Genomic DNA, 103,223 nt, shown 5'->3' with positions numbered 1-103,223 from the left:
GAGGATCTGTTCCACGCAGGCCACGCTGGCTTCGATCTGGGCCGCAGCGCTGTGGTCGAGGGTCAGTTTCACCGGCTGCTGATAGACGTCACGCAGTTGGGCGAGGCTCAGTTGGCCGGGGATCAGGTTTAGCGTAGTCATTTTGTGCTCCTTTTGAGAGTTGTCATTAACTCACCAGACGCTCCGGAGATGTCCGTTGTCCGTCGCGTCTGCCTTTTGGGGAGCCGCGCCTTGGCACGTTGGTGTTGTGTGGAAATCAGTTCAAATTCGGCAAAGCTTTTTGCAGCAAGGCCGGGTCTTTCAAAACGCCTGCAGCAGCGGCAATGTCCGGTGCCAGCCAGCGGTCCTGGTCGTAGGCCGGAACGCGCTCGCGCAGCAGCCGCCACGCCACATCGGTGCCGGCGCCAAAACGTTGCTCCTTGAGGAATTCGAACGCCTGGGCCGCCAGCAGATACTCGATGGCGAGAATCTGCGTGCAGTTTTCCAGTGCGCGGTGCAGCTTCAGCGCGGCGTTGGTGCCCAGGCTCAGGTGATCTTCCTGCAGGCCCGAAGTCACGTAGTTATCCAGCACCGCCGGTTGCGCCAATTGACGGTTCTCCGCACACAGCGAAGCTGCCACGTATTGCACGATCATCATCCCCGAGTTTACCCCCGGGTTGGCCACCAGGAAGGCCGGCAGACCACTGACGTGCGGGTTGATCAAACGGTCCAGACGACGCTCGGCGATGGAGCCGATTTCCGCCATGGCAATCGCCAGCAGGTCCGCCGCCATTGCCACGGACTGGCCATGAGGGTTGGCCTGGGACACCACGCGGTAATTGTCCGCGGAGCCCAGCACCAGCGGGTTGTCGGTGGCACCGTTGAGTTCGGTTTCGATTTGCTTGATCGCGTGTACCAATTGGTCGCGAGCAGCGCCATGCACCTGCGGGATCGAGCGAATGCTCAGGGCATCCTGTGTGCGAATGCCTTTGCTCTGGGCGATCACTTCGCTGCCGTCGAGCAAGGCCCGCAGATTGATCCCGACCTGTTGCATGCCCGGGTGCGGCTTGAGCGCAATGATCTCGGCGTCGAAGGCGTCAATCTGACCGCGTTGGGCTTCGAAGCTCATGGCGCCAATCACGTCGGCCCATTCCAGCAGGCGCGTGGCATCGGCAATGGCCAGGCAGCTCAGGCCGGTCATGCATGGCGTACCGTTGACCAGGCACAAACCATCCTTGGCGCCGAGGCGAACCGGTTGCAGGCCTGCTTCAGCGAGGGCCTGTTGCGCGGAAACGACCTGACCGCGATAGCTGACATTACCAACACCCAGTAGCGCGATGCCGATGTGCGCCATGTGGGTCAGGTAGCCCACGGAACCCTGGGACGGCACTTGCGGGGTGATACCACGGTTGAGCAGTGCCAGCAGTGCTTCGACGACCTGACGGTGCAGGCCGGATTTACCGTGGCTGTAGTTGACGATGGCCGCGCACATGATCGAACGGGTCTGCTCGTCGCTCAATGGCGCGCCAACGCCACAGGCGTGGCTGAGCAAGGTATTGCGCGACAACTGGCTGAGTTGTTCGTCCTGCAGCGAGACGTTGCACAGCGCGCCCAGGCCGGTGTTGATGCCGTAGGCACGTTCGCCGCTGGTGACGATGCGCTGAACGATGGCCTGTGCGTTTTCGATACGCGCCCAGATCGGCGCCGACAGCTCAAGCTGTGCGCCATGACGAGCCACGGCAACTACATCCTGCCAAGTGACCTGCGTCTCGGTGATAACGATTTTTTCAGCCTGAGACATCATTAACCTCGTGCGTACAAACCTGAATTATTGTGCAGCTCTACCGCCGCCTTCGCGAGCAGGCTCGCTCCCACAGGAGATCGCACTCCAATTGTGGGAGCGAGCCTGCTCGCGAAAAGGCCCGCCAAATCACTGCAAATTTCTTAAACCACCGCCGCCCGACGCTGCACAAAGCGGTCGACATACTCATCCGCCGGCGAATGCAGGATCTCTCTTGGCGTGCCGACCTGGATCAGGCGGCCATCCTTGAGGATCGCAATGCGGTTGCCGATGCGCACGGCCTCGTCGAGGTCGTGGGTGATGAAGACGATGGTCTTGTGCAGGGTCTTTTGCAGTTCCAGCAACTGATCCTGCATCTCCGCGCGGATCAGCGGGTCGAGGGCGCTGAACGCTTCGTCCATCAGAATGATGTCGGTGTCCGCCGCCAGGGCGCGGGCCAGGCCCACACGCTGACGCATGCCGCCGGAGAGCTGGTGCGGGTATTTGTTTTCGTAGCCCTTGAGGCCCACGGTGTTGATCCAGTGCAGCGCACGCTCGGCGCACATGGCTTTGCTTTCGCCACGGATTTTCAGGCCGTAGGCGACGTTCTCCACCACAGTCTTGTGCGGCAACAAGCCGAAGCTCTGGAACACCATGCTGATCTTGCGCCGACGAAATTCGCGCAGGGCTTCCATGTCGTATTGCAGGATGTCCACGCCGTCCACCAGGATCGCGCCACTGGTCGGGTCGATCAGGCGGTTGAAGTGGCGTACCAGGGTCGACTTGCCGGAGCCGGACAGGCCCATGATCACAAAGATCTCGCCGCTGCCGATACTCAGCGACAGGTCGTTCACGCCGACCACGCAGCCGGTTTCGGCCAGCACCTGGTCCTTGGTCTTGCCCTGGCCGACCATGGCCAGCGCGTCCTTGGCACGGTTGCCGAAAATCTTGAAGACGTTTTTGACTTCGATCTTGCTCACGGTTGCGTTGTTCATTTGCTCACCTCATGCCGTGCGCGACCGTACGCCTGTGTAATGCGGTCGATCACCACAGCCAGAATCACGATCGCCAGACCGGCTTCAAGACCACGTCCGACGTTGAGGGTCTGAATCCCCACCAGCACGTCTTCACCCAAACCACGGGCACCGATCATCGAGGCGATCACCACCATCGACAGGGCCATCATGGTGGTCTGGTTGATCCCGGCCATGATGCTCGGCAGGGCCAGCGGCAGTTGCACGCCGAACAGTTGCTGCCAGCGGCTGGCACCGAAGGCGTTGATCGCTTCCATCACTTCACCGTCGACCTGGCGAATGCCCAGATCGGTCAGGCGGATCAGCGGTGGTGCGGCGTAGATCACCGTGGCGAAAATCGCCGGGACCTTGCCCAGGCCAAACAGCATCAGCACCGGAATCAGGTACACGAAGCTCGGCATGGTCTGCATGATGTCCAGCAACGGCATCAGCACCGAACGCAAGCGATTGCTGCGTGCCGAGAGAATGCCCAGCGGAATGCCGATCAACACCGAAATGATCGTCGCCACCATCATCAGCGCCAGGGTCTGCATCAGCTTGTCCCAGAGGCCGACCGCACCCACCAGGAACAGCAGGCCGACGATCACCGCCGTGGTCACGACTTTACGGGTCGCGTGCCAGGCCACGCCCGCCACGATCGCCAGCATCAGCCACCAGGGCACTGCGCGCAGCAGGCCTTCAAGATTGACGATGGCCCACAACAGGGTGTCGGAGATGTGCCGGAACACGTCGCCGTAGTTGGTAACCAGCGAATCGACCCAACTGTTGACCCAGTCGGCGATGGAAAAAGTAAAGCTTTCGGGAAACATAAGAGACTCTCAATCAAGGGGTTGCGATCAAGCATCCGGCTGCCGCTCGTGGCAGCCGGAGAGGCTCGACCTACAAGGCCGCGTCGATTTTCTTGGCTGCGTCGTCGCTCACCCATGCGTGCCAGACTTCAGGATGTTCCTTCAAGAAGATCTTGGCCAGTTTTGGCGACTCGATTCGCTCTTTGGTCATGCGACCCAGGTTCTGGTTGAGCAGGTCGATCGGCAGGTTGACCTTTTCCAGCACGGCCACCAGTTCCGGGGCTTCGTCGTGGAAGGTCTTGGACAGGCCGACCTTGATGGTCACGCTTTTGTCCACGCCTGGCTTTTCTTCCAGCTTGACCACGTCGACCTGGCCCATCAGCGGGGTTGGCGACCAGTAGTAGAACAGGATCGGCTCGCCACGCTTGTAGCTCGACAGTACGGCGGCATCCAGCGCCGGGCCGGTGCCTGGGCGGAAGTTGGTGTAGGTGCTTTCCAGACCGTAGCTTTTCAGCATTTCGCTGTTGTCCAGCTCACAGGTCCAGCCAGCCGGGCAGTTGTAGAAACGGCCCTTGGAGGGCTCTTCGGCATCCTTGAAGATCGCCGAGTACTTGCCCAGGTCAGCGATGTTCTTCAGGTCTGGCGCCTTGGCTTCCAGCTTGCGCTTGGCATCGCCTTCGATCACGTAGCGCGGCACGTACCAGCCTTCGACGGCGCCCACCACTGGCGCGCCGACACCGACGACCTTGCCGGCCTTCTCAGCCTTGTTCCAGACTTCGCTGCGGCCGACCCACTCTTCGGCAAACACCTGGATGTCGTTGCTGCTCAGGGCGTTTTCCATGGTGATGGAGTTGCCCGGCAGGCTGTCGGTCTTGCAGTCGTAGCCTTTCTCCAGCACGACTTGCAGCACGTCGGTCAGGAGCATGGCGCTTTCCCAGTTCAGGCCGGCAAATTTCACCGGTTTGCCCGACTCGCACCAACCTGCCGCCTGAGTGGCGCCAGCGCTGGCCAGCAGGCCCATGGAAAGCAATGTGGTCAGCAGGGTCTTGTTCGATTTCATTGTTGTGACGCTCCTAATCATGAATTGGCTTACGGCAGTCAAGAGGCATCCAGCCCTGTCCACGTCCAATCAGGCCTGCGCGGAAGCGCGACCCACATTCAGCTTTTGTTCGGTGATCGCGCCCTGCTCGACCGGCAGGATCAAACGATCAGGCACTGTGCCGTGCCATTTTTTTGCACACAGGTAATACAGGGCGGCGGGAAGCACCAGACCGATGACCCAGGAAATATCCACATCACCCAGGGCCGCCACCAGCGGACCGGTATAGAACTTGGTGGAGATGAACGGCAGTTGCACCAGCACACCGAACACATAGACGCTGATACCGAGAAGGTTCCAACGACCGTAGCGACCATTCGGATCGGCCAGAGCCGGTACGTCATAGCGCTCGCGAGTGATGCAGTAGTAGTCCACCAGGTTGATCGCGCTCCAGGGGGTAAAGAACGCTAGCAAGAACAGGATGAAAGACTTGAACGCACCGAGGAACGAGTGCTGACCGAGCAACGCCATCAGGGTCGCAGCACCGACGATGACCAGCACGAAGACCAGACGCTGCAAGCGCGTTACCTTCAGGTCACCACGGAAACCGCTGATGATGGTCGCAATGCACATGAAGCTGCCGTAGGAGTTCAGCGTGGAGATGGTGACCTTGCCGAACGCGATGCTGAAGTACAGCAGCGCAGCGGTGGCACCAGTACCACCCAGACCAACGATGTAGGCCACTTCGTGGCCGGCGTATTGCCCGTTGGCCGAAGCGGCAGCGAACACGCCGAGGACCATCGCCACCTGCGCACCAATGACCGAACCTGCACCTGCGGCAAAAAAAGTTTTCACCGAGGAAATCTTGCTCGGCAGGTAGCGAGAATAGTCAGCCACATAAGGGCCGAAGGCGATCTGCCAGGACGCCGCGAGCGACACCGCGAGCAAGAAACTGCTCCAGCTGAAGTGGCGGATTTGCAACAGTGCGCCAACGTCAACCTGGCTCATCAGACGGCTGAACAGATAAACAAAGGCAATCACGCCAATGACACTGGCAACACGGCCGATCCAATGGATCACCCGATAGCCGAGCACCGTGACCAGCACGATGACACTGGCGAAAAGGAGAATACCGACGGTGTCGCTGACGCCAAACAACTGGCCCAGCGCCTGACCGGATAACACGGTTCCCGTTGCGGTGAAGCCCAGGTACATCAAGCAGACCAGCACGATTGGGATGGCCGCGCCGTACACGCCGAACTGTACCCGGCTGGAAATCATCTGCGGCAGGCCAAGCTTGGGGCCTTGCGCCGCATGCAGCGCCATTACGCCGCCACCCAGTAATTGACCGATCAACAGACCGATCAATGACCAGAACACATCGCCGCCAAGCACCACCGCCAAGGCACCGGTAACAATCGCGGTGATTTGCAGGTTGGCACCCATCCACAGGGTGAACTGGCTAAACAGACGACCGTGTCTTTCCGCTTCCGGGATGTAGTCGATCGAGCGTTTCTCGATCAACGGTTTGTTGCCTGCACGTTCGTCAGTGACAGCCATGGTTCAACCTCTATGGATTGTTATCTTGGTTGGTTCAAAACCTGTAGGAGCTGAGCTTGGGCCGGCAAATTCACCATCTTTGCTGGCTGATACATCGCATTCGCGAGCAAGCTCGCTCCTACAGGGCAAGCATTACTTGCCGGTAATCATCGGCAGGTTCAGCCCTTGTTCCTTGGCGCAGTCGATGGCGATCTGGTAACCGGCATCGGCGTGACGCATGACACCGGTGGCCGGGTCGTTGTGCAGCACGCGAGCGATACGCTCGGCCGCTTCGTCAGTACCGTCGCAGACAATCACCATGCCCGAGTGCTGGGAGAAGCCCATGCCGACGCCACCGCCGTGGTGCAGGGAAACCCAGGTCGCGCCGCTCGCGGTGTTGAGCAGGGCGTTGAGCAATGGCCAGTCGGACACGGCGTCGGAACCGTCCTGCATCGATTCGGTTTCACGGTTCGGGCTCGATACCGAACCGGAGTCCAGGTGGTCGCGACCGATCACAATTGGCGCCGACAACTCGCCGCTGCGCACCATTTCGTTGAACGCCAGACCCAGCTTGGCACGCAGGCCCAGGCCAACCCAGCAGATACGTGCCGGCAGACCCTGGAAGCTGATGCGCTCGCGAGCCATGTCCAGCCAGTTGTGCAGGTGGGCGTCGTCCGGGATCAGTTCTTTTACTTTCGCGTCGGTCTTGTAGATGTCTTCAGCGTTGCCCGACAGAGCCGCCCAACGGAACGGGCCGATACCACGGCAGAACAGTGGACGGATGTAGGCCGGTACGAAGCCAGGGAAGTCGAATGCGTTTTCCACGCCTTCTTCTTGCGCCATCTGGCGGATGTTGTTGCCGTAGTCGAAGGTCGGTACGCCCATTTTCTGGAAGTCGAGCATCGCTTTGACGTGCACGGCCATCGATTGCTTGGCGGCCTTCACCACAGCGGCTGGCTCGGTCTTGGCGCGAGCGCGGTATTCGTCCCAGGTCCAGCCGGCTGGCAGGTAACCGTTGAGCGGGTCGTGGGCGCTGGTCTGGTCGGTGACCATGTCCGGACGCACACCGCGACGAACCAGTTCCGGCAGGATTTCAGCCGCGTTGCCGCACAGGGCGATGGAGATCGCCTTGCCTTCCTTGGTGTACTTGGCGATGCGCGCCAGGGCGTCGTCGAGGTCTTTGGCCTGCTCGTCGACGTAGCGGGTTTTCAGGCGGAAATCGATGCTGATCTGCTGGCATTCGATGTTCAGCGAGCAGGCGCCGGCCAGGGTCGCGGCCAGTGGCTGGGCACCGCCCATGCCGCCCAGACCCGCGGTCAGGACCCACTTTCCGGTCAGGTTGTCGTTGTAGTGCTGGCGACCGGCTTCGACGAAGGTTTCGTAGGTGCCTTGGACGATGCCCTGGCTGCCGATGTAGATCCAGCTGCCGGCGGTCATCTGGCCGTACATGGCCAGGCCCTTGGCGTCCAGTTCGTTGAAGTGCTCCCAGGTGGCCCAGTGCGGCACCAGGTTGGAGTTGGCGATCAGCACACGCGGAGCGTTGCTGTGGGTCTTGAACACGCCGACCGGCTTGCCGGATTGCACCAGCAGGGTCTCGTCGTCGTTCAGGTTGGTCAGGCTTTCGACGATCTTGTCGTAACACTCCCAGTTACGGGCAGCGCGACCGATACCACCGTAAACCACCAGCTCCTTAGGGTTCTCGGCAACTTCCGGATCGAGGTTGTTCATCAGCATGCGCAGCGGCGCTTCGGTCAGCCAGCTCTTGGCGGTCAGCTTGTTACCGCGGGCAGCACGGATTTCAACGTCACGAAACTTCGTAGGTTTATTGTCAGTCACGAAAAAGACTCCTCAGCAATCAATCCAAACCAACCCAGGCAGTGGGCGAGCAAGCCAATGGGCATCAGTGCACACCGGCGAATCAGTGGACGATGGTTGAGTCCTCGCGACTCATACACATACGTCTTTACTTGTACATACAAGCATATGCAATCAAGCGGCCAACTTGCTGGATGAGCATTCAAGAAAAATTCGGAAAGGGCTGCAGAGCGTCTGGAACAAGGGCTTTGGCGTAGATGAAATTTTTCGAGGGGATTTTTTGGAGGATAGGCAGGTTGTTACTTGAGGGTGGTTTTGCGCCACGCTGGGGCGTTCGGTAACAAAGTGGTGCGTGGAGGGAAACGATCTGAGGGATAAAACAACATCGCGGGCAAACCACGCTCCCTGTAGGAGCGTGGTTTGCCCGCGATGGTCGTGAACGATAACGCGTAGAACCAGATGCCCAGCGGCGAGTTTGGTTTTTTCGCGAGCGAGCTCGCTCCTACAGGGATGGTGTATTAGCGTGCAGAAAGTTCGATCACACAGCAGGCGGCATTACTGGTGACGTCCAGCAGGCCAGTGTTACCGACAAGTTGCAGGCAATCATGACGACCCAGCTGCGAAGCACTGTTACCGACTTTCACCTCAAGCGCATCGCTGACACTGAACACCAGCACAGTCCCGGCCTCGCTGAAAAACCGCTGCTCACCGCTCAGCCATTGCAACCGCGCGCTGTAACGCTGCGGAGCGTAAATCAGATTGAAGTCGCGAATCGGGCCGCCGAGCAACGTACAGGAAACCTTGCTTTCACCGCTGAATGCAAACGGGTCCAGCGGTAACAGCGGGCGCGTGACCTGGCCATCAACCGACAAGGTCATGCCATCGCCCTGCAACACAGTGATAATCCGCTCGTAACCGGCGAAGGTGGAAAACCCACCCGATTCACCGATGTCGGCAATCGACAGGCGCCAGCCAAACCCGTCCAGGCCGGTGCCGGCATCACGGGTGATTTCTTCGGTGCTGCCGCCGCCGTTTTTCCATGGCATGCGCGGGTAATCTTTGGCGCGTAAAACCTTCAACTGACTCATTTATGGCTCTCTATTTATGGAACCGTCCTTCCAGACGATGACGGGAACCGGGGTGGATCAAGCGGGCGGCGGTCACCGGCTGGCGGCCGGACCAGGTGCGGCGACGGATCAGCAGGCACGGCTCGCCCTTTTCAATCTGCAACAACTTGCACTCGGACGGCTCGGCCAGGATTGCCTCGACCACGTGCTCGCCTTCGGTCAGCGGCGCGACCTGGTTGAGATAGGCGTACGGCGTTTGCAGGGTGAAGTCCTGCTTGAGGTAGTCCGGCGCCACCAGCGCATTGACGAAACGGTCCTCGATTTGCACCGGAATATCGTTTTCGAAATGCACGATCAACGAGTGGAACACCTTCTGCCCTTCGCGCATGTCCAGGGCCAGGGCGCGCTCGGAGCCGGCGGCCTCTTCTTCAAGGGTGATGACCTTGCAGGTGTGGCGATGTCCGCGAGAGGCGATTTCATCGGCGATGTTATGCACTTCGAACAGCGCGGACTGGCTTTTCGGCTCGGCGACGAACGTGCCGACGCCTTGCATACGCACCAGCAGACCGTCGGCAGTCATCTCGCGCAGCGCGCGGTTGATGGTCATGCGACTGAAGCCCAGCTGGCTGACCAGCTCGCTTTCCGACGGCACGCGGTAATGCGGTGGCCAGTTTCCACTGTCGATTTGCTGGGTGATCATTTGTTTGACGCGGGCGTACAAGGGCGCCGGACTGTCGCCCATGTTCGCGGCCAACGGAGAGACTGGAGGCGGAGTCGGCACGGTTAATCCTTGTTAGTTGAAAAGAGATTGCTAGCTTGCCGGAGTTTACCGGGCAGGCAAACGTCTGTATATGTATATACAAATAACACACGATGGGGTGCTGAACCATGTCCGCCTTCTTTGCCGAACGCGCGCTACTGCCTAGCGGATGGGCCAACAATGTACGTCTTGAGGTCAACGCCGACGGCGTATTGACCCATATCCAGGCCGATTCCCATGCAGATGGCGCCGAGCGGTTGAGCGGCCCGCTGCTGCCGGGCATGCCGAATCTGCACTCCCACGCCTTCCAGCGGGCCATGGCCGGGCTGGCGGAAGTGGCGGGAAATCCGAACGACAGTTTCTGGACCTGGCGCGACCTGATGTATCGCCTCGTCGGAAAAGTCAGCCCGGAGCAACTCGGCGTCATCGCTCGTCAGCTGTACATCGAGATGCTCAAGGCCGGGTACACCTCGGTGGCGGAATTTCACTATGTGCATCACGACAGCAATGGTCAGCCTTACGCCGATCCGGCCGAACTGGCCCTGCGTATCAGCCAGGCTGCCAGCTCCGCCGGTATTGGATTGACCCTGCTGCCGGTGCTCTACAGCCACTCCGGTTTCGGTGGCCAGGCGCCGAACGATGGTCAGCGCCGTTTTATCAACAGCACGGAAAACTACCTGAAGCTGCAATCGCGCCTGCAACCGGTCCTGGCGCAGCAACCGGCGCAGGCTCTGGGTCTGTGCTTCCACTCGCTGCGCGCGGTCACGCCGCAGCAGATCAGCGAAGTGCTTGCGACCAGCGACAAGCAATGCCCGGTGCACATCCACATCGCCGAACAGCAGAAAGAAGTCGACGACTGCCTGACCTGGAGCGGTCGTCGTCCGCTGCAATGGCTGTACGAAAACATCGACGTCGATCAGCGCTGGTGCCTGGTCCACGCGACCCACGCCAACCCGGAAGAAATCACGTCGATGGCCAAGAGTCGCGCCATCGCCGGCCTGTGCCTGACCACCGAAGCCAACCTGGGGGACGGGATTTTCCCGGCGGTGGATTTCCTCGCCCAGGGCGGCCGCATGGGTATCGGTTCCGACAGCCATGTGTCATTGAGCGTGGTGGAAGAATTGCGTTGGCTGGAATACGGCCAGCGTCTGCGCGACCAGCGGCGTAATCGTTTGTATGGCGCGAATCAGCCAATGGTCGGCCGTACGTTGTTCGACGCGGCGCTGGATGGTGGTGCTCAGGCGCTGGGGCAGCCGATTGGTGCACTGGAAGTCGGCAAGCGTGCCGACTGGCTGGTGCTCGACGGCAACGATCCGTATCTGGCGACAGCCAGCGGTGACGGGATTCTCAATCGCTGGTTGTTCGCGGGCGGTGATCGTCAGGTGCGGGATGTGCTGGTCAATGGCCAGTGGGTTGTGCGGGATGGGCGGCATGCTGATGAGGAAGAAAGCAATCGCGCCTTCACCCAGGTACTGCGTGACCTTCTAGGCTGACACCGAAACAATTCTGTAGGAGCGAGCTTGCTCGCTCCTACAAGGGTTTGTGCGGTCAATCCGAGGTCTTGGCCATCTGCTGTTCCGACGCCCGCCAGATCAGCCGCGTGGTGTCGTAACCCTGCTGACGCGCCTTGCTCAGCAGCTCCTCACGCACCACACCGTTCACGGTCGGCGTGCGCGACAACAGCCACAAATACTTCCGGCTTGGATCCCCGACAATGGCGGTCTTGTAGTCATCGCTGACGTACAGCACCCAGTATTCGCCCTTCGCCGTACCCGGGATCAGCCTGGAGAACCAGGTATCGAATTCGACCCACAGCTTGTCGTTCTTGCCGGGCTCCTGCGGATAAGCCGTGCCCTTGACCTCTTCCCATTGCCACTGCGCCGTCAGACAGCGGTTCAACACGGCAACGTTGCCGTCAGGCTTGAGCGTGTAATGGGCTTCGGATTGCGCGCAGTCGCGCTGGAAGTACATCGGCATGCGGGCCAGCTCGTACCAGGTGCCCTGGTAGCGCTTGAGGCTGACGCTTTTGACAGTCTTGGGGGCCAATGGGTCCTGGCCAGGCGTGGCACAGCCGGCCAACATCAGGCCGGCAAAAAGGATGATCAATAACTGCTTCATTATTTTTCTCCCGTGGGCAAACGCCCCGGTTTACTTCAGGCCTTGGCCGGAAAACATCAGCACTTTGTCACCGGCGAACTGCACGCTGATAAAGCTGCTCTTATCGCCCCAGGTACAGCTGGACATGCCGAGCGCGCCTGAACAATCGGCGGGTTTGCCCAACAGGGTTTCCACATCGGCCTTGGCCATGCCAGCCGAGAGCTTCGAGTAGTTTTCCTGATTGACCTTGCTGCAGGCAGCCAGCAACACGCAGAACGAAAGCAGGGCGATGGAACGCAACGACATGGTGAAACTCCGGGGGGGCGTAGGGGATTGGCATGGCTGCCAAGCTGAAGCTTAGAAGAGAAAACCCCAGTGAGGTTCCGTGCCCGACAGGCTATTTATCGGGCCACTCGTCTACCTTTTGCCGAAAATCAACCAATTTCCTTGTTCATCGAGCATTTCGTCGTTTTTCAGCAAGTCCGCCTAATCTTTGGCGCCGCTCAGTCGACATACATGCAACGCAAAGCCACGTTGCTGGCTTTTGCTTCCCCCTTTTGTAGACCAGGCCCTCTGCGGTAGCTCATCCATGACCAGAAACATGAAGTTCAGCCACAAGATCTTGTTGGCTGCCGCCCTCGTGGTGGCCGTCGCATTCGCTTGTTTCATCCTGTTCAACGACTATCGCCAACGCGAAACCTTGCGCAACAGCACCGAAGCCTCGATGCAGGAGCTCGGCAGCCTGACCACCAGCAACATCCAGACCTGGCTGGAAAGTCGCATGCAATTGCTGCAGTCGATGGCCCAACAGATCACCGCCGATGGCAATGCTCCCGCGGGCCTGAAACGGATCATCGACCTGCCCGCCTACACCGGCAATTTCCAGCTGAGCTACTTCGGTGGCGCCGACGGCGTGATGTTCTCGGTCCCGGCGGGCAACCGCGCGGCGGACTACGACCCGCGCGCCCGTGGCTGGTACAAGGCGGCCAATAGCGCCCAACAGACCATCGTCACCGAACCGTACATTGCCGCGTCTTCCGGCAAGCTGGTCATCACCGTGGCCACCCCGGTGCAGCACCAGGGCCAGATGATCGGCGTCGCCGGCGCCGACATCGACCTGTCCAGCGTCAGCGCGATCATCAACTCGCTGAACTTCGGCGGCCACGGTCATGCATTCATCGTCGGTGCCGACGGCAAGATCCTGATTCACCCGGACAGCAAGCTGGTGCTCAAGAGCCTGGCCGAGGCCTATCCGAGCGACACACCCAAAGTCAGCCCGGGCATGCAAGAAGTCGAGATCGACGGCAAGCGCCAGTTCATTTCTTTCACCCACGTCAATGGCGTGCCATCGGCGGACTGGTATGTGGCGCTGGTGCTCGACCAGGCAACGGCGTTCTCGATGCTCAGCGAATTCCGCACCTCGGCGATCATCGCCATGGTGATTGCCGTGGTGATCATCATCGCCTTGCTGGGCATGCTCATCAGCCTGCTGATGCAGCCGCTGCTGACCATGGGCCGTGCCATGCACGACATCGCCGAAGGCGAAGGTGACCTGACCAAACGCCTTACCATTCACGGCCACGACGAATTCGGCGCGCTGGGACTGTCGTTCAACCGCTTTGTCGAGCGCATTCATGCCTCGATCATCGAAGTGGCCTCGGCCACCGGCCAGGTCAACGAGGTGGCGTTGCGAGTAGTGGCCGCGTCGAATTCGTCGATGTTCAACTCCGACCAGCAAGCCTCGCGCACCAGCAGTGTGGCAGCGGCCATCAACCAGCTCGGTGCCGCCGCCCAGGAAATCGCCCAGAACGCCGCCTTGGCCTCGCAACACTCCAGCGATGCCCGCAACCTGGCCGAAGATGGCCAACAGGTGGTGGATAAGACCATCGCGGCGATGCAGCAGCTGTCGGCCAAGATCAGCGATTCGTGCGGCAACATCGAAACCCTCAACAGCAACACGGTCAACATCGGGCAGATTCTGGAAGTGATTACCAGCATCTCCCAGCAAACCAACTTGCTGGCGCTCAACGCTGCGATTGAAGCGGCGCGCGCCGGTGAAGCCGGTCGTGGTTTTGCCGTGGTGGCCGATGAGGTACGCAACCTCGCTCACCGCACCCAGGATTCGGCGCAGCAAGTGCAAACGATGATCGAAGAGCTGCAAGTCGGCGCCCGGGCAGCGGTGGGCATCATGACCGACAGCCAGCGTCAGAGCGAAAGCAGCGTCGGTATCGCCAACCAGGCTGGCGAACGCCTGGGTAGCGTGACCCAGCGCATCGGTGAGATCGATGGCATGAACCAGTCGGTCGCCACCGCGACTGAAGAACAGACGGCCGTGGTGGAGTCGATCAACGTCGACATCACCGAGATCAACACGCTGAACCAGGAAGGTGTGGAGAACCTGCAGTCGACCTTGCGTGCGTGTGCCGATCTAGAGCAGCAGGCAGCGCGGTTGAAGCAGTTGGTGGGTAGTTTCAGAATATAGAGCGCCGCGAAGGCGGCATCAGCCGCGACGAAGGTTCAGAACCGAGAGCCGGGCTTCGACAGAAACTCCAATTCCTCAGCCGTAGACTCCCTCCCCAACACCGCATTGCGATGCGGAAACCGTCCAAACTGCGCAATCACTTTCTGATGCCGCTCGGCATAGTCCAGGTAATCGCTGAACAGTGCCCGATCAGCCTCCGGCTGCTGCGCCAGCAGTTCGAGGTGGCGCGAGACGCCTTCGTTCTGCACCGCGAGGTTTTCGCTGTGCTCGAACACCAGGTAGATGAACACCCGCTGAATCGGCCGCAACTGCCGGTCGTAATCCGCGGCAACGCCTTGGGCTACCAGCTTCTGTGCCCGAAGATCGCCTGCAAAGGCTTTGGGGGTATCGCGAAAGATCATTCGCGGGATCTGATCGAGCAACAGCACCAGGGCCAGCCAACCTTCGGGACGTTGCATCCACTCGGTCAATCCGCCGGCCAGTGCCTGCTCGGTCCAGTCCCCGAAGCGCTCACGCGCTTCGAGGTCCTGGCTGTCGCGCTTGCCGAACCATAACCTGCCCTTCTGGGCCGCCACTTCGCTCGCCGATCCGGAGCTTCCGAACCACCAATCAAGCAACGGCTGCCAGGGCGCGGTCATGGCTTACTCCTTGTGATACGCCGTAGCGCGAGCCACTTCTTCTTTCGAACCGAGGAACACCGCAACACGCTGGTGCAGGCCTTCCGGCTGGATGTCGAGGATGCGCTGGTGACCGTCGGTGGACGCGCCGCCCGCTTGCTCTACCAGGAACGACATCGGGTTGGCTTCGTACATCAGGCGCAGTTTGCCCGGCTTGGAAGGCTCGCGGTTGTCGCGTGGGTACATGAACAGACCACCGCGGGTCAGGATGCGGTGCACGTCGGCCACCATCGCGGCAACCCAACGCATGTTGTAGTTCTTTTTCAACGGGCCGGTCTCACCAGCCAGCAACTCGCTGACGTAGCGCTGTACCGGGGCTTCCCAGTGACGCTGGTTGGACATGTTGATGGCGAATTCCTGGGTGGATTCAGGAATGGTGATGTTTTCGTGGGTCAGGACGAAGCTGCCCATTTCACGGTCCAGCGTGAAGCCTTTCACGCCGTCGCCCAGGGTCAGGATCAGCATGGTCTGTGGACCGTAGATCGCGTAACCGGCGGCCACTTGCTGAGTGCCTGGCTGCAGGAAGGCCTTTTCATTCAAGGCTTCGTTCTGGCTCAGGTATTCGCTCGGGCAACGCAGCACCGAGAAGATAGTGCCGACCGGCGCGTTGATATCGATGTTGGACGAGCCGTCCAGCGGGTCGAATACCAGCAGGTACGCGCCTTTCGGGTATTTGCCCGGGATCTGGTAGGCGTTGTCCATTTCTTCGGACGCCATACCGGCCAGGTGACCGCCCCACTCGTTGGCTTCGAGCAGGATTTCGTTGGAGATCACGTCGAGCTTCTTCTGCACTTCGCCCTGGACGTTTTCAGTGCCCATGCTGCCCAGGACACCACCCAGGGCGCCTTTGGACACGGCGTGGCTGATCTCCTTGCAGGCACGCGCCACCACTTCGATCAGGAAGCGCAGATCGGCAGGAGTGTTGTTGCTGCGGGTCTGCTCAATCAAATAGCGACTCAAGGTAACGCGGGACATGGACGGCTCCGGTGGAATGGGGGGGGCTAAAAACCCGCGCAGTTTAACGCGAGTCGGGGCGCATTTCCTCCTATCAGACGTGATCGGCTGAAGAGAGTTCATGCGCGGGGATGAGCGTAGTTGGAAAAGGGCTGGATGTGAGCCTGGGAACTGCGATTATTTCGGCATTTTCAGTGACTGGGCGAACGCATTCGCGAGCAGGCTCGCTCCCACAGGGGTACGAATTCCAACTGTGGGAGCGAGCCTGCTCGCGATTGGGTGCGCAGCACCCACTATCAGGATTTGGCTGGCGGCTTGCGCAGCAGGCTGAACGCCATCGCCACCAGGAACACTACGCAGAGCAACAACACCGCCCACAAGCCGAATTTCTTCCAGTTGGTGTCGATCGGCGCCGTCGTGGTGCCTGTCGACGGCTTCGTTGCCACCGCCCCGACATCCACCATGGCCCGGCCCAGGGTCGCGAGCTTCGCCGGGCTGTAATCCGGAATCAGCGTCGACAGCGACAAGTTCGCCGCCTTCGCCGTCGCACTCCCCACGACCAGCGTGTAAGGCCCTGGCCCACGCGCCAGAAACACCAGTTGCGTGGCGCGCACGGCAAACTTCAGCGTCGGCGCCTGATCACCCAGGCCGCCGCCGCGTTCGTCCACGGTCAATTTCAATTGCTGCACGATTTGCCCTGACAACTGCAATTCGTTTTGCACCATATCCTGACCATTCTGGGTCAAGCGATAGAGCAGACCGCTGCCCAACGGCCGCCATGGCAGGCTGCTGTCGCGCCGACCGGCCAGGCTCACCGGCGCCAGGCTGTTGGGCTGGTTCAACTCGACCTGCACTCGCTCGACATTCAGCCCCATCGGCAACTGCCAGGTGTACTCACCCGCCTTCACGCTGCTGCCGGTCAACGCCTGGGACCAGACCAACGGCAGCGGCAGGCTGCGGGTACTGGCGCTTTGCAGTTGCGCCGACGTCAGTGTCGGTGCCGAATGCGGCGTGATCCAGAGCAATCGCAAGTAGCGCGCCGACTGGCCCGGCAGGCCGATTTCATGCTGCTCGACCCGCTCGTCGGAAAAAGTCAGGCGCGCCACCTGTCCCTCGCCCCAGGACTGCCAATGCTGCAAATCGTCGCTGGCTTCGAGGGTGAATCGCTGGAAGCCGTCGCGCTCGCTGGTCCAGTCGAGAATCAATTGCTGCAACGGCGCCTTGATAGCGGACGCGTCGAGCAACCAGCCGCGCAACTCCTCCTCACCCGGCTCCAGCTGGCTGGAGGGCTGCACCTCGACCAAGGTGCCATTGGTATTCGATTGCACTCGCACGCTCGGCGTGGTTTCAGTCGCATCCACCGAGCTGTACAACGGAAACCATTTCACCTCGTTCAAGGTGCGGGTTTCGCTGCTCTGCGCCGACTCCCGGGCCAAGGCATAAGCCTGAACATCGCCCACGGCATTGAACACACGCACATCGCTCAGGTCAGCCTGTCGTGCATTCAGTTGTACGCTCAGGGGCAGTTCAAGGCGATACCAAGGGCCTTCGCCCGCCACCGCCAAGGGCACCTGGGTGGTGAAGTCCGCCGGTTTTTCCTGAGCAACCGCCGACAACACCACACCCATTGCAACAACGCCCAGCCAACCCAGCTTCAGCTTCTGACTCAAGACGACACTCCTTCGGATTCCGGGGCCGGTTTCTCGGTATCCAGCACAGCTTCGGCGCGTTTGGGTGGCAGCGGGGCGAAATAGCCCACCACCAGCAGCAGTACGCCGACTCCGATAAACGACACGATTCGCGCCAGCCCGCCGCGATTGCTCAACTCAACAAAGAACAGCTTGGCCACGACCACGCCGATCAAGGCAGCACCGATCAGCCAGACTTCACGGCGGCGACGCAAATGGCCGCCAATCATCAGGCTCAGGGCCATCAAGGTCCAGACGATGGACAGGCCGGCCTGTACACGCATCGACTCCAGCAACGGACCCAGCTCGAACGGCACCCCGCTCCAATGGTGCGCCGTACGCATGACCAAGGCAGTGAAGAACACGAACAGCGAGGCACCAGCGACCCCTTGCGTGATTTTGCTGGCGTAATCCTTGCGGACCATCAGCTGTGTCATGGCGCTGCGGGACCAGGCATAGACGCCGAACAACGCAAACAACAGGCCCAGTTCCAACGGGTTGATCAATGGCACGTAGGGCAGTGGCTCAGCGTTGCCGTCACTGGCGACATTCGCCAGCCAGAACCAGCCAAGCATCAGCAGAGCCAGCGGCGCGGCAGCGTATACACGGTACTCCCTCGAATACGTCGACACTGGCCACGGCCACGCACGAGGTTCCGCCGCCAGCACCAGATAAAGACTTGGCAGAATCGCCCATCCCAACCAGCGCCAGGCGTTGTATTGCTCGGACAAGACCAGCAAGCCGTAATGCAGCTCCAGAGCCAGCACCCCCATCAACAGCCAGCAGCCAAGCACATGGGCGACGCTTGGAACGAGCGCCGGCAGTATGGTCGCCAGGCGTCGCAGGGACATGAAATGCACGACGAACACCGCGGCCCACGCCAGCCAGCCGAAGTTGGCCGCAGGGTGATAACGGGAGTGCCAGACCGCGAGCAGCACCAGCGCCGCCGCAGGAATCAACACCGCGCAGAGCACTCCCAATGACGGCCAACTCAGGCGCAGTGCCAATACCGTCCACAGCGCAACACTCGCGGCAGCGACGCTCAACAGCAAGGTCGCCTGCATCGGCAACGGCGCAAAATGCAGCACGTCGATGATCCAGGCCAACGCCCACCAACCTGCGCCCCATACCAGCAACGCCTGGGACAACCGCGACAGACTCGGACCTTCCAGCGCTCCACGCCCATGGCCCACCTGCAAATGCCAGGCCCCGACCATCGCGGTCAGCCCCAGCATCAGCGGCGCCCAGAACCCGCCATGGGCCAGAGGGCGCAGGTCGTCACTGAACAGCGGTCCGGTCATCAGGAACAGCGCGCCACCCAACAATTGCACAGCGAGCGCGGTGTACACGAACGTGCGCGATGCCAGGCGCAAGCCAGCAAACAACGTCAGCACCCCGGCCAAGGCCCAACTGATCTCCGTACCGTGACTGAAGAAAAACAACGGTGCCAGCAAATAGAGAAACGCCAGCCCAAGGCAAGCCAAGACTGGCAGGCCTTTCAGCTCCCAAGGCCTGATCTGTTCCGGCAAGGCTTTGCGCAACTGGTAGAAGCTGAACAGCAACGCGACGCCCAGCAACAGCGCGCCTAACGGAACACCACCGAGCAGGCTGCTCTCGCTGCTGTGCAACTCGCCGAGAAACGCCAGCGCCGCCGCCAATTGCAGCAGCAAGGCAAAGGCCCGGGCCAAGGGCCTTTGCTGGCGCAGACCGAGCCAGAAGATCCCCGCGCCTTCCACCGCCCACGCCGCCGTCGTCCAGCGCGCATCGAGCCCCAGCGGAATCGCCAGACTGGCGAAGATCACGCCCAAGGCCAGGCAGGTTTCCCCCAGTAACACAGTGCGCCCGGCCATCAGCCAACGGGCGAGCCCCATGTAAATCATGCCCAGCGCCAAGGCACTGAACGCCGCCGCGAATTCCAGATGCTGCACCAGTGCGAACTGCAAACCGAAACCCACCAGTGGCGGGCCGAACAGCAGCGTGCCGTCGACGTAGTCACCCTTGCGCGCCGACCACTGCAGCAGCGCTTCGCGACTGCCCTCTGCCGGTGCATCGCTCATTTCCATCAGCTTGCGCCGGGCGAACAGCAGACCAATGGTCAGGTACATCAGGAAAAATACAATCAGGAACGGCTCGGTGCTCCACAGCAACTCCGGCGAGTAGGAACGCAGGCCCCAGGCGAAACCGATGCCGAAGGTGCCGGTGAACCCGATGACATTCAGCAGCCGCCAGGCCTTGAACCAGGCGATGACGAGGATGCCGGCGTTGAGCAGGACAAAGTAGCTGAACAGCGCGACGTGGTTGCCGGCGCCGGTGGAGGCCAGGATGGGCGCGGCGAATCCGCCCATGGCGGCAGCGGCGGCCAGCCCCAGGGAGTCCTGGGTAATGGCGAGAATCGCCGAACAGACGGTCACCGCCACCAGCAGGCCGAACGCCGCCGAGGGATCGAGTAACGGATGCAGGCGCATGGCGGCAAACACCGTCAGGTACAACACGGCAATCCCGGCGCCTTGCAGGATCAACGCGTAACTGCCGTTGCGGGCCCTCAACCACCAGCCCAATCCGAGCAAGCCCAATGCAGCGGCTGCCACGCCTGCGTAGCGCAACTCAAGCGGCACCACCATGCCTTCGGTGGCGTAGCGCAGCAGAAAGGCCAGGCCGAGGAACAGCAACACCACGCCGACCCGCAACACGGTATTGCCGCCGAACAGCCAGGCCCGGGCGCGGCTGATGGCGCGGTCGAGGAGATTCGGACCACGCGGTGTGACAGGCGGTTGTGCCTGGCGAGCGGTCGTCTCGGGTTTCCAGGCATCGACGGCCGGACGACTGATTTCGCTGGCCGCTGCGGCGATTGGCTCGAGTTCGGGCGGCAGCTCCCAGACCAATTCCGTGGTTGCGGCAGGGGCTTCATCAAGGAGGGCTTCAGGTGATACAAGCGGTTCGTGGCTTTCCGGCGCCTTGACGCCCGATGCTTCGAGCGCTGCCAGCCGTTGCTCGACCGCCTGAAGCGCAACCTGCGCCTGATCCAGCAAGCGCTGCTGCGCGACTACCCGAATGTCCATACGAGCAATGCGAACGGCCTGGCCGATACCCAATCCGAGTAATGCGCCCAGCAGTGCTTCACTGAATGACTCGTCGAGCATCCAGCCGAGCACCAGCCCTGTCAGCATGAAAATCCATTGCATGGTCGATATCCCTAAGCCGCCTCGTCATGAGGCAAGTCCAAGCGGTACAGCGTCTGATCAGTCTAGTGTGAAAACACCACAATCCTTTGTGGGAGCGAGCAAGCTCGCTCCCACAAAGGATTGTGGCGTGCTCCAAATCTGGCTGATCCCTACCGCTCGGCAGTCCGGCGCCCAGTATATCGATCCGGCCCGGCAACAACCGGGCCTCGCTCGCAGTTCTGACTGAAAACTACTCCAGTGCCTTCCAGATTTCCGTGGCGTACTCGCGAATGGTCCGGTCCGACGAGAACCAGCCCATCCGCGCCGTGTTCAACACTGCTGAACGCCACCATTCCTTGGAATCGTGCCAATGGGCTTCGACGCGCATCTGCGCGCTCCAGTAGGAGTCGAAATCGGCGCAGACCAGGAAGCGGTCGTAATCCACCAGCGAATCGATCAATCCGGTGTAACGGGACGGATCATCCGGGGAGAACACCCCGCCACGAATCGCTTGCAACACATCGTTCAGACGATGGGACGCAGCGATGTCCGGTACGGCATTGAACTCATGGTTCTGCTTGCGCGCCTCCACCTGCTGCGCACTGAGGCCGAAGATGAACATGTGTTCGGCGCCGATGCGTTCGCACATTTCCACGTTGGCCCCGTCCAGGGTGCCGATGGTCAGCGCGCCGTTCAGGCCGAATTTCATGTTGCTGGTGCCTGACGCTTCGAAACCGGCGGTGGAGATCTGCTCGGACAAATCCGCGGCCGGAATGATGCTCTCCGCCAGGCTGACGTTGTAGTTGGGCAGGAACACCACTTTGAGCAAGCCGCGCACGGTCGGGTCGTTGTTCACCACCCGGGCGATGTCGTTGGTCAGCTTGATGATCAGTTTGGCCTGGTGATAACTCGCGGCAGCCTTGCCGGCGAAGATTTTCACCCGTGGCACCCAGTCGATTTCCGGTTCCGCGCGGATCGCCTGGTACAACGCCACGGTGTGCATCAGATTGAGCAATTGGCGTTTGTATTCGTGGATTCGCTTGACCTGCACGTCAAACATCGCCGCCGGGTTGACCGCAACACCCAACCGTTCATGGATCAGGTATGCCAGAGCTTTCTTGTTGTGCAGGCGTTGCTCGGCAAACGCCTTGCGGAACGCGTTTTTCTCGGCGAACGGTTCAAGGGCGAGCAAACGCTCTTCCGGATTATCCAGTACCGCGGGGCCGAGGGCATCGACCAGCATCGAAGTCAGCTCGGGGTTGGCCTGGTACAGCCAGCGGCGAAAGGTAATGCCGTTGGTCTTGTTGTTGATTCGTTCCGGGTACAGCTTGTGCAGTTCGGAGAACACCGTCTTGCGCATCAGTTGAGTGTGCAAACCGGACACACCGTTGACACTGTGGGAGCCGAGAAACGCCAGGTTGCCCATGCGCACCCGACGACCGTTGTCTTCCTCGATCAGCGACACCGCGCGCAGTACGTCAAAGTCGTGAATGCCTTTGGCCCGCAGGGAGTCGATGTGCTGGGCGTTGATCAGGTAAATGATCTGCATGTGCCGCGGCAACATGCGCTCCATCAAGCCGACCGGCCAGGTTTCCAGCGCTTCGGGCAGCAATGTGTGGTTGGTGTAGGACAGCGTATCGACGGTGACCTGCCACGCCGCATCCCATGCCACGTCATAGACGTCGACCAGTTGCCGCATCAGTTCAGCCACGGCAATCGAGGGGTGAGTGTCATTGAGCTGGATCGAAGCGTGATCGCCCAGGGTCAGCACCGAGGTGTGCATGTTGCGATGGCGGCGCAGCAGATCCTGCAATGAGGCGGCGACGAAGAAATATTCCTGACGCAGGCGCAGTTCCTGACCGGCCTCGGTGCTGTCCGCCGGGTACAGCACCCGGGAGATACTTTCGGCCCGGGCCACTTCAGCCACGGCGCCCAGGTGATCACCGGCGTTGAAACGCTCCAGATGCAGGTCTTCCATGGCCCGGGCACGCCACAGGCGCAGCGTATTGACGCTCGCCCCGCGCCAGCCGACCACCGGCGTGTCATAGGCAATGGCCCGTACGGTTTCCGCCGGGTGCCAGACTTGCCTGGACTTGCCGTTTTCATCGGTCACGGTTTCAACGCTGCCGCCAAAACCGATCGGGTACGCCACCTCCGGCCGCTCGAACTCCCACGGGTTGCCGAAATCCAGCCAGTGTTCGGTCTGCTCCTGCTGCCAGCCATCGACAATCGCCTGACGGAACAACCCGTGTTCATAGCGGATGCCATAGCCATGACCGGCGATGCCGAGGGTCGACATGCTTTCCAGGAAACACGCCGCCAGACGCCCCAGGCCACCGTTGCCCAGGGCCGCATCAGGCTCCAGCAAGCGGATGCGCTCAAGGTCGACGCCGAGTTCGGTCAGGGCTTCGCGGGCGACGTCGAGCAAGCCGAGGTTGCTCAGGCTGTCGAACAGCAGCCGGCCGATGAGAAATTCCAGGGAGAGGTAATAGACGCGCTTCTGACCTTTGCGGTAGATCTGCCGCGTGTGATCCATCCAGTGCTCGACCATGTGGTCCCGCGCGGCCAGGGCAATGGCTTCGAACCAGTCATGGTCGAAGGCGTGGTCCGGATCTTTACCCACTGCATAAGTGAGTTTGGTCAAGACGGCGTCGCGGAATGCGGCCACCTCTGCTTCGCGAACAAGTGGTTCTTGAGTCATCGATAGGACCTCGAGCGAGCTTGGAATTGTCTGAGCCTAGACGGTCTGACAGGCGGTAGAGGCTCTGGTTCGGCAGTTTTTCCCTTGAATACGAGCTGAATCGACAATGCGTTGTCATGTGTCTGAATGAATGCAGGGCCCGTGCCGTTTTTTCCGGTTGTTTGCACCGTTTGCGAAAAAAACTGGCGAAAGGTTGTTCAAAAATCCACCAGTCCCGGTATGATCGCGCGCCCTGATGCACACGCTGGTAACAAACGATGATGAAGCCGAACCTGATCGCTGCCGCAGAGATCGACCGCCTCGAGACCTGGGCCAAGTACTCTGCCCCGATGTGCGGCTCGTGCATGTCCAGCTGCTGCACCTTGCCCGTCGAGGTCAAGATCAAGGACCTGATCCGCATCGGCGTGGTCGATGAGTTCGAGCTGGGCGATCCACCGAAGAACATCGCCAAACGCCTGCAAAAGGAAGGCCTGGTCGAGCGTTTCAACCAGAAGTCAGGAATCTTTACCCTCCAGCGCATGAGCAACAACGATTGCCTGTACCTGGATCGTAAGAGCCGTCTGTGCACTATTTATGAAAAGCGCCCGGATACTTGCCGCAACCACCCGAAAATCGGCCCGCGGCCTGGGTATTGCGCGTACAAGCCGAAGGAAGTGGAGCGCGAGCGGAATTCGCGGTCGATTGAGCGGTTCTGATATTTTCTGATTTCTGCGCCGACTGGTCGGCCGCCTTCGCGAGCAGGCTCGCGAAGGGGCCCGAACAAACACTGCACAAACCCCAGACAAACAAAAACGCCCCCGGCCTTTCGACCGGGGGCGTTTTTTTAAGCCTGGCTAAATGTTATGCCTTGGCTTTCTTGGCAGCGCGGGTACGCTCGCCTTCGTCCAGGATCTTCTTGCGAAGACGGATGGACTTAGGTGTCACTTCGCACAATTCATCGTCCTGGATGAATTCCAGAGCCTGTTCCAGGGTGAAGCGAACAGGTGGAACCAGAGCGATGGTTTCGTCTTTACCCGAAGCACGCATGTTGTCGAGCTTCTTGCCCTTGGTAGGGTTGACGCCCAGGTCGTTGTCGCGGCTGTTCAGGCCGACGATCTGACCGTTGTAGATCTCCTGACCGTGCTCGACGAACAGCTTGCCGCGCGCCTGCAGGGTTTCCAGGGAGTAGGTCAGTGCCTTGCCGGTTTCTACCGATACCAGAACACCGTTCTGACGGCCGGACATGTGGCCGGACTTCATGGTGTCGTAGCGATCGAAGATCGAGGTCAGGATGCCTGCACCGTTGGTCAGGGTCAGGAACTGGTTACGGAAACCGATCAGACCACGAGCCGGGATGTTGTACTCAAGACGTACACGGCCTTTGCCATCCGGGGACATGTTGGTCAGGTCGCCTTTACGCAGACCCATTTCTTCCATGACCTTGCCCTGGGATTCTTCAGGGATGTCGATGGTCACGTTTTCGAACGGCTCCTGCTTGGTGCCGTTCACTTCGCGGATGATCACTTCAGGACGGCCTACAGCCATCTCGAAGCCTTCGCGACGCATGGTTTCGATCAGAACCGACAGGTGCAGCTCACCACGGCCGGAAACCTTGAACTTGTCAGCCGAGTCGCCTTCTTCAACTTTCAGGGCAACGTTGTACAGCAGTTCCTTGTCCAGACGCTCCTTGATGTTACGGGAGGTCACGAACTTGCCTTCTTTACCGCAGAACGGCGAGTCGTTTACCTGGAAGGTCATGGAAACGGTCGGCTCGTCAACGGTCAGCGGCTTCATCGCTTCAACGTTGTTCATGTCGCACAGGGTGTCGGAGATGAACAGCTCTTCGAAACCGCTGATGCACACGATGTCGCCGGCTGCAGCTTCTTCGACGTCCACACGGTGCAGACCGTGGTGACCCATCAGCTTCAGGATACGGCCATTGCGCTTCTTGCCTTCGGTGTCGATAGCGACAACCGGAGTGTTTGGCTTGACGCGGCCGCGAGCAATACGACCAACGCCGATTACACCCAGGAAGCTGTTGTAGTCCAGAGCGGAGATTTGCATCTGGAACGGACCGTCACGGTCAACAGCCGGCGCCGGTACGTTGTCGACGATCGACTGGTACAACGGGGTCATGTCTTCGGCCATGTCGGTGTGGTCCAGACCGGCGATGCCGTTCAGGGCCGAGGCGTAGACGACTTTGAAGTCCAGCTGTTCGTCGGTGGCACCCAGGTTGTCGAACAGGTCGAAGATCTGGTCCAGAACCCAGTCAGGACGAGCGCCCGGACGGTCAACCTTGTTGATCACGACGATTGGCTTCAGACCGGCTTCGAACGCCTTCTTGGTCACGAAACGGGTTTGCGGCATAGGGCCGTCTTGAGCGTCAACCAGCAGCAGAACGGAGTCGACCATCGACATTACGCGCTCTACTTCGCCGCCGAAGTCGGCGTGGCCCGGGGTGTCCACGATATTGATGTGGTAGCCGTTCCAGTTGATGGCGGTGTTTTTCGCCAGAATGGTAATGCCGCGCTCTTTTTCCTGGTCGTTGGAGTCCATCACGCGCTCGTCGTTGAGCTCGTTGCGCTCCAGGGTGCCGGACTGACGCAGGAGTTTGTCTACCAGGGTGGTTTTACCGTGGTCAACGTGGGCAATGATGGCGATGTTGCGTAGATTTTCGATCACTTGTGTATCTCGATCAGAGGATTCGGTGTGCTGACAAGTCTTGGCAGCGATTAACAGTAGCGTCCGTGAAAGCCGTTACAGCTTGACGGTGGCATCGGGGGGCCGGTGACGCAGGCCACAGGCAAACAGCCCCGGGCACTTAGCTCGGTCGATAAACGCGCACATTGGCATGCCCCTCACTGAGCAAATGGTGGGCATGCAGGCGACTCATCACGCCTTTGTCGCAATACAGCAGGTACTGGCGAGTAGGGTCCAGTTCCTTGAAACGAGCGTTCAGTGCATAAAACGGCATCGTTTGTACCTCGATGCCAGCAAGGTCCAGCGGGTCGTCTTCGGCGGCATCCGGGTGACGGATGTCGATGACGATCTGACCGGCCAGCGCTTCGCTGACTTCTTCAATCTGCAGGTCCTGGCCCAATTCGTCGATCACGCGGTCGATCGGCACCAGCTTGGCGTTTTCGAGCGCACGCTCGAGCACCGCCATATCGAATTCTTTCTCTTCGTGCTCGACACGGTAGCGTTTGGCGGCCGTCTTCGGATTGACCGAGATAACGCCGCAGTACTCCGGCATGTGTCGGGCGAAATCGGCAGTGCCGATCTCGTTGGCCGTGTCGATGATGTCCTGCTTGTGGCTGGCGATCAGCGGGCGCAAGACCAGTTTGTCGGTCACGCAATCGATCACGGACAGGTTCGGCAACGTCTGGCTCGACACCTGGGAGATCGCCTCACCGGTGACAAGGGCCTCGATGTGCAGTCGATCGGCAATTCGGGACGAAGCGCGCAACATCATACGCTTCAATACTACGCCCATATGACTGTTATCGACTTTGCCGAGGATTTCGCCCAGCACTTCCTCGAAAGGCACACTGACAAATAACACGCGCTGGGAGCTGCCGTACTTCTTCCAGATGAAATGCGCGACTTCCATGACGCCCAGTTCGTGGGCACGTCCGCCCAGATTGAAGAAGCAGAAATGCGCCATCAGGCCGCGGCGCATGATCTGGTAGGCCGCAACGGTGGAGTCGAAGCCGCCGGACATCAGTACCAGCGTCTGTTCCAGGGCGCCCAGCGGATATCCGCCGATGCCGTTGTGCTGGCTGTGGATCACGAACAACCGTTGGTCGCGAACTTCGATCCGGACTTCGATTTCCGGCTTTTTCAGGTCGATCCCGGCGGCACCACACTGACGGCGCAACTGGCTACCGACATATTTTTCGATATCGATCGAGCTGAATGGGTGCTTGCCGGCGCGCTTGCAACGTACCGAGAAGATTTTCCCGGCCAGCGCATCACCGTAATGCTGCTTGCACTTTTCGACGATGTCGTCGAAATCGCCCAGCGGGTACTCGTCGATCTGCAGGAAGTGCGCGATGCCCGGCATGCAGCTCAGGCGCTCGCTCATCTCTTTCAGGACCCTGGGGTCGCTGACGCGGGTTTCCAGCTCGAGGTTGTCCCACACGCCGTTCACCACCACGGCCGGGTCCAGATCGCGGAGCACGGCGCGGATGTTCTTGGCCAATTGGCGGATGAAACGCATCCGTACCGGGCGGCTCTTGATGGTGATCTCGGGAAAGACTTTTACGATTAGTTTCATGAAAACAGCGCGCGCTGGGCCAGCCGAAAAAGGGGGGCGCGGATTATAGCGGAAATTGCTCAAGGTTTAACCAGTTAATGTGCAGAAGGTTTTGCGCGCACCAAAACAGGTCATTTATTCAAATGAACGCCACATTGTAGGGCGGGATTTTCCGCTTTAAGGTGCTTTAGCGCCTTATAAGCGTGAATTTGGAGCAAAAAACCCATGCTGGGGCACTGGCATGCAATTTGCTCCCTTGTGAGGCAGGTTGCCTTGGCAGAGTATTCGCGCCGGCATCACAAACATTTAAGGGCATCCACTACCAGCCCTAATCCACCCGGAGGACACTATGTCGAAGTCGGTTCAACTCATCAAAGATCATGACGTCAAGTGGATTGATCTGCGCTTCACGGACACCAAAGGCACTCAGCACCACGTGACCATGCCGGCTCGCGATGCGCTGGATGAAGACTTCTTCGAAGTCGGCAAAATGTTCGACGGTTCCTCCATCGCTGGCTGGAAAGGCATCGAAGCCTCCGACATGATCCTGATGCCGGACGACTCCACTGCCGTACTGGACCCGTTCACCGAAGAGCCGACCCTGATCCTGGTGTGCGACATCATCGAACCTTCGAGCATGCAAGGCTACGACCGCGACCCACGCGCGATCGCCAAGCGTGCCGAAGAGCACCTGAAAGCCACCGGTATCGGTGACACCGTATTCGCAGGTCCGGAACCAGAGTTCTTCATCTTCGACCAGGTGAAGTTCAAGTCCGACATTTCCGGCTCCATGTTCAAGATCTACTCCGAACAAGGTTCGTGGATGTCCGACCAGGACGTGGAAGGCGGCAACAAAGGCCACCGTCCAGGCGTCAAAGGCGGCTACTTCCCGGTTCCACCGTTCGACCACGACCACGAAATCCGTACCTCCATGTGCAACGCACTGGAAGAAATGGGCCTGACCGTCGAAGTTCACCACCACGAAGTGGCAACTGCCGGCCAGAACGAAATCGGCGTCAAGTTCAACACCCTGGTGAAGAAAGCCGACGAAACCCAGACCCTGAAGTACGTCGTGCACAACGTTGCCGACGCCTACGGCCGTACCGCTACCTTCATGCCTAAGCCTCTGTACGGCGACAACGGCTCGGGTATGCACGTACACATGTCCATCTGGAAAGATGGCAAGAACACCTTCGCAGGCGAAGGCTATGCCGGCCTGTCCGATACCGCCCTGTACTTCATCGGCGGCATCATCAAGCACGGCAAGGCCCTGAACGGCTTCACCAACCCGGCGACCAACTCCTACAAGCGCCTGGTTCCAGGCTTCGAAGCTCCAGTGATGCTGGCCTACTCGGCCCGTAACCGTTCCGCTTCGATCCGTATTCCTTACGTGTCGAGCCCGAAAGCCCGCCGTATCGAAGCGCGCTTCCCGGATCCGGCTGCCAACCCGTACCTGTGCTTCGCTGCACTGCTGATGGCTGGCCTGGACGGCATCCAGAACAAGATCCACCCTGGCGACGCCGCTGACAAAAACCTGTACGACCTGCCGCCTGAAGAGGCCAAAGAGATCCCACAAGTTTGCGGCAGCCTGAAAGAAGCCCTGGAAGAGCTGGACAAAGGTCGTGCGTTCCTGACCAAAGGCGGCGTTTTCAGCGACGACTTCATCGACGCTTACATCGCCCTGAAAAGCGAAGAAGAAATCAAGGTACGTACCTTCGTACACCCACTGGAATACGAGCTGTACTACAGCTGCTGATCCGGTAGCGCCTGCGCAAGCGGCGTGACAAAAAAGGCCTCCTTCGGGAGGCCTTTTTTATTGCCCACATTTCCATGGTTGACGATGGACCCTGTGGGATTTATGGCGCTTGGAATATCTCGGAAAAGAAAACCAAATGTTAGCCACTTGGGCCAACCACCACCCCTGACCTATGCTGCAACCCTTCGTTTTCGTTTCCGGTCGATTTTATGGGTCGTGGTTTTCTCTTCATCCTGCTACTGATCGCCCTGCCCACCGCAGCGCAGATCTACAAGTACACGGACGCCGACGGCAACACGGCTTACAGCAATCAACCGCCTGATGGCGTGAAAGCCCAACCGGTCGAGCTGCCGCCGCTCAACAGCGTCGAACCTCAATCGCCGGGCAACCCTGCTCAAGCTGCCGCAGACAACCGCGAACAGTCCAGCAGCGCCTACGAGCTACTCGAACTCACCGGCCTGCCCACCACCGAAGCCCTGCGCGCCAACAACGGCACGTTCACCGTTAACGTACAGATCAAACCACGCCTGCAAGCCCCCCATCTGCTAAGGCTGCTGCTGGACGGCCAGCCCTACGGCCAGCCAGGCAATGTGCCGATCCTGCAACTGGTGAACATCGACCGCGGCGAACACCGCCTCGCCGTGCAAGTGATCGATGGCGAAAAAATAGTGCAGCAAAGCCCCACCACGACCTTCACCGTGCAACGAGTACACGCGCCTTGAAGACCTGGCTGCTGATTGCCTGCTTCATCACGCTGCCCGCATCGGCGGAGGTCTTTACTTACGTTGACTCCCAAGGCAATCGGGTTTTCACCGACCACCCCAAACCCGGTAACGCCAGGCGTGTGCCGCTGACAAAAAGCAATCGAATAGCGGCCGCCCCCACCCGTGCAGCGCCGTTGATTGCCCAGAGCAGCCCCCAAACACAAGTGGCGTTCCACTATGACGTACTGCGCATCCTGGTCCCGGAACCCGACGCGACCATCCGCAGCAACGCCGGCGAAGTCATCGTCAGCGCCACCCACGAGCCCGGTCTGCAACCCGGTCACCGCTACCGGTTGCTGCTCGACGGCGAGCCCACTGCCGAACCCGGCCTGAGCCCGGTGTTCCCGTTGAGCAACATCGATCGCGGCAGCCATACCCTGTCTGTGGAAATCCTCGATGAGCAGGGACGCATCGTCGAACGCACCGCCAGCCAACCCTTCCATATGCAGCGCACATCGCTCGCCCAGAAGCGCAAGATCAAACCCTGCACCCTCGACGACTACGGTCAGCGGCCGGAATGCCCCCTCAGCGACAAACCCGCCGAAGAAAAAAATCCTTTCTTGCGACTTTTTTAACCTCGTTCAGGTTTGCGCACTATATTGGTGCAATTGCTTGCACCGTACTCACATTCCAACCCATTTTGGTTCGAAACTACCCGCGAAAGCTGGCAAAGCGCCACGCAAACGAGCGTCAAACAGCCGTTTCAGGCGCTGAACGCTTCTTTTCGGAGCCTTGGTTTGGTTTTTGCATTTTGCCCATATCAGCGCTGTTTTCTTGCGCATGCTCTGCCCTAAAAGAGGTCCCGATGACCATTAGCGACGCACTCCACCGTTTGCTACTCGATAACCTCACCACCGCCACCATCCTGCTCGACGCCGAACTGCGCCTCGAGTACATGAACCCGGCGGCGGAGATGCTGCTGGCCATCAGCGGTCAGCGCAGCCATGGGCAGTTCATCAGTGAATTGTTTACCGAATCGGCCGAAGCGCTGAATTCGTTGCGCCAAGCCGTCGAACAAGCGCACCCGTTCACCAAGCGCGAAGCCATGCTCACCGCCCTCACCGGCCAGACCCTGACCGTTGACTACGCAGTAACGCCAATCCTGAGCAATGGCGACACGATGCTGCTGCTCGAAGTCCACCCTCGTGACCGCTTGCTGCGGATCACCAAGGAAGAAGCGCAGCTGTCCAAGCAGGAAACCAGCAAGATGCTGGTGCGTGGCCTGGCTCATGAAATCAAGAACCCCCTGGGCGGTATTCGCGGCGCTGCGCAATTGCTGGCCCGGGAACTGCCGGAAGAAAGCCTGCGCGACTACACCAACGTCATCATCGAAGAAGCCGACCGCCTGCGTAATCTGGTGGACCGCATGCTCGGCTCCAACAAGTTGCCGTCACTGGCCCTGTGCAATGTCCACGAAGTACTGGAACGTGTCTGCCATCTGGTGGAGGCCGAAAGCCAGGGCTGCATCACCTTGGTGCGCGACTACGACCCAAGCATCCCCGACGTGTTGATCGACCGCGAACAGATGATCCAGGCCGTGCTGAACATCGTGCGCAATGCGATGCAGGCCATCAGCAGCCAGAACGAACTGCGCCTGGGCCGCATCAGCCTGCGCACCCGAACCATGCGCCAGTTCACCATCGGCCACGTGCGCCATCGCCTGGTGACCAAGATCGAGATCATCGACAACGGTCCGGGCATCCCTGCGGAACTTCAGGAAACCATTTTCTTCCCCATGGTCAGCGGCCGTCCGGACGGTACCGGGCTTGGCCTGGCCATTACCCAGAACATCATCAGCCAGCACCAGGGCCTGATCGAGTGTGACAGCCACCCCGGCCACACCACTTTCTCGATCTTTCTGCCACTGGAACAAGGAGCCACATCGACATGAGCCGTAGTGAAACCGTGTGGATCGTCGATGACGACCGTTCTATCCGTTGGGTCCTGGAAAAAGCCTTGCAACAGGAAGGCATGACCACGCAAAGCTTCGACAGCGCCGATGGCGTGATGAGCCGCCTGGCGCGCCAGCAACCGGACGTGATCATTTCCGACATCCGCATGCCCGGCGCCAGTGGCCTGGACCTTCTGGCGCGGATTCGCGAACAACACCCACGGCTGCCAGTGATCATCATGACCGCGCACTCCGATCTGGACAGCGCTGTCGCGTCCTATCAGGGCGGCGCCTTCGAGTACCTGCCCAAGCCGTTCGACGTCGATGAAGCGGTTTCCCTGGTCAAGCGCGCCAACCAGCACGCCCAGGAACAACAAGGCCTGGAAGTCACCCCGACCCTGACCCGCACCCCGGAAATCATCGGTGAAGCACCCGCGATGCAGGAGGTGTTTCGCGCCATCGGCCGCCTGAGCCACTCCAACATCACCGTGCTGATCAACGGCGAATCCGGTACCGGCAAAGAACTGGTGGCCCACGCCCTGCACCGTCACAGCCCGCGGGCAGCGTCGCCGTTCATTGCGCTGAACATGGCGGCGATCCCCAAAGACCTGATGGAATCCGAACTGTTCGGCCATGAAAAAGGTGCGTTCACCGGCGCGGCCAACCTGCGTCGCGGGCGCTTCGAACAGGCAGACGGCGGCACACTGTTCCTCGATGAAATCGGCGACATGCCGGCCGACACCCAGACCCGCTTGCTTCGCGTACTGGCTGATGGCGAGTTTTACCGCGTCGGCGGTCATGTGCCGGTGAAGGTCGATGTGCGCATCATCGCCGCGACTCACCAGAATCTGGAAACCCTGGTGCATGCCGGAAAATTCCGCGAGGACTTGTTCCATCGCCTCAACGTGATCCGCATCCATATCCCGCGCCTGTCGGATCGTCGCGAAGACATTCCGACCCTGGCCAGGCACTTCCTCAGCCGCGCAGCCCAGGAGCTGGCCGTCGAGCCGAAGTTGCTGAAAAGCGAAACCGAGGAATACCTGAAGAACCTGCCGTGGCCCGGCAACGTGCGGCAACTGGAGAACACCTGCCGCTGGATCACGGTGATGGCTTCGGGTCGCGAAGTGCACATCGGCGACCTGCCGCCGGAGTTGCTGAGCCTGCCGCAGGATTCGGCCCCCGTGACCAACTGGGAACAGGCCCTGCGCCAGTGGGCGGACCAGGCGCTGGGCCGCGGTCAGTCGAGCCTGCTCGACAGTGCCGTACCGGCCTTCGAGCGGATCATGATCGAGACCGCGCTCAAACACACCGCCGGTCGCCGCCGCGATGCCGCCGTTTTGCTGGGCTGGGGCCGCAACACCCTGACCCGCAAGATCAAGGAACTGGGGATGAAGGTGGATGGTGGGGATGATGATGAGGGGGATGAGGGGTAATTAACCCGACTCTTCACTGACAGTCACATCCCATTCGCGAGCAGGCTCGCTCCCACAGTGGATTTACAGTGTATTCACTATCGAGTGAACACTACCGAACCCTGTGGGAGCGAGCCTGCTCGCGAAGCTTTTAGAGCCATCAGTGCACCGCCTGAATGCACCGTGAACCGCAATCGCGCACAGCAACCGATCCGAAGCCTTGCCCGCATTCACAATCGAACCCCTATCGAAAAAACACGAAAGCCCCGGATTACGGGGCTTTCGGCGTTTTGAAGCGTTATTTTGTTGCGCATTGTTAAAACCTGGCACGCCCCCTGCAATAACCCTTTCAGGTGAATCAGTTCACCTGACCGGTTTCGGGGACCTTGGTACAGGCAGGCCGGGGATTCCCCTCTTTACACCGGGCTCAGACCGCATCCGCGACGAGCCCAACCGTTTTGGGGCCCTTGATACAGGCAGGTCAGGGGTTCCCTCTTTACACCAGGCTCAGACCGCACTCGCGACGAGCCTCCCGTTTCGGGAACCTTGGTACAGGCAGGCCGGGGATTCCCTCTTTTATTGCTCCCGGAGATGGATCTCCAGCCGCCAGCGGTCGTCGACCTCGCTACCCGCCCACTCGCCCTGCAGGGGCCGGGCCGCGACCAGTGTCAGCAACAACCCCTCGTCGCTCAAACGTACCCGCCAGTTCACGTCCTTGCCGCCGAGCTTGAGCTGGCCTTTCTGCGCCTTGCCCTCAGCGCCAAACAGCAGCGCGACACTGCCATCAACCATTTCGCCGTGGGTCTTGGGTTCATTGTTGAACCACACCACCAGCCCGTCGTTCATCACCTCGACCTGCTGCAACTGACTGGGGTCTGGCGTGGTCAGGCGACCGATCATCATCCCGACCATCACCCCGACAATCGCCAGCGAGCCCATCACCCGCAGGAATAGTTTCGAACGCACGCCTTCCGGCGGCGTAGAATGCGCGTCATCTTTACCTTCGGAGCCGTGCATGTTTCACGTCATCCTTTTCCAGCCAGAAATTCCACCGAACACCGGCAACGTTATCAGGCTATGCGCCAACAGTGGCTGCCACCTGCATTTGATCGAGCCGCTGGGCTTCGAGATGGACGACAAGCGCCTGCGCCGTGCCGGCCTCGATTACCACGAGTATGCCACCCTGCAACGCCATGCGGACCTGGTCAGTTGTTTGGAAAGTCTGGGCAACCCGCGGGTGTTTGCCTTCACCACCAAAGGCTCGCGTCCGTTCCACGACGCCAGTTTCGTCCCCGGCGATGCATTCCTGTTCGGCCCGGAAAGCCGTGGCCTGCCTGCCGAGGTGCTCGATGCCCTGCCCTCCGAGCAGCGCCTGCGTCTGCCGATGCGAGAGGGCTGCCGCAGCCTGAACCTGTCCAATACCGTGGCTGTGGCCGTTTACGAAGCCTGGCGCCAGAACGGCTTCAACTAACTCAAAAATCTTTTTCGCCCGACAGAAACAATCGCGGGCAAGCCCGCTCCCACAGGATTGTGCACATCCTGTGGGAGCGGGCTTGCCCGCGACTTTCAGCAGCGCAGCTTACTGAACGGTCGGCGTCTCGCCAGCCGCCTGCATGCGTTGCAGCTCTTGTGCGTACAGCGCATCGAAGTTCACCGGAGCCAGCATCAGTGCCGGGAACGAACCACGAGTCACCAGGCTGTCCAGGGTTTCGCGAGCGTACGGGAACAGGATGTTCGGGCAGAACGCACCCAGGGTGTGGCTCATCGACGCGGCGTCCAGGTTCTTGATCAGGAAGATCCCGGCCTGCTGCACTTCGGCAATGAATGCCACTTCGTCACCGTTTTTCACGGTAACCGACAAGGTCAGCACGACTTCGTGGAAGTCGGCTTCCAGTGTCTTCTGACGGGTGTTCAGATCCAGAGCGACGCTCGGCTCCCACTGCTGGCGGAAGATCGCCGGGCTTTTCGGAGCTTCGAAGGACAGGTCACGCACATAAATGCGCTGCAAGGAGAATTGCGGTGCAGTTTCTTCTTCGTTCGCAGCAGTGTTCTGTTGGTCAGTCATCGCAGATCCTTCTTGATCCAGGGTTCTTTTAGGTTTGCTTATTGGGGTATTGCCGTCAGGCCTTGAGCAGCGCGTCGAGCTTTCCGGCGCGCTCCAGGGCGAACAAATCATCACAACCGCCCACGTGGGTGCTGCCGATCCAGATTTGCGGCACGGACGTACGTCCGGCCTTCTGGGCCATCGCAGCGCGCACCTGCGGCTTGCCATCGACCTTGATCTCTTCGAAGGCCACACCTTTGTTCTCGAGCAGGTACTTGGCTCGCGAGCAGTAAGGGCAGTAATCGCTGGAATAGACGACGACGCTACTCATATCACTTCACCAGCGGCAGATTGTCGGCTTTCCAGCTGGAGATACCGCCGGACAGCTTGGCAGCGGTGAAGCCGGATTTCATCAGTTCGCGGGCGTGGGTGCCGGCGGTCTGGCCCATGGCGTCGACCAGGATGATGGTCTTGGCCTTGTGCTTTTCCAGTTCGCCAACGCGGGCGGCCAGTTTGTCCTGGGGAATGTTCACCGCACCGACAATGTGACCGGCGGCGAAATCCTTGCTCGGACGAATGTCGACCACGACGCCCGCGTCCTTGTTGACCAGGCCGGTCAGTTCGCCGGTGCTCAGGCTGCGGCCGCCGCCCTGCATCTGATAGGCAATCAGCAACGCCAGCAGTACGACGAAAATACCGACGAGAATGTAGTGGTTAGTGGCGAATTGAATCAGGTGAGCAACCATCGAAGGAGGTTCCAGGGCGTTAAAATGTCGGCCAGTATACACAGCCACTATGGTGGGCCAAACCCCGTCCGGCGGTGACGTGGCCGGAACTTCGCTTTAAACTGCGACTCCCTTTTCCATTACCCCTTTTACCTCAGCCACGAGTGGATTCCATGACTACCACGCCTAAACCTTTGGTCCTGATGATTCTCGACGGCTTCGGTCACAGCGACAGCCCCGAATCGAACGCCATTTTCGCGGCGAAGAAGCCTGTACTGGATCGTCTGTGGGCCACTGTGCCGAACGGCCTGATTTCGGGCAGCGGCATGGACGTTGGCCTGCCGGATGGCCAGATGGGCAACTCCGAAGTCGGCCACATGAACCTGGGTGCCGGCCGCGTGGTGTATCAGGACTTCACTCGGGTCACCAAATCGATCCGTGACGGCGAGTTCTTCGAAAACCCGACCATCTGCGCTGCCGTGGACAAGGCCGTCGCCGCTGGCAAAGCCGTGCATTTCATGGGCCTGCTGTCCGATGGCGGCGTGCATAGCCACCAGGATCACCTGGTCGCCATGGCCGAACTGGCCTTCAAGCGCGGCGCTCAAAACATCTACCTGCACGCCTTCCTCGACGGCCGCGACACTCCGCCGAAAAGCGCGCAATCGTCGATCGAACTGCTCGACGCGACCTTCCAGGCCCTGGGCAAAGGCCGGATCGCCAGCCTGATCGGCCGTTACTACGCCATGGACCGCGACAACCGTTGGGACCGCGTGTCCCAGGCCTACAGCCTGATTGTCGACGGCCAGGGTGAATTCAACGCCGCCACCGCTCAGGAAGGTCTGCAAGCAGCCTACGAGCGCGGCGAGAGCGACGAGTTCGTCAAAGCCACCTCCATCGGTGAGCCGGTGAAAGTCGAAGACGGCGATGCCGTGGTGTTCATGAACTTCCGCGCCGACCGCGCCCGCGAGCTGACCCGCGTGTTCGTCGAAGACGACTTCAGTGAGTTCGAGCGTACCCGCCAGCCGAAACTGGCCGGTTTCGTCATGCTGACCCAATACGCCGCCAGCATCCCTGCGCCATCGGCCTTCGCCGCCGGCAGCCTGGAAAACGTGCTGGGCGACTACCTGGCGCAAAACGGCAAGACCCAGCTGCGTATCGCCGAAACCGAAAAATACGCCCACGTGACCTTCTTCTTCTCGGGCGGCCGCGAAGAACCGTTCCCGGGCGAAGAACGCATCCTGATTCCGTCGCCGAAAGTCGCTACCTATGACTTGCAGCCGGAAATGAGCGCACCGCAAGTCACCGATCGCATCGTCGACGCCATCGAAAACCAGCGTTACGACGTGATCGTGGTCAACTACGCCAACGGCGACATGGTCGGCCACAGTGGCGTGTTCGAAGCTGCGGTCAAGGCCGTTGAATGCCTGGACCTGTGCGTGGGCCGCATCGTCGACGCCCTGGAAAAAGTCGGCGGCGAAGCCTTGATCACGGCTGACCACGGTAACGTCGAGCAAATGTCCGACGAAACCACTGGCCAGGCGCACACCGCACACACTTCCGAGCCGGTGCCGTTCATTTATGTCGGCAAGCGCGACCTGAAAGTCCGCGAAGGCGGTGTGCTGGCGGACGTGGCGCCAACCATGCTGAAGTTGCTGGGCCTGGAACAACCGGCGGAAATGACCGGGACTTCGATCCTGGTGTAACCGGGATATCCCCAACACCGAAAAACCCTGTGGGAGCGAGCCTGCTCGCGAATGCGTAGTGTCAGCCAACATCAATGTTGCCTGAACCACCGCTTTCGCGAGCAGGCTCGCTCCCACATTGGTCTTCAGTGTTTTGCAGGCCAGTTATCACACAGTCAGAAATGGGCATTTTTTTTGCCGCCCATGGCGGGCATACTAGGCCGTCCCTTTCCCTGGTGCCGCCCGCCCCTATGCTTCGCGTCCTGATAGCCCTAGCTCTGACATGCCTGCTCCAACCGGCCTTTGCTGACGAGCGCGCAGAAACCCAACAACAGTTGGACGCCACGCGTCAGGACATTGCCGAGCTGAAGAAACTGCTGGGCAAGCTGCAGGAAGAGAAGTCCGGTGTGCAGAAAGAGCTCAAGGGCACCGAAACCGAAATGGGCAAGCTCGAGAAGCAGGTCGAAGCCCTGCAAAAAGAGCTTAAGAAAAGCGAAGCCGAGCTGCAGCGCCTCGATGCAGAGAAAAAAAAACTCCAGAGCGCGCGCACTGAACAGCAACGACTGATCGCCATGCAGGCCCGGGCGGCCTACCAGAACGGTCGCCAGGAATACCTCAAGCTGCTGCTCAACCAGCAGAACCCCGAGAAGTTCGCCCGAACCCTCACCTATTACGACTACCTGAGCCAGGCTCGCCTGGAGCAGTTGAAGAGTTTCAACGAAACCCTGCGCCAACTGTCCAATGTCGAGAAAGACATCGCGATGCAGCAGGCGCAACTGCTGGTGCAGCAAAGCAGCCTCGACACCCAGCGTGGCGAACTCGAGAAAGTCCGCCAGGAGCGTCAGCAAGTCCTAGCCAAACTCAATGACGATGTAAAGGCTCGCGATCAGAAACTGGCGGCGCGCGAGCAGGATCAGGCAGACCTGTCTAAAGTCCTTAAAACCATTGAAGAAACTCTGGCCCGCCAGGCCCGTGAGGCAGAAGAAGCGCGGCAAAAAGCGCTGATTGCCCAGCAGGAAGCCGAAAAAAAGCGTTTACGTGAGGCCCAGGCGCTGGCGGATGCCAACGACGACGCCCCACGCAAACCGGTCAGATCGACTCCCGGCGCACTCGTTTCCAGTTCCGGCGAGACCTTTGGTGGCCCGTTTGCATCAACCCGCGGCAAACTTCCCTGGCCTGTCGATGGTCGACTGCTGGCGCGCTTCGGTGAAAACCGTGGCGATGATGCCCGGACCAAGTGGGATGGCGTGATGATCGGCGCGTCCGCCGGCAGTGCGGTGCATGCCGTACACGGTGGTCGCGTGGTGTTCGCCGACTGGTTGCGCGGCGCCGGGCTGCTGGTGATTCTCGACCACGGCAACGGTTATTTGAGCCTGTACGGTCACAACCAGACGCTGCTCAAGTCTGCAGGTGACGTTGTAAAAGCCGGTGAGCCTATTTCCACTGTCGGTAACAGTGGCGGGCAGGATACACCAGCGCTGTATTTCGCAATTCGTCAGCAGGGTCACCCAAGTGACCCGGCACAATGGTGTCACGCGCAAGGATAAGCGCGTCGCCTAATTCAGGAGTTCGTTTGACATGCTGCATTTGTCCCGCCTTACCTCGCTGGCCCTGACGATCGCCCTGGTGATCGGCGCGCCTTTGGCGTTTGCCGCTCAACCAGCGCCGACGGTTGCGCCTGCGGGCACTGCTGCGACCACCAAGGCGCCACTGCCTCTGGACGAGTTGCGCACTTTTGCCGAGGTGATGGACCGAATCAAGGCCGCCTATGTCGAACCGGTAGACGACAAGACCCTGCTGGAAAACGCCATCAAGGGCATGCTCAGCAACCTCGATCCGCATTCGGCCTACCTCGGCCCTGAAGATTTCGCCGAGCTGCAGGAAAGCACCAGTGGGGAATTCGGCGGCCTGGGCATCGAAGTCGGCGCCGAAGACGGCTTCATCAAAGTGGTGTCGCCCATTGACGACACTCCAGCCTCCAAGGCCGGCATTCAGGCCGGCGACTTCATCGTCAAGATCAACGGCCAGCCCACTCGTGGCCAGAGCATGACCGAAGCCGTCGACAAGATGCGCGGCAAGATCGGCCAGAAAATCACCCTGACCCTGGTGCGCGACGGCGGCACGCCGTTCGACGTGACCCTGGCCCGCGCCGTCATCCAGGTCAAGAGCGTGAAGAGCCAGTTGCTGGAATCGGGCTACGGTTACATCCGCATCACCCAGTTCCAGGTCAAGACCGGTGAAGAGGTTTCCAAGGCCCTGGCCAAGCTGCGCAAGGACAACGGCAAGAAGCTCAAGGGCATCATTCTCGACCTGCGCAACAACCCGGGCGGGGTGTTGCAGGCGGCGGTGGAAGTGGTCGACCACTTCATCACCAAGGGCCTGATCGTTTACACCAAGGGCCGCATCGCCAACTCCGAGCTGCGTTTCTCTGCCACCGGCAAGGACGAAAGCGAAGCCGTGCCAATGGTCGTGCTGATCAACGGCGGCAGCGCCTCGGCTTCGGAAATTGTCGCCGGCGCCCTGCAGGACCAGAAACGCGCGGTGCTGATGGGCACCACCAGTTTCGGCAAAGGCTCGGTGCAAACCGTGCTGCCGCTGAACAATGAACGCGCATTGAAAATCACCACGGCGTTGTATTACACGCCGAACGGCCGCTCCATCCAGGCCCAGGGCATCGTCCCGGACATCGAAGTGCGCAAGGCCAAGATCACCAGCGAGCAGGACGGCGACTACTTCAAGGAAGCTGACTTGCAGGGTCACCTGGGCAACGGCAACGGCGGCGCCGACAAACCGACCGGCTCCAGCGGCAAAGCCAAGCCAATGCCACAGGATGATGACTACCAACTGGCCCAGGCCCTGAGCCTGCTCAAAGGGCTGAGCATCACGTCCGGCCGTTGAGATGCTTCTGCGGTTGCTGATTGCTCTGTTGTGCTGTCTGGCGGGTGTTGCTCATGCACAACCCGCCGGATCGACGCCCCACAAAGCCTACCTGACCCTGATCATCGATGACCTGGGGCAGAACCTGCCCCGGGATCGTCGCGTGCTGGCCCTGCCCGGCCCGGTCACCACGGCGATCATGCCCGACACGCCCCACGCCACCGAATTCGCCCGCGAAGCCCATCGCGCCGGCAAGATCGTCATTTTGCACATGCCCATGGATCCGGCCACCGGACCGTTCGCATGGCATCCCGAGCTGCCCATCGATGAACTGGAAAAACGCCTGAACGCCGCGTTCAAAATGGTCCCGTACACCAGCGGCATCAACAATCACATGGGCAGCCGCATGACCGCACAACCAGCCGCCATGGCCTGGTTGATGGCGGACCTGCAACGACGGCACAAGTTCTTCGTCGACAGTCGCACCAGCGCGCAGACCGTGGCCGCAGCCGAAGCGCAGAAGATCGGTCTGGCGAGTGTGTCGCGGGATGTGTTTCTCGACGATGAACGTACTGAAGCAGCGATCTTCACCCAGTTGCAGGCTGCAATCAGCCTCGCGCGCAAGCAGGGTTCGGCAGTGATGATCGGGCACCCGTATCCACAGACGCTGGCTGTTTTGGAGCGAGAACTACCGAAGCTGAAGGCTCAGGGGATTGAGTGGATTGATATCAAGCAGATGATCAGTGTGCGCGGCAATCGGGCGACGGCTGCCCATGGCAAGGATGGCGTGTACCGGTAACTCGCTCCCACATTGAATAGTGCCAGGCACAGGACTTGGCGATTGGATTTAGAGATACTGCGCCATGATCTCCTCCACCCGTCCTTCTTTGCGCATCTGATCCAGCGCCGCCTGGAGCTTGGCCACTGTCTCGTCCGACACGTCCTTGTTCAGTGCCAGGTACAGTTCGGCACTGTTGAAGCGCAGTACGGTTTTCAACCCGTTAACCCCTTCCTGGCGCGCCAGATAGCGCCCCGCCGGGTCACCCGTGGCCCACAGGTCGATCTGACCGTTGACCAGCTTCTTCGCATTATCCTGATCGCGCAGCACGACGATCGGATTGAGTCCCTGCTTGGCCAGCGTCTCGGCGATCGCATCGCCCTTGTAGGCACCAATCTTGTATTTACGTGCGTCGTTCAGGCTTTCGAGGGTGATCTTGCTGTCAGCCTTGGCCAGCATGATCCAGTCGTCCGGGCCGATGGGACCAACCCACTTGAATAGCTTTTCGCGATCTGGCAACCGCGCCATGACGAATACGCCGTAGCCGGGTTTCTCGAGGGTGAGTTTGTAGATTCGCTCCCAAGGAAAACGCAGCGTCAGGCTGTAGTTAATGTCGGCGCGCTTGAAAATCTCGCGGACGATATCGGTGGCGATGCCATTGATGTTCTCGTCCTGAGCGAAGTTCTTGCCGTTCTTCGCCATGTTGTACGGCGGGAAGTTTTCAGTCAGCAGCACCAAGCCGGTATCGGGACTGTCTTTAGCGTGCGCCCCGGTGACCAACAAAAGGGAAGCACTGGCGAGGGCTAGAAGGAGGCGTCTAAGCATGTCTGGCTACCGAAATCCATGGCGTACCCAAGAGTGCCTTGAGCCCGCCATGATGTCCACTGGCCTGTATCGGTTTGTTTAACGCATCACGATTCCGCGATGGGCCATATAGGCCTTGGCTTCCTGCACGGTGTATTCGCCGAAGTGGAAAATACTCGCCGCCAATACCGCGCTGGCGTGACCTTCGATAATTCCATCGGCCAGGTGTTGCAGGTTGCCGACGCCACCGGAGGCGATCACCGGAATGCCCAGCGCATCGCTGATGGCACGGGTAACGCCCAGGTCGAAACCGTTTTTCATGCCGTCCTGGTCCATGCTGGTCAGCAGGATCTCACCGGCGCCCAGGCCTTCCATCTTCTTCGCCCATTCAACCGCATCGAGACCGGTTGGTTTGCGACCGCCGTGGGTGAAAATTTCCCAGCGCGGAGTTTCGCCCGGCCCGGAAACCTTCTTCGCGTCGATGGCAACGACGATGCATTGCGAACCAAAATGCTGCGCGGCTTCGCCAACGAACTCCGGGTTGAACACCGCTGCCGTGTTGATCGAAACCTTGTCCGCACCGGCATTGAGCAAGTTGCGGATGTCCTGCACGGTGCGTACGCCGCCGCCCACGGTCAGCGGGATGAACACCTGGCTGGCCATGCGTTCTACGGTGTGCAGCGTGGTGTCGCGGCCATCGACGCTGGCAGTGATGTCGAGAAAGGTAATTTCGTCGGCGCCCTGCTCGTCGTAGCGACGGGCGATTTCCACCGGGTCACCGGCGTCGCGGATGTTTTCGAATTTCACACCCTTGACCACCCGGCCGTTATCCACGTCCAGGCAAGGGATGATGCGTTTGGCCAGCGCCATGGTCAGTCCTCAGCCTTTGTACGAATCGCAGAAAGCTTGCGCTTCAGCGACGTCGAGGGTGCCTTCGTAGATCGCACGACCGGTAATGGCACCAATGATGCCTGGCGCCTTGGCGTCGAGCAGGGTCTTGATATCACCCAGGTTGTGGATACCGCCGGAAGCGATCACCGGAATCGAAGTGGCGGCGGCCAGCGCGGCAGTGAACGGTACGTTGCAGCCCTGCATCATGCCGTCTTTGGCGATGTCGGTATAAACGATCGCGGATACACCGTCGGCTTCGAACTGCCTGGCCAGGTCGATCACCTGCACGGTGCTGATTTCAGCCCAGCCATCGGTGGCGACGAAACCGTCCTTGGCGTCCAGCCCGACAATCACCTTGCCCGGGAACGCGCGGCAGGCTTCGGCGACGAAGGCCGGATCTTTCACGGCCTTGGTGCCGATGATCACGTAGCTCACGCCCGCTTTCACGTAGTGCTCGATGGTTTCCAGGGAACGGATGCCGCCGCCGATCTGGATCGGCAGATTCGGGTAGCGCCTGGCGATGGCGGTGACCACTTCGCCATTGACCGGCTGGCCTTCGAATGCGCCATTCAGGTCGACCAGATGCAGACGACGGCAACCGCCCTCCACCCACTTGGCAGCCATGCTCACCGGGTCATCGGAGAACACTGTGGAATCTTCCATGCGGCCCTGGCGCAGACGAACACAGGCACCGTCTTTAAGATCGATAGCGGGAATAATCAGCATCTGGCAAACCTTCAAATTTGAATGTTCAGCTTGGCTCGGAAATCAGTTTTTCTCGAGCGCCCACAGGTCGCTTTCAATGCTTTCGAACCTCTCTTTGAGGTGCGCCTGCACATCGAAAATCGCCCTGTTGTAATAGTGCGGAGCAATTTCGCGGGTAAACAGCTCAAGAATTTCGGCCGCTTCGAACGAACCCAGGTCCAGTTCGAAGCGATCCTCCATGAACCGCTTGATCTTGCGATTCGCCTCGTTCTCCTGTTCAGGAGTGAGGGTCAGGATCGGCGGCTTGGTTTTCTTGGCTGCCATTTACCAACGACCGTCCCACGCAGCGAAGTTCTGCAGCAGCTGCAGACCATGGGTATGGCTCTTCTCCGGGTGGAACTGCACAGCGAAACGCGAGCCTTCGGCCAGCGCCGCGGCGAAATCGACACCGTAGTGACCGCCACCCACCACCTGCCGCGCGTTGGCGGCAGCGATGTAGTAGCTGTGCACGAAGTAGAACCGCGCCAGGTCCGGAATGTCGTGCCACAGCGGGTGACTCACCTTCTGCTTCACTTCGTTCCAGCCCATGTGCGGGACTTTCAGGTGCTCACCGCCCTCGACCAGATCCTTGCCGAAGAACTTCACCTGGCCCGGGAACAGACCGATGCAGTCGACGCCGTCGTTCTCTTCGCTGGTGTCGAGCAAGGCTTGCATGCCCACGCAGATCCCAAGGAACGGACGGTCCTGGCTGACTTCACGTACCAGCGAATCGAAGCCGAGGCGACGGATCTCCGCCATGCAATCGCGAATGGCACCCACGCCGGGGAAAACCACCCGGTCGGCCTCGCGAATCACGTTCGCATCGCTGGTGATCAGGACCTTGCCGGCACCGACGTGCTCGAGGGCCTTGGCCACCGAGTGCAGGTTGCCCATGCCGTAATCGATAACCGCGACTGTCTGCATTACAGCACGCCCTTGGTCGAAGGCATTTGCCCGGCCATGCGGTCATCGAGCTCGACGGCCATGCGCAGGGCGCGGCCGAAAGCCTTGAACACGGTTTCGATCTGGTGGTGGGTGTTGTGCCCACGCAGATTGTCGATGTGCAAGGTAACGTTGGCGTGGTTGACGAAGCCCTGGAAGAATTCCTGGAACAGGTCAACGTCGAAGCCGCCGACGGTGGCACGGGTGTACGGAACATGCATCTGCAGGCCAGGGCGGCCGGAGAAGTCGATGACCACACGCGAGAGCGCTTCATCGAGCGGCACGTAGGCGTGACCGTAGCGACGGATGCCTTTCTTGTCGCCGATGGCTTTGGTGAAAGCCTGGCCGAGGGTGATACCGACGTCTTCCACGGTGTGGTGATCATCGATATGCAGGTCGCCCTTGCTGACAATATCCAGGTCGATCAGCCCGTGACGGGCGATCTGGTCCAGCATGTGCTCAAGAAAAGGAACACCGATATCGAATCGGGCCTTTCCGGTGCCATCGAGGTTGATCGAGGCTTTGATCTGGGTTTCCAGAGTGTCGCGCTCGACAGAAGCCTTACGTTCGGCCATCACCAGCTCCGCAAAATCATTGGGCGAAAAAGGCAACCATTATAGGGGCGCGGGCGCCAAACAGAAACACGAGAGCTGATATCGCTGACGGAATGAATCCGGGGGTGTTGGCGATGTACATGTCCATACAAGCGACCTGGAGGGAATACAAAACAGATGTGGGAGCGGGCTTGCTCCCACAGGTTTTGCATTTGCCTTGGTGTCAGTGGAACAGCACTGCAGTTTTTTGCAGGGTCACCCACACACCCCACGCCAACGGAATGCCCACCACCAACCAGGCTGCAACAGCCAAAGGCTTGGTACCGGCAGCCGCTTTCCATTCCAGCACGGTGCTGCTGTCAGCGCCCTTGTCATGGCCCAGCGCCTGTTCGGCGGCCAGTTCGGCGTCGGTCATGAAGTACTTGTCGGCCACCGGACGCACCAGCAGATTACACAGGAAACCCAGCACCAGCAGACCGGCGAGGATGTACAGGGTGATGTCGTACGCCGCTGCGCGCTCGACGCCGATGCTCAGTTGATATTCACGCAGGTAGTTCACCAGCACCGGCCCCAGCACGCCGGCAGCAGCCCAGGCGGTCAGCAGACGACCGTGGATCGCGCCGACCATTTGCGTACCGAACAGGTCCGCCAGATACGCCGGAACGGTCGCAAACCCACCGCCATACATCGACAGGATGATGCAGAACGCCGCCACGAACAGCGCGACGCTGCCCAGATGACCAAGGTTCGGAATCAGCCCGTACAAGGCAAAGCCCAGGGCGAAGAACACGAAGTAGGTGTTTTTGCGGCCCAGGTAGTCCGAGAACGAAGCCCAGAAGAAACGTCCGCCGATGTTGAACAGGCTCAGCAAACCGGTGAAACCGGCAGCGATGGCGGCGATCGAGGCCAGTTGCGAGGCGTCGAGCTGACCAAACGCCAGGTCACTGCCCAGCAACTTGCCGGCGAACACTTCCTGCAACAGCGGCGACGCCATGCCGAGGATGCCGATACCGGCGGATACGTTCAGGCACAGCACCAGCCACACCAGACGGAATTGCGGCGTCTTCCAGGCCACATTCACGTGAACATGACGATGAGTGATCATCGCGTTCGAGGCCTTTTTCACCGGAGCGGTCCAGCCTTCGGGCTTCCAGCCGGTTGGCGGAACGCGGTAGGACAGCGCGCCACCGATCATGAACACGAAGTAGATCGCAGCCATCACCAGGAAGCTCTGCCACACGCCGACGCTGGTTGGCGAAGCGAAATGCCCCATCAGCGCCGCCGCCAGCGGAGCGCCGACCATTGCGCCGCCGCCGAAGCCCATGATCGCCATGCCGGTCGCCATGCCGCGCTTGTCCGGGAACCATTTGATCAGGGTCGACACCGGCGAAATGTAACCCAGGCCCAGGCCGATACCGCCAATGACCCCGGAGCCGATCCACATCAGCCAGATCTGGTGGGTATACACCCCCAGCGCCGAAATCAGCAGACCGCCGCACCAGCACAGCGCCGACACAACGCCAGCCTTGCGCGGTCCGGCATGTTCCAGCCAGCCACCCCAGATGGCGGCCGAGCAACCCAGGAAGATGAAGAACAGGGTGTAGATCCAGCCGAGCATCGAGATCGGCCAGTCACACTGGGACGAAAAGACTTGTGCGATAAAACTCATGTCTGGCGCGCAGGCTACCGGAGCGGTGATGCCCAGCGCCTTGGACAGCGGCAGCCAGAACACCGAAAAGCCGTAGGCCATGCCGATGCACAAGTGGATGGCCAAGGCGGCCGGTGGTACCAGCCAGCGATTGAAACCGGGCTTGGCGATGATCCGTTCCTTGGACAGGAACGCAGGCGGGCTGGCACTGAAGCCGTCCGCCGTGATGCTCGTAGTCATTGTGTTTCCCCCAATTATCAGTAGGGTTCGCCAGCCACGGTCCACTCCCGGCCTTTATGCACGCAGGCATGACCGTTTTTTTTGCGGAGCACCTTGTTATGCGACAACAGGTCGCAGAAGGACGAACGAACGGGCAGAGGTTACCATCTGCAAGTGACAGAAAAACCAAACTGACATCACCTTTTGTACGTCATCTGATCTCTCTCGCCTCATGACCTCACAGGAATCACCATGCCGATCATTGTCGAGCCGCTGAACCACGCCACGTCCCAGGATCGGCAGGATCTGCAGAAGATCTACCTCGACGCTCCAGACTGGTTGTTCGCCCCGTTTTCCGGGGAAGCGCAGTTGATCGAAGACTGTTTGCGCGACGGCACACTGATCGCCGGGCGCTTCAATGATCGCCTGCTGGGCGCGGCCCGTTTGCAAAGGCACCAGGACGCCTGGTACTTGTCACAAATTTGTGTGCGAAAAATTACCCGTCGCCGTGGTGTTGCCGAGCGACTGGTGGCCGAAGCCCGGAAAATGGCCGAGCAATCGGGCATGACCCTGCGCTTGCTCGCGCCTGCCGGGCACCTGGAGGCACAGGCACTGGCCGCCAAACTGAAACTGCCGCTGGATGTACTGCCGCAGTGATCGCTGACCGGTCATCTATCCGGTGGCGCTATACTCCTCGGCTAAATTTTGAATTCGACTATCTACAAGGACTCGCCCATGAAAGCGTTCGGCAAAATCCTGGGTCTGGTACTTCTCGGGTTGTTGCTGATCATTGTGGCGCTGGGCTTTGCCCTGACCCACCTCTTCGATCCCAACGACTACAAAGACGAGATTCGCCAGATTGCCCGCGACAAGGCCCACATCGAGCTGACGCTCAATGGCGATATCGGCTGGAGCCTGTTCCCGTGGCTGGGCCTGGAGCTGCACGACGCCAGTGTCGCGACCCTGGTCAAACCGACCGAACCGTACGCCGATTTGCAGATGCTCGGCCTGTCGGTGCGCGTACTGCCGCTGCTGCGCCGCGAAGTGCAGATGAGCGACGTGCGCGTCGAAGGCCTGAACCTGCGCCTGAACCGCGACAAGGATGGCCACGGCAACTGGGAGGACATCGGCAAGGTGCCTGCAACGGCCAAATCCGCCGCGGCAACCAGCTCCCCGCCAGCCACTACCGAACCTGCGCCCGAAGCCAGCGTCGCGGCGGAGAAACCGCCTCAGCCGATCCGTCTGGACATCGACAGCCTGACCGTGAACAACGCACGGGTTGAATACACCGATGAACGAACCGGCAAGAGCTTCAGCGCCGAAAGTATTCAGTTGAGCACCGGCGCGGTTCACGACTCCGTCAACATCCCGCTCAAGCTCACGGCTTTCCTGTCTGCCAACCAGCCGGCACTGCGGGTTCGTACCGAGCTCAATGGTGAGGTGCGTATCGCACGTGCCCTGCAGCGTTATCAGTTCGAAGACATGAAGTTGTCCGGTGAAGTGACCGGCGACCCGCTGCAAGGCAAGACCATGACGTTCTCCGCCCAGGGCCAACTGGTGCTGGACAAGGCCGCCAACGTTGCCGAGTGGACCGGTATCAAGATCTCCGCCAACCAACTGCGGGCACTGGGTGAACTGAAGGTCAACGACCTCGACAAGACCCCACAGGTCAGCGGCGGCATCTCGATTGCCCAGTTCGACCTGGCGAAATTCGTCGAAAGCATCGGCCAGAAACTCCCGGCCATGGCCGAAGGCAGCCTGAGCAAAGTCGAGCTGGTCAGCCGATTGGCAGCGACACCGACCAGCCTGGCGCTCGACAACCTCAACCTGAAAGTCGACGACAGCACCTTCAGCGGCCGCATTGCCGTCGAAGACTTCGCCAAACAATCGCTGCGCGCTGTGCTCAAGGCCGACACCTTCAACGTCGACCGTTACCTGTCGCCGAAATCCGCCGAGGCCAATAGCGCCACGCAGGTCCGCCAGGCCGAAGTCGCCAGCACCGAAGCCGATGCCATGGCCGGCGTGGGCAACACACCACTGCCACCCGCGCCGACCAAGGACGCGTGGAGCAGCGAGCGTCTGTTGCCAGTGGAACGCTTGAGCAAGCTCGATGTGGACGCCGACCTGACCTTCGGCCAGTTGACCCTGCAAAAACTGCCGATCCATAACGCTGCGCTCAAGGCCACCGGCCAGGGCGGCCTGCTGACGCTGGCCAACCTGCGCGGCGATCTGTACGAGGGCAACTTCGAAACCGCTGGCACGCTCGATGTGCGCCAGCCAGTGCCGGCGCTGAACCTGCAGACAAAGATCAGCCGGGTACCGGCAGAAAAAATCCTCGAAAGCCAGGGCAAGAATCCACCGGTCAAAGGCCTGGTCACGCTCAACAGCAGCCTGACCGGCAACGGCAACAGCCAGAAAGCGTTGATCGAAACCCTCAATGGCAACGCCAGTATCGTCATCAACAATGGCGTGCTGCTCAATGCCAACCTTGAGCAACAGCTGTGCAAAGGCATCGCCACGCTCAACCGCAAAACCCTCAGCGGCGAGCCGCGGGGCAAGGACACACCGTTCCAGGAGCTCAAGGGCAACCTGACCTTCCGTAATGGCGTGGCCAGCAACCCGGACCTGAAAGTGCGCATCCCGGGCATGGCCGTCAATGGTGACGGTGACGTCGATCTGCGAGTGCTGGGCATGGACTACCGCGTCGGCATCATCGTCGAAGGCGATACGAGCGCCATGCCGGACCCGGCCTGTCAGGTCGGCGACAAGTTTGTCGGTATCGAGTGGCCACTGCGCTGCCGCGGCCCGCTGGAGCTGGGCGCCAAGGCTTGCCGCGTGGATAACGAACGCATGAGCCAGGTCGCAACCAAGGTGGCTGGCGACAGGATCAGCGAAAAAATCGAGGAAAAATGGGGAGACAAAGTCGACCCGAAACTGAAAGACGCGCTCAAGGAACTGTTCAAGCGATGAGAGCCGAGCAGTTTTCCACGGCGGTGCTGGAATGGTTCGACCGCCACGGCCGTCACGATTTGCCATGGCAGCAGGACATCAACCCGTATCGGGTATGGGTCTCGGAAATCATGTTGCAGCAGACCCAGGTCAGCACCGTGCTGAACTATTTCGACCGTTTCATGGCCTCGTTGCCCACGGTCGAGGCCCTGGCGGCGGCACCGGAAGACGAAGTGCTGCACCTGTGGACAGGCCTGGGTTACTACACCCGCGCGCGCAATTTGCAGAAGACCGCGAAAATCGTCGTCGAGCAGTACGGCGGCGAATTTCCCCGGGACGTGGAAAAGCTCACTGATCTGCCGGGCATCGGCCTGTCCACCGCTGGCGCGATTGCCAGCATCAGCATGGGGCTGCGCGCGCCGATCCTCGACGGCAACGTCAAACGGGTGCTGGCGCGCTTTACCGCACAAGAGGGCTACCCCGGCGAGCCGAAGGTCGCGAAACAGCTCTGGGCCAACGCTGAGCGCTTCACGCCACACGACCGGGTCAACGCCTACACCCAGGCGATGATGGACCTCGGTGCCACGCTCTGCACCCGCAGCAAACCGAGTTGCCTGCTGTGTCCGCTGGAAAAGGGCTGTGAGGCGCACATGCTTGGCCTGGAAACCCGTTACCCGATCCCCAAGCCGCGCAAGGCCATCCCGCAGAAGCGTACGCTGATGCCGATGCTCGCCAACGCCGAGGGCGCCATTCTGCTTTACCGTCGCCCCTCCACGGGCCTGTGGGGCGGCTTGTGGAGCCTGCCGGAGCTCGACGACCTCAACGACCTGCCGCACCTGGCATCGCAGCATTCGCTGGAACTGGGCGCACAACAGGCATTGCCGAGTCTGGTGCACACTTTCAGCCATTTTCAGTTATCCATCGAACCCTGGCTGGTTCAGGTCCAGGAGACCGGCCATCACGTGGCCGAGGCCGACTGGCTCTGGTATAACCTCGCCACCCCGCCGCGCCTGGGCCTTGCCGCCCCGGTCAAGACCTTGCTCGAACGCGCGGCCGCCGTATTGAACGCAGGAGAGTCGTCATGACCCGCACCATCATGTGCCGCAAGTACAAAGAAGAATTGCCAGGCCTGGAGCGCGCTCCCTTCCCGGGCGCCAAAGGCCAGGACATTTTTGACCACGTCTCGGCCAAGGCCTGGGCCGACTGGCAGAAGCACCAGACTCTGCTGATCAACGAAAAACGCCTGAACATGATGAACGCCGAAGATCGCAAATATCTGCAGGGCGAGATGGACAAGTACTTCTCCGGCGAGGACTACGCCAAGGCCGAAGGCTACGTGCCTCCGTCGGAATAACCCCGATTTATCGGGGGTCGGAACGTAAGCGACGGTAATAATTAAATTTTTTTTGAAAACTTGCTTGACGACCCCCTGAAAAACCCGTTTAATGCGCCCCGTTGCCCAGATAGCTCAGTCGGTAGAGCAGGGGATTGAAAATCCCCGTGTCGGCGGTTCGATTCCGTCTCTGGGCACCAAATACCGAAAACCCTGAATCGCAAGATTCAGGGTTTTTTTATGCCTTGAATTTGATGAGACACCAATCCAGTCACCCTCGAAGCAACAATTCCCATCTCCTGTCACCACGCCAGCGAGTACCCGTAATGGTTGCCGGGGCTGAGTCCCGAAAAGCGTCAGACGCTGGTGATCGACCCTTCCTGGCAGTCTCTCAGGTCTGTCGGAACGCTCTGTACGCTTTAACGGAAATGGATGACATACGCTGATCATCGGCTTGTGCAGAATCGAAAGAGGAGCTGCCGCATAACCGGGAGCAAATACACAGCAGAGCTATAGGCAATGACTGACGCCATCAAACCAGACGTCGAAACCGCCGAGTTTTTTACTGAACAGGAAATCAGAACTTTCAGCTTTGATATTCAGCAGTCAACACTGCTTCACAAGTTCGCCAAAAAACTGGCCGCCATCGGCGGGCCGCAGGCACCAGGAGCCAAGTCCAATGCGTCTCTGGCAGCCACTGAATTAAAGCTCTCGTTTTCGAAAAACCAATGCGAACTGCTGGACGCCTATTCCGATAGCCTTGTCTCCGTGTTGATTTTTGAAGGGCTGCAAAAAATCACCGATGCCAGCCCTCCAAGTGAACTACCAGATCTGGCATCCCTGGAAAATCGTTACGACATACTTTATCTGGCCGCCCGCAATCAGATTTTGTTGAAACTGGTGGATAACAGTGCCTTTGCCTATGACATGGACAATGAAGGAAAACTGGTTCGACTGGTGGCCAACTTCAAGGGCGGCGGACTGACCAAAATCCCTGCCGAGCCGGACATCAAAGAACTGAGTTCCCATTCCGGCCTCGCGCTTGGCCCGCATACAGAGGCGCCTTACTGGTGCGCCGTGAACTCGAAAGACGGGCACTCGCCCTCTCCATCGTCGCTCATACTTTCCGCCTTGTGGAACCCGAGCCTGGAGCCTACGCGAGTCATTCCACTGCCTCCCATACTCGAGAAAATTGGCGTCACCAACTGCCTCGCACTAACCACGGGTAACTTCCAGTTCACCCGTAGTGACTCCTTTGTCAATGGCAAAGGGGAAGATGGCCGCAACGTTTCGATTCTGGAATTCGACGACAAGACAGGATTCGCCGCCCGCTTTAACTCGTATCGCTTTTCGGTCAATGACAACGTCTCGACCTTTGTGAAAACGGCTTACACCGCCCTTTGCCAAGGCGTGGATGAAGCAACTCCGGTCGAATACACGCTGACCCAGGAATCGGCCATCGTCATCAACAACATCCGGGCTCTGCACTGTCGCGATGTCATCAAAGACAACAGGCGGGTCTTGGTTCGTATTTTCGGACTTTCAAAATTTTCTTCCCCCATCGTTGTTTCAGAGGACCCGTTAGTGCTGCAGGGCTGATTTTTATGTGATCAGGCTGCTGAACGACCAGTCATGTGATTACAGGTCAATAACCATAAAGAGAGAATGTAATGTCTTGGGATGTAATTGGCATGTTGGCGCTCGTCGCTTTTTGCGCCGGCTTTTTTGATGCGATTGCCGGTGGTGGCGGTTTGATCACCTTGCCTGCATTGTTCCTGGCAGGTGTAGATCCGATCAGTGCAATTGCCACCAACAAATTCCAGGCGGCTTCGGCAACTGTTTCGGCAACTGCAACCTTCGCTCGCAAAGGAATGATCGAGTGGCGCGAAGGCCGTTTCCTGATTATCTGCGGATTTATTGGCGGTGCCAGTGGTGCCTTGCTGGTCAGCTCTATCGATAAGCGCTATCTGGAAGTCTGCGTGCCTATCATGCTGATTCTGGTAGCCATCTATTTTGCATTCTCTCCAAAGCTGGCCAGTGAAGATCGACGCAAAAGAATCGGTGTTCTGCTCTTTTCGTTTACCGTGGCGCCGATCCTGGGCTTTTACGACGGCATATTTGGCCCCGGTGTGGGCTCATTCTTTATTGTCGGATTTGTCCTGCTCTGCGGTTTGGGCATGATGCGGGCCATGAGTTTTACCAAACTTGCCAACGCCTCATGCAATCTAGGCTCTCTGTCGGTCTTCATTACCAAAGGCGTGATTATCTGGCCGATAGCCATAGCCATGGCTTTGGCGGCCTTCGTCGGCGCCCAATTGGGTGCACGGGCCGCTGTCCGGGTCGGACCACGATTGATCAAACCCATGTTGATCGTGGTCTGCTGCGCCTTGGCCATCAAGCTACTCAGCGTAGAAACCAACCCTTTACGCGTTGCACTCATCCAGGCGTACGCGAGTGTTAAAAACGAAAAACCCTGAATCGCAGAGTTCAGGGTTCACTTGCGCCCCATGGTTCAGAGCCTCTCGTCAACTCGCATCCTTCCAGTGGAAAACCAGGCTACGGGCTTCACCGCTGCCAACATTGGCAACGTCATGCCGTGTTTCGCCGTTGCGCGTCGCAATGACTGTGTATTTACCGGCAGGCAGTTTCACGTAAACCAGTGGACCGGCGTCATTGAGCGTCAGCACCGTTTGCCCCGGGGCTTTCTGAATAACGACGCTCACGTCGGAAATGTATTCATTTTGCGATCCGACCGAGAACGTCATGTGCAGGTTATAGCCGGTGGTCTGCTGGATGGCCCTGGACTCATCCTCGCCGATACCGCCGGACAGGTAGGCGATGCCGTTTTGCTCCTGGCGCTGCACCACTACGCCAGCACTGTCGACTGGATCAAGGCTGACGGCGGGCGACATCGATGGAAACATCAGCACGCCGACGGCAGTGAGAGGCAACAGGAGTGAATGGAGGGGTTTCATGATGACGCCTCCCGGGTTCTGCAGAACCCAATGGTTACACCCTTTGGATTTCCGGGTGGAGTGAGGGGTTTTAGATTGATTTGGCCTGAGTACGAAACGTACTACACCATTTGTTCCTCAGCCCTCGCCCGGATTTAGACCCGTCCTGCCGGCGAATCCGGTATTTCCTGCCAGTTTCTCAGTAACGCCCGGCATCTTCGAAAGGCACTCACTGGTCATTCTCTTTCGCTGCTCAACCTGCTGCGGAAGACCTCATGACGGCCCTCACACCCAACGACACTCACGACCCCTATCTCGCATCACTACTTGGCAACCTTGGCAAATTGATCCATCAGGCACGTCAGAAGGCGCTTCGGGCGGTCGATACCGTTCAAGTGCAGACCTGTTGGCAGATCGGGCGACATATTGTCGAGTTCGAGCAGGAAGGGGCTCGGCGGGCGAGATATGGCAAACGCTTACTGGCCACTTTAGCGAAGGTGCTCAGTGCCGACTTCGGCAAAGGTTTTGACGAGCGCAACCTGCGTTACATGCGGGATTTTTATCAAACTTTTCCAATTTGGAACGCAGTGCGTTCCGAATTGAGCTGGACCCACTACCGCCGCCTGCTTCGGGTCGACAACGACAGCGCTCGTCTCTGGTACATGAACGAATCAGCCACCCAAAACTGGTCAAGCCGCGCCTTGGAACGCCAGATCAACACACTGTATTACGAGCGCCTGCTGGCAAGCCGCGATCGCGGCAGCGTCAAGCAGGAAGCCGCCACCCACATTCAGAACATGAAAGCCAGCCCTCGGGATTTCATCCGTGATCCGGTAGTGCTGGAGTTTCTTGGTTTACCTAATGCCGGAAAGCTTCAGGAAAGCGAGATCGAACAAACGTTGATCGAACAACTGCAAGGCTTCTTGCTGGAGCTGGGCAAGGGCTTCGCGTTCATTGCCCGCCAGCAACGCATCAGTACCGACAGCAAAGACTTCTACATCGATCTGGTGTTCTACAACTACCTGCTCAAGTGCTTCGTCATCTTCGATATCAAGCGCGGTGAACTGACCCATCAGGATGTGGGGCAGATGGACATGTACGTACGCATGTACGACGACCTGAAACGCGGCGTGGAAGACGGCCCCACTGTCGGCATCATTCTGTGTGCGCAAAAGGATGAATCCGTGGTGCGTTACTCGGTGCTTGAAGGAAACGAACAACTGTTCGCCAGCAAGTACAAGCTTGTCCTGCCAACTGAGGAGGAGCTCCGTAACGAGCTGGATCGGGAACGGGCGGCACTTGAAGAGCGGCTGCTCGATCAACCCCTGCGTTGAGGCGAACGGATTGTTCATCAACGCCATGAAGACTATCGTTGGCAGCTACCCGCAAAGGACTGACGCCAATGAATTTGCCGGACACGCCTTCACTAGCCCCCAATCATACCGAGTTGCCACGGCCGACTACCACGCCCGGTAAACCGTTCAAGGAAACCGCCTCGGACGGTTTCATCCTCGGCGGCTTCACCTGGCGGCACCCTTCTCGGGACGCCGCCCGCCCGGTCGTAATCATCAATGCCGCCACCTCGGTCCGTTGTCGCCATTACTCGCGCTTTGCCGACTACCTGTTCGCCCACGGTTTCGATGTCATCACCTATGACTACCGCGGCATCGGCGAGTCGCGGCCAGCATCGCTCAAGGGACTTCAGGCCTCATGGACCGATTGGGGCACGCTGGATTTCGAGGCGATGCTCAAGCGCGGACAGCGTGAGTTCCCCGAGCAGCCGATCAATGTGGTCGGCCACAGCTTTGGTGGCTGTGCAGCAGGCCTGGGAGCCTCCGGACAACTCATCCGGCATCTGGTGACGGTCGGCGCACAATTCGCTTACTGGCGCGACTATGCGCCCGCTCATCGCTGGCGGATGTTCGGCAAGTGGCATGTGGTGATGCCGCTGGTGACGATGCTGTGCGGCTACTTCCCCGGCAAACGACTCGGCTGGCTGGAAGACACACCTGCCGGTGTAGTCCGCGACTGGAGCACGCCCACCGCTCGCTACGAGAAGCGCCCAAGTGGCCAGGAGATCCATGTCAGGAACTTCGCCGCCGTCACCGCAAAAGCCCTGGCCATCAGCATCAGCGACGATCCCTATGGCACGATCCCGGCGATAGAACGCCTGCTCGCCTACTTCACCGGCAGCACAAACACCCACCTGCGCATAGCCCCAGAAGACATCGGCGAAAAAGAAGTTGGGCATTTCGCCTTTTTTCGCAGCGCATACCAAGCCACACTATGGCCCATTGCATTGTCCTGGCTGCAAAACGGCGAGCTGGCCCCCGGCACACCCGGGCGAACGGTGCCACGCAGCTGAGCCACCCGCCCCTTTCAACGGATTACGGAACAACGACCATGGCCTCCGCCAACAAACAGCACAAACGCGCCTCCCGCGCCAAGGCCAAGGCCAAGCAGAACCGCACCCAGCGAGCTGCCGCACCGGTCGAACTGGACCCGAACGATGATCGCATCGACTTCGAATCGGTGGACCTGACCGAACTGTTCAAGAAAATGATCGACGCCGAAAAGACCAGCCAGCAAGCCATGTGCACGGCCTTCCTCGAAGACCCGCTGCTGGAACTGGTGTACGAGCAGGAAGGCGAAGAAGGCGCGATGGACTTCATCCTTGCCGCGCTGATCGAGTATCGCCAATGGTCCACTGAAACCGACGAGACCGGCGCCCTGGCGTGGATCGAATCACCGGCCTTCCAGGCTGACTACGTGGCGGCGTCCGACGCCATTGCCGCGCAAACCCAACAGAAACCGAACTGAGTTCCCATGGCCTCCCTGAACAAGCAACAGAAACGCGCCAAACGCGCAAAAGCCAAAGCCAAGCAAATCCGCATGGTCGGTCGTAAACCCCTGGCACTGGACAGCGACCTGGATCTCCCGGAGCCGATCCCGGAATACACCCTGGCGATGTTCAGCAAAATGCGCGACGCGGAAGCCATCAGCCGCAGCGAAATGCTCTCCGTGCTGCTGACGGATCTCGCCTTCATCATCATCGACCATCCAGAACTGCTGGACATGGAAAACGCCGACGACGAAGGCATGGCAGCCACCCACCTGGCCGCCGACATGCTGATCGACTACCGCATGTGGGCCGACGGCATGGACCGCGACGCTGCCCAGGCATGGCCGAGCGACCCGCAGTTCATTACTGACTTCGGTGACGCACTGGACGTCTACCGCCAGTCGCTGGATACGTCGGAAGAACTAGCCGAGTAAAGGTTACGACTCAAACAAAAACGGCCGCTTGTCATCACTGACAGCGGCCGTTCTGCGTTACGCGGTATGGATCAGTTCAACACCACCGCGCCACTTTTTTCCAGCTTGCGACGACGATCCACGATCAAACCGGCAGCCACCACCAGCACGCTGAGCAAACCGGTCGCGAGGATTTCCACACGATGGGCTTCCTGGAACAGCATGATGGTCAGGGCACCGACGATGAATGCGATCACCGCGTAGGTCAGGCCCGGGAACAGCCACATGCTGAAGACGATTTTCTCGCCACGAGCCATACGCTGTTTGCGCATGCGCAGTTGCGAAATCGCGATCACCAGGTACACCAGCAGCGCGATGGCACCGGAGCTGGCCAGCAGGAACTCGAACACCGCCGCCGGTGCCACGTAGTTGGCGAAGGTGCACAGGAACGCCGCGCCAGTGGACAGCATCACCGCCCAGTATGGCGTGCCACTATTGTTGGTGCGGGTGGACATGGCCGGCGCATCGCCGCGCTTGCCCAGGGAGAACAACATCCGCGACGAGGTATAGAGCGCCGAGTTCAGGCAGCTGGTCACAGCGACCAGTACCACGATGTCGACGATCATCTTGGCGTTAGGGATGCCCATGCGCTCAAGCACAGTCTGGTAAGAGCCCAGGCTTGCCAGTACCGGGTCGTTCCAGGGCACCAGGGCCACGACGATAAAGATCGATACGAGGTAGAACAAGCCGATCCGCCAGATCACCGAGTTGGTGGCCTTGGAGATTTGCTTGCCAGGGTTCTTCGATTCCGCGGCCGCGATGGTCACGATCTCGGTGCCCATGAAGGAGAACATGGTGGTCAGGATGGCACCCAACACTGCGCCCATGCCGTTTGGCAGGAAGCCCTGGGTGTCGAACAGGTGCGAAACACCGCTGACCTGGCTGCCCGGCAGGAAGCCGAAGATCGCCATGAGGCCCAGAACAATGAAACCGATGATGGCCAACACTTTGATCAGGGCAAACCAGAACTCGAATTCACCGTAGTTCTTCACGCTGAACAGGTTGGTCACGGTCAACAGCATGGTGATGACCAAGGCGAAGGCCCAGATGTCCACGCCAGGGAACCAGGCATGCAGGATAGTCGCGGCGGCGTTGGCTTCCAACGGGATCACCAGGACCCAGAACCACCAGTAGAGCCAGCCGATGGTGAAACCGGCCCAGTGACCGATCGCGCGATCGGCATAAGTCGAGAACGAGCCGGTGTCCGGCGATGCAACCGCCATTTCACCGAGCATGCGCATCACCAACACCACCAGCATGCCGGCGGCAGCGTAGGCCAACAGCACTGCCGGGCCTGCGGCCGCGATGGCGTGACCAGAGCCGACGAACAGGCCGGCACCGATAACCCCGGCAATCGACAGCATGGTCACATGACGCGGTTTGAGCCCCTGTTCGAGGCCGTTAGAGCTTTGGGTACTGCTCATTGAAACTACCTTTGTAAGGAAAAGCGAATGCGTGCATCCCGTTTGGATGTCCTTCTTGTAAAAAGAAATCAACGGGGTGTTCCGGAATCCGCACGCAATAATTGCGCCAAAATGTTTCAAAAGCGTCTACCCCGGCGATTTCGACCTGACCGGACAGTCATCGCAAGCCCTTGAAATTAATGGCACTTTGCCAAAACGTTACCCTGCGACTCACTTTGGGAACGAATCTGCGCACCGGAAACACACCTAAAAACGACACGGCGCACGATAAAAGTGCGGATCTGCCACATTCGGCCGGATAGCGCTTCCAACCCCCCGCCAAAGCTGGCAACATCGCGCCCTTTTTTGCGACAGCCACCGCGCTTTTTATCGACAGGCAAGGTTCAAACGGCTGTTCGGTTGTTGATGGGGCGACAGTCTGCTGCGCCGATGCGACAACCTGCCACACGCCAGCCGTTTACCGTCCGTAGCGCTGTTGGCTGCCATTGAAACGCTATGCTAGGTTGGCCGCCTCGCCAGGAAGGCCGCCAACAGCAGGAGCGCAACATATATGAGGAACGCACATGGCTGAGGCCACGCCCGCGCTTGAAATCCGCAACTTGCACAAACGCTACGGTTCGCTGGAGGTGCTCAAGGGTATCTCGCTGACCGCCCGCGACGGCGATGTGATCTCGATCCTGGGTTCTTCCGGCTCCGGCAAGTCCACGTTCCTGCGTTGCATCAACCTGCTGGAAAACCCGCACCAGGGCCAGATCCTGGTCGCCGGCGAAGAACTCAAGCTCAAGGCCGCGAAGAACGGTGAACTGGTGGCCGCCGACGGCAAGCAGATCAATCGCCTGCGCAGCGAAATCGGTTTTGTGTTTCAAAACTTTAACCTGTGGCCGCACATGAGCGTGCTCGACAACATCATCGAAGCCCCGCGCCGCGTGCTCGGCCAGAGCAAGGCCGAAGCCATTGAAGTCGCCGAAGCCCTGCTGGCCAAGGTCGGCATCGCCGACAAGCGCCATGCCTACCCCGCGCAACTGTCCGGTGGCCAGCAACAACGGGCGGCGATTGCCCGCACCCTGGCCATGCAGCCCAAAGTCATCCTGTTCGATGAGCCGACCTCCGCGCTTGACCCGGAAATGGTCCAGGAAGTACTTAATGTCATCCGCGCACTGGCCGAAGAAGGCCGCACCATGCTGCTCGTGACCCACGAGATGGGCTTCGCCCGCCAGGTTTCCAGCGAAGTGGTATTCCTCCACCAGGGCCTGGTAGAAGAGCAAGGATCGCCACAGCAGGTGTTTGAAAACCCGCTTTCGGCGCGCTGCAAACAATTCATGTCCAGCAACCGCTAACGGAGCTATCCACATGCAGAAGTACAAAAAGGTCTTCCTGGCTGCCGCCGTCACCCTGGCATTCAGCGCCGGTGCCATGGCCGAAACCCTGAAGATGGGCATCGAAGCGGCTTACCCGCCGTTCAACAATAAAGATGCCAGTGGCAATGTCGTCGGCTTCGACAAAGAGATCGGCGACGCCCTGTGCGCCAAGATGAAAGTCGAGTGCGCCGTGGTCACCTCCGACTGGGACGGCATCATCCCGGCCCTGAACGCCAAGAAGTTCGACTTCCTGATCTCCTCGATGTCGATCACCGACGAGCGCAAGCAAGCGGTGGACTTCACCGACCCGTACTACTCCAACAAGCTGCAGTTCATCGCCAAGAAAGACGTCGACTTCAAGACCGACAAGGATGCGCTGAAGGGCAAAGTGATCGGCGCCCAGCGCGCGACTCTGGCCGGCACCTGGCTCGAAGACAACATGCCGGGCGTTGAAACCAAGCTCTATGACACCCAGGAAAACGCTTACCTCGACCTGACCTCGGGTCGTCTGGACGGCATCCTGGCCGACAAATACGTCAACTACGAGTGGCTGAAAAGCGACGCTGGCCGTGGCTACGAGTTCAAGGGCGATCCGGTGGAAGAAAGCGACAAGATCGGTATTGCCGTGCGCAAGAAGGACCCGATCCGCGAGAAGCTGAACGCCGCGCTCAAAGAAATCGTCGCTGACGGCACCTACAAGAAAATCAACGACAAGTACTTCCCGTTCAGCATCTATTGATTCTGACTGCCTGACCGGCGCCGCCGTTTGACGGCGCCGGTTCTCGGCATTGCCTGCCGCGATTTGAAAAGAAATCCATGATTATCGACCTCTACGGATTCGGCCCGGCGCTCGCCGCTGGCGCGCTGATGACTGTGAAACTGGCGCTCTCGGCCCTGTGCCTGGGACTGGTGCTCGGTCTGCTCGGCGCCTTGGCCAAGACTTCCCCGTACAAGCCGCTGCAATGGCTTGGCGGCACCTATTCGACCCTGGTTCGCGGCATCCCGGAATTGCTCTGGGTGCTGTTGATCTACTTCGGCACGGTCAACCTGATGCGTGCCCTGGGCGAGTTCTTCGGCAACCCCGACCTTGAACTCAATGCCTTCGCCGCCGGTGTGATTGCTCTGGGCCTGTGCTTTGGCGCCTACGCCACGGAAGTGTTTCGGGGGGCGATCCTCGCCATCCCCAAGGGTCACCGCGAAGCAGGCGTGGCGTTGGGCCTGTCGAAACTGCGCATCTTCACCCGGCTGATCATGCCGCAGATGTGGCGTATCGCCCTGCCCGGCCTGGGCAACCTGTTCATGATCCTGATGAAAGACACCGCGCTGGTATCGGTGATCGGCCTGGAAGAAATCATGCGTCACGCACAAATCGGCGTGACCGTCTCCAAACAGCCGTTCACCTTCTATATGGTGGCCGCGTTCATGTACCTGGGCCTGACGATTCTTGCCATGACCGGCATGCACTTCATGGAAAAACGCGCCGCTCGCGGCTTCGCGAGGAGCGCTCAATGAACTGGGAAGTCATCATCAAGTGGCTGCCGAAGCTGGCCCAGGGCGCAACGCTGACCCTGGAACTGGTGGCCATCGCCGTGATCGCCGGATTGCTGCTGGCCATTCCGCTGGGCATCGCCCGTTCGTCGCGCCTGTGGTGGGTGCGGGCATTTCCCTACGGCTACATCTTCTTTTTCCGGGGCACGCCGCTGCTGGTTCAACTGTTCCTGGTCTACTACGGCCTGGCGCAGTTCGACGTGATCCGTAACAGCTCGATGTGGCCGTATCTGCGCGATCCGTTCTGGTGCGCCACAGCAACCATGACCCTGCACACTGCGGCCTACATTGCGGAAATCCTGCGCGGCGCCATTCAGGCGATTCCACCGGGCGAGATCGAAGCGGCACGGGCGCTGGGCATGTCCAGACCCAAAGCGCTGTTCTACATCATGCTGCCGCGCGCCGCGCGCATCGGCCTGCCGGCCTACAGCAACGAAGTGATCCTGATGCTCAAGGCCAGTGCCCTGGCCAGCACCGTGACCTTGCTGGAACTGACCGGCATGGCCCGCACCATCATTGCCCGGACCTACCTGCCGGTGGAGATCTTCTTCGCCGCGGGCATGTTCTACCTGCTGATGGCCTATGTGCTGGTGCGTGGTTTCAAGTTGCTGGAACGCTGGTTGCGCGTCGATGCCTGCCAAGGGCGTTGAGGATTGCGTGTTGACGGGCGAGGCGCTACTCGCCCGTTTCACTGCGCTGAATGCTTTTCTCACAGAGCATCAGGCGTTGTGGAAACCTCGCCCGTTCACTTATCTGCAACTACCTTGGGAGGCGTCCTACCCGGAGCTGGCCGCATGGCTACGCGGACGAACGCTGGACGACGCCGAAAACGCTCACAACCAGCCGGCTCTACTGCACGCACCCGACCCCTTTACATCGCTGGCAACGAAGTCTGTTGCTTTGAGTGCAGTGGATGAATTGCCTGCACGCACGCTCGAAACGGCCGGCCATCGATTGAACGTCGATGTGCCGGGGCGCAAATGGCAACAGATCGAAGCGTTCGCCAGCCGGTTGCAGTTTTCCGAGGCAACGCAGCATTGGCTGGACTGGTGCTCGGGCAAGGGACACCTGGGGCGCCGCCTGCTGCAACCGGGGCAGCAACTGACATGCCTGGAATACGATTCGGCCCTGGTAACCGGCGGCCAGGCACTCAGCCAGCGCCATCACCTGCACGCGCTGCATATTGAACAGGATGTGCTCGCGGCAAACGCAGCTTCTTTACTGAGTGCGGTTCACACGCCCGTCGCGCTTCACGCCTGCGGTGATTTGCATGTGCGGCTGATTCAACTCGCCAGCGCGAAAGGCTGCAAACAACTCGCCATTGCCCCGTGCTGCTACAACCGGATCAGTCTTGCCGAATACTCGCCGATTTCCTCGGTCGCCCAAGGCTCCGGCTTACAGCTTTCCCTCGACGACCTTGCGTTGCCCATGAGCGAAACCGTTACCGCTGGTGCCCGCGTGCGACGTCAACGCGACACCTCCATGGCCCGGCGTCTGGGCTTCGACTTGCTGCAACGGCAACTGCGCGGCGTTGACGAGTATCTGCCAACCCCTTCCCTGCCCAGTGCCTGGCTGGACAAACCCTTCGCCGATTACTGCCATCACCTGGCCGCACTCAAAGAGTTATCCACAATCGGCCCGCAAGATTGGCCAGCCCTCGAAACAGCCGGTTGGCAGCGACTGGCCGAGGTGCGCAACCTTGAGCTACTACGCGGACTTTTCCGACGTCCGCTGGAGCTTTGGCTGGTCCTTGACCGGGCACTTTTCCTCGCCGAACAGGGCTACAGCGTCCGCCTCGGCACCTTCTGCAAAACCCCGATCACGCCGCGTAATTTTCTGCTCCTGGCCGAACGCACTTAAACACGCCCAGCCTGTGGATAACTCTGTTGATGGAATTGTCGTGGATCCAAGATTCATGCCAGTTTCAGGGCAAAAACAATACTGTTCATATTTTGTACACACGCATAAAAAATCGAAAAAACAGGCATTTGCAGACAAATGAGAACGGATCCACAAATTCGGCCTAAACCCCGTGCATTGCCAATTCCATTGTGCATAAGCACTCTACGAAAAGGACATAAACGCCTAATCCCGGACCGCGGACAGGGGAATTTGCACCGTTCCATTACTCTTGTTATACACACACGCAAGGGCGCCAGCAGCGCGGCCACGAACAAGAACATTCTTCCGACAGGATGCGCCAGTGACGTTCATTTCCTACGCACAGAATTTCGAAGACATACGCCTGTGGCGCGCCCTCAAAACCGTCGAGAACGGCTTCTACATCGACGTCGGGGCAAACGATCCCACCCATGACTCGGTCACCAAAGCGTTCTATGACCATGGCTGGACTGGCATCAACGTCGAACCGATGCCCAACTACTACCAAGCCCTGTGTCAACAACGCCCCAAAGACACCAACCTGCAATGCGTGGCCGGCGAAAGCGCCGACAGCCTGACCTTCTACGGCATCGCCGGCACCGGCCTCTCGACCGCCGACCCGGCCATGGCGCAAATGCACAAAGACGCCGGCATGGACGTGCGCAGCCAGACCGTCCAATCCCGCACCCTGACGTCCATCTGCGAAGAACACGCCCGGGGCCGCGACATTCACTTCCTGAAGATCGACGTCGAAGGCCACGAAGAGACCGTCCTGCGCGGCATGGACTTCAGCCAATGGCGGCCATGGATCATCCTCATCGAAACCCCGTGGGAGCGCGACCAGACCTGGGAAACCCTCGTCACCGGCGCCGGCTACCAGTCCATCCTGTTCGACGGCATCAACACCTACTACCTCGCCGAAGAACACCTGAACCTCAAACCCGCCTTCGACATCCCGCCGTGCAACCTGGACGAGTTCCAGTTCTGCAAAGGCCACAACTTCAGCCACCCCGTCGGCGACACCGAACACCAACTCGCCGCCGCCCTGCAACGCGCCGAACAGGCCGAAGCACAGCTACGCGCGATGCAAAACAGTCGAGCCTGGAAAGCCATTCAGAAACTCAAGAAAACCCTGCTGCGCGCCTGACCTGAAGCTCGCGCAAAAATAGTCAAAATTCAGGGGTTTACAGAAGCCAACCAATCGCTATAATCGTCGCCCTGACACGCCGGTATAGCTCAGATGGTAGAGCAACTGACTTGTAATCAGTAGGTCCCGGGTTCGATTCCTGGTGCCGGCACCATATAGAACAACGAAAAAGGCTCACCTTACGGTGAGCCTTTTTCGTTTCTGGCTCCAGCCTTCTTCAATTTTCCCCGTTCGTTCCCCGCTTCGTGTCCACACCATCCTAAGCTCTTGAGCTGCTTGAAAAATATTGTGGAGTTGTCCAGCGTAGGTCTTTATCGAGCCGCGATGGAAATTGCGGCCCTCCCTGGTTGGCAGCAACCGGCCCAGACTGTGTGAAAACGCATGCGCCGTTTTATAGTCTGCGTTGCTACGTAAGATCTGTCGGCGTTGGTTGATTGGCACACCAAAAATTTGCGTAGACGCGATTTTCGTCCCGATCCTGACAGTCAAACCTGCTCTTAGGCCCCATTGTGTGTCCGGGGCCTAGCGGCCAATTGCGAGCGGGGCGTCAAGATGGCCAAGGCAACCGCCACGATGAAGAGCGCCGGCACGTCACCTGCCAAGTGCCCCATTTGCTCCGGCTGGGTGACCGCCTGGACGGCCATGATTCCTCCATGTACGGCGCTAGACCACACGGTGAACCAGATTAGGCTCTGATTGGCTAATGGATCACGTGCGGCCAGGATCAAGAACACGCCAAGTGTGGCGTAGATGCCAACGATCATCATCGGGTAGTCCGAGTGACCGACGTGCCAGGCCCAGCCGGACGGCCAGAACAACATAAGTGGGTAGAGAGCAAGGCACGCGAGGCCAGCCAAAACCAGAACGACGCGCAAATACCTGAGGCGATCGACTACGGTCATGGCGGGCTCCTCTTTGGGCCTAACTCTAAATAGACCCCAAGTGGGGTGATGACGCCTTCACGGGCTTGGTGGATAACATTCCTTGTTCTGTCGTCTATCCCTGACCAGGCCGGGCATTGTGACCGTCGGGTGACCGCTGAAGGGGTTTATACACCATGGACGGAAAGCCCAATCTGCTCAATCAGTTCCAGCAGTAGACCAAGCATAGCTACTCATTTGCTATCGCTCCGTCCACCGGCTGCTTCTGGCCGTTTCTGCCTGTCGCGAAGGGCAGCAGTCGACCGGTTGAATCCACAACCCATAGGTGCCCTTGGCGGAGGGCTGCTAACGCTAAACCGGAAACGAAAAGGCCCGCTGTTTAGCGGGTTTTTCGTTTCCGGCGATGATGACCAGTTCATGGCATACATCTCCGGTCCTGAGTGGGGGGGTCACTTCAAATGAACTTTTAGCTCTTCGGAAGCCTGCAGCATTGCAGAGCGTACCGCCGGAACCTGGCTGACCACGTTCAGCAAGCCGTAGTCATGGATCATGCCGTTGTAGCGCACCGCAGTGACCGGCACGCCGGCTTGGTCCAGTTTGCGAGCGTAGGCTTCCCCTTCGTCACGCAGCACATCGGCACTCGCGGTCTGGACCAGCGCTGGCGGCAGGCCTTTCAACTGCTCAGTGGTAGCGCGCAGCGGCGAGGCGTAGATCTCGGCACGTTGCTTGGGGTCGGTGGTGTAGTTGTCCCAGAACCACTTCATCATGTTCTTGGTGAGGAAGTGCCCCTCGGCGTACTGGTTGTACGACGCTGTCTCGAAGTTGGCGTCGGTCACTGGCCACAGCAGCACCTGGTACTTAATGGCCGGGGTACCTTTATCCTTGGCCATCAGGCTGACCACGGCTGCCATGTTGCCGCCGACGCTGTTGCCCGCTACCGCCAGGCGCTTACCGTCGACATTGATTTCCTTGCCGTGCTCGGCCACCCATTTGGTTGCCCCGTAGGCCTGGTTGATCGCCGTCGGGTAGTGCGCTTCAGGGGACGGGGTGTAATTGACGAACACCGCCACCGCCCCGGACCCGACGACCAGATCGCGCACCAGCCGCTCATGGGTCGGGAAGTCACCGAGCACCCAACCACCGCCGTGGAAGTACATGAACACAGGCAAGGTCCCCTTCACACCCGCCGGACGCACGATGGTCAAGCTGATGTCCTGGCCGTCGACGGTGATGGTCTTCTCGCTGACATCCGCCTTGGGCAGTGTCAGTTTTACCCCGGCCTGAGCGCCGGTCAGTACCGCGCGGGCGTCCTTCGGCGAAAGCTGCTCGATGGGTTTACCACTGCCTGAGTTCAATGCATCGAGGAATGCCTGGGTGTTGTGTTCGACGCCAGAGTCAGCGAATGCGTTACCGATCGACAAAGCAAGGAGCGAGCCAACGAGTGTTTTGGTCAAAACGTTCATTTCATATCTCCTGTTTCTGGTGAGGCGGGAAGTTAGACGGTGACGTGCAGACGGACATCGACGTTGCCACGGGTTGCGTTGGAGTACGGGCACACTTGGTGGGCCGCCTCCACCAACGCTTGTGCATCGGCTTGCTCCAGGCCTGGCAGGTTGATGTTCAGGTCGATATCCAGGCCAAAGCCGCCTGGGATCTGGCCAATGCCGACCCGCGCAGTGATCGAGGCGTCGGCTGGAATGCTGCGTTTGCTCTGGCTGGCGACGAACTTCAGTGCACCGATGAAGCAGGCCGAGTAACCAGCGGCGAACAGTTGCTCAGGGTTGGTGGCATCACCACCGGCACCACCCAATTCCTTCGGAGTGGCCAGTTTCACGTCGAGGTTGTTGTCGCTGGAGATGGCTCGGCCATCACGACCACCGGTTGCGGTTGCGACTGCGGTGTAGAGAACTTTCATGGCTTTCCTCACTTTTGAATGTCTTCGGAGCACTCTGCTAGCGCTTTAAATGTTTGCGCGCTAACAATGCACAATAAGTTTTCGCTCAATAATTTGGCGCGCAAGTTTTTTAAAAAATCGTCTGTAGCTGTAACAAATTGATTTTCAAGGGGGTTACACCTCAGTCCGCTTGGGCTCGCCCGCGCGTTGATGATGCCTTACCGTCTCAAGCAACGACCGGAATCGGGCAGATTGCTTGTTGCTGCCAAGCCTTCGGTGTCATGCCTTCAGCCTTCACGAATGTACGGCAGAAGTGAGATTGATCGCTGAAGCCGCATTCCAGCGCGATCTCTGTGAGCAACATCGTGGAAGCCTTCAATAACTCTCTGCTTTTCATGACCCGCTGTTCACGCAGCCATCGCTGCGGGGACATCCGGGTGCTTTCCTTGAACCTGCGTGAGAAGTGACTACGCGACAATGCGCAAGCTTCGGCTAGTTCAGTCACTGAGATGCCGGTATCCAGCCTGTCCAGCATCAGTTGTTTGGCAGTTCTTATCTGCCAGGATTTGAGCTGCCCTGTCGAAGCCAGTGTGAGAGTCGCCAGCACGGTAGATTTGTCCTTGTTCATACACATCCATTAATCCAGGTAACAGGATGCGAGCGCCTGACTCGAACAGCGCTGGGCATTGGAAATCCCCAGAGGTTCCAGGCCAGGCTCGTTGACTCGGTTCAGTCGACCGCGCACCCTTCGCAAGTCTGTGAACAGCCCCCAGGGCAGGGGCTGGCGATGGTTCAGACAGATGCAGCGACAGGCGCCAGGGTGGGGCCATGCTGAACGCGTTCAGGCGCCTTGTGCACCATGGTGTAGGCGTAGTCGACGCCCATGCCATATGCACCAGAATGTTCCTTTACCAGTTCCATTACGGCGTCGTAGGTGTCGCGGTTCTTCCAGTCCCGTTGCCATTCCAGCAGCACCTGCTGCCAGGTCACCGGTACCACGCCGGCCTGGATCATGCGCTGCATGGCGTAATCGTGGGCTTCTTTGGTGGTGCCGCCGGAGGCGTCTGCAACCATATAGATTTCATAGCCGGCATCGTTCATTGCCGACAGGGCGAAGGTGGCATTGCATACCTCGGTCCACAAGCCGGAGACGATGATCTTGTTGCGACCATTTCTCTTGAGTGCGTCGCGTACCTTCTGATCATCCCAGGAGTTCATGGAGGTGCGCTCCAGCAGCGGGGCGTCCGGGAACACAGCGAGTAGCTCGGGGTAGGTGTGACCTGAGAAGCTTTCTGTCTCAACCGTGGTGAAGGTGGTGGGGACATTAAAAATCTTCGCTGCCTTGGCCAAGGCAACGGTATTGTTTTTCAGCGTTTGCCGGTCAATGCTCTGAACGCCGAAGGCCATCTGTGGCTGCTGATCGATGAAGATCAGCTGGCTATTAAGCGGAGTCAGGACTTCAGTTTTAGGATTGTTCATTTTTGTTTCCTTTCGGCTTGATGATGTTCAATCGCACCAGTCTCGGGTCCCGCACCTTGCAGGCATTACCGTAGCCACGAGTGCCCCCCTCAGCGTCGTTGCTTGAGGACGAGCAAAAGATAACGAAACATCGCGCCTGTCGGTGGCGCATTTTTGCGCTCCTGCCGGCTCATTTTTGAGCCATTGAATACGCGATCGCGCTGCTAGCATTCGCCCACCCATTCGGATCAAGCCGGTCCGTCATGTGCAGGAGAATGCAATGGCAGCTTCACAACCGTTCAACAAGCAGACCGCCTACTGGGGCGTTTCCTGGGAGGAGGCCTACGGCTATCCGCAGGCACGACGGGTAGGAAACGAGATCTATGTATCAGGTCAATTCAACCATGATGAGGCAGGTAATCTGATAGCCCCGGCGCCGCTGAACGCCGACGGTAAGCCCAGTGATTTCTCTTCGATGGGAGAGCAGATGCGGGTCTCTTACGACAACATTTCGAAGCTGCTCGCGCTGTATGGCGCAACGCTGCAGGATGTTGTCGAGGAAACGCTTTATGTGCTGGACATGGACGCTGCGTTCGCAGTGGTTGGCAAAGTGCGCAAGGCGGCCTATGGCACTGAGCGGCCTCAGTGCGCGAGCAATATCATTGGGGTGTCGAGACTTGCCCAGCGTCCGCAGTTGATTGAGATCGTGTGCAAGGCCGTGATTGGCGCCCGAGACATCTGAGCTGCACTCCCGGTTTCGATCTAGGTGACCGGGAGTATCAATTGCCCCTCGACCAAGGGCTTTTGACTGGCCACGGCGGCGGCGCAGAAGGTCATGAATGCTTTGACTCGCCACGATTTTCGAATGTCCTGGTGAGTCAGCAGCCACAACTCATCCTGAAGCTCTGGCACCACCGGACCGGCGCGTACCAACCCTGGGGTTATGTCGCCCAACATGCAGGGAAGGAATCCAAATCCCAGACCCGCCGCGATTGCAGCGCTTGCTGCTGCAACAGAATCGGTGCGGTACGCTATGCGCTCAGCAGCGACTCTGCTTTCGACATAGCTTGTCGCCTTCAAACCGCAGAGCGCTGAGGAGTATGACACCCATGCCTGGCCCTCTTCGAAAAGGGGCAAGGCAGTCATCTGCTTGGCGCAGCAGTAAGGTGCCCAGGCAATGTTCGCCAGTTTACGGCCCACCAGGCTTTCTGCAGGTTTTCTCGTCGCTCGAATCGCGATATCCGATTCATCCCGGGCGAGGCTAAGGGTTTCATTGCCCACCAGCACCTCGATGGTGATCCCCTCGTTCAGGGCCTTGAAGTCCGCGATGATGGGGGTTAAGAAGTACAGCAGCAGCGAGTCGCTGGTGGTAATTCGAAGTTTCCCGAGGGGGCCTTGGCCTGAACGTGAAACACGCCGCGTGACGCTGACGATATCCAGCTCCACTCGCTCGGCGAGTGCTCGCAACTCAGCACCCTCGGCGGTGAGCAGATACCCTGATTTGCGATGATCGAACAGCGCGATGCCGAGCGTTCGCTCAACTTGAGCAACTCGGCGCGAAACGGTGGATACATTGATGCCAAGCTTCTTGGCCGTAGCCGAACGATTGCCGCAATCACTGAGCGTCTTGATGATGCGCAAGTCGTCCCACGAGAGCTGATTGACAGCCTCGCCTACGTCCCACTTCGTCCCGTCAGGGGCAGCCGGAGCTTTTCCATTTGGCGATTTCACACAGTTCGTTCCAGATGCGAAGGCGCTGATGATACGAGAAGAGGTTGGGTGAAGCAGCCACATTGTTCCGGCGATTGGTTGAAAACTGTTATGCCGACTGGCTGCTATGGCTGACGTGGAGATTGCCGGTACTCAAATCGATTCGTTACCAGCAAGAGCTGACAGGTCTGAATCCTTTTCGGGGTTGATCCGACGGCGCACACGAAGCAACAGAGTAGGCGTACACCCTCAACATCTCGGGGCCACGCGTATCTATCCAAGCAGAGCTGCAAAGCCGCCCTGCTTGGATAGACCTCACTTAAAAAATCCAAAGCCCACCCAACTGTCTGTGGAAAACCACAGATTTCCTCCAGTGGCTCGCGATTCGACTCTTAGAGCCACAAAACAAAGCCCTCGTAGCAATACGAGGGCTTTGTCGTTTCCGGAGGTTTGGAAAAGCGCTTTTAGTGCCCCGCGCTCTGACCACCGTCCACGTGCAGGATTTCGCCAGTGACGAACTTGGCGCCGTCCAGGTACACGACCGCTTGCGCAATATCATCGATCTCGCCCATGTGCCCGACCGGGTGCAGGTTGCCCAGTGCGGCATGGGTTTCTTCGCCGTGCATCGGGGTCTTGATGATGCCCGGGCTGACCGCGTTCACCCGGATCCCGCGCTTGGCGTATTCGATGGCCAGGGATTTGGTTGCCGCGTTGAGGCCGCCCTTGGTCAGCGATGCCAATACCGATGGCACGCCGTCGATGGCATGGTCCACCAGGCTGGTGGTGATGTTGACGACGTGGCCGCTGCCCTGTTTTTCCATTTCGACGATGGCGAGCTGGGTGATGTAGAAGAAGCCATTGACGTTCACCGACAGCACATTGGCGTAGTCTTCCGCGGTGTACGCGGTGAACGGCTTGGCGATGAAGATCCCGGCGTTGTTGACCAGGGTATCGATGCGACCGAAACGGGACATCGCTTCACGGATGACGCGCCGGGCAGTTTCCGGTTCGCCGATATCGCCGGCCACGGTGAGAATATCCGGATCGGTGGACGGCTTGATCGAGCGCGAAGTGGCGACGATGCGGTAGCCGAGTTCACGAAAGGCTTTGACCATACCGTCGCCAAGACCCTGGGATGCGCCGGTGATTACGATGACTTTTTTCGAAATGCTCATGATGAAGACCTCTGACAATTAAAAGTGGGGTAAAAATCTGTAATCAGGCTTCGGCCGGTGCCTTGGCCATCTGTCGCAACATCTGTTCGTAGTACTCGACCGATTGCGAACCGGACACCAGGTGGCGACCGTTCAGCACCATGGCCGGGACCGAATTGATGCCGCGCTGCCGGTAGTACGCTTCAAGTTCTCGCACCTCTTCTGCGAAAGCGCCGGACGCCAGCACCTCTTGTGCCCTTGCCCCATCCAGCCCTGCTTCAGTCGCCAGACGCACCAGCGTCGACTGATCACTCGGGTTCTGGCCTTCGCTGAAGTAAGCCTGTAGCAGCACCTTCTTCAGCTCGACCTGCCGCCCTTCCTGCAACGCCCACATCAACAATCGGTGTGCATCGAAGGTGTTGTAGAAGTGCGTGCGCTTCTCCAGATCGAACTTGAAGCCGATGGCCTCGCCGCGAGCGATCTGCATGGCCTTGCCGGCGGCGACGTCGGCGGCTGTTCTCCCGTACTTGCGCATCAAGTGCTCGACCGCTTGCTCACCTTCGGCCGGCATATCCGGGTTCAACTCGAACGGCTTGTAGGTCAGCTCGACCGAGATTTCCCCGGCCACGTTCTCGATCGCTTGCTCCAGCGCCGTCGCCCCCAGTGCGCACCAGGGGCACACCACATCGGAGATGAAATCGATGGTGACGGGCGACGTCATGACTGCCCCTCCGCCTCGGCCAGTTGCTTGCGGTACTGGGTGGTGGTGATTCCGGCGTAACCCCAGTTATCGGTGTCGACTTCCTCGATCACGATGTGGGTCAGGTCAGGGCGTTTGTTGAGGACGCGTTCCAGTGTTTCAGTGATCTCGGCAATCACCTGAGCTTTCTGCTCAGTGGTAACGCCATCGCGGGTGATACGTACAGATACGAAAGGCATGAGGGAAACTCCAGTGACCTTCCCGTCGGGATGATGGGAGAGGCGTTGGAGCTCAATTTATGGAGTTTGCTGGAAGGGATAAAGGTGGGGGCGGGAACTACATTCGTTACGTGGTGTAATGATTGCGCAATGAAAAAAGCCCCGAACCAGTCGGGGCTTTTTCTTTCTCAGCCTTTGATCAGGCCTCGATACCGCAACCGATCATCAGAAGATGTTGATCGGGTAGTCCACAAACACACGCACTTCGTTGCCGCTGACGTTGTACTCGCTCGACTTCTGCGATACGCGCAGGACCGAGCTGCGCAGTTTCACGCTGAGGTCTTTGGCCGGGCCACTTTGTACGACGTATTTGATCTGGTTGAAGATTTCGCGCTCGGTGCCGCCTTCGCTGGTGGAGGTGGTGATGTTGTCACCGCGCACGTAGGCCACGTTGTAGCTCAGGCCCGGTACACCGAAGGTGCTGAAGTCCAGGCCGTAGCCGACTTGCCAGCTGCGTTCGTCTTCTGCATTGAAGTCGGACCAGTAGGAGTTCGCCAGGTAGATGGTGTTGCCACCGTCGCCGATGCGGCCTTGATCTTTCTGGTAGCCGCCATAGGCGTAACCCAGGTTGCTGTCGCCGGTGCTGCGCTGATGCGCGAGGGTGAACGAGTGCGGGCCGGTGATGAAGGTGGCGGCCAGGCTCCAGATCTTGTTGTCGTCGCCGGTGATACCGTTGTCCCGAACGTAGGAATCTTCCAGCTTGGTGCGGTAGCCGTTGAAGTCCAGGGTCAGGGACTGATCCTTGTCGATCGGGAATACGTAGTTGGCGTTCACGTATTGTTTCTTCAGCACGTCTTCGACGTCGGAAGCGTACAGCGCGGCCTTGAATTGCTCGGTGAACTGGTAGCTACCGCCCAATACGTTGATCGACTTCAAGCCACCGCTGTCACGACCTTCAGCACTTTTGCGCGATTCGGCGGTGAAGCGCCCGGCGTCCAGTTGCAGGCCTTTGATTTCCCTGGAGGTGATCAAGGTACCGGTGTAGCTTTCCGGCAGCAGGCGCGAGTTGTCGTAGTTCAGCACCGGCAGGGCCGGCATCTGGTCGCCGTAGGTCAGGGTGGTGCTGGACAGGCGGAACTTGATCGCCGCGCCGCCCTTGGACAGGTCGTCAGCCGGCTGGCCGCTGTCGCCCTTTTTGAAAAAATCGATGCCTTGCGCGCCGCTACGGTCTTCGCTGCGTTCCAGGTTCAGTGCGTACAGCCCGAAAGCGTCCACCCCCACACCCACGGTGCCTTGGGTGAAGCCGGACGAGAACGTGCCGATGGCCGCTTGGCCCCACTCGGATTTATCCGGGTTGCCGTCTTTGAAGTCACGGTTGATGTAGGCGTTGCGCAGCAACACTTTGAGGCTGCTGTCTTCAACAAAACCCTTGGATTCGGCCTGGTCGTTCGCCATGGCCTGTGTAGCGCTCAACATCCCCAGAGCGATCAGACTGATTCGCTTGTTCAACATTTTGTTTTTTTCCTTGATTCGGTTGATACGCGCTGTGTCGAACGGTCGAAACGGCGCTATCGCGCTCTTGTTTCAATGCGAAAACAAAAAGGCCCGCCCACGATTTCTCGCGGCGGGCCTTTTATTGTTTTTGAGTCGTGGCGGTCGGCCACAGGCGTTGGGCCGAATCGTAGCCGCGCCCTCAATGATGTGTCAATTTCGTGAATCTTCTACAAATAGGCATAAAACGTCTAAGAAATTGCTTTACGTGGCAGGAATATTCAATCGGTGCAACCTTCAAGGCCACAGGCTGCTACGGAACTGGATGCCCTCTGATCGGGCAGCGACTGACTCAGCCACTGCGCAAATGCCTGGGGTTTGCCCAGCCATGGCCCGATATCGATCAGGGTGAATTGGTCATTGTCCTCAAGCACCAGGGTCGGAAAACCCTGCCCGCCCACCTTGGCCAGGAAAGCCCGGCTGTTCCGGATATGGCCTTCGGTGTCGGCCTCCCTGAAGGCTATTTCGAAGGCTTGACGGTCCAGCCCCATGCCGTGGGCCAGCTCAAACAGTACCGATTCGTCGGCGATGCGGCGCCCCTCCACGTAGTGAGCACTTTGCAAGCGCCCCAACAACTCCAGCCCACGACCTCCCATCTGCTCGGCAGCCAGCACCGCAGCGATAGGTGGAGCCGAGTCGAACACTGCAGTGTGATCACGCAGCAAACCTTCGAAATAAGCCTCACCGAACGGCTGCCCGCTGTATTCGGCAATGCGCCGGTCATGGGGCATGACGTAACTGCGCAGTTGTGGCGAAACTTTTTGCCGATTGGCACCCGTCATCATGCCGCCCCCGTGGGCAATCACGGGCAGCACAGCCTGGGCAGCCTGCACCAGCGGTTTGGCGCCATAGCACCAACCGCACAATGGGTCGTAGATGTAATGCAGGATCATGGAAAAGCTCCGACAGAAATTCAGGAAAATTCGATGTCGGCAGATTAGTGCCACAGAGGCCCCGGAAAAACGCCGGATTGACTTTCAGTCTGTTGCTTGAATCGGTCGAATGGCAGGGTTAAGACAATTGCTCCCACAATGTTCAGTGGTGACTGAAAAAATCCGTAAGCAAAAAAAAACGCTGCCATCCCGGCAGCGCTTTTTTTGATCAATCCGTTGTTGTTCTTCTTATCCTTCCATTACATCCCACAACGCATCCAGTTCCGCTTCGCTGAATAAACCAGCGGGGTAACGCTCGATCATCGTCCGGCGCGGATCAGTTTCGCTGATCTGACGCGTTCCATTGGACTTGAACCAGTGCGCCAGAATCTGGAGCGATTCGCTGTTTACTGCCAGGGGATGCAACGCCTTGTCACTCACTACATTCACTTCGGCGTTCATTTCCGCGCTCTCTCCCGGTTTGTGAGCGGCTAACTTATCCAAGGTTTATGACAGAACATCGAAGTCCTCCCCCTCCCCGAGTTACAACAGCAGAGATACAAGAGCTGTGCCAAGGTTTCTGAAGTGTGGGCAAGCGGATACAAAAAAGCCCGCACCCCTGACGGGCTGCGGGCTCTGTGCAATGCAGCGGGCTGATTGACAGCCTGAGGGATTTCGCAATCAACTCAAGATGTTACAACCTCACTCACTCCTTGTGCGGCGCTGGTTGTTGCTGGGTAAGGCAGTGAATATTGCCGCCCCCCAGTAACAGTTCGCGGCCAGGCACCATCACCACTTCATGCTGCGGGAACAGGTTCTGCAGGATTTCCTTGGCCGGGCCATCCTGCGGGTCGTCAAAGCTCGGCGCGATAATGCCGCCGTTGACGATCAGGAAGTTCACGTAGGAACCGGCCAGACGAACAGTCGGGTTACGTTCCTGGGTTCCATCGACCGGATCGACACCGGCACATTCTTCCTCGGTCGCAAACAGCGGACCCGGAATCGGCATCTTGTGCACCGTGAATGGGCGGCCCTTGGCGTCGGTGCTGCCTTGCAGCACTTTCATCGCCGCCTGGCAGCGCGGGTAGTTCGGGTCCTGTGGATCATCGGTCCAGGCCAGCAGCACTTCGCCCGGGCGCACATAGCAGCAGAAGTTATCCACATGGCCATCGGTTTCGTCGTTGAACAAGCCATCCGGCAGCCAGATGATTTTATCCACAGCCAGGTTCGCACTCAGGACCGCTTCGATTTCCGCGCGATTCATGTGCGGGTTGCGATTGCGGTTGAGCAGGCATTCTTCGGTGGTGATCAGCGTGCCTTCGCCGTCGACGTGAATCGAGCCACCCTCGAGCACGAAGCCTTCGGTGCGATAGCGCGGGCTGCGCTCGATCTCGAGGATCTTGCCGCCGACCTGCGAGTCACGGTTCCACGGCGAATACAGGCCGCCGTCAAAACCGCCCCAGGCATTGAAATCCCAGTTCACGCCACGGACTTCGCCACTGTTGTTGATGACGAAGGTCGGACCGGAGTCGCGAACCCAGGCGTCGTCGCTGGACATTTCCACTACGCGAATATTCGGCACGTCCAGACGGGCACGGGCGTTTTCGTACTGGCCGGCGGAAACCGCCACGGTCACCGGTTCGAATCGGGCGATGGCTTTGGCCACTGCCACGTGCGCGGCTTGCGCCGGTTTGCCACCCAGGCGCCAGTTGTCCGGGCGCTCGGGCCAGATCATCCAGGTCTGGGTTTGGGGTGCCCATTCGGCTGGCATATAGAAGCCGTCGGCGCGAGGGGTGCTGTTCAACGTGGTCATGGCTCAGGACTCCAGAGTGGCATTGATACCTGACAGAAATGGAAGCGTATGTGTAAACGCCGTGGGCTGTGGCGACTTTATATCCGATAAATATCGGCTTTTAAAGCACCGTCAATCCACAGCTACAAAAATTATCGATTAAAAGCCGATATCAATCGAATTAAAACCGCACCCCCTGTAGGAACGAGCTTGCTCGCGATGAGGCCATATCAGTCACCATTTTTTGACTGGAAGACCACTATCGCGAGCAAGCTCGCTCCTTGGGGTTGGGTTTACAAGCCTTCCGCCAGCACCTTCGACAGCATGTCCACGAAGAAATCCACGCTCTGGCGCGAAGTGACCATCGGCGGCTTGATCTTGAGGATGTTCAGGTAATCGCCGGTCGGCTGCATGAAGATCCCCAGTTCACGCAAGCGATCGCACAGTGCGGTGGTTTCTTCGGTGGCCGGCTCCAGGGTTTCGCGGTTGCGGATCAGTTCGACACCCAGGTAGAAACCGGAACCATGCACCGCGCCCACTAACGGATGAATATCGATCAACGCTTCGAGGCGCTTCTTGAAGTGCCCGCCAACGACCTGGGCGTTCTCCCAGAGTTTTTCCTCTTCCATCACATCCAGCACGGCCATGCCGACCTGGCAACTGACCGGGCTGCCACCGGCGGACGAAAAGAAGTAACCCTCGGCCTCCAGCGCCTCGGCGATTTCCCGGCGGGTGATGACCGCGCCCAGCGGCTGGCCGTTACCCATGCCCTTGGCCATGGTGATGATGTCCGGCACCACGCCCTGCTCTTCGAAGCCCCAGAAGAAATCGCCCATGCGCCCGTAGCCGACCTGCACTTCGTCGGCGATGCACACGCCGCCCTGGGCCCGAACCATTGCATAGACTTGCTGCAAATAGCCCGGTGGCAGCGAAATACCGCCGGCATTGCCGTACACCGGTTCGCAGATGAAACCGGCCAGTTGGCGTTTCTGCCCGGCGATTTTCGCCAGGTTGTGTTCGACGCTTCGCACATAATCCGGCGCGCTGTCCGGCCCGCGGAACTCACCGCGATAGGTATTGGGCGCGGTCACCGGATGCACCCAGTCCGGGCGGCTGCTCAAGGCCTTGGGGTTGTCGGCGATCGAGGTCGACACCGAGTCGGCCCCCACCGTCCAGCCGTGGTAGGCCTCCAGCACGCTGAGCATGTCACGGCCGCCGCTGTAGGCCCACGCCAGGCGAATCGCCAGGTCGTTGGCCTCGCTGCCGCTGTTGACCAGGAACACACGGTCCATGCCGTCAGGGGACAGTTTCAGCAATCGTTCGGAAAATTCGGCCACGGCCGCGTAGTTGAAACGCGAGTTGGTATTGAGCAACGACCACTGGCGACTGGCAACCGCCGCCATGCGCGGATGACCGTGGCCCAATACCGCAACGTTGTTGAGCATGTCGAGGTAGGAACGCCCCTGCATGTCGATCAAATGGTTGCGCCAGCCACGCTCGATGCGCGGTGGGTCGACGTAATAATGCTTTTGCGTACGGGCGAAACTGGCGTTGCGGCGTGCCAGCAAGGCCACTCCGTCGAGCTCTGCTTCAGCATCACAAGCCAGCCCTAGCAACGCGGCAGGTGATGGGCACAGCGCCTGCCAGGCGGCGGCGCGCGATGGCGTGCAGAACAACGGCGCATCGATCGACCCGCCACGGCACAACTGCACGATCAAGGGTCCGCTGACCGAACCCAGCACCTGGCCTTTGACCAGTGCAGCGCCGCTGTGCAGCGACGGCGTGACGCCCCAAAGCCGCAGACTCAAATGCGGGCCGTCCAGTTGCAGCACGCCGGCGGATGGCTGATGCACCACCCCGGCAAACGGCGCTTCGACCGCCGTGCCCCGAGGCACACGCAACTCGACGTGCAACGGGCAAGTATCAGGCTCAGTGGCGCTGTCCGGGCGGGTGCGGGACAAGCGGTATTGTCCGTAACGACTGGCCACCAGGCCATGTGCCGCGGCCGCTTCATCCAGCAGGCGCTGGTCGACGCCCTCCTGCTCCCAGTTCCCGGCCTCGAAATGCGGGCTGAGCACTCCCAGGTCGATCAAGGCGAACTCACGCCCCACCAGGCTCGGCAACAGCGGCGCAAAGCCTTCACTGCCGATGGCCGGAAGATTCTGGCCGACCGCCGTGAGGATCGCCGCCTCCATCAACGCCAACGGCACCGACGTGGCCACACGGAAGATTTCCCATTCATGCACCAGATTGTCGCGGCTGTAGGCATTGCCCGGGTCGATGCTGACCTGCTGTTCGCCACTGAGCACCAGCACCGCCGCGCGAGCAACGATCAACGGCCACAGCGCCAGCAGCTCTTCGTGCTGTAACGGATTGACCGCGTGATACGCCTGTACCGCTGGCAAGATGCAGAACGGATCGCCCTCGCCATGATGCAGAAGCGCGGCGCAGGTCACCGACAGATCGGTTATGCGCCAGGTGCGCACCAGGTCGCCGAAGTCGATCACGCCTTGCAGCTGCCAGTGGCGTTGCGCATCGCGCTGCCACACCACATTGTCGTCGGTGATGTCCATGTGAATGGCCTGCACCGGCAGTTTGTCTTCCAGTGGCTGCAAATGCCGCTCGGCTTGCCCGGACGCTTCGACGATCAGTTTGCGCTGGTCTTCATCCTTGATCACCGGCAGCAAGTGCGCGATCAGGGCGTGAGCATGGCGGGCGTCCCACTGCAGGGTTCGCACCAGACCCGGATGGTCGAAGTCCGCCAGGGCCAGGTCCATTTCACCGCACAGGCGACCGAAGCCGGACACCACCGTCGGGTTGAAATGGCTGAGGCTCGTCAGCGGCTGGCCTTCGATGTAATCGAGCAGGCGAACGTGCACTGCCTGGCCGCCAACGTCCAGAGACAGCAGGTCTGCGCCGTTTTTCGCCGCGATGACGCGCGGCACATGGACATCGGGATGCTCGCCCAAGTGCTTGAGCCCGGCATGCTGTGCCTGAAGCTCAAGTACCGAGTAATCGCCACGGCAGATTTTCAGGACGAAACGTCCCCGCTCGCTGTCGACGCGGTAGTTCAGGTCTTGCTGGCTGCCAAGGGCCTGCAACCTGCCGCTGAGCCCGTAGTGTTCTTCCAGCAGCTCTAGCGCTTGCTCCGCAGACACCTGCGGGCTGGGCAAACTGGCGCGATGAATCAACGTGGCGAGCGACATACAACGACCCCTGAAATTTTATTAGGCGCCTATATCGCCACTGCTCAGGGCGATACGCAACCCCCCGGGACCGGTACTCGTCGTTTACAAGGGCTGGAACAGGCCGGCAGATTTTTACTTGAGCACTCGCTCCCGTCGGCGCTTTGCGCAAGAATGGCGGCCATCAAACGCACACTGCCGGAGAACCACCATGAATGTAGTGACCACCGACCTGCCCGGTGTTCTGATCCTCGAACCCAAGGTCTTTGGTGACGAACGTGGTTTCTTCTACGAGAGTTTCAATGCCCGGGCTTTCAAAGAAGCCACCGGCCTTGACACCCAATTCGTTCAGGACAACCACTCCCGCTCTCAAAAAGGCGTACTTCGCGGCTTGCATTACCAACTGGAAAACACCCAGGGCAAACTGGTCCGGGTAACCGACGGTGAAGTACTCGATGTGACTGTGGACATTCGCCGCAGCTCGCCGAACTTCGGTAAATGGGTCGCCGTGCGCCTGTCTGCCGCCAACCATCGCCAACTCTGGGTACCGGAAGGCTTCGCCCACGGTTTCGTGGTGCTGAGCGACTACGCCGAGTTTCTTTATAAAACCACCGACTACTACACACCGTCTGCCGAGCGCAGCATTCGTTGGGACGATCCGGACCTGGCCATCGACTGGCAACTGGAGTCTGCGCCGTTGCTGTCCGCAAAGGACCAGGCCGCGCCACTGTTCAAGGATGCCGACGTTTTTCCCTGACTCAGCGTCCCGATCGCTGCATCACTTGCCGCGCAGACTGCGCGCGCAAGCCTAGGCATAATGCGCCTGTACCCTCAGGCGCATGCTGCTCATGAAACCGACTCTCCCCCCCAGACCCCGTTGGCGCAGCCTGGCTCTGCTGGCACTGTGCCTGGCGCCGTTGCTGTGGCCGCTGGAGCATCTCGCCGAGCGTTATTACCGCAGCGAGTTGGCCAGCCAGAATCGTCAGACCCTCGATCTCTACGTCGCCAACCTGCTGGGTACCCTGCACCGCTATGAAGTGTTGCCGCAGATCCTCGGCGACCTGCCGGCCCTGCGCGCCGCTCTCGGTGCGCCGGACGATGGCGTCACCCAAGGCAATGCCAACCGCCTGCTGAAAAACATTGCGACCCAGACCGGCGCCGAAGTCATGTACCTGATGGACGCCACCGGCAAGACCCTGGCCGCCTCCAACTGGGACAAGCACGACAGTTTCGTCGGGCGCAATTTTTCCTTCCGGCCGTATTTCAGCGAAGCCATGGCCGGGAAGCTCGGGCGCTTTTTCGGCCTGGGCACGACTTCCGCCAAGCGCGGTTACTTCTTCGCCGCCGGCGTGCGCGATGGCGAAAAAATCGTTGGCGTGCTGGTGGTCAAGGTCGACCTTGACCACACCGAAAGCCTCTGGGGCAAAACCCCGGAACAATTGCTGCTGACCGACCACAACGGCGTGGTCATTCTCACCTCGCGTCCGGAGTGGCGATTCCGCTCGACCCGCCCGTTGAACGAGGAAGAAAGCAAAGCCATCACTGCGATTCAACCCTATCCCACCCGCGAGCCCAAACCGCTGAAGCTCAACCCCGATGCCTGGCTGACCCAGACCCAGCAGATCGCCGAAACCGGCTGGAATGTCAGCATCCTCGCCCCACGTACCTTGATTGACCGCCCGGTGCGCACGGTGGTGGCCATCGGTGGTGCAACGCTGCTGGTATTGATGCTGTTGCTTGGCCTGATGATGCAGCGCCGTCGCCATTACCTCGAACGCATTGCTTTCGAAGCCAAGGCCCGTCGCGAACTCGAGGGTCGGGTCGCCGAGCGCACCAGCGATCTCGAAGGCCTGAACCGGCGCCTGAAACAGGAAGTGCTGGAGCGCGAACAGGCTCAGCAGGAGCTGGTACGCGCCCAGGATGACCTGGTGCAGGCTGGCAAATTGTCGGCACTGGGCACCATGTCGGCGAGCATCAGCCACGAACTCAACCAGCCGCTGGCAGCGATTCGCAGCTACGCGGAAAACGCCGAAGTACTGCTCGATCACCAGCGCACCGACGATGCCCGCGGCAACCTCAAGCTGATCAGTGAATTGACCGGTCGCATGGCCTCGATCATCGCCCACCTGCGCGCCTTCGCCCGGCGCGACCGCCATGCCCCGGAAAGCGTCGCCCTGCAACCGGCGCTGGATGATGCCCTGGCCTTGCTGGCCAAGCGCCGACGCAGCATGGATGTCGAACTGATCCGCGACTTGCCCGCCGCCACCCTGTGGGTCGAGGCCGGGGAAACCCGCCTGCGCCAGGTACTCGGCAATCTGCTGGCCAACGCCCTGGATGCCCTGACGGAAAAAGGCCCGCCACGTAAACTCTGGCTGAGTGCCCAATCCACGGCCGATGGCGTCAACCTGTACATTCGTGACAATGGCCCCGGCTTTTGCATGGAAGCCCTTGGGCGCGCCAGCGAGCCGTTCTACACCACCAAGACCCGCACCCAGGGCCTGGGTCTGGGGCTGGCGATTTGCGAAACCCTGATGCGCGCCTTCGGCGGTGAACTGTCGTTCGCCAATCACAAGGAGGGCGGCGCCCTGATTACCCTGAAACTGCGCGCAGGCGCACCGGGCGTGAGCCTGCAACCGTCCGAGGACCGAAGTGCATGACCATCGACAACCGCATTCAGGTCGTGTTGATCGACGACGATCCCCACTTGCGCCAGGCCTTGAGCCAAACGCTGGATCTGGCCGGCCTGAAAATCCTGCCGCTGGCCGAAGCCAAGGGCCTGGCCGCGCAACTGGAGCGCGACTGGCCGGGGGTAGTGGTCAGTGACATCCGCATGCCCGGCATGGACGGCCTGGAGCTGCTGACCGAACTGCACGCCCAGGACCCTGAGCTGCCGGTGCTGTTGATCACCGGCCACGGCGATGTGCCGCTAGCCGTACAGGCCATGCGCGCCGGGGCCTATGACTTTCTGGAAAAACCGTTTGCCAGCGACGCCCTGCTTGACAGCGTGCGCCGCGCGTTGGCCCTGCGCCGGCTGGTGCTGGACAACCGCAGCCTGCGGTTGGCCCTGAGCGACCGCAATGAGCTAAGCGCCCGTCTGGTTGGCCACTCACCTTCGATGCTGCGCCTGCGCGAGCAGATTGGCGCCCTGGCCGCGACCAAGGCCGATGTGCTGATCCTCGGCGAAACCGGCGCTGGCAAAGAAGTCGTGGCCCGGGCGCTGCACGATTTATCGAACCGTCGCAACGGACCGTTCGTGGCGATCAACGCCGGTGCCCTGGCCGAATCAGTGGTCGAAAGCGAGCTGTTCGGCCACGAGCCCGGCGCCTTCACCGGGGCGCAGAAACGCCGCATCGGCAAGTTCGAATTCGCCAATGGCGGCACCTTGTTCCTCGATGAAATCGAAAGCATGAGCCTGGATGTGCAGGTCAAATTGCTGCGCTTGTTGCAAGAACGGGTGGTCGAACGCCTGGGCGGCAATCAACTGATCCCGCTGGACATCCGCATCATCGCCGCCACCAAGGAAGACCTGCGCCAGGCAGCGGATCAAGGGCGTTTCCGTGCCGACTTGTATTACCGCCTGAACGTCGCGCCATTGCGGATTCCACCGCTGCGCGAACGGGGCGAAGACGCCCTGATGCTGTTCCAGCATTTTGCCGATGAAGCCAGTGCCCGCCACGGCTTGCCGCCCCATGAACTGCAACCGGGACATCGAGCCTTGCTGCTGCGCCATACCTGGCCCGGCAACGTGCGCGAGCTGCAAAATGCGGCCGAGCGTTTTGCCCTCGGGCTGGAACTGGCCCTCGACAACAGCACGCCGGATGGCAGCGCCGGCAACAGGGTCGAAGTCGTCAGCGGCGGTTTGAGCGAGCAGGTGGAGAACTTCGAAAAAACCCTCATTGCCGCCGAACTGGCACGCCCGCACAGCTCCGTGCGCAGTGTTGCCGAAGCCCTCGGCGTACCACGCAAGACCCTGCACGATAAACTGCGCAAACACGGTTTGAGCTTCTCGGACAGTGGTGCCTCGGCGCACCCTGACGACCTCGACTGAGCTACCGTCCAATCATCCACTTCAAGCAAGAGGCCTCTGAATGAGCCGCGACAGTCGACAACTGGAATCAGTCCTCCATCACGACATTCCCCTCACCCGGGACATGGGCCTCAAGGTGCTCGACTGGCATGACCAGCAACTGCGCCTGCACTTGCCGCTGGAAGCCAACGTCAATCACAAGAGCACCATGTTCGGCGGCAGCCTGTATTGCGGCGCGGTACTGGCCGGTTGGGGCTGGTTGCATTTGCGCCTTAAAGAAGAAGGCATTACAGACGGGCATATCGTGATTCAGGAAGGGCAGATCAGTTACCCGCTGCCGGTGACGGGCGATGCCAACGCCATTTGCCGGGCGCCGGATCCGGTGATCTGGAAGAAATTCCTGAGCACGTTCCAGCGATATAGCCGAGCGCGGTTGACGCTGCATACGCGGGTCGTCAATGAAGGCCGTGATGAGGATGCGGTGAGGTTTGTCGGGCAGTATGTACTGCACCGTTAGGCGCCACTACCTCTGTAGGAGCGAGCACGCTCGCGAGGGAAGACCAGGCACCGCGGAGTGCCAGGTTGCCAGCGTTATCGTTGACGACCATCGCGAGCGTGCTCGCTCCTACAGGGTAGCGAGCGCCAGCAGTTTATCCCGCCACGCAGCCTTGGCTGGCAACGCCAGAAAGAATGGGTTCAACAACGATTCCCGCGCCGGATAGCTGAACGGCTCACCGTTCAACTCCAGCACCTCGCCGCCAGCGCCTTCCAGCACGCCTTGCGCTGCCGCCGTATCCCACTGCGAAGTCGGTGCCAGGCGCGGATAACAATCCGCCGCCCCTTCGGCCAGCAGGCAAAACTTCAGCGAACTGCCGATATTGGTCAGTTGCAGCTCGCCAAGGCTGGCGCTCAGCCCGGCCAGCAAACGCTCCTGTTCCGGGCTTGAATGGCGACGGCTGGCCACCACGGTGAACGACTCGCCTGGCGCTAAGGCGTCACGCACCTGAATCGCCACAGGCGTGCCACCATTATCGCCGCGCCAGGCACCGAGGCCGGCGCCGCCGACATAGAAACGGCCATTGGTCGGCATCGACACCACACCGAACACCACTCGACCGTTTTCGATCAGGGCGATGTTGACGGTGAACTCTTCGCTGCCGCTGATGAATTCCTTCGTGCCATCCAGCGGATCGACCAGCCACCAACGCTGCCAGCCGGCACGAACGCCCTGGGGAATATTGGCGTCCTCTTCGGAGAGCACCGGGATGGTCGGATCGAGCGCCGTCAGCCCGGCCAGAATCAGATGGTGCGCGGCCAGGTCAGCAGCGGTCACCGGCGACTCATCAGCCTTCGCCGTAACGGCCGTGCCTGTGCGCCAGAACGGCAGGATCGCCTCACCAGCCTGCAAGGCCAGCTCGATGACCGGCGCCATCAGCGGATGCGGAAAATTCATGGCTGGAACGCTCCACGCTGAGTCAACAGGTCTCGGGCCAGGTACAGCGCCGCCAAGGCACGGCCTTCGGTAAATTGCGGGTTTTGCGCCAGCGCCGAGAGTTCACGCAGATTGACCTTGTCCACCCGCATCGGCTCGGGTTCGTCGCCTTCCAGGCGCTCTTCGTAGAGGTCGGTAGCCAGCACCACCTGAATCTTCTGGCTCATGTAACCGGGGGACAACGACAACTCGGTCAGGTGCTCCAGTTGCCGTGCGCCGAACCCGGCCTCTTCCTTGAGCTCACGCTCGGCTGCTGCCAACACGTCTTCACCCGGCTCGATCAAACCCTTGGGCAATGACATTTCATATTCATCCGTGCCGCCGCAATACTCCTCGACCAGCACTGCATGCTCGGCATCGAGCATCGCCACGATCATTACCGCGCCGTACCCTGCCCCTTTGCCGACCAGGCGCTCATACGTGCGCTCCACGCCATTGGCAAAGCGCAACTTCAGCTCCTCCACGCAGAACAATCGACTGGTGGCGACAATTTCGCGGGCGAGTATGGTGGGTTTCTGGCGCATGCAAAGCTCCTTGGCGTGAACGCGCTACTATAACGCGGCTTTCCCGATTGTTTACGCCAGAAATCTTTCTACTGCCCGAGACGTTGCCATGCCTTCATTACCCTGGTCCGACATCGATACCGTTCTGCTGGACATGGACGGCACGCTGCTGGATCTGCATTTCGACAATCATTTCTGGATGGAGCACCTGCCCCAGCGTTACGCCGAACTGCACGGGGTCAGCCGGGCCATGGCCGAGATGGAATTACAGCCGTTGTTCGAGCGCAATGCCGGCCAGTTGCAGTGGTACTGCCTGGACTTCTGGAGCGCCGAACTGAAGCTGTCGGTACGCAACCTGAAGCTGGAAACCGCACACCTGATCGCCCTGCGCCCGGACGCCGACACCTTTCTGGCGGCGATCAAACAGGCCGGCAAGCGCGTGGTGCTGATCACCAATGCCCATCGGGATGCATTGTCGTTGAAGCTGGAAAAAGTCGAACTGGCGCCCTACTTCGAACGCTTGATCAGTTCCCATGACTACGGCTTCCCCAAGGAAAACCCACAGTTCTGGGATGCGCTGCAAGCCGACATCAGTTTCGATCCGGCGCGCAGCCTGTTCATCGACGACACCTTGCCGATCCTGCGCAGCGCACGGGACTTTGGCGTGGCGCATCTGCTGGCCGTGCGCGAACCAGACAGCCGCAAAGGGCCGAAGGATACGGCGGAGTTTGCAGCGGTTGGGGACTATCGGGACTTGATTGCAGGTCTTTAGACCGAGTTGCCCGCGAAGGCCATCACTTGCGAATCCAACCCGACCAATGACCCCGCTTGCGATAGAATCGGCCCCTTCCCGCGCCCAGGAGCGAAGATGGACATCAAGCAGCTGAAATTCCTCATCGCGCTCGACGAAACCCGCCATTTCGGCCAGGCCGCCGCACGCTGCCACATCACCCAGCCGACCCTGTCCATGCGCCTGCGCAGCCTCGAAGAAGAACTCGATCTGCCGCTGGTCAATCGCGGCCAGCGCTTCGAAGGCTTCACCGCGCCGGGCGAGCGGGTACTGGCCTGGGCGCGCACGGTACTGGCAGCCTATGACGGTTTGTACGCCGAAGCGGCCGCCTGTCGTGGCAACCTGATCGGCACCTTGCGCCTGGGCATGGTGCCGCTGTCGAGCTTCGATCCGCTGCCGCTGCTGCAACGCCTGCACGGGGAGCATCCGAACCTGCGTTTCGAACTCTCGGCCCTGAGTTCCGAGCAGATCCTCGAACAACTGGCGAACAATCGCCTTGACCTCGGTGTTTCCTATCTGGAACGCCTCGACGCCGAACATTTCGACTCCCTGGCCTTCAGCGAAACCCGCATGGGGCTGCTCTACGACCAACGCTTCTTCACCTTTGGCGAGGCGCCACTGAGCTGGGAATCATTGATCGAACTGCCACTGGGCATGCTCACCAGCGGCATGCACTTTCGCCAATCCATCGATCATAACTTCCACAGCCGCGGCCTCACCCCGCAACCGTTGCTACAGACCGACGCTGTTCATCAACTGCTGCAAGCTGTGCACGGCGGCCTGTGTTGTGCCGTGATGCCATTGGACGGTGGCCTCGAAGGGCTGACCGAACACCTGCGCCTGCAACCGATCGAGAACGCCCAGACCCTTGGTCGCCTGGGGCTGATCATGCGTCGAAGCGCGCCACGCTCGGCCCTGGCGGAGGCCTGTTTCGCGATCTATCGGCAATCGCAGACGAACTCATGATCGACGGTATCTATCGGCAGATCAGTAATAGCGATTAGACGCGACAAGTTGCCGCGCCTAGTCTTAAAGCTGATCAATCCATCGGTGATGCCATGAACGCCAAGCGCCCAGCCTGCGCGGCGCCTGCCCTCGAAACGCCCGCGCCCGCCGCAAGCCAGACGTACAGCTACAGCAACCTTGAATACTCGGAATCGGACAGCGCCGCGCTGGCCGAGGAAGTCGCGTTGGCGATTGCCTACAACGGCATCAGCCAGGCAGTCATGCTGGTGACGCCAACGGACCTCGAAGACTTCATCGTCGGTTTCAGCCTGGGCAGCGGCATCATCATCGACGCCACTGATATTTATGACCTGCAACTCAGCGGCTCAGGGTCAGCGCAATACGCGCAAGTGACCATCGCCAACCGCGCCTTCTGGAACCTCAAGCAACAGCGTCGGCAACTGGCCGGCACCAGTGGTTGCGGGCTATGCGGCGTGGAAGCGGTCGAGCAGGCATTGCCAGACCTACAGGTATTGCCCGGCGCCCCGCTGCCGCCGGCCGAATGGCTCGATGGCCTGCGCCAGCGCATCGGCGCCTTCCAGCCCTTGGGCCAGCATTGCGGTGCGGTGCACGCGGCTGTGTTCATGAACGGTCAAGGCGAGTTGCTGCTGGGGCGCGAAGACATCGGCCGGCACAACGCCCTCGACAAACTGATCGGCGGGCTGATCCGGCAAAAAATCCCGACCGCTGGCGGGCTGGTGATTGTCACCAGTCGATGCAGCCTCGAATTGATCCAGAAGGTCTTGCGTGCCGGCATCCAGACCCTGGTCAGCCTGTCGTCGCCCACCGGCCTTGCCGTGCAATGGGCCCGCCGCCACAACCTCAACCTCATCCATTTGCCACAGAAGAATGCACCGCGGGTGTACAGCCCAACGTCGGAGAATCAAGCGTGAGTCAACACCGTCAAGCCGACCAGACACCTGTCCCTCGCTACAAACCCTACAAAGGCCCGGCCGGTGGCTGGGGCGCACTGATCAGCGTCGCCCAGGCCTGGTTGACTAGTGACAACGCGCTGAAAAACCTCCGCATAATGCTCAAGACCAACCAGAACGGTGGCTTCGACTGTCCGGGTTGCGCCTGGGGCGATTCTCCGGAAAAGGGCATGGTGATGTTCTGCGAGAACGGCGCCAAGGCGGTGAACTGGGAAGCGACCAAGCGCCGGGTTGACGCCAGATTCTTCGCCAGACACAGCGTCACTTCGCTGCTGGAGCAAAGCGACTACTGGCTCGAATATCAGGGCCGCCTGACCGAGCCGATGAGCTACGACGCCGAGACCGACCGCTACAAGCCGATCAGTTGGGACGACGCCTTCGCGCTGATCGCCAAACACCTGAACGGTTTATCCAGCCCGGATCAGGCCGAGTTCTACACCTCAGGCCGCGCCAGCAACGAAGCAGCCTATCTCTATCAACTGTTCGTGCGCGCCTATGGCACCAACAACTTCCCTGACTGCTCGAACATGTGTCACGAGGCCAGCGGTGTCGCGTTGTCGCAAAGCGTCGGAGTCGGCAAAGGCACCGTGACCTTCGACGACTTCGAGCACGCCGATGCGATTTTCGTCTGGGGCCAGAACCCCGGCACCAACCACCCGCGGATGCTCGAACCACTGCGCGAAGCGGTGAAGCGCGGTGCTCAGGTGGTGTGCATCAACCCGCTCAAGGAACGTGGCCTGGAACGTTTCCAGCACCCGCAGCACGCGATCGAAATGCTCACCAACGGCGACAAGCCAACCAACACCGCGTTCTTCCGTCCGGCCTTGGGCGGCGACATGGCGATCATGCGCGGCATGGCGAAATTCCTCCTGCTGTGGGAGCGCGATGCACAGCGCAGCGGCGCCCCGGCGGTGTTCGACCACGACTTCCTCAATGAACACAGCACCAATGTGCTGGAGTACCTGACGACCATCGACGAAACACCGTGGGAGCAGATCGTCGAGCAGTCGGGCCTGACGCTAGTAGAGATCGAACAAGCGGCGCGCATGTATGCCAAGGGCAAGAACGTCATCATGTGCTGGGCCATGGGCATCACCCAGCATCGCCATTCGGTGGCGACCATCCAGGAAATCGCCAACCTGATGATGCTGCGCGGCAACATTGGCCGGCCGGGAGCCGGTCTGTGTCCGGTACGCGGCCACAGCAACGTGCAGGGCGACCGGACCATGGGCATCAACGAACGGCCGCCGGTGGCGTTCCTCGATGCCCTGGAGCGTCGCTTTCAGTTCAAGGTGCCACGTCACAACGGCCACAACGTGGTCGAGGCGATTCATGCGATGGCTGAAGGCCGGGCGAGAGTTTTCATCGGTCTGGGCGGCAATTTCGCCCAGGCAACACCGGACAGCTCGCGCACGTTCCAGGCCCTGCAAAACTGCGACCTGACCGTGCAGATCAGCACCAAGCTCAATCGCAGCCATCTGACCCATGGCAAGGACGCGCTGATCCTGCCGTGCCTGGGCCGCACCGACATCGATATCCAGACCGAAGGCCCGCAAGCGGTGACCGTCGAAGATTCATTCAGCATGGTCCATGCCTCCAATGGTCAGTTGCAGCCACTGTCGAACCAGATGCGCTCGGAACCGGCGATCCTGGCCGGCATCGCTGCCGCGACCCTGGGCAACCACCCGGTGGACTGGAACTGGCTGGTGGCAGACTACAGCCGTATCCGCGACCTGATCGCCGAGACCATTCCAGGCTTCAAGGACTTCAATGAGAAGGTCAGGAATCCAGGCGGCTTCTACCTGGGCAACAGCGCTGGTGCACGCAAGTGGAACACCGCCTCGGGCCGGGCCAATTTCCGTCCGAACGTGCTGCCCAAAGATCTGGTGCACGAACGCACCCGCGCCACCGGTGTGCTGCCGGATCTGATCATGCAATCGATGCGCTCCCACGATCAGTACAACACCACCATCTATGGTCTCAACGATCGTTATCGTGGGGTCAAAGGTCAGCGCGATGTGCTCTTCGTCAACGAAGCCGACATCATCCGCCTGGGCTTCAAGCCGGGGCAGAAGGCAGACATCGTCTCGCTCTGGGACGATGGCGTTGAACGTCGGGTAAAAGGCTTCACGCTGCTGGCGTTTGATATCCCGGCCGGGCAAGCGGCGGCCTACTATCCGGAAGTGAACCCGTTGGTGCCGCTGGAAAGCACCGGCGATGGCAGCCATACGCCAACATCGAAGTTCGTGGCGATCCGGCTGGAAGCGGCGAGCGAGACCGGATTGATCATGGCCAGGTCCGCGTAAACGCTCAGCGTCTGGACTGGCCTCATCGTCGGAACGCCGCCCGGAGCAAGCTCGCGATGGTGCCAGACCAATCACCGAAAACTCCAGACCCTGCACTTTCCTTTCACCCACAAAAAAGGCCGTTTCCTCATGAAAACGGCCTTTGCGAAGTAGTAAAAGACCCGCAAAAAAACGTTAAGTTCCGCCCAAAAAACAGTAACTTGCAATATTGTATACCGGTCGTGTTATTCGTCGGATTTCGATTGTCACGCCCATTCCAGAGCCTCAGGATCGCGCCGTCATCCCCTAGAGGTTCCTCCATGAAGTTCTCCTCGATTCTCTTGTTGTCCCTTGGCCTGGTCAGCGGTATCGCGTCTGCTGGCGGCACCACCGAAGCCGGTGTAGGCGGCGCATTGGGCGGGGTTCTAGGCTCGGTCGTCGGCCAGTCGTTGGGCGGCAGTACAGGTTCCACCATCGGCGCGGCCCTGGGTGGCGCGGGTGGTAGCGCCGTCGGCGCAAACAAACACAGCCGTGGCGAAGCAGCCATTGGCGGTGCGTTGGGTGCTGCAGGCGGTAACGTGGTCGGCCGCAGCATGGGCGGCACCACCGGCAGCCTGATCGGCGCAGCAGCAGGCGGCGGCGTCGGTGGCGCACTGGGTAACCACATGGGCAAAGAGTACGATGATGAAAGCGGCCATCGTCGTTACTATCGCGACGACGACGATGATGATCGTCGTTACTGGCGTGGCCATCCGGGCCGCGGCCATGCCTATGGCCATCGCAAGCACCACCACAGGTATTACCGCGATTAAGGCCTCGAGCGCCTCGCCGGTGAGTACATCAAAATTCGCAGCCCAATGGCTGCGATTTTTTTGCCTTACTGAACCACCAGACGCTCCAGCGCCCCACGCAATCCTGAAGGAATCGCTACGGGTTGATTCGACGCACGATCGACAAACACATGCACGAAGCGTCCCGCCGCACAGGCGTCATCTTCCCCTTGCTTGAACACCGCCAGTTCGTATTGCACCGAACTGTTACCCAACTTGCCCACCCGCAGACCGATCTCGATACGGTCCGGGAAGGCAATGGAAGCAAAGTAATCACAGGCCGAGCTCACCACGAACCCCACCACCTCGCCGCCATGGATGTTCAGGCCACCGACTTCGATCAGGTAAGTGTTCACCGCCGTATCGAAGAAGCTGTAGTAGGTGACGTTGTTGACGTGACCGTAGGCGTCATTGTCGTGCCAGCGGGTGGTGATGGACTGGAAGTGCGGGTAGTCGGTGCGTTGGGGCATTAGCGTTGATTCCTGATTGGGTTCGCCAGTCTAAGGGGTAAACCGCGTTGTATTCATCGCGAGCAGGCTCGCTCCCACACTGGATCTCAATCGGACACACAGACTGTCTTCACCGCATATCGTCTGTGGGAGCGAGCCTGCTCGCGAAAGCGCCCTCACAGGCGCCACTTCAATCACTTGTCAGCGAAGCCCTTGCCGGCCGCCGCCAACACCCCGATCAACCGCGCCGGTTGCCAGTGATCGCCCTGAAGCGTCTCAAGGTCCATCAAGCGCCGATGAATATCCGCCAACCCTTGCTGGTCGGCCCAGGCCATCGGGCCACCCTTGTCCGCCGGGAAACCGTAACCATTGAGGTAAACCAGATCAATGTCATGGGCTGACCCGGCAATGCCCTCCTGCAGGATCTTCGCGCCTTCATTGACCAGTGCCAGCAAGCAGCGCTCGAGAATTTCCTCCGGGCCGATCACGCGACGGTGGAACCCCAACCTTTCGCTGACTTCCAGCACCAGAGCATCCACTTGTGGATCATGTTCGGCCTGGCGACTGCCCGGCTCATAGTGGTAATAGCCATTACCACTCTTCTGACCAAAGTGCCCCATCTCACACAGTCGGTTATCCACCTGAACCTCTGGTGCGTCCTGCCCGACACCGGATAGTTGCCGGGCGCGCCACTGCAGGTCGACGCCGACCACGTCGAACATGCGGAACGGCCCCATGGCAAAACCGAACCCTTGCAGCGCTGCATCCACCTGATAGGGATAAGCGCCCTCCAGCAGCATTTTGCGCGCTTCGAGCACATAGGTATTGAGCATGCGGTTGCCGATGAAACCGTCGCAATTGCCCGCTACCACACTGACCTTGCCCATGCGCTGGCCGAGCGTCAGTGCCGCGTCGAGCACTGCTGGCGCCGTCCGTGCGCCGCGGACGATTTCCAGCAGCTTCATGATGTGCGCCGGGCTGAAGAAATGCAGGCCCAGCACTTGCTGCGGCCGGCGTGTCGCCGCCGCGATAGCGTCGATGTCCAACGCCGAAGTATTGCTCGCCAGGATCGCTTCAGGTTTGAGCAGGCCATCGAGCTCGCGGAAAATTTTCCGCTTGAGCTCAAGGTTTTCGTACACCGCTTCAATGACCAGGTCGACATCGCGGATGGCCACATAATCATCTGCCGCCGTAATGCGCGCGATACGGGCATCGGCTTCGCCCTGATCAATCCGACCCTGGCGCACGTTGTGGGCATAGGTGTCCGCCACGGTGGCCAGCGCTTGCTCCAGCATTTGCGGGTTGTTGTCGACCCACTGCACAGCCACTCCAGCGTTGGCCAGGCACATGACAATGCCACGACCCATGGTGCCCGCGCCGATGACGGCGGCGCGCTGAATATTCGACGGTGTCTGGCTCATGTTTTGTTCTCTTGTTGGCGATCCGAAGACAGCCATCACCATAGTCAGCCACCGGGCTTTTTTGAAATTTATTCCTGTGATGAGCAACATTCAGCGGATGGATGTGCCCCATTGAGTACACCGCAAAACCCTGTGGGAGCACAGTTCAGCCTGCCAGATGTAGCTCAACCCACTCCCGCACCTCGGCATACGGGTAATCCTCCAGCGCCGCAAACCCGGCAATCGCCCGCGCCTTGAGCCTGGTGAACAGCGGCACGCTGATCCCGCACAGAAACCGTGTCACGCGTTCAGCCGAGGGCGGGTTGCCCGTGTGCTGCTCGTGCCTGTGGATAAAACCGCCGCACAGCGCCTCGAAATTTTTATCCACAAGCGCCGGCAACGCCGGTGGTGCCGGTAGCCGCGCCACCTGCCCATGACACACCGAACAATGCCCGCATTGCGGCGGGGCATTGTGATCACCGAAATACTCGGCAAGGCGATAGCCCAGGCAACGGTCGGTGGCGAACAGATCCAGCATCGCGTGAATCCGCGCGATCTCGGTGTGCTCATGCCGAGTGAAACAGACGTGCAGTTCCTCGCTCAACGCGACGCTGTCGAACCCGCTTTGCAGCACGCTATAGACCTCGGTCATCTGCTTGCTTTCGAGCTCCACCCAGCCCTTCTCCTGGAAGTAATCCAGCGCCTTGACCACCCGGCTGCGCTCGGCCTGATGCTGCTCGTACAAGACCTCGAAATTCACCGTTGCCCAGGTCCGGGCACGGCTGGAGGTCTGGATGATCGCAGCGACAAAATCCCTGCGCTCGCCTTCGAAACGCGCCAATAGCGCCTCGGGCTCCTGCACATACTTGAAACGGTACTCGGCGTAGTACGCGTAGCGCGGGGCGATCAACCCGCGCAGCTCGAGTTGCACCAGCAAGGTCTTGAGCGGCAATTGGCGAATATTGCTCTGATCCACCAACGGCCCCAGCAGAAACTCCCACTGCCCTTCGGGGGCTGCGGCATGCACCTCGTCAAGCACACAACGGATACCATCCAGCTCGGGGGTGTCGCCGTAGACGAAGTTCTCCAGCACGTTGAGGCTGTCGCGGTTGGCCAACACCAGGCAGTCCGACGGCCGCCCGTCACGCCCGGCGCGGCCGATTTCCTGGCTGTAGTTTTCGATGGACTTGGGCAGGTCGAAATGCACCACATTGCGGATATCGCTTTTGTCGATGCCCATGCCGAAAGCGATGGTAGCGACGATGCAATTGGACTGCCCGCCCATGAAGCGACGCTGGATCACATCTCGTTGCTCATGGGGCAACCCGGCGTGATAGGCCTCGGCCTGAACGCCATTGCGGTTCAGGTGTTCGGCGATGTGCTCGGCGGTTTTCTGCAGGGTGACGTAGACGATGCTCGGCTGATCCGGACGCTGGCTCATCCACTCGACGAGGCGTCTGCGTTTGTCCGCTCCGCGAACCGGTTCCACCAGCAAATTCAGGTTCGGGCGATAGAAACCGGTGGTCACTACATCCTCGGCGGCGATGGCGAATTTCGCCTGCATGTCGGCGATGACCTTGGGCGTCGCCGTTGCGGTCAGCAGCAGCACCTGAGGGATATTGAACTGGCGTTGATAGTCGGGAAGCTTGAGGTAGTCCGGGCGAAAGTTATGCCCCCATTCGGAGATGCAGTGCGCCTCGTCCACCACCAGCAGCGAGATCGGTACTTGCTGCAGGAAATGGCGAAAACGCTCGTTCTTCAAGCGCTCCACCGAGATCATCAGAATCTTCAACTCGCCGGACCTGGCACGGGCCATGACATCGCTGGCGTCATCGCGGCTCTGGGCCGAATCGATACTGCCCGCCGAGATGCCGTGGCGTTGCAGGAACGCCAGTTGATCCTGCATCAACGCCAGCAACGGTGAGACCACCAGCGTCAGGTGCGGCAGCAACAGCGCCGGCAATTGGTAGCAAAGGGATTTGCCGGAGCCGGTGGGGAAAATCGCCGCCGCCGAACGCCCGGCCAGCACGGCACTGACCGCCGCCTCCTGACCGGGTCGAAACTGTGGATAACCGAAAACCTGTTCCAGGGTGTTGTGCATAAGCTGTCACTCCGTTGACCGCCGCAGTGCTAAAAGCCTGGTCGGCGATTGCAGCGAGTCAAGAAAAGGTCGGGGACAAAAACGATACGGGATGATACAGCCTCAACGCGCCCTGCGACGCCACAGGTTGAAACACACAGAGCACTTTGCCACCTGACGCCCCGCCTCCCCCCGCAGGTATGGTTTCCCCCCGCACCTGCGGTCGATTGAATCCAGCCCACCAAGCACCCTACATATTTTTCTGCACAGCTTTGTAGGAATCATTTCCAGTAGAAGCATTCTTCGATAAAACCAGGGGGGCGTGTAGGAGCATTCCCCCCAAGGCAGTAAACGCCCTACAAAACCTGTCCATTGCGACTGTATTGCTCTGCTTCGCCACACTCATCATAGTTTTGGCGCGGCTGAAAATACTGTGGCGGCCTGCCGGAGTGACCTCCGATCTCTTACAGGACTGAGACATCAATGCCCTCGCTAAAGACATCTACCGAACGCTATCAGCCGCTTAAATCCAGCTACAGCGAAACCCCAGTGCTGGTCATCGATACCGAGGCCGACCCCTTCGAGATCCTCGACGCCGCCGGACAACGCATCCGCGCCGCCAGCGACCTGCTCGAAACCCTTTATTGCACATGTTTCAACCAAGCCGGAGCGAGCGACATCCCCAAGATCGTCAGCGCCCTGTACCTGCTGACCCAGGACGGCAACGACCTGCTCGACATCGCCCGGCAGCGCTTGCCAAACCTCACCGGCGGAAAAACACCACAATCCCTTGCGGGAGCGAGCCTGCTGGCGAAGAACGATAACGCGGTGCGGTGTGGATAAGTCCATCAGCAACAACCTGTCAAAGCTTCGGCAAGGTCCTGCAAAACAAGACACCTTGTCGGTTATCGATGAACCGTCCCCCAGCCCTATAGTCCGGACTGTCGCTGCCAAATCAGCGACTCGGGCCTGGTCACCCGAATTAGATCCAGGTACGCACCCGTTGTATGCTGCCGACGCTTTTTTGTGTCTGCACGCTATATGGCGTGCTGTGTTTGGGATGCCTTCGGGCATGCCGGTTCTGTGCGCGTAGATCTCACCGGTGACCAACCCGAACACAGTCGCCTCCCATCGATTGGTCACGATGATGGCGGTCCTTTCTCGCACATCCTAGATTACGTCCGACCCTACACAGAAAAGGCAAGGTCCCAGGGACGCGGGAAATCGTTGCAACCGCTAACTACGTCATGATCTATCTGATCGCACGGGAGGCGGTTGAAATGATGGGAGTGATTCATGCCAGACAGAGATGGCCATGACACTGATTTGGCAATCCCCATGAGCGAATCAACCTTATTCAGGACGAGACAACGCGCACAAAAAAGCCGCCCCGAGGGGCGGCTTTTTCGTTAGCTCAATCCAGCACTTACAACTTTGGACCGGCTGCCTTGATCGCGTCGCTCACTTCGAACTTCTTGAAGTTCTCGATGAACAGTCCGGCCAGTGCTTTGGCGGCTTCGTCGTAGGCGGCTTTGTCGGCCCAGGTGTTGCGAGGGTTCAGCAGGCCAGTCTCAACGCCCGGTACGGCCACTGGCACGTCGAGGTTGATGGTGTCCAGGTGCTCGGTCTCGGCACCGATCAGCGCGCCGCTCTGGATCGCTGCGATCACTGCACGGGTGGTCGGGATATTGAAGCGTTTGCCGACGCCGTAGCCACCGCCGGTCCAGCCGGTGTTGACCAGGTAGACCTTGGAACCGAAGCCGCGGATGCGCTTGATCAGCAGCTCGGCGTATTCACCGGCCGGACGCGGGAAGAACGGTGCACCGAAGCAGGTGGAGAAGGTCGACTTGATGCCGCTGCCCGAACCCATTTCGGTCGAACCGACCAGAGCGGTGTAACCGGACAGGAAGTGGTAGGCCGCTTGTTCTTCGTTGAGGATCGACACTGGCGGCAGAACGCCGGTCAGGTCGCAGGTCAGGAAGATCACGGCGTTCGGCTCGCCACCGAGGTTCTTCCCGGAACGCTTGGCAACGTGCTCCAGCGGGTACGCGGCGCGGCTGTTCTGGGTCAGGCTGACATCGGCGTAGTCGGCGTGCTTGGCGTCGTCGATAACGACGTTTTCCAGGACCGCGCCGTGCTTGATGGCTTTCCAGATAACCGGCTCGTTCTTCTCGGACAGGTCGATGCACTTGGCATAGCAACCGCCTTCGATGTTGAACACCACGCCCTCGCCCCAGCCGTGTTCGTCGTCACCGATCAGGTAACGGCTTTCGTCGGCGGACAGAGTGGTCTTGCCAGTACCGGACAGACCGAAGAACAGGGTCACGTCGCCTTCTTCGCCGATGTTGGCGGCGCAGTGCATTGGCAGCACGTCAGCGGCCGGCAGCAGGAAGTTCTGCACCGAGAACATGGCTTTCTTCATTTCACCGGCGTAACGCATGCCGGCGATCAGCACTTTCTTCTGTGCGAAGTTGATGATCACGCAACCGTCGGAGTTGGTGCCGTCACGCTCTGGCACGCACTCGAAGTTGGCAACGTTCAGGACTTGCCACTCTTCACGACCCGCCGGGTTGTACTGAGCCGGGTTGATGAACAGGCAACGGCCAAACAAGTTCTGCCAGGCGGTCTGGGTGGTCATCTTCACGGCCAGGTAGTGGTCGGAAGCCGCACCTACATGCACGTGGGAAACGAAATGCTCTTGCGCGTTGTTGAATGCCTCAACGCGAGCCCACAGGGCGTCGAACTTGTCGGCCGGGAACTTGCGGTTGATAGGGCCCCAAGCGATTGCGGCCTGGGTGCTTGGCTCTTCAACGATGAAACGATCGACTGGCGAACGGCCGGTACGGTGACCGGTACGAACAACCAGTGCGCCGGTATCGGCAAGCTCGCCTTCACCGCGGTTGAGGGCTTCTTTAACCAGATCATCAACACTCAGATCGGTGTACACGGCGTTATTGGCTTGCGTCATGAGGTTCCCCGTCGGCCAGTGGCCGAGTGCTCCAAACGTTTTTGTAGTAGAAAGTCGTGCACTACTACCGCGAAAAAAGTGGCCCGGATTATGCCAGAAAAGCCCAAAAAGAGTAGGCCCCTCCTGTCGAAACGGCGTTAATCCGGCGCCAGCCAGTGAATTTACCTGCGCTGAACCGTTTTAGTGACGGGTATCTGACGGCGTATTGACACCCGCGCCGGCGAACAATTGGGTGACGTCGGCCGCATCGAACAGGTAGCGCTGGTTACAGAACTGGCAGTCGATCTCGATGTTGCCACCGTGCTCCACGACCAGTTGCTGCGCGTCTTCCTTACCCAGACTGACCAGTGCATTGGCCGAACGTTCGCGCGAGCAACTGCAGCGGAAACGCAGTTTTTGCACGTCGAACAAGCGCACCTGCTCTTCATGATAGAGACGATGGAGCACGGTTTCGTTGTCCAGGCCCAACAGCTCATCAGCGGTCAAGGTAGTGGCCAGGGCGGTGAGGTGCTGCCAGCTGGCGGCACGTTCTTCTTCATCTTTCAAGCGGTCGGCGGGCAGCTGCTGCAGCAACATGCCACGGGCGCGACGGCCATCGGCGCAAAGCTTGATGCGCGTACCGATCTGCTGCGACATGACGAAATAGTTGGTGAAACAGTCGGACAACGTTTCACCGTCAAGATCGACCACGCCCTGGTAACGCTGGCCCTGTCTCGGGTCGATGGTCAGTGTCAATGAGCCATCCGGCATCAAATCGGCCAGGGTTGCATCGGGAGCGATACGCTCCGCTTCGTAACGGGCCAGGCCACGGATGTCGCGCTCGCTGGAGCACTCGATCATCAGCAGCGGGATCGGGCCTTCGGAGCGGGCCTGCAGAATCAGCAAGCCATCGAACTTCAACGTGCCGACCAGCAACGACGCGGCCGCCATCAGCTCGCCGAGCAGTTGCGCGACCGGCTGCGGGTAGGCGTGTTTGGCCAGGACTTCGGCGTAGCTGAGCTCCAACGAGACCAGTTCGCCACGGGTGTCGCTGTCATCGAAGATGAAGCGTTGGGTGAAGTCGTTATCCGGTAAGTCGGTCATAAGTCTGGTATCTGAAGTGGTGACAATAATGGTTACAGAATTCGACGCTACGCCTTGGCTATAGCGTATTGCTGCCTGGTTATGGCTTACGGGCCGATGGCTGTGTGCGCTTTACGACGAATGGCACATGCACGATAGGCCAATTACCTCATATGGCTACGCGCAGGTGCAATTACAAGTCTTGTGCTGATTGATGTGATCGGCGGCCCCACCAATCATTCGTTGCTGTCACCACGAAACTTGAACAGATCCCGCCGCTGTTTCTTGCTTGGTTTACCGTCGGTGCTCACGCCCAGGGCGCCCGCCTTTCTTTGCGCCGCGGCCTCTTCGCGCTTGGTGATGCTGGCCTGCGTCTCGGCATACAAGGTCTGCGCCTCCGGTGCGCCACGGCGAACGATCGACAACGCCTGGACCACCACCGTGCGCTCATCGAAACCGGTGCGAATGACAAACTCATCGCCGATCCGTGGCTCTTTGCCCGGTTTGCAGCGTTCGCCCCGGCAATGCACCTTGCCACTTTCAATCGCCGCCTTGGCCAAGGCGCGGGTTTTGTAAAAGCGTGCAGCCCACAACCATTTATCGAGTCGGACTTTGTCGTCCTCTTCGTTTTTTTGTGCCATGGGATTTCCTCGTTCTGAAATATTGGTGAACTGTACTACCGTTCTGTCGTACCAAGAATTACGTCGTCCCGGATTACAATACTGACATTCCATAACCTCATTGCGAGACTGGAAATCCGGGCCGTAGATATCTGTCGCCTTTTAACCATTATTCTGCGTGAATACCGCGAATCCGGCCGTATGCGGCCCGAGCGGTTTCTACCGGTTGAACACTATTGAAGACATTTGACCATTTGACCGTTGTCGGTCTGCGCGAGTGGGTAGCGCTCCCGGATTTGGGAGTCGCAGGCCTTCGGGCAAAAATCGACACCGGTGCCAGCACCTCAAGCCTCCACGCCACCGAAATCGAGCCATTCGAGCGCGATGGTGAGCAGTGGGTGCGATTTACCGCCCACCTGGGTTCCGTCGTACAACTGCGCCACCGTCGTTGCGAAGCACCGTTGGTGACGATGAAAACCATTAAAAGCTCGAACGGTCACGCGCAGGTGCGATACGTGATCAGCACCACCCTGGCCCTTGGTGATCGGGTCTGGCGGGTCGAGTTCACGCTCGCCTGCCGCAAGTCCATGCGTTATCGCCTGCTGCTCGGCTCCAAAGCCCTGATCCATGGCCAGTTGGTGGTCAATCCGGGCATCAAGTATGTACAAGACAAGCCGGTGTTCCCGGTATCTACCTCCTCCACAGGTGTTGCATGAAGATCGCTGTGCTGTCGCGGAACCCGCGTCTGTATTCCACCCGCCGCCTGGTTGAAGCCGGTACCGAACGCGGCCATGAAATGGTGGTGGTCGATACCCTGCGTGCCTACATGAACATCGCCAGCCACAAGCCGCAGATTCATTACCGCGGCAAGCCGCTGGAGGGTTTCGATGCGGTGATTCCACGGATCGGTGCATCCGTGACCTTTTACGGCTGCGCAGTGCTGCGCCAGTTCGAGATGATGGGGGTATTTCCGCTCAACGAATCGGTGGCCATTGCCCGTTCACGGGACAAGCTGCGTTCGCTGCAATTGCTGTCCCGTCGCGGGATCGGTTTGCCGGTGACCGGGTTTGCCCACTCCCCCGATGACATTCCCGACCTGATCGAAATGGTCAACGGCGCGCCGTTGGTGATCAAGGTGCTGGAAGGCACCCAAGGCATCGGCGTGGTGCTGTGCGAAACCGCCACGGCCGCAGAATCGGTGATCGAGGCGTTCATGGGCCTCAAGCAGAACATCATGGTTCAGGAGTACATCAAGGAAGCCGGTGGTGCGGACATTCGCTGCTTCGTCGTCGGTGACAAGGTGATTGCAGCGATGAAGCGCCAGGCCAAGCCCGGCGAATTTCGTTCCAACCTGCATCGCGGTGGCAGCGCGAGCCTGATCAAGATCACACCCGAAGAGCGCATGACAGCATTGCGTGCGGCAAAGGTCATGGGGTTGGCGGTGGCCGGGGTGGATATCCTGCGCTCCAATCACGGGCCACTGGTGATGGAAGTGAACTCTTCGCCCGGGCTTGAAGGGATTGAGACCACCACCGGGAAGAATGTCGCGGGGATCATCATTGAGCATCTGGAAAAGAATGGTGGGCCGAACATGACCCGGACCAAAGGCAAAGGTTAACCCGAATGATTGCAGCGGCAGGGATGCCGCCTTCGCGAGCAGGCTCGCTCCCACACAATGATGCAAAACCCTGTGGGAGCGAGCCTGCTCGCGAAGAGGTCATTGGCCGCACCGAAGATCTACAGTGCTAGACAGCATCCCGAGGCAGCATCAACCCCAACGGCAACCGCACCCGCGCTTCAAGCCCTCCGCCCGAGCGGTTACGCAGTTCAACGTTGCCACCATGCATCGAAGCAATCCGCTTCACGATTGCCAATCCCAACCCCGTGCCTTTGCCACCCCGGGCACGATCACCTCGGGTGAACGGGTTGA

Annotated in this window: 95 protein-coding genes, 2 tRNA genes and 1 pseudogene (1 of these 98 only partly in view); 45 read left to right on the top strand and 53 right to left on the bottom strand. The window is 59.8% G+C overall.

The window, feature by feature from the left end; all coding sequences use genetic code 11:
- Positions 1-256: 256 nt before the first annotated feature.
- From hutH to hutC, 8 genes are all read right to left on the bottom strand, one after another.
- Positions 257-1,780: a histidine ammonia-lyase gene (gene hutH / locus CAF65_RS20470; protein ID WP_085717912.1), complete on the bottom strand. Its 1,524-nt coding sequence runs from the start codon at positions 1,778-1,780 to the stop codon at positions 257-259.
- A gap of 143 nt (positions 1,781-1,923) precedes the next feature.
- Positions 1,924-2,754 carry a glycine betaine/L-proline ABC transporter ATP-binding protein gene (locus CAF65_RS20465; RefSeq protein WP_008018926.1) on the bottom strand — a complete coding sequence of 277 codons (831 nt, stop codon included), beginning with the start codon at positions 2,752-2,754 and terminating at the stop codon, positions 1,924-1,926.
- Positions 2,751-3,602, bottom strand: a complete 852-nt coding sequence (locus CAF65_RS20460; protein WP_085717911.1) for a proline/glycine betaine ABC transporter permease — start codon at positions 3,600-3,602, stop codon at positions 2,751-2,753. Before CAF65_RS20460 ends, CAF65_RS20465 begins: the two co-directional genes overlap by 4 nt.
- A 70-nt stretch (positions 3,603-3,672) precedes the next feature.
- Positions 3,673-4,641 (bottom strand): ABC transporter substrate-binding protein, encoded by a 969-nt coding sequence (locus CAF65_RS20455; protein ID WP_085717910.1) that lies wholly within the window; start codon positions 4,639-4,641, stop codon positions 3,673-3,675.
- Between the two features lie 69 nt (positions 4,642-4,710).
- On the bottom strand, positions 4,711-6,180 hold the full coding sequence (locus CAF65_RS20450; RefSeq protein ID WP_085717909.1) for a cytosine permease: 1,470 nt from the start codon (positions 6,178-6,180) through the stop codon (positions 4,711-4,713).
- 132 nt (positions 6,181-6,312) lie between these two features.
- A complete protein-coding gene (gene hutU / locus CAF65_RS20445) occupies positions 6,313-7,995 on the bottom strand; it encodes a urocanate hydratase (protein WP_085717908.1) in 1,683 nt (560 codons plus the stop codon).
- A 497-nt stretch (positions 7,996-8,492) separates the two neighbouring features.
- Positions 8,493-9,062 (bottom strand): HutD family protein, encoded by a 570-nt coding sequence (locus CAF65_RS20440; RefSeq protein ID WP_085717907.1) that lies wholly within the window; start codon positions 9,060-9,062, stop codon positions 8,493-8,495.
- Positions 9,063-9,072: 10 nt separating this feature from the next.
- Complete coding sequence (gene hutC / locus CAF65_RS20435) at positions 9,073-9,783, bottom strand: histidine utilization repressor (protein WP_162135916.1); 711 nt, start codon at positions 9,781-9,783, stop codon at positions 9,073-9,075.
- Positions 9,784-9,929: 146 nt separating this feature from the next.
- Here hutC and CAF65_RS20430 point away from each other — a divergent pair, with 146 nt between their 5' ends.
- Positions 9,930-11,294, top strand: a complete 1,365-nt coding sequence (locus tag CAF65_RS20430) for a formimidoylglutamate deiminase (RefSeq protein WP_085717906.1) — start codon at positions 9,930-9,932, stop codon at positions 11,292-11,294.
- A gap of 55 nt (positions 11,295-11,349) precedes the next feature.
- On the opposite strand, the gene CAF65_RS20425 is transcribed toward CAF65_RS20430, so the two are convergent.
- Together CAF65_RS20425 and CAF65_RS20420 are read right to left on the bottom strand one after the other, a co-directional pair.
- On the bottom strand, positions 11,350-11,919 hold the full coding sequence (locus tag CAF65_RS20425; RefSeq protein WP_085717905.1) for a lipocalin family protein: 570 nt from the start codon (positions 11,917-11,919) through the stop codon (positions 11,350-11,352).
- A 30-nt stretch (positions 11,920-11,949) separates the two neighbouring features.
- Positions 11,950-12,204, bottom strand: a complete 255-nt coding sequence (locus tag CAF65_RS20420) for a hypothetical protein (protein WP_085717904.1) — start codon at positions 12,202-12,204, stop codon at positions 11,950-11,952.
- A 283-nt stretch (positions 12,205-12,487) separates the two neighbouring features.
- On the opposite strand from CAF65_RS20420, the pseudogene CAF65_RS29100 reads away from it, so the two are divergent.
- Both CAF65_RS29100 and CAF65_RS29095 read left to right on the top strand, forming a co-directional pair.
- Positions 12,488-13,525, top strand: a pseudogene (locus tag CAF65_RS29100) (cache domain-containing protein); the annotation flags it as partial.
- Between the two features lie 90 nt (positions 13,526-13,615).
- A complete protein-coding gene (locus tag CAF65_RS29095) occupies positions 13,616-14,380 on the top strand; it encodes a methyl-accepting chemotaxis protein (protein WP_371919020.1) in 765 nt (254 codons plus the stop codon).
- A gap of 35 nt (positions 14,381-14,415) precedes the next feature.
- Here the strand turns inward: CAF65_RS29095 and CAF65_RS20410 are convergent, their stop codons facing one another.
- The 5 genes from CAF65_RS20410 to CAF65_RS20390 form a co-directional block, all read right to left on the bottom strand.
- Positions 14,416-15,018: a DUF924 family protein gene (locus tag CAF65_RS20410; protein WP_085717902.1), complete on the bottom strand. Its 603-nt coding sequence runs from the start codon at positions 15,016-15,018 to the stop codon at positions 14,416-14,418.
- Positions 15,019-15,021: 3 nt separating this feature from the next.
- Positions 15,022-16,032, bottom strand: coding sequence for a class 1 fructose-bisphosphatase (locus CAF65_RS20405; protein ID WP_085717901.1), 1,011 nt, complete (start codon positions 16,030-16,032; stop codon positions 15,022-15,024).
- Between the two features lie 275 nt (positions 16,033-16,307).
- Positions 16,308-17,681, bottom strand: a complete 1,374-nt coding sequence (locus tag CAF65_RS20400; RefSeq protein ID WP_085717900.1) for a DUF3999 domain-containing protein — start codon at positions 17,679-17,681, stop codon at positions 16,308-16,310.
- Complete coding sequence (locus CAF65_RS20395) at positions 17,678-20,881, bottom strand: DUF2339 domain-containing protein (protein ID WP_085717899.1); 3,204 nt, start codon at positions 20,879-20,881, stop codon at positions 17,678-17,680. Before CAF65_RS20395 ends, CAF65_RS20400 begins: the two co-directional genes overlap by 4 nt.
- Positions 20,882-21,110: 229 nt before the next feature.
- A complete protein-coding gene (locus tag CAF65_RS20390) occupies positions 21,111-23,561 on the bottom strand; it encodes a glycogen/starch/alpha-glucan phosphorylase (protein WP_085717898.1) in 2,451 nt (816 codons plus the stop codon).
- Between the two features lie 257 nt (positions 23,562-23,818).
- Between CAF65_RS20390 and CAF65_RS20385 the strand changes: the two genes are divergently transcribed.
- Positions 23,819-24,256, top strand: coding sequence for a YkgJ family cysteine cluster protein (locus tag CAF65_RS20385; RefSeq protein ID WP_085717897.1), 438 nt, complete (start codon positions 23,819-23,821; stop codon positions 24,254-24,256).
- A gap of 145 nt (positions 24,257-24,401) precedes the next feature.
- Here CAF65_RS20385 and typA read toward each other — a convergent pair whose 3' ends face one another.
- Together typA and thiI are read right to left on the bottom strand one after the other, a co-directional pair.
- Positions 24,402-26,222: a translational GTPase TypA gene (gene typA / locus CAF65_RS20380; protein ID WP_085717896.1), complete on the bottom strand. Its 1,821-nt coding sequence runs from the start codon at positions 26,220-26,222 to the stop codon at positions 24,402-24,404.
- Positions 26,223-26,361: 139 nt separating this feature from the next.
- Positions 26,362-27,816 (bottom strand): tRNA uracil 4-sulfurtransferase ThiI, encoded by a 1,455-nt coding sequence (gene thiI, locus CAF65_RS20375; RefSeq protein WP_085717895.1) that lies wholly within the window; start codon positions 27,814-27,816, stop codon positions 26,362-26,364.
- A 328-nt stretch (positions 27,817-28,144) separates the two neighbouring features.
- Here thiI and glnA point away from each other — a divergent pair, with 328 nt between their 5' ends.
- The 5 genes from glnA (at position 28,145) to ntrC (ending at position 33,639) form a co-directional block, all read left to right on the top strand.
- The gene (gene glnA, locus CAF65_RS20365) at positions 28,145-29,551 is read left to right on the top strand and encodes a glutamate--ammonia ligase (protein WP_085717894.1); all 1,407 of its coding nucleotides are present in this window, start codon (positions 28,145-28,147) and stop codon (positions 29,549-29,551) included.
- 209 nt (positions 29,552-29,760) lie between these two features.
- A complete protein-coding gene (locus CAF65_RS20360) occupies positions 29,761-30,273 on the top strand; it encodes a DUF4124 domain-containing protein (RefSeq protein ID WP_085717893.1) in 513 nt (170 codons plus the stop codon).
- Entirely contained in the window at positions 30,270-30,890 is a 621-nt protein-coding gene (locus tag CAF65_RS20355) for a DUF4124 domain-containing protein (protein WP_085717892.1), read from the top strand. Before CAF65_RS20360 ends, CAF65_RS20355 begins: the two co-directional genes overlap by 4 nt.
- Positions 30,891-31,120: 230 nt before the next feature.
- Complete coding sequence (glnL, locus tag CAF65_RS20350) at positions 31,121-32,206, top strand: nitrogen regulation protein NR(II) (RefSeq protein WP_057397188.1); 1,086 nt, start codon at positions 31,121-31,123, stop codon at positions 32,204-32,206.
- Positions 32,203-33,639 carry a nitrogen regulation protein NR(I) gene (gene ntrC, locus CAF65_RS20345; RefSeq protein WP_085717891.1) on the top strand — a complete coding sequence of 479 codons (1,437 nt, stop codon included), beginning with the start codon at positions 32,203-32,205 and terminating at the stop codon, positions 33,637-33,639. The genes glnL and ntrC overlap by 4 nt, the downstream gene beginning before the upstream one ends.
- Before the next feature lie 555 nt (positions 33,640-34,194).
- Here the strand turns inward: ntrC and CAF65_RS20340 are convergent.
- Positions 34,195-34,635, bottom strand: coding sequence for a hypothetical protein (locus CAF65_RS20340; protein WP_085717890.1), 441 nt, complete (start codon positions 34,633-34,635; stop codon positions 34,195-34,197).
- On the opposite strand from CAF65_RS20340, the gene CAF65_RS20335 reads away from it, so the two are divergent.
- Positions 34,634-35,089, top strand: coding sequence for a tRNA (cytidine(34)-2'-O)-methyltransferase (locus CAF65_RS20335; protein WP_085717889.1), 456 nt, complete (start codon positions 34,634-34,636; stop codon positions 35,087-35,089). The two genes, CAF65_RS20340 and CAF65_RS20335, sit on opposite strands and share 2 nt — an antisense overlap.
- Positions 35,090-35,197: 108 nt before the next feature.
- Here the strand turns inward: CAF65_RS20335 and secB are convergent, their stop codons facing one another.
- From secB to CAF65_RS20320, 3 genes are read right to left on the bottom strand one after another with little or no spacing between them, the layout of a single operon-like run.
- The gene (secB, locus tag CAF65_RS20330) at positions 35,198-35,683 is read right to left on the bottom strand and encodes a protein-export chaperone SecB (protein WP_085717888.1); all 486 of its coding nucleotides are present in this window, start codon (positions 35,681-35,683) and stop codon (positions 35,198-35,200) included.
- A 55-nt stretch (positions 35,684-35,738) separates the two neighbouring features.
- On the bottom strand, positions 35,739-35,993 hold the full coding sequence (gene grxC, locus CAF65_RS20325; RefSeq protein WP_008018956.1) for a glutaredoxin 3: 255 nt from the start codon (positions 35,991-35,993) through the stop codon (positions 35,739-35,741).
- A 1-nt stretch (position 35,994) separates the two neighbouring features.
- On the bottom strand, positions 35,995-36,408 hold the full coding sequence (locus CAF65_RS20320; protein ID WP_085717887.1) for a rhodanese-like domain-containing protein: 414 nt from the start codon (positions 36,406-36,408) through the stop codon (positions 35,995-35,997).
- A 152-nt stretch (positions 36,409-36,560) separates the two neighbouring features.
- Here CAF65_RS20320 and gpmI point away from each other — a divergent pair, with 152 nt between their 5' ends.
- The 4 genes from gpmI to CAF65_RS20300 all read left to right on the top strand — a co-directional run bounded on the left by gpmI (position 36,561) and on the right by CAF65_RS20300 (position 41,745).
- The gene (gene gpmI / locus CAF65_RS20315) at positions 36,561-38,090 is read left to right on the top strand and encodes a 2,3-bisphosphoglycerate-independent phosphoglycerate mutase (RefSeq protein ID WP_085717886.1); all 1,530 of its coding nucleotides are present in this window, start codon (positions 36,561-36,563) and stop codon (positions 38,088-38,090) included.
- Between the two features lie 230 nt (positions 38,091-38,320).
- Positions 38,321-39,616 carry a murein hydrolase activator EnvC gene (locus CAF65_RS20310; RefSeq protein ID WP_085717885.1) on the top strand — a complete coding sequence of 432 codons (1,296 nt, stop codon included), beginning with the start codon at positions 38,321-38,323 and terminating at the stop codon, positions 39,614-39,616.
- Between the two features lie 31 nt (positions 39,617-39,647).
- Positions 39,648-40,967 carry a S41 family peptidase gene (locus CAF65_RS20305; RefSeq protein ID WP_085717884.1) on the top strand — a complete coding sequence of 440 codons (1,320 nt, stop codon included), beginning with the start codon at positions 39,648-39,650 and terminating at the stop codon, positions 40,965-40,967.
- Position 40,968: 1 nt separating this feature from the next.
- The gene (locus CAF65_RS20300; protein WP_085717883.1) at positions 40,969-41,745 is read left to right on the top strand and encodes a divergent polysaccharide deacetylase family protein; all 777 of its coding nucleotides are present in this window, start codon (positions 40,969-40,971) and stop codon (positions 41,743-41,745) included.
- Between the two features lie 48 nt (positions 41,746-41,793).
- On the opposite strand, the gene CAF65_RS20295 is transcribed toward CAF65_RS20300, so the two are convergent.
- The 7 genes from CAF65_RS20295 to CAF65_RS20265 form a co-directional block, all read right to left on the bottom strand.
- Positions 41,794-42,549 carry an ABC transporter substrate-binding protein gene (locus tag CAF65_RS20295; protein WP_085717882.1) on the bottom strand — a complete coding sequence of 252 codons (756 nt, stop codon included), beginning with the start codon at positions 42,547-42,549 and terminating at the stop codon, positions 41,794-41,796.
- A gap of 78 nt (positions 42,550-42,627) precedes the next feature.
- Positions 42,628-43,398, bottom strand: a complete 771-nt coding sequence (gene hisF / locus CAF65_RS20290; RefSeq protein ID WP_007972752.1) for an imidazole glycerol phosphate synthase subunit HisF — start codon at positions 43,396-43,398, stop codon at positions 42,628-42,630.
- 9 nt (positions 43,399-43,407) lie between these two features.
- Complete coding sequence (gene hisA / locus CAF65_RS20285) at positions 43,408-44,145, bottom strand: 1-(5-phosphoribosyl)-5-[(5-phosphoribosylamino)methylideneamino]imidazole-4-carboxamide isomerase (RefSeq protein WP_085717881.1); 738 nt, start codon at positions 44,143-44,145, stop codon at positions 43,408-43,410.
- Positions 44,146-44,187: 42 nt separating this feature from the next.
- Positions 44,188-44,448 carry a DUF2164 domain-containing protein gene (locus CAF65_RS20280; protein ID WP_085717880.1) on the bottom strand — a complete coding sequence of 87 codons (261 nt, stop codon included), beginning with the start codon at positions 44,446-44,448 and terminating at the stop codon, positions 44,188-44,190.
- Positions 44,449-45,087, bottom strand: coding sequence for an imidazole glycerol phosphate synthase subunit HisH (gene hisH / locus CAF65_RS20275; RefSeq protein ID WP_085717879.1), 639 nt, complete (start codon positions 45,085-45,087; stop codon positions 44,449-44,451).
- Complete coding sequence (hisB, locus tag CAF65_RS20270; protein WP_003186751.1) at positions 45,087-45,680, bottom strand: imidazoleglycerol-phosphate dehydratase HisB; 594 nt, start codon at positions 45,678-45,680, stop codon at positions 45,087-45,089. Before hisB ends, hisH begins: the two co-directional genes overlap by 1 nt.
- A gap of 202 nt (positions 45,681-45,882) precedes the next feature.
- Positions 45,883-47,547, bottom strand: a complete 1,665-nt coding sequence (locus CAF65_RS20265) for an OFA family MFS transporter (RefSeq protein ID WP_085717878.1) — start codon at positions 47,545-47,547, stop codon at positions 45,883-45,885.
- Between the two features lie 231 nt (positions 47,548-47,778).
- Here CAF65_RS20265 and CAF65_RS20260 point away from each other — a divergent pair, with 231 nt between their 5' ends.
- From CAF65_RS20260 to CAF65_RS20230, 7 genes are all read left to right on the top strand, one after another.
- On the top strand, positions 47,779-48,183 hold the full coding sequence (locus CAF65_RS20260; protein WP_085717877.1) for an acetyl-CoA sensor PanZ family protein: 405 nt from the start codon (positions 47,779-47,781) through the stop codon (positions 48,181-48,183).
- Positions 48,184-48,261: 78 nt separating this feature from the next.
- Positions 48,262-50,496 carry an AsmA family protein gene (locus CAF65_RS20255; protein WP_085717876.1) on the top strand — a complete coding sequence of 745 codons (2,235 nt, stop codon included), beginning with the start codon at positions 48,262-48,264 and terminating at the stop codon, positions 50,494-50,496.
- Positions 50,493-51,560: an A/G-specific adenine glycosylase gene (mutY, locus tag CAF65_RS20250; protein WP_085717875.1), complete on the top strand. Its 1,068-nt coding sequence runs from the start codon at positions 50,493-50,495 to the stop codon at positions 51,558-51,560. The genes CAF65_RS20255 and mutY overlap by 4 nt, the downstream gene beginning before the upstream one ends.
- The gene (locus CAF65_RS20245; RefSeq protein WP_007972770.1) at positions 51,557-51,829 is read left to right on the top strand and encodes an oxidative damage protection protein; all 273 of its coding nucleotides are present in this window, start codon (positions 51,557-51,559) and stop codon (positions 51,827-51,829) included. The genes mutY and CAF65_RS20245 overlap by 4 nt, the downstream gene beginning before the upstream one ends.
- A 103-nt stretch (positions 51,830-51,932) precedes the next feature.
- Positions 51,933-52,008, top strand: a tRNA-Phe gene (locus tag CAF65_RS20240).
- 319 nt (positions 52,009-52,327) lie between these two features.
- Positions 52,328-53,407, top strand: a complete 1,080-nt coding sequence (locus CAF65_RS20235; protein WP_085717874.1) for a hypothetical protein — start codon at positions 52,328-52,330, stop codon at positions 53,405-53,407.
- Between the two features lie 71 nt (positions 53,408-53,478).
- Positions 53,479-54,285: a TSUP family transporter gene (locus CAF65_RS20230; protein ID WP_085717873.1), complete on the top strand. Its 807-nt coding sequence runs from the start codon at positions 53,479-53,481 to the stop codon at positions 54,283-54,285.
- Positions 54,286-54,333: 48 nt separating this feature from the next.
- Here CAF65_RS20230 and CAF65_RS20225 read toward each other — a convergent pair whose 3' ends face one another.
- Entirely contained in the window at positions 54,334-54,783 is a 450-nt protein-coding gene (locus CAF65_RS20225) for a hypothetical protein (protein ID WP_085717872.1), read from the bottom strand.
- A gap of 254 nt (positions 54,784-55,037) precedes the next feature.
- Between CAF65_RS20225 and CAF65_RS20220 the strand changes: the two genes are divergently transcribed.
- The 4 genes from CAF65_RS20220 to CAF65_RS20205 all read left to right on the top strand — a co-directional run bounded on the left by CAF65_RS20220 (position 55,038) and on the right by CAF65_RS20205 (position 58,038).
- Entirely contained in the window at positions 55,038-56,096 is a 1,059-nt protein-coding gene (locus tag CAF65_RS20220; protein ID WP_085717871.1) for a YhcG family protein, read from the top strand.
- A gap of 68 nt (positions 56,097-56,164) precedes the next feature.
- Complete coding sequence (locus CAF65_RS20215) at positions 56,165-57,127, top strand: alpha/beta fold hydrolase (protein ID WP_085717870.1); 963 nt, start codon at positions 56,165-56,167, stop codon at positions 57,125-57,127.
- 38 nt (positions 57,128-57,165) lie between these two features.
- Positions 57,166-57,582 (top strand): hypothetical protein, encoded by a 417-nt coding sequence (locus CAF65_RS20210; protein ID WP_085717869.1) that lies wholly within the window; start codon positions 57,166-57,168, stop codon positions 57,580-57,582.
- Between the two features lie 6 nt (positions 57,583-57,588).
- Positions 57,589-58,038, top strand: coding sequence for a hypothetical protein (locus tag CAF65_RS20205; protein WP_085717868.1), 450 nt, complete (start codon positions 57,589-57,591; stop codon positions 58,036-58,038).
- 71 nt (positions 58,039-58,109) lie between these two features.
- Here CAF65_RS20205 and gabP read toward each other — a convergent pair whose 3' ends face one another.
- A complete protein-coding gene (gabP, locus tag CAF65_RS20200) occupies positions 58,110-59,501 on the bottom strand; it encodes a GABA permease (RefSeq protein ID WP_085717867.1) in 1,392 nt (463 codons plus the stop codon).
- A gap of 563 nt (positions 59,502-60,064) precedes the next feature.
- Between gabP and CAF65_RS20195 the strand changes: the two genes are divergently transcribed.
- The 7 genes from CAF65_RS20195 (at position 60,065) to CAF65_RS20165 (ending at position 65,589) form a co-directional block, all read left to right on the top strand.
- Positions 60,065-60,838 carry an ABC transporter ATP-binding protein gene (locus CAF65_RS20195; protein ID WP_007972784.1) on the top strand — a complete coding sequence of 258 codons (774 nt, stop codon included), beginning with the start codon at positions 60,065-60,067 and terminating at the stop codon, positions 60,836-60,838.
- A 13-nt stretch (positions 60,839-60,851) separates the two neighbouring features.
- The gene (locus tag CAF65_RS20190) at positions 60,852-61,598 is read left to right on the top strand and encodes an ABC transporter substrate-binding protein (RefSeq protein WP_085717866.1); all 747 of its coding nucleotides are present in this window, start codon (positions 60,852-60,854) and stop codon (positions 61,596-61,598) included.
- Positions 61,599-61,675: 77 nt separating this feature from the next.
- Positions 61,676-62,371, top strand: a complete 696-nt coding sequence (locus CAF65_RS20185; protein WP_085717865.1) for an ABC transporter permease — start codon at positions 61,676-61,678, stop codon at positions 62,369-62,371.
- Entirely contained in the window at positions 62,368-63,057 is a 690-nt protein-coding gene (locus CAF65_RS20180) for an ABC transporter permease (RefSeq protein ID WP_085717864.1), read from the top strand. The genes CAF65_RS20185 and CAF65_RS20180 overlap by 4 nt, the downstream gene beginning before the upstream one ends.
- On the top strand, positions 63,038-64,267 hold the full coding sequence (locus CAF65_RS20175) for a methyltransferase (RefSeq protein ID WP_085717863.1): 1,230 nt from the start codon (positions 63,038-63,040) through the stop codon (positions 64,265-64,267). Before CAF65_RS20180 ends, CAF65_RS20175 begins: the two co-directional genes overlap by 20 nt.
- A gap of 343 nt (positions 64,268-64,610) precedes the next feature.
- Entirely contained in the window at positions 64,611-65,435 is an 825-nt protein-coding gene (locus CAF65_RS20170) for an FkbM family methyltransferase (protein WP_085717862.1), read from the top strand.
- Positions 65,436-65,513: 78 nt separating this feature from the next.
- Positions 65,514-65,589, top strand: a tRNA-Thr gene (locus tag CAF65_RS20165).
- Positions 65,590-65,932: 343 nt separating this feature from the next.
- Here CAF65_RS20165 and CAF65_RS20160 read toward each other — a convergent pair.
- From CAF65_RS20160 to CAF65_RS20140, 5 genes are all read right to left on the bottom strand, one after another.
- Positions 65,933-66,337, bottom strand: a complete 405-nt coding sequence (locus CAF65_RS20160) for a DUF6632 domain-containing protein (protein WP_085717861.1) — start codon at positions 66,335-66,337, stop codon at positions 65,933-65,935.
- A gap of 428 nt (positions 66,338-66,765) precedes the next feature.
- Positions 66,766-67,779 carry an alpha/beta hydrolase gene (locus CAF65_RS20155; RefSeq protein WP_085717860.1) on the bottom strand — a complete coding sequence of 338 codons (1,014 nt, stop codon included), beginning with the start codon at positions 67,777-67,779 and terminating at the stop codon, positions 66,766-66,768.
- Positions 67,780-67,811: 32 nt separating this feature from the next.
- Positions 67,812-68,231: an organic hydroperoxide resistance protein gene (locus CAF65_RS20150; protein ID WP_085717859.1), complete on the bottom strand. Its 420-nt coding sequence runs from the start codon at positions 68,229-68,231 to the stop codon at positions 67,812-67,814.
- 205 nt (positions 68,232-68,436) lie between these two features.
- Positions 68,437-68,838, bottom strand: coding sequence for a helix-turn-helix domain-containing protein (locus tag CAF65_RS20145; RefSeq protein WP_085717917.1), 402 nt, complete (start codon positions 68,836-68,838; stop codon positions 68,437-68,439).
- A 164-nt stretch (positions 68,839-69,002) separates the two neighbouring features.
- Positions 69,003-69,689 (bottom strand): hydrolase, encoded by a 687-nt coding sequence (locus CAF65_RS20140; protein ID WP_085717858.1) that lies wholly within the window; start codon positions 69,687-69,689, stop codon positions 69,003-69,005.
- A 259-nt stretch (positions 69,690-69,948) separates the two neighbouring features.
- On the opposite strand from CAF65_RS20140, the gene CAF65_RS20135 reads away from it, so the two are divergent.
- Positions 69,949-70,410 (top strand): RidA family protein, encoded by a 462-nt coding sequence (locus tag CAF65_RS20135; protein ID WP_085717857.1) that lies wholly within the window; start codon positions 69,949-69,951, stop codon positions 70,408-70,410.
- A 20-nt stretch (positions 70,411-70,430) separates the two neighbouring features.
- Here CAF65_RS20135 and CAF65_RS20130 read toward each other — a convergent pair whose 3' ends face one another.
- From CAF65_RS20130 to CAF65_RS20090, 9 genes are all read right to left on the bottom strand, one after another.
- Positions 70,431-71,399 (bottom strand): LysR family transcriptional regulator, encoded by a 969-nt coding sequence (locus CAF65_RS20130; protein ID WP_178076723.1) that lies wholly within the window; start codon positions 71,397-71,399, stop codon positions 70,431-70,433.
- Positions 71,400-71,842: 443 nt separating this feature from the next.
- Positions 71,843-72,553, bottom strand: a complete 711-nt coding sequence (locus CAF65_RS20125) for an SDR family NAD(P)-dependent oxidoreductase (RefSeq protein WP_085717856.1) — start codon at positions 72,551-72,553, stop codon at positions 71,843-71,845.
- 43 nt (positions 72,554-72,596) lie between these two features.
- Entirely contained in the window at positions 72,597-73,253 is a 657-nt protein-coding gene (locus CAF65_RS20120; RefSeq protein ID WP_085717855.1) for a DsbA family oxidoreductase, read from the bottom strand.
- On the bottom strand, positions 73,250-73,471 hold the full coding sequence (locus CAF65_RS20115) for a 4-oxalocrotonate tautomerase family protein (protein WP_008003165.1): 222 nt from the start codon (positions 73,469-73,471) through the stop codon (positions 73,250-73,252). Before CAF65_RS20115 ends, CAF65_RS20120 begins: the two co-directional genes overlap by 4 nt.
- A 204-nt stretch (positions 73,472-73,675) precedes the next feature.
- Positions 73,676-74,962, bottom strand: coding sequence for an OprD family porin (locus CAF65_RS20110; RefSeq protein ID WP_085717854.1), 1,287 nt, complete (start codon positions 74,960-74,962; stop codon positions 73,676-73,678).
- Positions 74,963-75,222: 260 nt separating this feature from the next.
- Positions 75,223-75,894, bottom strand: a complete 672-nt coding sequence (locus CAF65_RS20105) for a DsbA family protein (RefSeq protein WP_085717853.1) — start codon at positions 75,892-75,894, stop codon at positions 75,223-75,225.
- Between the two features lie 228 nt (positions 75,895-76,122).
- On the bottom strand, positions 76,123-76,335 hold the full coding sequence (locus tag CAF65_RS20100) for a hypothetical protein (RefSeq protein ID WP_085717852.1): 213 nt from the start codon (positions 76,333-76,335) through the stop codon (positions 76,123-76,125).
- 244 nt (positions 76,336-76,579) lie between these two features.
- The gene (aguA, locus tag CAF65_RS20095) at positions 76,580-77,686 is read right to left on the bottom strand and encodes an agmatine deiminase (protein WP_085717851.1); all 1,107 of its coding nucleotides are present in this window, start codon (positions 77,684-77,686) and stop codon (positions 76,580-76,582) included.
- A 272-nt stretch (positions 77,687-77,958) separates the two neighbouring features.
- Positions 77,959-80,871: an aminotransferase gene (locus CAF65_RS20090; RefSeq protein WP_085717850.1), complete on the bottom strand. Its 2,913-nt coding sequence runs from the start codon at positions 80,869-80,871 to the stop codon at positions 77,959-77,961.
- A 190-nt stretch (positions 80,872-81,061) separates the two neighbouring features.
- Between CAF65_RS20090 and rfbC the strand changes: the two genes are divergently transcribed.
- From rfbC to CAF65_RS20070, 4 genes are all read left to right on the top strand, one after another.
- Complete coding sequence (gene rfbC / locus CAF65_RS20085) at positions 81,062-81,607, top strand: dTDP-4-dehydrorhamnose 3,5-epimerase (RefSeq protein ID WP_085717849.1); 546 nt, start codon at positions 81,062-81,064, stop codon at positions 81,605-81,607.
- 91 nt (positions 81,608-81,698) lie between these two features.
- A complete protein-coding gene (locus CAF65_RS20080; protein ID WP_085717915.1) occupies positions 81,699-83,507 on the top strand; it encodes an ATP-binding protein in 1,809 nt (602 codons plus the stop codon).
- Positions 83,504-84,898, top strand: a complete 1,395-nt coding sequence (locus CAF65_RS20075; RefSeq protein ID WP_085717848.1) for a sigma-54 dependent transcriptional regulator — start codon at positions 83,504-83,506, stop codon at positions 84,896-84,898. The genes CAF65_RS20080 and CAF65_RS20075 overlap by 4 nt, the downstream gene beginning before the upstream one ends.
- Positions 84,899-84,938: 40 nt before the next feature.
- The gene (locus tag CAF65_RS20070) at positions 84,939-85,394 is read left to right on the top strand and encodes a thioesterase domain-containing protein (protein WP_085717847.1); all 456 of its coding nucleotides are present in this window, start codon (positions 84,939-84,941) and stop codon (positions 85,392-85,394) included.
- 108 nt (positions 85,395-85,502) lie between these two features.
- On the opposite strand, the gene cysQ is transcribed toward CAF65_RS20070, so the two are convergent.
- Both cysQ and nudE read right to left on the bottom strand, forming a co-directional pair.
- On the bottom strand, positions 85,503-86,330 hold the full coding sequence (gene cysQ, locus CAF65_RS20065) for a 3'(2'),5'-bisphosphate nucleotidase CysQ (protein WP_085717846.1): 828 nt from the start codon (positions 86,328-86,330) through the stop codon (positions 85,503-85,505).
- Complete coding sequence (gene nudE / locus CAF65_RS20060) at positions 86,327-86,893, bottom strand: ADP compounds hydrolase NudE (protein WP_008019034.1); 567 nt, start codon at positions 86,891-86,893, stop codon at positions 86,327-86,329. The genes cysQ and nudE overlap by 4 nt, the downstream gene beginning before the upstream one ends.
- A gap of 88 nt (positions 86,894-86,981) precedes the next feature.
- On the opposite strand from nudE, the gene yrfG reads away from it, so the two are divergent.
- From yrfG to CAF65_RS20035, 5 genes are all read left to right on the top strand, one after another.
- Entirely contained in the window at positions 86,982-87,644 is a 663-nt protein-coding gene (yrfG, locus tag CAF65_RS20055) for a GMP/IMP nucleotidase (RefSeq protein ID WP_085717845.1), read from the top strand.
- Between the two features lie 96 nt (positions 87,645-87,740).
- Positions 87,741-88,628, top strand: a complete 888-nt coding sequence (locus CAF65_RS20050; RefSeq protein WP_085717844.1) for a LysR family transcriptional regulator — start codon at positions 87,741-87,743, stop codon at positions 88,626-88,628.
- A gap of 92 nt (positions 88,629-88,720) precedes the next feature.
- Entirely contained in the window at positions 88,721-89,560 is an 840-nt protein-coding gene (gene fdhD / locus CAF65_RS20045) for a formate dehydrogenase accessory sulfurtransferase FdhD (RefSeq protein ID WP_085717843.1), read from the top strand.
- On the top strand, positions 89,557-91,905 hold the full coding sequence (locus CAF65_RS20040) for an FdhF/YdeP family oxidoreductase (protein ID WP_085717842.1): 2,349 nt from the start codon (positions 89,557-89,559) through the stop codon (positions 91,903-91,905). Before fdhD ends, CAF65_RS20040 begins: the two co-directional genes overlap by 4 nt.
- Positions 91,906-92,204: 299 nt before the next feature.
- Positions 92,205-92,696: a glycine zipper domain-containing protein gene (locus tag CAF65_RS20035; RefSeq protein ID WP_085717841.1), complete on the top strand. Its 492-nt coding sequence runs from the start codon at positions 92,205-92,207 to the stop codon at positions 92,694-92,696.
- A 65-nt stretch (positions 92,697-92,761) separates the two neighbouring features.
- On the opposite strand, the gene CAF65_RS20030 is transcribed toward CAF65_RS20035, so the two are convergent.
- From CAF65_RS20030 to CAF65_RS20020, 3 genes are all read right to left on the bottom strand, one after another.
- Positions 92,762-93,184, bottom strand: coding sequence for a thioesterase family protein (locus tag CAF65_RS20030; RefSeq protein WP_085717840.1), 423 nt, complete (start codon positions 93,182-93,184; stop codon positions 92,762-92,764).
- Between the two features lie 173 nt (positions 93,185-93,357).
- Positions 93,358-94,584, bottom strand: coding sequence for a 3-hydroxyacyl-CoA dehydrogenase (locus CAF65_RS20025; protein ID WP_085717839.1), 1,227 nt, complete (start codon positions 94,582-94,584; stop codon positions 93,358-93,360).
- Between the two features lie 145 nt (positions 94,585-94,729).
- Positions 94,730-96,664, bottom strand: a complete 1,935-nt coding sequence (locus CAF65_RS20020; protein WP_085717838.1) for an ATP-dependent DNA helicase RecQ — start codon at positions 96,662-96,664, stop codon at positions 94,730-94,732.
- Positions 96,665-97,126: 462 nt separating this feature from the next.
- Here CAF65_RS20020 and CAF65_RS20010 point away from each other — a divergent pair, with 462 nt between their 5' ends.
- Positions 97,127-97,486, top strand: a complete 360-nt coding sequence (locus tag CAF65_RS20010; RefSeq protein WP_085717836.1) for a hypothetical protein — start codon at positions 97,127-97,129, stop codon at positions 97,484-97,486.
- Positions 97,487-98,069: 583 nt separating this feature from the next.
- On the opposite strand, the gene CAF65_RS20000 is transcribed toward CAF65_RS20010, so the two are convergent.
- From CAF65_RS20000 to CAF65_RS19990, 3 genes are all read right to left on the bottom strand, one after another.
- Positions 98,070-99,611 carry a phosphoenolpyruvate carboxykinase gene (locus CAF65_RS20000; RefSeq protein WP_085717835.1) on the bottom strand — a complete coding sequence of 514 codons (1,542 nt, stop codon included), beginning with the start codon at positions 99,609-99,611 and terminating at the stop codon, positions 98,070-98,072.
- Positions 99,612-99,791: 180 nt separating this feature from the next.
- The gene (hslO, locus tag CAF65_RS19995) at positions 99,792-100,694 is read right to left on the bottom strand and encodes an Hsp33 family molecular chaperone HslO (RefSeq protein WP_085717834.1); all 903 of its coding nucleotides are present in this window, start codon (positions 100,692-100,694) and stop codon (positions 99,792-99,794) included.
- 215 nt (positions 100,695-100,909) lie between these two features.
- A complete protein-coding gene (locus tag CAF65_RS19990; protein WP_085717833.1) occupies positions 100,910-101,314 on the bottom strand; it encodes an RNA-binding S4 domain-containing protein in 405 nt (134 codons plus the stop codon).
- A 233-nt stretch (positions 101,315-101,547) separates the two neighbouring features.
- Between CAF65_RS19990 and CAF65_RS19985 the strand changes: the two genes are divergently transcribed.
- Entirely contained in the window at positions 101,548-102,009 is a 462-nt protein-coding gene (locus CAF65_RS19985) for an ATP-dependent zinc protease (RefSeq protein ID WP_080925313.1), read from the top strand.
- Positions 102,006-102,911, top strand: a complete 906-nt coding sequence (gene rimK / locus CAF65_RS19980; RefSeq protein WP_007972871.1) for a 30S ribosomal protein S6--L-glutamate ligase — start codon at positions 102,006-102,008, stop codon at positions 102,909-102,911. Before CAF65_RS19985 ends, rimK begins: the two co-directional genes overlap by 4 nt.
- Positions 102,912-103,038: 127 nt before the next feature.
- Here rimK and CAF65_RS19975 read toward each other — a convergent pair whose 3' ends face one another.
- A protein-coding gene (locus CAF65_RS19975) for an ATP-binding protein (protein ID WP_085717832.1) crosses the window boundary here: on the bottom strand, positions 103,039-103,223 show its 3' end. It continues 1,129 nt past the right edge of the window; the window shows 185 of its 1,314 coding nt (coding positions 1,130-1,314); the start codon falls outside the window, past its right edge; the stop codon is at positions 103,039-103,041.

This window comes from Pseudomonas sp. B28(2017), from assembly GCF_002113025.1.
Classification (GTDB): domain Bacteria; phylum Pseudomonadota; class Gammaproteobacteria; order Pseudomonadales; family Pseudomonadaceae; genus Aquipseudomonas.
The sequence above is the reverse complement of the archived record's forward strand: the minus strand, read 5'-3'. Positions and strand labels throughout refer to the sequence as shown.

Coding starts and splice junctions, on each gene's coding strand:
- CAF65_RS20075 (WP_085717848.1), top strand. CDS start 83,504: ATGACCATCGACAACCGCATTCAGGTCGTGTTGATCGACGACGATCCC.
- hutC (WP_162135916.1), bottom strand. CDS start 9,783: ATGGGCGACAGTCCGGCGCCCTTGTACGCCCGCGTCAAACAAATGATC.
- CAF65_RS20300 (WP_085717883.1), top strand. CDS start 40,969: ATGCTTCTGCGGTTGCTGATTGCTCTGTTGTGCTGTCTGGCGGGTGTT.
- CAF65_RS20245 (WP_007972770.1), top strand. CDS start 51,557: ATGACCCGCACCATCATGTGCCGCAAGTACAAAGAAGAATTGCCAGGC.
- CAF65_RS20145 (WP_085717917.1), bottom strand. CDS start 68,838: ATGAACAAGGACAAATCTACCGTGCTGGCGACTCTCACACTGGCTTCG.
- CAF65_RS20335 (WP_085717889.1), top strand. CDS start 34,634: ATGTTTCACGTCATCCTTTTCCAGCCAGAAATTCCACCGAACACCGGC.
- CAF65_RS20150 (WP_085717859.1), bottom strand. CDS start 68,231: ATGAAAGTTCTCTACACCGCAGTCGCAACCGCAACCGGTGGTCGTGAT.
- CAF65_RS20070 (WP_085717847.1), top strand. CDS start 84,939: ATGAGCCGCGACAGTCGACAACTGGAATCAGTCCTCCATCACGACATT.
- rimK (WP_007972871.1), top strand. CDS start 102,006: ATGAAGATCGCTGTGCTGTCGCGGAACCCGCGTCTGTATTCCACCCGC.
- CAF65_RS20410 (WP_085717902.1), bottom strand. CDS start 15,018: ATGACCGCGCCCTGGCAGCCGTTGCTTGATTGGTGGTTCGGAAGCTCC.
- CAF65_RS20340 (WP_085717890.1), bottom strand. CDS start 34,635: ATGCACGGCTCCGAAGGTAAAGATGACGCGCATTCTACGCCGCCGGAA.
- CAF65_RS20210 (WP_085717869.1), top strand. CDS start 57,166: ATGGCCTCCGCCAACAAACAGCACAAACGCGCCTCCCGCGCCAAGGCC.
- CAF65_RS20030 (WP_085717840.1), bottom strand. CDS start 93,184: ATGCCCCAACGCACCGACTACCCGCACTTCCAGTCCATCACCACCCGC.
- CAF65_RS20450 (WP_085717909.1), bottom strand. CDS start 6,180: ATGGCTGTCACTGACGAACGTGCAGGCAACAAACCGTTGATCGAGAAA.
- CAF65_RS20215 (WP_085717870.1), top strand. CDS start 56,165: ATGAATTTGCCGGACACGCCTTCACTAGCCCCCAATCATACCGAGTTG.
- CAF65_RS20310 (WP_085717885.1), top strand. CDS start 38,321: ATGCTTCGCGTCCTGATAGCCCTAGCTCTGACATGCCTGCTCCAACCG.
- CAF65_RS20105 (WP_085717853.1), bottom strand. CDS start 75,894: ATGATCCTGCATTACATCTACGACCCATTGTGCGGTTGGTGCTATGGC.
- CAF65_RS20120 (WP_085717855.1), bottom strand. CDS start 73,253: ATGACGTCGCCCGTCACCATCGATTTCATCTCCGATGTGGTGTGCCCC.
- CAF65_RS20455 (WP_085717910.1), bottom strand. CDS start 4,641: ATGAAATCGAACAAGACCCTGCTGACCACATTGCTTTCCATGGGCCTG.
- hisB (WP_003186751.1), bottom strand. CDS start 45,680: ATGGCCGAACGTAAGGCTTCTGTCGAGCGCGACACTCTGGAAACCCAG.
- CAF65_RS20220 (WP_085717871.1), top strand. CDS start 55,038: ATGACGGCCCTCACACCCAACGACACTCACGACCCCTATCTCGCATCA.
- CAF65_RS20205 (WP_085717868.1), top strand. CDS start 57,589: ATGGCCTCCCTGAACAAGCAACAGAAACGCGCCAAACGCGCAAAAGCC.
- CAF65_RS20265 (WP_085717878.1), bottom strand. CDS start 47,547: ATGACTACGAGCATCACGGCGGACGGCTTCAGTGCCAGCCCGCCTGCG.
- hslO (WP_085717834.1), bottom strand. CDS start 100,694: ATGACCGACTTACCGGATAACGACTTCACCCAACGCTTCATCTTCGAT.
- CAF65_RS20425 (WP_085717905.1), bottom strand. CDS start 11,919: ATGAAGCAGTTATTGATCATCCTTTTTGCCGGCCTGATGTTGGCCGGC.
- CAF65_RS20430 (WP_085717906.1), top strand. CDS start 9,930: ATGTCCGCCTTCTTTGCCGAACGCGCGCTACTGCCTAGCGGATGGGCC.
- CAF65_RS20190 (WP_085717866.1), top strand. CDS start 60,852: ATGCAGAAGTACAAAAAGGTCTTCCTGGCTGCCGCCGTCACCCTGGCA.
- CAF65_RS20465 (WP_008018926.1), bottom strand. CDS start 2,754: ATGAACAACGCAACCGTGAGCAAGATCGAAGTCAAAAACGTCTTCAAG.
- CAF65_RS20185 (WP_085717865.1), top strand. CDS start 61,676: ATGATTATCGACCTCTACGGATTCGGCCCGGCGCTCGCCGCTGGCGCG.
- yrfG (WP_085717845.1), top strand. CDS start 86,982: ATGCCTTCATTACCCTGGTCCGACATCGATACCGTTCTGCTGGACATG.
- CAF65_RS20090 (WP_085717850.1), bottom strand. CDS start 80,871: ATGTCGCTCGCCACGTTGATTCATCGCGCCAGTTTGCCCAGCCCGCAG.
- hisF (WP_007972752.1), bottom strand. CDS start 43,398: ATGGCGCTGGCCAAACGCATCATCCCTTGCCTGGACGTGGATAACGGC.
- mutY (WP_085717875.1), top strand. CDS start 50,493: ATGAGAGCCGAGCAGTTTTCCACGGCGGTGCTGGAATGGTTCGACCGC.
- cysQ (WP_085717846.1), bottom strand. CDS start 86,330: ATGAATTTTCCGCATCCGCTGATGGCGCCGGTCATCGAGCTGGCCTTG.
- nudE (WP_008019034.1), bottom strand. CDS start 86,893: ATGCGCCAGAAACCCACCATACTCGCCCGCGAAATTGTCGCCACCAGT.
- CAF65_RS20160 (WP_085717861.1), bottom strand. CDS start 66,337: ATGACCGTAGTCGATCGCCTCAGGTATTTGCGCGTCGTTCTGGTTTTG.
- CAF65_RS20050 (WP_085717844.1), top strand. CDS start 87,741: ATGGACATCAAGCAGCTGAAATTCCTCATCGCGCTCGACGAAACCCGC.
- CAF65_RS20305 (WP_085717884.1), top strand. CDS start 39,648: ATGCTGCATTTGTCCCGCCTTACCTCGCTGGCCCTGACGATCGCCCTG.
- CAF65_RS29095 (WP_371919020.1), top strand. CDS start 13,616: ATGTTCAACTCCGACCAGCAAGCCTCGCGCACCAGCAGTGTGGCAGCG.
- glnL (WP_057397188.1), top strand. CDS start 31,121: ATGACCATTAGCGACGCACTCCACCGTTTGCTACTCGATAACCTCACC.
- CAF65_RS20125 (WP_085717856.1), bottom strand. CDS start 72,553: ATGAGCATTTCGAAAAAAGTCATCGTAATCACCGGCGCATCCCAGGGT.
- CAF65_RS20230 (WP_085717873.1), top strand. CDS start 53,479: ATGTCTTGGGATGTAATTGGCATGTTGGCGCTCGTCGCTTTTTGCGCC.
- CAF65_RS20010 (WP_085717836.1), top strand. CDS start 97,127: ATGCCCTCGCTAAAGACATCTACCGAACGCTATCAGCCGCTTAAATCC.
- CAF65_RS20115 (WP_008003165.1), bottom strand. CDS start 73,471: ATGCCTTTCGTATCTGTACGTATCACCCGCGATGGCGTTACCACTGAG.
- CAF65_RS20175 (WP_085717863.1), top strand. CDS start 63,038: ATGCCTGCCAAGGGCGTTGAGGATTGCGTGTTGACGGGCGAGGCGCTA.
- CAF65_RS20260 (WP_085717877.1), top strand. CDS start 47,779: ATGCCGATCATTGTCGAGCCGCTGAACCACGCCACGTCCCAGGATCGG.
- fdhD (WP_085717843.1), top strand. CDS start 88,721: ATGAACGCCAAGCGCCCAGCCTGCGCGGCGCCTGCCCTCGAAACGCCC.
- gpmI (WP_085717886.1), top strand. CDS start 36,561: ATGACTACCACGCCTAAACCTTTGGTCCTGATGATTCTCGACGGCTTC.
- CAF65_RS20320 (WP_085717887.1), bottom strand. CDS start 36,408: ATGGTTGCTCACCTGATTCAATTCGCCACTAACCACTACATTCTCGTC.
- ntrC (WP_085717891.1), top strand. CDS start 32,203: ATGAGCCGTAGTGAAACCGTGTGGATCGTCGATGACGACCGTTCTATC.
- secB (WP_085717888.1), bottom strand. CDS start 35,683: ATGACTGACCAACAGAACACTGCTGCGAACGAAGAAGAAACTGCACCG.
- CAF65_RS20235 (WP_085717874.1), top strand. CDS start 52,328: ATGACTGACGCCATCAAACCAGACGTCGAAACCGCCGAGTTTTTTACT.
- CAF65_RS20135 (WP_085717857.1), top strand. CDS start 69,949: ATGGCAGCTTCACAACCGTTCAACAAGCAGACCGCCTACTGGGGCGTT.
- CAF65_RS20020 (WP_085717838.1), bottom strand. CDS start 96,664: ATGCACAACACCCTGGAACAGGTTTTCGGTTATCCACAGTTTCGACCC.
- grxC (WP_008018956.1), bottom strand. CDS start 35,993: ATGAGTAGCGTCGTCGTCTATTCCAGCGATTACTGCCCTTACTGCTCG.
- CAF65_RS20405 (WP_085717901.1), bottom strand. CDS start 16,032: ATGTCCCGCGTTACCTTGAGTCGCTATTTGATTGAGCAGACCCGCAGC.
- CAF65_RS20385 (WP_085717897.1), top strand. CDS start 23,819: ATGATGAAGCCGAACCTGATCGCTGCCGCAGAGATCGACCGCCTCGAG.
- CAF65_RS20390 (WP_085717898.1), bottom strand. CDS start 23,561: ATGACTCAAGAACCACTTGTTCGCGAAGCAGAGGTGGCCGCATTCCGC.
- thiI (WP_085717895.1), bottom strand. CDS start 27,816: ATGAAACTAATCGTAAAAGTCTTTCCCGAGATCACCATCAAGAGCCGC.
- CAF65_RS20440 (WP_085717907.1), bottom strand. CDS start 9,062: ATGAGTCAGTTGAAGGTTTTACGCGCCAAAGATTACCCGCGCATGCCA.
- glnA (WP_085717894.1), top strand. CDS start 28,145: ATGTCGAAGTCGGTTCAACTCATCAAAGATCATGACGTCAAGTGGATT.
- aguA (WP_085717851.1), bottom strand. CDS start 77,686: ATGACCACGTTGAACAGCACCCCTCGCGCCGACGGCTTCTATATGCCA.
- CAF65_RS20035 (WP_085717841.1), top strand. CDS start 92,205: ATGAAGTTCTCCTCGATTCTCTTGTTGTCCCTTGGCCTGGTCAGCGGT.
- CAF65_RS20395 (WP_085717899.1), bottom strand. CDS start 20,881: ATGCAATGGATTTTCATGCTGACAGGGCTGGTGCTCGGCTGGATGCTC.
- CAF65_RS20420 (WP_085717904.1), bottom strand. CDS start 12,204: ATGTCGTTGCGTTCCATCGCCCTGCTTTCGTTCTGCGTGTTGCTGGCT.
- gabP (WP_085717867.1), bottom strand. CDS start 59,501: ATGAGCAGTACCCAAAGCTCTAACGGCCTCGAACAGGGGCTCAAACCG.
- CAF65_RS20110 (WP_085717854.1), bottom strand. CDS start 74,962: ATGTTGAACAAGCGAATCAGTCTGATCGCTCTGGGGATGTTGAGCGCT.
- CAF65_RS20180 (WP_085717864.1), top strand. CDS start 62,368: ATGAACTGGGAAGTCATCATCAAGTGGCTGCCGAAGCTGGCCCAGGGC.
- CAF65_RS20225 (WP_085717872.1), bottom strand. CDS start 54,783: ATGAAACCCCTCCATTCACTCCTGTTGCCTCTCACTGCCGTCGGCGTG.
- CAF65_RS19990 (WP_085717833.1), bottom strand. CDS start 101,314: ATGGCACAAAAAAACGAAGAGGACGACAAAGTCCGACTCGATAAATGG.
- CAF65_RS20360 (WP_085717893.1), top strand. CDS start 29,761: ATGGGTCGTGGTTTTCTCTTCATCCTGCTACTGATCGCCCTGCCCACC.
- CAF65_RS20140 (WP_085717858.1), bottom strand. CDS start 69,689: ATGAACAATCCTAAAACTGAAGTCCTGACTCCGCTTAATAGCCAGCTG.
- CAF65_RS20255 (WP_085717876.1), top strand. CDS start 48,262: ATGAAAGCGTTCGGCAAAATCCTGGGTCTGGTACTTCTCGGGTTGTTG.
- CAF65_RS20100 (WP_085717852.1), bottom strand. CDS start 76,335: ATGAACGCCGAAGTGAATGTAGTGAGTGACAAGGCGTTGCATCCCCTG.
- hisA (WP_085717881.1), bottom strand. CDS start 44,145: ATGCTGATTATTCCCGCTATCGATCTTAAAGACGGTGCCTGTGTTCGT.
- CAF65_RS20080 (WP_085717915.1), top strand. CDS start 81,699: ATGAAACCGACTCTCCCCCCCAGACCCCGTTGGCGCAGCCTGGCTCTG.
- CAF65_RS20155 (WP_085717860.1), bottom strand. CDS start 67,779: ATGAACGTTTTGACCAAAACACTCGTTGGCTCGCTCCTTGCTTTGTCG.
- hutH (WP_085717912.1), bottom strand. CDS start 1,780: ATGTCTCAGGCTGAAAAAATCGTTATCACCGAGACGCAGGTCACTTGG.
- CAF65_RS20025 (WP_085717839.1), bottom strand. CDS start 94,584: ATGAGCCAGACACCGTCGAATATTCAGCGCGCCGCCGTCATCGGCGCG.
- rfbC (WP_085717849.1), top strand. CDS start 81,062: ATGAATGTAGTGACCACCGACCTGCCCGGTGTTCTGATCCTCGAACCC.
- CAF65_RS20295 (WP_085717882.1), bottom strand. CDS start 42,549: ATGCTTAGACGCCTCCTTCTAGCCCTCGCCAGTGCTTCCCTTTTGTTG.
- CAF65_RS20000 (WP_085717835.1), bottom strand. CDS start 99,611: ATGACGCAAGCCAATAACGCCGTGTACACCGATCTGAGTGTTGATGAT.
- CAF65_RS20280 (WP_085717880.1), bottom strand. CDS start 44,448: ATGGCAGCCAAGAAAACCAAGCCGCCGATCCTGACCCTCACTCCTGAA.
- CAF65_RS20195 (WP_007972784.1), top strand. CDS start 60,065: ATGGCTGAGGCCACGCCCGCGCTTGAAATCCGCAACTTGCACAAACGC.
- CAF65_RS20460 (WP_085717911.1), bottom strand. CDS start 3,602: ATGTTTCCCGAAAGCTTTACTTTTTCCATCGCCGACTGGGTCAACAGT.
- hisH (WP_085717879.1), bottom strand. CDS start 45,087: ATGCAGACAGTCGCGGTTATCGATTACGGCATGGGCAACCTGCACTCG.